Annotated in this window: 107 protein-coding genes, 3 tRNA genes and 2 pseudogenes (2 of these 112 cut by a window edge); 80 read left to right on the top strand and 32 right to left on the bottom strand. The window is 66.1% G+C overall.

The features are described 5' to 3' along the window. Positions 1-1,387 carry the 3' portion of an NAD-dependent DNA ligase LigA gene (gene ligA / locus BJL86_RS09770; RefSeq protein ID WP_082908355.1) on the top strand. The gene continues 731 nt to the left of window position 1, outside the view, so 1,387 of the gene's 2,118 nt are visible here — the last part of the coding sequence; its start codon lies off the left edge, out of view; it ends in the stop codon at positions 1,385-1,387. A gap of 52 nt (positions 1,388-1,439) precedes the next feature. Here the strand turns inward: ligA and BJL86_RS09765 are convergent, their stop codons facing one another. After that, positions 1,440-2,114 (bottom strand): ACT domain-containing protein, encoded by a 675-nt coding sequence (locus BJL86_RS09765; protein ID WP_067472195.1) that lies wholly within the window; start codon positions 2,112-2,114, stop codon positions 1,440-1,442. Positions 2,115-2,347: 233 nt separating this feature from the next. Here BJL86_RS09765 and gatC point away from each other — a divergent pair, with 233 nt between their 5' ends. The 5 genes from gatC (at position 2,348) to gatB (ending at position 8,467) form a co-directional block, all read left to right on the top strand. Beyond that, positions 2,348-2,644, top strand: coding sequence for an Asp-tRNA(Asn)/Glu-tRNA(Gln) amidotransferase subunit GatC (gatC, locus tag BJL86_RS09760; RefSeq protein ID WP_067472103.1), 297 nt, complete (start codon positions 2,348-2,350; stop codon positions 2,642-2,644). A gap of 5 nt (positions 2,645-2,649) precedes the next feature. Next, the gene (gatA, locus tag BJL86_RS09755) at positions 2,650-4,143 is read left to right on the top strand and encodes an Asp-tRNA(Asn)/Glu-tRNA(Gln) amidotransferase subunit GatA (RefSeq protein ID WP_067472107.1); all 1,494 of its coding nucleotides are present in this window, start codon (positions 2,650-2,652) and stop codon (positions 4,141-4,143) included. Positions 4,144-4,382: 239 nt separating this feature from the next. Next, positions 4,383-5,771, top strand: coding sequence for a DHA2 family efflux MFS transporter permease subunit (locus BJL86_RS09750; RefSeq protein WP_082908356.1), 1,389 nt, complete (start codon positions 4,383-4,385; stop codon positions 5,769-5,771). 106 nt (positions 5,772-5,877) lie between these two features. Continuing rightward, on the top strand, positions 5,878-6,912 hold the full coding sequence (locus BJL86_RS09745; protein WP_067472113.1) for an ATP-dependent 6-phosphofructokinase: 1,035 nt from the start codon (positions 5,878-5,880) through the stop codon (positions 6,910-6,912). A gap of 31 nt (positions 6,913-6,943) precedes the next feature. Beyond that, entirely contained in the window at positions 6,944-8,467 is a 1,524-nt protein-coding gene (gatB, locus tag BJL86_RS09740) for an Asp-tRNA(Asn)/Glu-tRNA(Gln) amidotransferase subunit GatB (RefSeq protein ID WP_067472116.1), read from the top strand. Between the two features lie 10 nt (positions 8,468-8,477). Here gatB and BJL86_RS09735 read toward each other — a convergent pair whose 3' ends face one another. Then, a complete protein-coding gene (locus tag BJL86_RS09735; protein ID WP_067472119.1) occupies positions 8,478-9,572 on the bottom strand; it encodes a PQQ-dependent sugar dehydrogenase family protein in 1,095 nt (364 codons plus the stop codon). Positions 9,573-9,817: 245 nt separating this feature from the next. Between BJL86_RS09735 and BJL86_RS16775 the strand changes: the two genes are divergently transcribed. Beyond that, entirely contained in the window at positions 9,818-11,407 is a 1,590-nt protein-coding gene (locus BJL86_RS16775) for a DoxX family protein (RefSeq protein ID WP_082908348.1), read from the top strand. A 92-nt stretch (positions 11,408-11,499) separates the two neighbouring features. On the opposite strand, the gene ilvD is transcribed toward BJL86_RS16775, so the two are convergent. Continuing rightward, a complete protein-coding gene (gene ilvD, locus BJL86_RS09725) occupies positions 11,500-13,344 on the bottom strand; it encodes a dihydroxy-acid dehydratase (RefSeq protein WP_067472122.1) in 1,845 nt (614 codons plus the stop codon). A gap of 263 nt (positions 13,345-13,607) precedes the next feature. Here ilvD and BJL86_RS09720 point away from each other — a divergent pair, with 263 nt between their 5' ends. Further along, positions 13,608-15,176 carry a DUF3533 domain-containing protein gene (locus BJL86_RS09720; protein ID WP_082908349.1) on the top strand — a complete coding sequence of 523 codons (1,569 nt, stop codon included), beginning with the start codon at positions 13,608-13,610 and terminating at the stop codon, positions 15,174-15,176. A gap of 9 nt (positions 15,177-15,185) precedes the next feature. Here the strand turns inward: BJL86_RS09720 and BJL86_RS17405 are convergent, their stop codons facing one another. Next, on the bottom strand, positions 15,186-15,650 hold the full coding sequence (locus tag BJL86_RS17405) for a PH domain-containing protein (RefSeq protein WP_197487525.1): 465 nt from the start codon (positions 15,648-15,650) through the stop codon (positions 15,186-15,188). A gap of 407 nt (positions 15,651-16,057) precedes the next feature. Between BJL86_RS17405 and BJL86_RS09710 the strand changes: the two genes are divergently transcribed. From BJL86_RS09710 to BJL86_RS09695, 4 genes are all read left to right on the top strand, one after another. Next, entirely contained in the window at positions 16,058-17,977 is a 1,920-nt protein-coding gene (locus BJL86_RS09710) for an acetolactate synthase large subunit (protein WP_075844942.1), read from the top strand. After that, positions 17,977-18,480 carry an acetolactate synthase small subunit gene (ilvN, locus tag BJL86_RS09705; RefSeq protein ID WP_067472130.1) on the top strand — a complete coding sequence of 168 codons (504 nt, stop codon included), beginning with the start codon at positions 17,977-17,979 and terminating at the stop codon, positions 18,478-18,480. The genes BJL86_RS09710 and ilvN overlap by 1 nt, the downstream gene beginning before the upstream one ends. Before the next feature lie 67 nt (positions 18,481-18,547). Then, entirely contained in the window at positions 18,548-19,561 is a 1,014-nt protein-coding gene (gene ilvC / locus BJL86_RS09700) for a ketol-acid reductoisomerase (RefSeq protein WP_067472133.1), read from the top strand. Between the two features lie 243 nt (positions 19,562-19,804). Continuing rightward, positions 19,805-21,418, top strand: coding sequence for a hypothetical protein (locus BJL86_RS09695; protein WP_067472136.1), 1,614 nt, complete (start codon positions 19,805-19,807; stop codon positions 21,416-21,418). 7 nt (positions 21,419-21,425) lie between these two features. Here the strand turns inward: BJL86_RS09695 and BJL86_RS09690 are convergent, their stop codons facing one another. After that, positions 21,426-23,000 (bottom strand): phytoene desaturase family protein, encoded by a 1,575-nt coding sequence (locus tag BJL86_RS09690; RefSeq protein WP_197487526.1) that lies wholly within the window; start codon positions 22,998-23,000, stop codon positions 21,426-21,428. A 93-nt stretch (positions 23,001-23,093) separates the two neighbouring features. Between BJL86_RS09690 and BJL86_RS09685 the strand changes: the two genes are divergently transcribed. After that, entirely contained in the window at positions 23,094-23,915 is an 822-nt protein-coding gene (locus tag BJL86_RS09685; RefSeq protein WP_067472139.1) for an SDR family oxidoreductase, read from the top strand. Positions 23,916-23,993: 78 nt separating this feature from the next. Beyond that, a complete protein-coding gene (locus BJL86_RS09680; protein ID WP_067472142.1) occupies positions 23,994-24,689 on the top strand; it encodes an isochorismatase family protein in 696 nt (231 codons plus the stop codon). On the opposite strand, the gene BJL86_RS09675 is transcribed toward BJL86_RS09680, so the two are convergent. Further along, on the bottom strand, positions 24,686-25,432 hold the full coding sequence (locus tag BJL86_RS09675) for a siderophore-interacting protein (protein WP_067472146.1): 747 nt from the start codon (positions 25,430-25,432) through the stop codon (positions 24,686-24,688). The genes BJL86_RS09680 and BJL86_RS09675 overlap by 4 nt on opposite strands. A 334-nt stretch (positions 25,433-25,766) precedes the next feature. Between BJL86_RS09675 and serA the strand changes: the two genes are divergently transcribed. The 6 genes from serA (at position 25,767) to BJL86_RS09645 (ending at position 31,391) form a co-directional block, all read left to right on the top strand. Beyond that, positions 25,767-27,359, top strand: a complete 1,593-nt coding sequence (gene serA, locus BJL86_RS09670; RefSeq protein ID WP_067472149.1) for a phosphoglycerate dehydrogenase — start codon at positions 25,767-25,769, stop codon at positions 27,357-27,359. 42 nt (positions 27,360-27,401) lie between these two features. Then, positions 27,402-28,415 carry a 3-isopropylmalate dehydrogenase gene (locus tag BJL86_RS09665; protein WP_067472152.1) on the top strand — a complete coding sequence of 338 codons (1,014 nt, stop codon included), beginning with the start codon at positions 27,402-27,404 and terminating at the stop codon, positions 28,413-28,415. 206 nt (positions 28,416-28,621) lie between these two features. Next, a complete protein-coding gene (locus BJL86_RS09660; RefSeq protein ID WP_067472204.1) occupies positions 28,622-29,860 on the top strand; it encodes an inorganic phosphate transporter in 1,239 nt (412 codons plus the stop codon). A 34-nt stretch (positions 29,861-29,894) separates the two neighbouring features. Continuing rightward, positions 29,895-30,191 (top strand): hypothetical protein, encoded by a 297-nt coding sequence (locus BJL86_RS09655; protein ID WP_082908352.1) that lies wholly within the window; start codon positions 29,895-29,897, stop codon positions 30,189-30,191. A 36-nt stretch (positions 30,192-30,227) separates the two neighbouring features. Continuing rightward, the gene (locus tag BJL86_RS09650; RefSeq protein WP_067472155.1) at positions 30,228-30,542 is read left to right on the top strand and encodes a DUF3349 domain-containing protein; all 315 of its coding nucleotides are present in this window, start codon (positions 30,228-30,230) and stop codon (positions 30,540-30,542) included. A 54-nt stretch (positions 30,543-30,596) separates the two neighbouring features. Beyond that, positions 30,597-31,391, top strand: coding sequence for a fumarylacetoacetate hydrolase family protein (locus BJL86_RS09645; protein ID WP_067472158.1), 795 nt, complete (start codon positions 30,597-30,599; stop codon positions 31,389-31,391). Between the two features lie 19 nt (positions 31,392-31,410). Here the strand turns inward: BJL86_RS09645 and BJL86_RS09640 are convergent, their stop codons facing one another. Together BJL86_RS09640 and BJL86_RS09635 are read right to left on the bottom strand one after the other, a co-directional pair. Beyond that, complete coding sequence (locus BJL86_RS09640) at positions 31,411-32,583, bottom strand: isochorismate synthase (protein WP_082908353.1); 1,173 nt, start codon at positions 32,581-32,583, stop codon at positions 31,411-31,413. 82 nt (positions 32,584-32,665) lie between these two features. After that, on the bottom strand, positions 32,666-33,475 hold the full coding sequence (locus BJL86_RS09635; RefSeq protein ID WP_067472161.1) for a siderophore-interacting protein: 810 nt from the start codon (positions 33,473-33,475) through the stop codon (positions 32,666-32,668). Between the two features lie 189 nt (positions 33,476-33,664). Between BJL86_RS09635 and gltX the strand changes: the two genes are divergently transcribed. The 3 genes from gltX (at position 33,665) to BJL86_RS09620 (ending at position 35,467) form a co-directional block, all read left to right on the top strand. Next, positions 33,665-35,167 carry a glutamate--tRNA ligase gene (gltX, locus tag BJL86_RS09630; protein WP_067472164.1) on the top strand — a complete coding sequence of 501 codons (1,503 nt, stop codon included), beginning with the start codon at positions 33,665-33,667 and terminating at the stop codon, positions 35,165-35,167. 132 nt (positions 35,168-35,299) lie between these two features. Then, a tRNA-Gln gene (locus BJL86_RS09625) sits at positions 35,300-35,371 on the top strand. 23 nt (positions 35,372-35,394) lie between these two features. Continuing rightward, positions 35,395-35,467 (top strand) — tRNA-Glu (locus BJL86_RS09620). Between the two features lie 89 nt (positions 35,468-35,556). Here BJL86_RS09620 and BJL86_RS09615 read toward each other — a convergent pair. Then, on the bottom strand, positions 35,557-36,723 hold the full coding sequence (locus tag BJL86_RS09615; protein ID WP_067473417.1) for an IS1249 family transposase: 1,167 nt from the start codon (positions 36,721-36,723) through the stop codon (positions 35,557-35,559). Positions 36,724-36,990: 267 nt separating this feature from the next. Here BJL86_RS09615 and BJL86_RS09610 point away from each other — a divergent pair. Next, a tRNA-Glu gene (locus BJL86_RS09610) sits at positions 36,991-37,063 on the top strand. Between the two features lie 70 nt (positions 37,064-37,133). On the opposite strand, the gene BJL86_RS09605 is transcribed toward BJL86_RS09610, so the two are convergent. Next, a complete protein-coding gene (locus tag BJL86_RS09605; RefSeq protein WP_197487641.1) occupies positions 37,134-37,835 on the bottom strand; it encodes an IclR family transcriptional regulator in 702 nt (233 codons plus the stop codon). A gap of 71 nt (positions 37,836-37,906) precedes the next feature. On the opposite strand from BJL86_RS09605, the gene leuC reads away from it, so the two are divergent. From leuC to BJL86_RS17855, 3 genes are all read left to right on the top strand, one after another. Then, positions 37,907-39,358, top strand: a complete 1,452-nt coding sequence (leuC, locus tag BJL86_RS09600) for a 3-isopropylmalate dehydratase large subunit (RefSeq protein ID WP_067477098.1) — start codon at positions 37,907-37,909, stop codon at positions 39,356-39,358. 13 nt (positions 39,359-39,371) lie between these two features. After that, positions 39,372-39,962, top strand: coding sequence for a 3-isopropylmalate dehydratase small subunit (gene leuD / locus BJL86_RS09595; protein WP_067477071.1), 591 nt, complete (start codon positions 39,372-39,374; stop codon positions 39,960-39,962). Between the two features lie 336 nt (positions 39,963-40,298). Further along, positions 40,299-40,757 (top strand): HU family DNA-binding protein, encoded by a 459-nt coding sequence (locus BJL86_RS17855; protein ID WP_082908669.1) that lies wholly within the window; start codon positions 40,299-40,301, stop codon positions 40,755-40,757. Positions 40,758-40,855: 98 nt separating this feature from the next. On the opposite strand, the gene BJL86_RS09585 is transcribed toward BJL86_RS17855, so the two are convergent. From BJL86_RS09585 to cofC, 3 genes are read right to left on the bottom strand one after another with little or no spacing between them, the layout of a single operon-like run. Then, complete coding sequence (locus tag BJL86_RS09585) at positions 40,856-41,827, bottom strand: NUDIX hydrolase (protein WP_067477068.1); 972 nt, start codon at positions 41,825-41,827, stop codon at positions 40,856-40,858. Then, complete coding sequence (locus BJL86_RS09580; RefSeq protein WP_067477065.1) at positions 41,827-43,965, bottom strand: RNA degradosome polyphosphate kinase; 2,139 nt, start codon at positions 43,963-43,965, stop codon at positions 41,827-41,829. The genes BJL86_RS09585 and BJL86_RS09580 overlap by 1 nt, the downstream gene beginning before the upstream one ends. Continuing rightward, entirely contained in the window at positions 43,962-44,732 is a 771-nt protein-coding gene (gene cofC / locus BJL86_RS09575; RefSeq protein ID WP_082908668.1) for a 2-phospho-L-lactate guanylyltransferase, read from the bottom strand. Before cofC ends, BJL86_RS09580 begins: the two co-directional genes overlap by 4 nt. Positions 44,733-44,845: 113 nt before the next feature. On the opposite strand from cofC, the gene BJL86_RS09570 reads away from it, so the two are divergent. Beyond that, complete coding sequence (locus BJL86_RS09570; protein ID WP_067477059.1) at positions 44,846-45,844, top strand: NAD(P)H-dependent glycerol-3-phosphate dehydrogenase; 999 nt, start codon at positions 44,846-44,848, stop codon at positions 45,842-45,844. 57 nt (positions 45,845-45,901) lie between these two features. Beyond that, entirely contained in the window at positions 45,902-47,017 is a 1,116-nt protein-coding gene (locus BJL86_RS09565) for a D-alanine--D-alanine ligase family protein (protein ID WP_067477056.1), read from the top strand. A 48-nt stretch (positions 47,018-47,065) separates the two neighbouring features. Here the strand turns inward: BJL86_RS09565 and BJL86_RS09560 are convergent, their stop codons facing one another. Further along, the gene (locus tag BJL86_RS09560; protein ID WP_082908667.1) at positions 47,066-47,551 is read right to left on the bottom strand and encodes a GyrI-like domain-containing protein; all 486 of its coding nucleotides are present in this window, start codon (positions 47,549-47,551) and stop codon (positions 47,066-47,068) included. 45 nt (positions 47,552-47,596) lie between these two features. Further along, positions 47,597-48,250 carry a DUF3515 domain-containing protein gene (locus BJL86_RS09555; RefSeq protein ID WP_156515408.1) on the bottom strand — a complete coding sequence of 218 codons (654 nt, stop codon included), beginning with the start codon at positions 48,248-48,250 and terminating at the stop codon, positions 47,597-47,599. A 75-nt stretch (positions 48,251-48,325) separates the two neighbouring features. Here BJL86_RS09555 and BJL86_RS09550 point away from each other — a divergent pair, with 75 nt between their 5' ends. From BJL86_RS09550 to BJL86_RS09540, 3 genes are read left to right on the top strand one after another with little or no spacing between them, the layout of a single operon-like run. After that, the gene (locus BJL86_RS09550) at positions 48,326-49,351 is read left to right on the top strand and encodes a thiamine-phosphate kinase (protein ID WP_067477047.1); all 1,026 of its coding nucleotides are present in this window, start codon (positions 48,326-48,328) and stop codon (positions 49,349-49,351) included. A 10-nt stretch (positions 49,352-49,361) separates the two neighbouring features. Continuing rightward, positions 49,362-49,883, top strand: coding sequence for a gamma carbonic anhydrase family protein (locus tag BJL86_RS09545; RefSeq protein ID WP_067477045.1), 522 nt, complete (start codon positions 49,362-49,364; stop codon positions 49,881-49,883). Continuing rightward, complete coding sequence (locus BJL86_RS09540) at positions 49,876-50,583, top strand: uracil-DNA glycosylase (RefSeq protein WP_067477042.1); 708 nt, start codon at positions 49,876-49,878, stop codon at positions 50,581-50,583. The genes BJL86_RS09545 and BJL86_RS09540 overlap by 8 nt, the downstream gene beginning before the upstream one ends. Here the strand turns inward: BJL86_RS09540 and BJL86_RS09535 are convergent. Continuing rightward, positions 50,580-51,374, bottom strand: coding sequence for an enoyl-CoA hydratase/isomerase family protein (locus BJL86_RS09535; protein WP_067477039.1), 795 nt, complete (start codon positions 51,372-51,374; stop codon positions 50,580-50,582). The two genes, BJL86_RS09540 and BJL86_RS09535, sit on opposite strands and share 4 nt — an antisense overlap. 123 nt (positions 51,375-51,497) lie before the next feature. Between BJL86_RS09535 and BJL86_RS09530 the strand changes: the two genes are divergently transcribed. The 8 genes from BJL86_RS09530 (at position 51,498) to mutM (BJL86_RS09495) (ending at position 59,841) form a co-directional block, all read left to right on the top strand. Beyond that, a complete protein-coding gene (locus BJL86_RS09530) occupies positions 51,498-53,213 on the top strand; it encodes a DAK2 domain-containing protein (RefSeq protein ID WP_067477036.1) in 1,716 nt (571 codons plus the stop codon). Continuing rightward, positions 53,210-55,570 (top strand): ATP-dependent DNA helicase RecG, encoded by a 2,361-nt coding sequence (locus BJL86_RS09525; RefSeq protein ID WP_075844939.1) that lies wholly within the window; start codon positions 53,210-53,212, stop codon positions 55,568-55,570. The genes BJL86_RS09530 and BJL86_RS09525 overlap by 4 nt, the downstream gene beginning before the upstream one ends. Then, positions 55,567-56,151, top strand: coding sequence for a 16S rRNA (guanine(966)-N(2))-methyltransferase RsmD (rsmD, locus tag BJL86_RS09520; RefSeq protein ID WP_067477033.1), 585 nt, complete (start codon positions 55,567-55,569; stop codon positions 56,149-56,151). The genes BJL86_RS09525 and rsmD overlap by 4 nt, the downstream gene beginning before the upstream one ends. A gap of 10 nt (positions 56,152-56,161) precedes the next feature. Next, positions 56,162-56,653, top strand: coding sequence for a pantetheine-phosphate adenylyltransferase (gene coaD, locus BJL86_RS09515; RefSeq protein ID WP_067477030.1), 492 nt, complete (start codon positions 56,162-56,164; stop codon positions 56,651-56,653). Between the two features lie 90 nt (positions 56,654-56,743). Continuing rightward, complete coding sequence (locus BJL86_RS09510) at positions 56,744-57,535, top strand: DivIVA domain-containing protein (protein ID WP_231887277.1); 792 nt, start codon at positions 56,744-56,746, stop codon at positions 57,533-57,535. Positions 57,536-57,568: 33 nt separating this feature from the next. Further along, complete coding sequence (locus BJL86_RS09505; protein WP_067477024.1) at positions 57,569-58,153, top strand: YceD family protein; 585 nt, start codon at positions 57,569-57,571, stop codon at positions 58,151-58,153. A gap of 59 nt (positions 58,154-58,212) precedes the next feature. Further along, a complete protein-coding gene (gene rnc / locus BJL86_RS09500) occupies positions 58,213-58,941 on the top strand; it encodes a ribonuclease III (RefSeq protein WP_067477021.1) in 729 nt (242 codons plus the stop codon). A gap of 12 nt (positions 58,942-58,953) precedes the next feature. After that, a complete protein-coding gene (gene mutM / locus BJL86_RS09495) occupies positions 58,954-59,841 on the top strand; it encodes a bifunctional DNA-formamidopyrimidine glycosylase/DNA-(apurinic or apyrimidinic site) lyase (protein WP_067477018.1) in 888 nt (295 codons plus the stop codon). Positions 59,842-59,987: 146 nt separating this feature from the next. Here mutM (BJL86_RS09495) and BJL86_RS09490 read toward each other — a convergent pair whose 3' ends face one another. Further along, positions 59,988-60,659, bottom strand: a complete 672-nt coding sequence (locus tag BJL86_RS09490) for a TetR/AcrR family transcriptional regulator (protein WP_067477015.1) — start codon at positions 60,657-60,659, stop codon at positions 59,988-59,990. 155 nt (positions 60,660-60,814) lie between these two features. On the opposite strand from BJL86_RS09490, the gene BJL86_RS09485 reads away from it, so the two are divergent. From BJL86_RS09485 to mutM (BJL86_RS09450), 8 genes are all read left to right on the top strand, one after another. Beyond that, the gene (locus BJL86_RS09485; protein ID WP_082908665.1) at positions 60,815-62,110 is read left to right on the top strand and encodes an MFS transporter; all 1,296 of its coding nucleotides are present in this window, start codon (positions 60,815-60,817) and stop codon (positions 62,108-62,110) included. Beyond that, complete coding sequence (locus tag BJL86_RS09480) at positions 62,107-64,347, top strand: glycoside hydrolase family 3 C-terminal domain-containing protein (RefSeq protein WP_082908664.1); 2,241 nt, start codon at positions 62,107-62,109, stop codon at positions 64,345-64,347. The genes BJL86_RS09485 and BJL86_RS09480 overlap by 4 nt, the downstream gene beginning before the upstream one ends. 214 nt (positions 64,348-64,561) lie before the next feature. Beyond that, the gene (locus BJL86_RS09475) at positions 64,562-65,110 is read left to right on the top strand and encodes an MFS transporter (protein WP_156515407.1); all 549 of its coding nucleotides are present in this window, start codon (positions 64,562-64,564) and stop codon (positions 65,108-65,110) included. Positions 65,111-65,182: 72 nt separating this feature from the next. Next, positions 65,183-65,752: an MFS transporter gene (locus BJL86_RS09470; RefSeq protein WP_156896126.1), complete on the top strand. Its 570-nt coding sequence runs from the start codon at positions 65,183-65,185 to the stop codon at positions 65,750-65,752. Between the two features lie 15 nt (positions 65,753-65,767). Then, the gene (locus BJL86_RS09465; protein ID WP_231887276.1) at positions 65,768-66,622 is read left to right on the top strand and encodes an aldo/keto reductase; all 855 of its coding nucleotides are present in this window, start codon (positions 65,768-65,770) and stop codon (positions 66,620-66,622) included. Between the two features lie 26 nt (positions 66,623-66,648). Next, positions 66,649-67,548 (top strand): aldo/keto reductase, encoded by a 900-nt coding sequence (locus BJL86_RS09460; protein WP_067477007.1) that lies wholly within the window; start codon positions 66,649-66,651, stop codon positions 67,546-67,548. 83 nt (positions 67,549-67,631) lie between these two features. Next, complete coding sequence (locus BJL86_RS09455) at positions 67,632-68,750, top strand: FAD-dependent monooxygenase (RefSeq protein ID WP_067477004.1); 1,119 nt, start codon at positions 67,632-67,634, stop codon at positions 68,748-68,750. 533 nt (positions 68,751-69,283) lie between these two features. Then, positions 69,284-70,123, top strand: coding sequence for a bifunctional DNA-formamidopyrimidine glycosylase/DNA-(apurinic or apyrimidinic site) lyase (gene mutM / locus BJL86_RS09450; RefSeq protein WP_067477083.1), 840 nt, complete (start codon positions 69,284-69,286; stop codon positions 70,121-70,123). Between the two features lie 352 nt (positions 70,124-70,475). On the opposite strand, the gene BJL86_RS09445 is transcribed toward mutM (BJL86_RS09450), so the two are convergent. Beyond that, positions 70,476-70,865, bottom strand: a complete 390-nt coding sequence (locus BJL86_RS09445; RefSeq protein ID WP_009378277.1) for a heavy metal-responsive transcriptional regulator — start codon at positions 70,863-70,865, stop codon at positions 70,476-70,478. 103 nt (positions 70,866-70,968) lie between these two features. Here BJL86_RS09445 and merA point away from each other — a divergent pair, with 103 nt between their 5' ends. Genes merA through BJL86_RS09420 form a run of 5 tightly spaced genes read left to right on the top strand, consistent with a single transcriptional unit; the run spans position 70,969 to position 74,876 of the window. After that, positions 70,969-72,390 carry a mercury(II) reductase gene (gene merA / locus BJL86_RS09440; RefSeq protein WP_067477000.1) on the top strand — a complete coding sequence of 474 codons (1,422 nt, stop codon included), beginning with the start codon at positions 70,969-70,971 and terminating at the stop codon, positions 72,388-72,390. A 50-nt stretch (positions 72,391-72,440) separates the two neighbouring features. Continuing rightward, the gene (gene merB / locus BJL86_RS09435) at positions 72,441-73,109 is read left to right on the top strand and encodes an organomercurial lyase MerB (protein ID WP_067477080.1); all 669 of its coding nucleotides are present in this window, start codon (positions 72,441-72,443) and stop codon (positions 73,107-73,109) included. Positions 73,110-73,137: 28 nt separating this feature from the next. Next, positions 73,138-73,431, top strand: coding sequence for a hypothetical protein (locus tag BJL86_RS09430; RefSeq protein WP_067476997.1), 294 nt, complete (start codon positions 73,138-73,140; stop codon positions 73,429-73,431). Continuing rightward, on the top strand, positions 73,428-73,955 hold the full coding sequence (locus tag BJL86_RS09425; protein WP_067476994.1) for a TlpA family protein disulfide reductase: 528 nt from the start codon (positions 73,428-73,430) through the stop codon (positions 73,953-73,955). Before BJL86_RS09430 ends, BJL86_RS09425 begins: the two co-directional genes overlap by 4 nt. 3 nt (positions 73,956-73,958) lie before the next feature. After that, positions 73,959-74,876, top strand: coding sequence for a cytochrome c biogenesis CcdA family protein (locus tag BJL86_RS09420; protein ID WP_067476990.1), 918 nt, complete (start codon positions 73,959-73,961; stop codon positions 74,874-74,876). Between the two features lie 913 nt (positions 74,877-75,789). Here the strand turns inward: BJL86_RS09420 and BJL86_RS09405 are convergent. From BJL86_RS09405 to BJL86_RS09390, 4 genes are read right to left on the bottom strand one after another with little or no spacing between them, the layout of a single operon-like run. Continuing rightward, entirely contained in the window at positions 75,790-76,353 is a 564-nt protein-coding gene (locus tag BJL86_RS09405; protein WP_082908663.1) for a signal peptidase II, read from the bottom strand. Beyond that, positions 76,350-78,260, bottom strand: a complete 1,911-nt coding sequence (locus BJL86_RS09400; RefSeq protein WP_198034322.1) for a heavy metal translocating P-type ATPase — start codon at positions 78,258-78,260, stop codon at positions 76,350-76,352. Before BJL86_RS09400 ends, BJL86_RS09405 begins: the two co-directional genes overlap by 4 nt. Then, on the bottom strand, positions 78,257-78,616 hold the full coding sequence (cmtR, locus tag BJL86_RS09395) for a Cd(II)/Pb(II)-sensing metalloregulatory transcriptional regulator CmtR (RefSeq protein ID WP_007633539.1): 360 nt from the start codon (positions 78,614-78,616) through the stop codon (positions 78,257-78,259). The genes BJL86_RS09400 and cmtR overlap by 4 nt, the downstream gene beginning before the upstream one ends. A gap of 37 nt (positions 78,617-78,653) precedes the next feature. Further along, complete coding sequence (locus BJL86_RS09390; protein ID WP_067472435.1) at positions 78,654-79,079, bottom strand: MerR family transcriptional regulator; 426 nt, start codon at positions 79,077-79,079, stop codon at positions 78,654-78,656. Positions 79,080-79,184: 105 nt separating this feature from the next. On the opposite strand from BJL86_RS09390, the gene BJL86_RS09385 reads away from it, so the two are divergent. Together BJL86_RS09385 and mutM (BJL86_RS09380) are read left to right on the top strand one after the other, a co-directional pair. Continuing rightward, complete coding sequence (locus BJL86_RS09385; protein ID WP_067472438.1) at positions 79,185-80,183, top strand: arsenic resistance protein; 999 nt, start codon at positions 79,185-79,187, stop codon at positions 80,181-80,183. 580 nt (positions 80,184-80,763) lie between these two features. Next, positions 80,764-81,618 carry a bifunctional DNA-formamidopyrimidine glycosylase/DNA-(apurinic or apyrimidinic site) lyase gene (gene mutM / locus BJL86_RS09380; protein WP_075844937.1) on the top strand — a complete coding sequence of 285 codons (855 nt, stop codon included), beginning with the start codon at positions 80,764-80,766 and terminating at the stop codon, positions 81,616-81,618. A 95-nt stretch (positions 81,619-81,713) separates the two neighbouring features. Here the strand turns inward: mutM (BJL86_RS09380) and chrA are convergent, their stop codons facing one another. The 9 genes and pseudogenes from chrA to BJL86_RS09340 form a co-directional block, all read right to left on the bottom strand. Continuing rightward, entirely contained in the window at positions 81,714-82,934 is a 1,221-nt protein-coding gene (chrA, locus tag BJL86_RS09375) for a chromate efflux transporter (RefSeq protein WP_067472441.1), read from the bottom strand. Then, positions 82,927-83,262, bottom strand: a complete 336-nt coding sequence (locus tag BJL86_RS09370; RefSeq protein WP_067472444.1) for a PadR family transcriptional regulator — start codon at positions 83,260-83,262, stop codon at positions 82,927-82,929. The genes chrA and BJL86_RS09370 overlap by 8 nt, the downstream gene beginning before the upstream one ends. A gap of 178 nt (positions 83,263-83,440) precedes the next feature. Further along, positions 83,441-83,845 (bottom strand): arsenate-mycothiol transferase ArsC, encoded by a 405-nt coding sequence (locus BJL86_RS17400; protein ID WP_257787307.1) that lies wholly within the window; start codon positions 83,843-83,845, stop codon positions 83,441-83,443. A 36-nt stretch (positions 83,846-83,881) separates the two neighbouring features. After that, positions 83,882-84,286 (bottom strand): annotated as a pseudogene (locus tag BJL86_RS17395) (arsenate reductase ArsC); the annotation flags it as partial. 15 nt (positions 84,287-84,301) lie between these two features. Next, positions 84,302-85,294, bottom strand: a complete 993-nt coding sequence (locus BJL86_RS09360; protein ID WP_067472450.1) for a metalloregulator ArsR/SmtB family transcription factor — start codon at positions 85,292-85,294, stop codon at positions 84,302-84,304. Further along, the gene (gene arsB, locus BJL86_RS09355; RefSeq protein WP_067472453.1) at positions 85,291-86,400 is read right to left on the bottom strand and encodes an ACR3 family arsenite efflux transporter; all 1,110 of its coding nucleotides are present in this window, start codon (positions 86,398-86,400) and stop codon (positions 85,291-85,293) included. The genes BJL86_RS09360 and arsB overlap by 4 nt, the downstream gene beginning before the upstream one ends. Beyond that, positions 86,397-86,723, bottom strand: coding sequence for a thioredoxin (gene trxA / locus BJL86_RS09350; protein ID WP_067472456.1), 327 nt, complete (start codon positions 86,721-86,723; stop codon positions 86,397-86,399). Before trxA ends, arsB begins: the two co-directional genes overlap by 4 nt. Then, positions 86,720-87,694: a thioredoxin-disulfide reductase gene (gene trxB, locus BJL86_RS09345; RefSeq protein WP_067472459.1), complete on the bottom strand. Its 975-nt coding sequence runs from the start codon at positions 87,692-87,694 to the stop codon at positions 86,720-86,722. Before trxB ends, trxA begins: the two co-directional genes overlap by 4 nt. Positions 87,695-87,745: 51 nt before the next feature. Next, complete coding sequence (locus BJL86_RS09340; protein ID WP_067472462.1) at positions 87,746-87,994, bottom strand: hypothetical protein; 249 nt, start codon at positions 87,992-87,994, stop codon at positions 87,746-87,748. Positions 87,995-88,331: 337 nt separating this feature from the next. On the opposite strand from BJL86_RS09340, the pseudogene BJL86_RS17705 reads away from it, so the two are divergent. The 6 genes and pseudogenes from BJL86_RS17705 to BJL86_RS09310 form a co-directional block, all read left to right on the top strand. Next, a pseudogene (locus BJL86_RS17705) lies at positions 88,332-88,457 on the top strand (zinc finger domain-containing protein); the annotation flags it as partial. Further along, positions 88,454-88,903, top strand: a complete 450-nt coding sequence (locus BJL86_RS09330) for an OsmC family protein (RefSeq protein WP_067472464.1) — start codon at positions 88,454-88,456, stop codon at positions 88,901-88,903. The pseudogene BJL86_RS17705 and the gene BJL86_RS09330, both read left to right, overlap by 4 nt. A 5-nt stretch (positions 88,904-88,908) precedes the next feature. After that, positions 88,909-89,187: an acylphosphatase gene (locus BJL86_RS09325; RefSeq protein WP_067472468.1), complete on the top strand. Its 279-nt coding sequence runs from the start codon at positions 88,909-88,911 to the stop codon at positions 89,185-89,187. 84 nt (positions 89,188-89,271) lie between these two features. Beyond that, a complete protein-coding gene (locus BJL86_RS09320; RefSeq protein ID WP_067472470.1) occupies positions 89,272-90,018 on the top strand; it encodes a hypothetical protein in 747 nt (248 codons plus the stop codon). Between the two features lie 65 nt (positions 90,019-90,083). Beyond that, the gene (locus BJL86_RS09315) at positions 90,084-91,250 is read left to right on the top strand and encodes a glutathionylspermidine synthase family protein (protein ID WP_067472475.1); all 1,167 of its coding nucleotides are present in this window, start codon (positions 90,084-90,086) and stop codon (positions 91,248-91,250) included. A gap of 52 nt (positions 91,251-91,302) precedes the next feature. Beyond that, a complete protein-coding gene (locus BJL86_RS09310) occupies positions 91,303-91,755 on the top strand; it encodes a DUF350 domain-containing protein (RefSeq protein WP_067472479.1) in 453 nt (150 codons plus the stop codon). On the opposite strand, the gene BJL86_RS09305 is transcribed toward BJL86_RS09310, so the two are convergent. Continuing rightward, a complete protein-coding gene (locus tag BJL86_RS09305; protein WP_075844936.1) occupies positions 91,756-93,333 on the bottom strand; it encodes an APC family permease in 1,578 nt (525 codons plus the stop codon). Between the two features lie 75 nt (positions 93,334-93,408). Between BJL86_RS09305 and smc the strand changes: the two genes are divergently transcribed. From smc to BJL86_RS09210, 19 genes are all read left to right on the top strand, one after another. Then, a complete protein-coding gene (gene smc / locus BJL86_RS09300; RefSeq protein ID WP_075844935.1) occupies positions 93,409-96,990 on the top strand; it encodes a chromosome segregation protein SMC in 3,582 nt (1,193 codons plus the stop codon). Between the two features lie 29 nt (positions 96,991-97,019). Next, entirely contained in the window at positions 97,020-98,621 is a 1,602-nt protein-coding gene (gene ftsY / locus BJL86_RS09295; protein ID WP_067475224.1) for a signal recognition particle-docking protein FtsY, read from the top strand. Positions 98,622-98,858: 237 nt separating this feature from the next. After that, positions 98,859-100,139: an ammonium transporter gene (locus BJL86_RS09290; RefSeq protein ID WP_082908551.1), complete on the top strand. Its 1,281-nt coding sequence runs from the start codon at positions 98,859-98,861 to the stop codon at positions 100,137-100,139. A gap of 39 nt (positions 100,140-100,178) precedes the next feature. Next, complete coding sequence (locus BJL86_RS09285; protein ID WP_067475221.1) at positions 100,179-100,517, top strand: P-II family nitrogen regulator; 339 nt, start codon at positions 100,179-100,181, stop codon at positions 100,515-100,517. A gap of 114 nt (positions 100,518-100,631) precedes the next feature. Continuing rightward, positions 100,632-103,043 carry a [protein-PII] uridylyltransferase gene (locus BJL86_RS09280; RefSeq protein ID WP_083657632.1) on the top strand — a complete coding sequence of 804 codons (2,412 nt, stop codon included), beginning with the start codon at positions 100,632-100,634 and terminating at the stop codon, positions 103,041-103,043. 90 nt (positions 103,044-103,133) lie between these two features. Continuing rightward, positions 103,134-104,744 (top strand): signal recognition particle protein, encoded by a 1,611-nt coding sequence (gene ffh / locus BJL86_RS09275; RefSeq protein ID WP_067476487.1) that lies wholly within the window; start codon positions 103,134-103,136, stop codon positions 104,742-104,744. Between the two features lie 211 nt (positions 104,745-104,955). Further along, complete coding sequence (rpsP, locus tag BJL86_RS09270; protein ID WP_067476486.1) at positions 104,956-105,477, top strand: 30S ribosomal protein S16; 522 nt, start codon at positions 104,956-104,958, stop codon at positions 105,475-105,477. A gap of 6 nt (positions 105,478-105,483) precedes the next feature. Then, the gene (locus BJL86_RS09265) at positions 105,484-105,717 is read left to right on the top strand and encodes a KH domain-containing protein (protein ID WP_067476484.1); all 234 of its coding nucleotides are present in this window, start codon (positions 105,484-105,486) and stop codon (positions 105,715-105,717) included. Positions 105,718-105,747: 30 nt separating this feature from the next. Then, the gene (gene rimM, locus BJL86_RS09260) at positions 105,748-106,338 is read left to right on the top strand and encodes a ribosome maturation factor RimM (protein WP_067476481.1); all 591 of its coding nucleotides are present in this window, start codon (positions 105,748-105,750) and stop codon (positions 106,336-106,338) included. A gap of 4 nt (positions 106,339-106,342) precedes the next feature. Further along, positions 106,343-107,152 (top strand): tRNA (guanosine(37)-N1)-methyltransferase TrmD, encoded by an 810-nt coding sequence (gene trmD / locus BJL86_RS09255; RefSeq protein ID WP_067476478.1) that lies wholly within the window; start codon positions 106,343-106,345, stop codon positions 107,150-107,152. A gap of 147 nt (positions 107,153-107,299) precedes the next feature. Continuing rightward, positions 107,300-107,641 (top strand): 50S ribosomal protein L19, encoded by a 342-nt coding sequence (gene rplS / locus BJL86_RS09250; protein ID WP_067476475.1) that lies wholly within the window; start codon positions 107,300-107,302, stop codon positions 107,639-107,641. A gap of 455 nt (positions 107,642-108,096) precedes the next feature. Further along, on the top strand, positions 108,097-109,290 hold the full coding sequence (locus BJL86_RS09245) for an IS30 family transposase (protein ID WP_197487682.1): 1,194 nt from the start codon (positions 108,097-108,099) through the stop codon (positions 109,288-109,290). Positions 109,291-109,501: 211 nt separating this feature from the next. Next, complete coding sequence (lepB, locus tag BJL86_RS09240) at positions 109,502-110,311, top strand: signal peptidase I (protein ID WP_414836055.1); 810 nt, start codon at positions 109,502-109,504, stop codon at positions 110,309-110,311. Between the two features lie 6 nt (positions 110,312-110,317). Then, positions 110,318-111,028, top strand: coding sequence for a ribonuclease HII (locus BJL86_RS09235; RefSeq protein WP_067471793.1), 711 nt, complete (start codon positions 110,318-110,320; stop codon positions 111,026-111,028). Beyond that, positions 111,009-111,314 carry a DUF2469 domain-containing protein gene (locus tag BJL86_RS09230; protein WP_067471791.1) on the top strand — a complete coding sequence of 102 codons (306 nt, stop codon included), beginning with the start codon at positions 111,009-111,011 and terminating at the stop codon, positions 111,312-111,314. The genes BJL86_RS09235 and BJL86_RS09230 overlap by 20 nt, the downstream gene beginning before the upstream one ends. Positions 111,315-111,570: 256 nt before the next feature. Further along, positions 111,571-112,095 (top strand): YraN family protein, encoded by a 525-nt coding sequence (locus BJL86_RS09225; protein ID WP_231887112.1) that lies wholly within the window; start codon positions 111,571-111,573, stop codon positions 112,093-112,095. Then, positions 112,096-113,592 carry a YifB family Mg chelatase-like AAA ATPase gene (locus tag BJL86_RS09220; RefSeq protein ID WP_067471788.1) on the top strand — a complete coding sequence of 499 codons (1,497 nt, stop codon included), beginning with the start codon at positions 112,096-112,098 and terminating at the stop codon, positions 113,590-113,592. Further along, positions 113,589-114,842: a DNA-processing protein DprA gene (dprA, locus tag BJL86_RS09215; RefSeq protein WP_067471785.1), complete on the top strand. Its 1,254-nt coding sequence runs from the start codon at positions 113,589-113,591 to the stop codon at positions 114,840-114,842. Before BJL86_RS09220 ends, dprA begins: the two co-directional genes overlap by 4 nt. A 110-nt stretch (positions 114,843-114,952) precedes the next feature. After that, a protein-coding gene (locus tag BJL86_RS09210; RefSeq protein WP_156515196.1) for a tyrosine recombinase XerC crosses the window boundary here: on the top strand, positions 114,953-115,343 show its 5' portion. Its footprint extends 581 nt past the window's final position; only the first 391 of its 972 coding nucleotides appear in the window; its start codon is at positions 114,953-114,955; the stop codon falls past the right edge of the window.

The following is a 115,343-nucleotide window of genomic DNA, read 5'->3' as shown; positions in this document are numbered from 1 at the left end:
CCTCGGGATGATCTGCCACGGCCTCGGCGCCGTCGAGGGAGCCACGTTCGAATCGCTCCACGACGTGTACACCGCGCTCGGCGAGTGGGGGCTGCCGACCTCCGAATACACCCGGCAGGTTACCGGTGCCGACGCCGTGATCGAGCAGATGAAGTATTGGGGCGAGCATCGCCACGACCCGGTTCACGAGATCGACGGACTCGTGGTGAAGATCGACGACCGCAGCGTGCAGCGGCGCCTGGGCTCGACCTCGCGCGCCCCGCGCTGGGCGATCGCCTTTAAGTACCCTCCGGAGGAAGTGACGACACAACTGCTCGACGTCGCCGCGAGTGTCGGCCGCACCGGGCGGGTGACTCCTTTTGCGAAGATGAAACCCGTCCTCGTGGCCGGTTCCACAGTGGCGATGGCAACGCTGCACAACCAGACGGAGGTCGCCCGAAAAGGCGTTCGCATCGGCGACGACGTGGTGATCCGTAAGGCCGGGGACGTCATTCCCGAGGTCCTAGGGCCGGTCGCCGATACGCGCGACGGGAGCGAGTGGGAATACCGATTCTCGACGCTGTGCCCGGAGTGCGGTTGCGAGCTCGCGCCCGCAAAGGACGGGGATGCCGATTGGCGCTGCCCGAACCAGCAATTTTGTCCCGCACAGCTGCGGCAGAGGTTGATCTATCTCGCCTCGCGTTCCGCTCTCGATATCGAGACGCTGGGGGAGAAGGGCGCCCGTGAGCTCCTTACTCGCGGCGTGCTGACCGACGAATCCACGCTGTTCTCGCTCACCGCCGCGGACCTGGAACGTACGGACCTGTACACCACCAAGTCCGGCACGCTGGGCGCCACGGGGAAAAAACTTCTCGAGCAGCTCGAAGGTGCGAAGGACTATCCGTTGTGGAGAGTTCTGGTCTCTCTGTCCATCCGGCACGTCGGGCCGACGGCGGCACGCGCGCTTGCGACGAAATTCGGATCCATGGACGCCATCCGCTCGGCAAATGTAGAGGATCTCGCGGATACAGACGGAGTGGGCGCGACCATCGCCCAATCGGTGCTCGACTGGTTCGACGTCGGTTGGCATCGGGAAATTGTCGACCGGTGGACCGCCGACGGGGTGTCCATGGAGGACGAGCCAGACGAGTCGACCCCGCGCACACTTGAGGGGCTCACGATCGTCGTCACCGGTTCGCTCACCGGGTTCACGCGTGATGGCGCCAAGGAGGCGATCATCACCCGCGGCGGAAAGGCGTCCGGTTCGGTATCGAAGAAGACCGACTTCGTGGTGGTCGGCGATTCGCCCGGCTCCAAGGCGGACAAAGCAGAACAGTTAGGTGTTCGCGTGCTCGATGAGGAAGGGTTCCGGTCGCTTATCGACGGCGGACCATCAGCGGTCGCGTAATCGCCGTGGCCACTGCTTCCATGAGCTCAGCGCTGGCCTCGTGGCCGCGAAGCTACTTCTCGGCGGAACGTGCGGACGCGGGGAGTACCGAGCTGACGATGCCGGCGAAGTACCCGAAACGCGCGAGCTCGGCAGGGCGGAAGTCCGGTCCTCCGATGCGCCCGATGACGAGGACGAGCCGCCCGCCGAGGCCGGCGGAGGCCAGAGCCGTGTCCATGACAGTCCACGAGTCCGGCAGGCCCTCAGTCGTCGGATCAACCTCGATGGCGTGCTCGCCGACCGGCATGGGAACGCCGAGGGAGTCCACATCGCCCGGCGCAGAATCGCCCCGCGCGAGAAGGCGGGCACCTGCGTCGTCATTCTCGACGACCAGCGCCCAACTGACACCGAGCACTCCCGGCAGTTCCTGGGCCAGGACGCCAAGCGCTTTGCGTCCGGACGTGCTCACCGAATCGATGAGCTGAAGCTCTTGGTGCGCGCCGATGCGTCCATCGAACGGGCGCAGAGATACGACCGACACGCCGTCGAGGCTCTCGGCTGCGGTAATGAGCGTATCGGGAAGGGCGCCGGTTGGGACGTCGACGACGATATCGTCGATCGCCGCGCCATCGAAATGTTCGACGACATCGAGGCTGACGATATTGGCGTCCACCGAGCCCAGCGCAACCGCCAGGCCGCCGAGGGAACCCGGACGGTCGGGGACGGTGACGCGCAACAGGTAAGACATGACCCACATTCTGCCAACTAAGGACGACACATGGCGTATCGCAGGAACTTTCGCCAGTTAAGTTTCTCACACCGCGAGCGCGTGGGACGGCTCGGAGGTCGACCGGCTAGGCTGAGGAGCACACGAAAACACCAGATCTGACGTCGCCGGTGCTACGCCTGCGCCCATGAATGTGCCTGCGCCACCGAGCCGCGACGGAAATAAGCCAAAGAAGAGGGAAGGACCACCACAACGTGTCCGCGATCTCACGCGACGATGTCGCCCACCTCGCCAAGCTCTCGCGCTTGGGTCTGACCGATAGCGAACTCGACGAGTTCGCAGGCCAGCTCGAGAAGATTCTCGAGCACGTCGCGACGGTGAGTGACGTCGCAGGCGACGACATTCCCGCCATGAGCCACCCCACCCCGATCGTGAATGTGAATCGGGAGGACGAGCGTGTCGCCGGGCTGACCCCGGACGAGGCCCTCGACCAGGCGCCCAAGAGCGCCCAGCAGCGTTTCCAGGTTCCGCAGATTCTCGGGGAGGACTAGCACGCATGGCAGACAGCACCTACACCACGGTGGCCGGCGATTCGCTCCTCGGGCTCGGCGCCGCCGAACTGGCCGAGAAGATCGCCGCGAAGGAGGTGACCTCGGAGGAGGTCACCCGCGCCCATCTCGACCGCATCGCGGAGATCGACGGCGACATCAATGCCTTCCTCCATGTCGGCGCGGAGCAGGCGCTCGACGCCGCTCGTGCCGCAGATAAGTCGATCGCAGAGGGTACGGCCGGGCCTCTTGCGGGCGTGCCCGTCGCGCTCAAGGACGTATTCACGACCACGGACGCACCGACGACGTGCGGCTCGAAGATCCTCGAAGGCTACATTTCGCCGTATGACTCGACGGTGACGAAGAAGCTCCGCGAGGCGGGCATGCCGATCCTCGGTAAGACGAACATGGACGAATTCGCCATGGGCTCGTCGACCGAGAATTCCGCCTATGGTCCGACCCGTAACCCGCACGACACCACCAAGACGCCGGGCGGCTCCGGCGGTGGATCCGCCGCGGCGCTCGCGTCGTTCCAGGCGCCTCTGGCCATCGGCACCGACACCGGCGGTTCGATCCGCCAGCCGGCGGCTCTCACCGGCACGGTCGGTGTGAAGCCGACCTACGGCGGTGTGTCCCGTTATGGGCTCGTGGCCTGCGCATCTTCCTTGGACCAGGGGGGTCCGTGCGGCCGCACGGTGCTCGACACCGCGCTGCTCCACGAGGCGATCGGCGGACACGACCCCCGTGACTCGACCTCGCTCGACGCGGCCGTGCCCGGCGTCGTCGCCGCGGCCCGCGAAGGCGCGCGGGGCGACCTCGCCGGAGTCCGCATCGGCGTCGTCGACGAATTCGACCTGAGTACGGGCGCGCAGCCCGGAGTGCGCGAACAGTTCAACGCAGCCCTCACCCGGCTCGAGGAACTCGGGGCCGAGATCGTCAACGTCTCGTGCCCGAATTTCCAGCACGCAACCTCGGCCTACTACCTGATTCTCCCGTCGGAGGTCTCGTCCAACCTCGCCCGCTTCGACGCGATGCGCTACGGGCTTCGCGTCGACGACGACGGAGAGCACTCGGCCGAGCAGGTTATGGCAGCCACTCGCGACGCCGGCTTCGGGCCCGAGGTCAAGCGCCGCATCATCATCGGCACTTATGCGCTATCGGCGGGATACTACGACGCGTACTACGGCTCGGCGCAGAAGGTTCGCACGCTGATTGCAAGGGACTTCGACGCAGCGTACGACAAGGTCGACGTCCTCGTTTCTCCCGCGACCCCGAGTACGGCATTCGGGCTCGGTGAGAAGATCGACGACCCACTGTCGATGTACCTGTTCGACCTGTTCACGCTTCCGCTCAACCTCGCCGGCCACTGCGGGATGTCACTACCCGCGGGACTTGCGCCCGATACCGGGCTGCCGGTGGGGCTGCAGATCATGGCTCCGCCGCAAGCTGATGACCGCCTCTACAAGGTTGGCGCCGCGTTCGAGGCTGCGCAGAAGGGGTAGCCTTTCGAACGTGCCTTTTGCCGAGTGCAAGAGGCGAGGAACCGACGCGCTCGGGCCCGCATTCCGCCGCAAGCCGGAATGCGGGCCCAAGTCATGAATATCGCTGGAGCCTTCCGACCTCGCAAGAGGGCCCCGACCCCAGCGCACTACTCGCTCAGTCACCCCGAAGGAGTGCATGTCACGTGGGTCAAAGTTTCGCACCACTTCCCGATAGGCAGGCGTGGCTCGCCCTGGGCGCCATGGTCATCGGGTTCTTCATGATCTTGTTGGACCAGACCATCGTCGCCGTCGCCACCGAATCGCTCGAGCAGAGCCTGGGTGCCGGCCCCAACGAGATCATTTGGGTTACCAGCGCCTACCTCCTCGCGTTCGCCGTTCCTCTACTGTTTACAGGCCGGCTCGGCGACCAGATCGGCCCGAAAAAGGCGACGATCATCGGTCTGGTCATCTTCACCGGAGCCTCGCTGTGGTGCGGTCTATCGGGAAGCATCGGCATGCTCATCGTGGCGCGCGTCGTCCAGGGATTCGGCGCGGCGATGGTCAGCCCGCAATCGCTTTCGGTGATCACGCGAGTGTTCCGCCAGGAGTCCCGCGGCGCAGCGATGGGCGTGTGGGGTGCCGTAGCGGGCATCGCCACGATGGTCGGACCGATCGCCGGTGGTCTGCTCGTGGACTCCGTCGGGTGGGAGTGGATCTTCTTCATCAACGTGCCCATCGGCGTCATCGCGGTGCTCGCCGTCTTGCGGCTGGTGCCCTCGCTGCCCACATCCACTCACAAGTATGACGTCGTGGGAATCGTTCTCTCGGCCATCGGCATGTTCCTGTTCGTCTTCGGCATCCAGCAGGGATCCGAACGCGATTGGGGCGCCGTATACGTGGTGATGATCATCGCGGGCGTCGCGCTCATGGCCACGTTCATCTGGTGGCAGAGCAAGGTGCGCACCGAACCACTGGTGCCGCTGCGGCTATTCCAGAACCGGAACTTCGCCGTCGGCAACGGCGCCATCTCGACGATGGGCTTCGTCGTGGCCGGCACGATGGTTCCGCTCATGATGTTCCTCCAGCTCGTCATGGGGCTCAGCGCCATCAAGGCGGGCCTGGTCCTCGTGCCGATGGCGGTCACCTCCGGCATCCTCGCGCCGTTCGTCGGGCGGCTCGCCGACCGCGTCGATCCGCGCGTGCTCACTGTGATCGGCTACGGCTCGATGGCCGGCGCCGCATTCTGGCTTGCGATCGTCATGTCCCCGACGACCTCGGTTCCGCAGATTATCGGGCCGATGATCTTGTTGGGAATTGGCAACGGATTCGTCTGGGCTCCGACGTCATCGACAACGATGCGAACCCTGGATCTGAAGATCGCCGGGGCGGGTTCCGGGGTCTACAACACCACACGGCAGGTCGGCGCCGTCATCGGTTCGGCGGCGATCGCGGCCGTGCTCCAGACCCGGATGACGAGTCATGTCGCAGAGGGGGCGGATCCGCACACAGCGCTTGCCAATGGATTGTCGGACGCGTTCTTCCTACCCGCGGCGGTCATCCTCGTGGGCGCGCTGATCACGCTCGCATTCCGCACCCCCGGTCGTCGCGAGCAGGGCGAACGGGCGGGCACGGCGCCCCAGGACTCGTAGCTCGGCACGGCGACGAGACCGATCGCTAGTGTGGGTGGCGCGAGCAAGCCCGCGGCGCTCGATCGGCGAGCGCGCGCAGACCCAGCCGTGAAGGAGAAGTACCCTCGTGCGAATAGGAATGCTCACGGCCGGCGGCGATTGCCCGGGACTCAACGCGGTGATCCGCGCCGTCGTCCGCACCTCGCGCGCCGAATACGACACGCCCGTGCTCGGGTTCGAGGACGGGTGGTCCGGTCTGGTCGATGACTCGGCCGTGTCGTTGTACGACGACGAGGATATCGACCGCTTGCTCCTGCGTGGCGGGACCGTGCTCGGAACGGGACGCCTCAACCCGGACACGCTGAGGGATTCGCTGCCCCAGATCAAGCGGACGCTCGAGCGGCACGCCATCGACGTGCTCATCGCGATCGGGGGCGACGGGACACTGACCGCCGCGAACTGGCTCCACGACAACGGAGTACCGGTGGTGGGGGTGCCCAAGACCATCGACAACGACGTCGCGGCGACCGACTACACCTTTGGATTCGACACCGCCGTGTCCGTCGCCGCGGACGCCATCGATCGTCTCCACACCACCGCCGAGTCCCACGAACGGGTGATGCTCGTGGAGGTGATGGGCCGGCATGCCGGTTGGATCGCGCTGCATGCGGGACTCGCTGCCGGGGCACACATGATCGTGATCCCGGAGGTTCCCTTCGATATCGATTACGTCTGCAAGGTGATGAAGCGGCGCTTCCAGATGGGAGAGAACTACGGGATCTGTGTGGTCGCCGAGGGCGCCACACCGGCCGAGGGCTCATCGATGACGATCGATGAGGGCGAGATCGACCAGTTCGGGCACCAGGTGTTCACCGGGGTGGCGAACGCAATGGCCGTGGAGATCAAGGAACGGCTGGACCGCGACGTGAGGACCACTGTGCTCGGGCACACCCAGCGGGGCGGAACTCCGACGTCACGAGACCGGGTTCTCGCGACGAGGTACGGGGTGCACGCCGCGCACCTCGCGAACTCCGGGAAGCACGGCGTGTTCGTCGCGCTTCGCGGGGAGGACATCGTGCCGCTGCCGATAGCGGACGCGATCAGCCGGCTCAAGACGGTGCCGGTGGAAATGTACGACGAGGCCGCGAGCCTCTTCGGCTGACCGGGAAATCACGAAAGGTAAGATCGCTGGCATGACTGCACCGGTGGACACAAGCAATATCGAACCGCTCGATTACGACGATGTGATCGCGAAATTCGATCCGGTCATGGGCATGGAAGTGCACGTCGAGCTGCACACCGAGACCAAGATGTTCTGCGGTTGCGCGACCGCCTTCGGCGCCGAGCCCAACTCGCAGGTCTGCCCGGTGTGCATCGGGCTGCCGGGCGCTCTGCCGGTCGTCAACCGACTCGGCGTCGAGTGGGCCATCAAGATCGGCCTCGCGCTCGGCTGCCAGATCGCGCCGTCGAGCCGATTCGCGCGGAAGAACTACTTCTACCCGGACCAGCCGAAGAACTACCAGATCTCGCAGTACGACGAGCCCATCGCATTCGACGGCGCTCTCGACGTCGAGCTCGAAGACGGAACCACGTGGCGCGTGGAGATCGAACGCGCCCACATGGAAGAAGACACCGGGAAGTCCACTCACATCGGTTCCTCCTCCGGCCGCATCCATGGCGCCACGCACTCGCTGCTCGACTTCAACCGTGCCGGCGTGCCTCTCATCGAGATCGTCACCAAGCCGATCATCGGCGCGGGGGAGCGGGCGCCGGAGATCGCGCGCGCCTACGTCACAGCACTTCGCGACCTGATCAAGAGCCTCGACGTCTCCGACGCGCGCATGGATCAGGGCTCCATCCGCTGCGACGCGAACGTTTCGCTCATGCCCAAGGGCACCACGGAGTTCGGTACGCGCACCGAGACGAAGAACGTCAACTCTCTGCGCAGTGTCGAAACCGCCGTGCGCTACGAGATGTGCAGGCAGGCCGCGGTGCTCGAGGCTGGCGGCGAAATCGCGCTGGAAACCCGGCACTACCAGGAGGACGACGGCACGACGTCCGCCGGACGGCCGAAGGAGTCGGCTGAGGATTACCGCTATTTCCCCGAGCCCGATCTTGCCCCGGTCGAGCCCAGCGAGGAGCTCATCGAATCCATCCGGGCTACGCTACCGGAGCTACCGTGGGTGCGCCGCGCACGCGTGCAGGCCGAATGGGGAGTCTCGGCCGAAGAGATGCGTGACCTCGTCAACGCCGGCGCGCTCGATCTCATCATCGGGACCGTCGACGAAGGAGCCAAGCCGGCCGACGCGCGCTCGTGGTGGGTCGCGTACCTGTCTCAACAGGCCAATGCTCGCGAGGTCGAGCTGTCCGGGCTACAGATCACTCCGACTCAGGTCGCACGTGTCATCGAGCTCGTCGGCGAAGGAAAGCTCACCAACAAGCTCGCCCGCCAGGTCGTCGACGGCGTACTCGACGGTGAGGGCGAGCCGGACCAGATCGTCGCCGACCGAGGTCTCGAGGTCGTGCGCGACGACTCCGCGCTGCAGAAGGCCGTCGACGAGGCACTGGAGGCCCAGCCGGATGTGGTCGCGAAGATCAAGGACGGCAAGGTCCAGGCGGCCGGTGCGATCGTCGGCGCGGTCATGAAGGCCACGCGCGGCCAGGCGGACCCGGCTCGGGTAAAGGAACTCGTTCTCGCCTCGTGCGGGGCCAGCTGAGCGCCGCCCGCTAGGTCCGCTCGTCCGCGCTGGACCCGGAGATCGGGAGGATGATCGCCCGGTCGTCGGTCGGCACGGGCGAACCACCCGCCTTGTTCGTAGTGGTCCCGACCAGTGCGTTTCCCGCCATCAAGCCGACTCCGCTAAGCCTGCCGTACTGGCCTTCGGCGACGGCAGAAGGCGGAGCGGGGGCGGTCCCGCTCGCCGGGTCGACGACCACCATGTCCACGCGCTCGGCATCGGGAATAGCTACGGCGGGACCGGTAGTGGTCACTGCGCAGCCGTGCACGCTCGGCTGATCCGGCCACGACCACACGCGTATCGACGCGCCCTCATCGACTCGCATCAAGTCGCCGCCGGCCGTGCCGCCCGTGGTGGCGTACACGCCCGGGAAAATCCCCGGACCGGCACACAGGTCACTGATGGGCGAATCGGTGCTCGCCACCGTGGTCGGGGGTCCCGCCTGACCGACCCCCTCAAACTCGGGGAAACCCAGAACCTCGCGGCCGACACCGACGAGCATCTCGTCGTCGTCGAAGGCGATACCGGCGCGGCCATTCTCGCTTCCTGGTAGTCCGTCGGCCACGATTTTCGCCTCGTCTCCCTCCGCGATCCGAGCGACCTTCGTCTCTCCACCGGAAACGACCACCGCATAGACGAGCCGATCCTGCGCATAACTGGGCGAGAGAGCCAGCGACACCACGGCACCCTCGTCCGGGGCGATGCGGGCCCACGGTTTCGGTGCTTCGGCGTCGCTCACCAGAAACATTTCCCCTGTGTCGCGCTCGGCAATAATCGCCTCGGCGCTGTCCGGGAGTCCGACGACGGCGCTCGTCGGTTCGAGACACGTCGCAATCACCGCGGGATCCGGATCCTCGCACTCCTCCCTTTCATCGGGAGTCTGGGGTGGAAGATCTGGGCTTTCCCCTTGGCCCGGGGAGGGCTCGCGCTGTTCCAGGTCCGGGGGCGTATTGGGTGCCGGGGGTTCGCCAAAGTTCTCGCCCGGACCGGCAACCGGCGAAAAGGGCGCGGACTGCGAATCGTCGAACTGCGCGCAACCCGCCGAGAGTATCGACACCAGTGAGAGCGCTGCCGTCGCCGTCATCCAGCGAACAGAGCAAGACATGCCCCTTGGTCGCTGACGCTCGGTGCGGGGGAACTGCGCATGCATGCGCCCAGCTTACGTGCCGCGGCAGCACGGTCCACGCCGGACCACCACCCGCCAATGACGTCGGACGTCGCAGTCCCAAGGCTCCGCGCCGCGTGTGAATATAAAGAACTGGCGACAATAAGTGGCCACACGCCCTCACGTCCCCGCGCGCCCGGCAGATTCCGCATAATCTCGGAGGCGTGAAACTTCCATTCGGCTTAGGCAAGAATTCTCCCGACTCCGAACCCGGCCGCGTGGATCCGAACGTGGATCCGAACCAGGCGGCAGGTGCGGAGAACGAAACGACGCGGATGCCGGCGGCGGGCAGCAGCTCGGCGTCGGCCTCCGCGCAGGGCAAATCCCCGGCGCAGGCATCGAACGCCGCCCCCAACCCGGGCGAGCGTGCCGCACCCCAGGCCGTAGGCGCTCCCAAGAGCAAATCTCGATGGCCGCTGGGGAAGGACTCCGAAAGGCAGGCTGCGACGGGTGCTGGCGCGGCCTCGTCCGCCCCTGCAGCGGGAGCCACAGGCAAGGATGGGGGCGCCCCTATCGCGGAGAAGCCGATCTCGCTTGATGGCGATTCGGCGTCCGCTCCGCAGGCTCCCGAAACGTCCCCCACCGCGTCCATGTCGACACAGAAGTCGGCCGCAGCGGGTGCCGGTGGGGCAGCCGCAGGCGGTGCTGCTGCCAGCGCAACCGCGGCAACGGGCGCGAGTGGGTCCCAGGCTCCGGACGATTCGGCCACCGCGGCGATTCCGGTGGAGGAGATGCCGCAGGCTCCGCGGACGGAGTCGACCTCGGTGCCGAAGCAGGCATCGCCGGATGCGCAGACCCAGGAGTTTGCCCCGAAGTCCTCGGCGCAGGCGCCGAAGGATGGCGAGGAGTCCAGTTCCGGCGGAACCGCGGGTAAGGCAGCGGCCGCCGGTGCCGCGGGGGCAGGCGGTCTCGGCCTGGGCGCGCTGATCGGATCGAAATCGAAGGATTCCGGAGAGAGAGCCGATCCCGACGCGCGGACACAGGCATTCGCTCAGTCCCAGAATGCGAACGAGACCCAGACCCAGTCTGTCGGTGCGACCGGCGAAGGACACTCAGGTATGACCACCGACAATTCCCATAACCAGACCACCGCGTTCCCGACGGCCGGATACAACTACGCGGACTTCGACGAAAACACGCAAGGTTACGACTACGACGGAGCTGACGGTCAGGTTGCACCCGTCGCCGCGACAGAGCCGGCCGCGAAGCCGGTTCGAGGCACCGCGGATTTCGGACTGTTCGTTCTCCGTGTCGTTGTTGCCGCGCTGCTCGGGCTGCACTCGCTGCGCATCGTCTTCGGACTATTCGGTGGTCCCGGGTTCGACGGCATGACGGAGGTGTTCTCGAGCGCGGGATTCGACCAGGCTCAGGCACTTTCGTACGGATTCGGCATCGCCGGTCTCGTCGCCGCGGTCATTCTCCTTCTCGGGATCGTCACGCCCATCGGGGCGACCGTCCTCCTCGCTCTCGTCGGGCTGAGCGCCGCACTCACGCTGGCCTCCACGGGAGGTGCGACGATCCTCGGCGGCAGCGACTTGTCCGGAGCGCCGGGCGGCGGCCTCGAGCTACACATTCTCTACGCTGCCGCGCTGCTCACGATCCTGTTCGCCGGCGGCGGCCGTTGGGGTCTCGATGCCGGCCGCAAGTGGGCGGCTGCGCCGAAGTGGTCGGGCTTCCTCGGGATCATCGTCGCCGTAGCGGCGGTCATCGTGGTGTGGTACCTGCTCAACGGAAGTAACCCGCTGTCTTCCTAGTCCCAACTGCATCGCACGGACACAGCAACGTGCCCACTACTTCCGAAAAAGTAGTGGGCACGTTGTCGTAGGTCGAGGGGACCGAGCGCGGTTTAGTCCGGCACGATGCGCACTGCGCCCTTATCTGCCGAGGACGCCATCCACGCGTAGGCACGCAGCGCCTGCGACACGTGGCGCTCGCGCGAGGCCGGGCGCCACGGCTTGTCCTTGGCCTCCATCTCGGCGCGGCGACGCTCGAGCTCGTCCGAGGAGATCTCGGCGTGGATCCTGCGCTCGTACACGTCGATCGTGACGATGTCGCCGTCCTGAATCAGCCCAATAGGGCCGCCTGCCGCCGCTTCGGGCGCGATGTGCCCGATGGACAACCCGGACGAGCCGCCGGAGAAACGGCCATCGGTGATGAGCGCGCACTTCTTACCCAGGCCAGCGCCCTTGAGGAACGCCGTGGGGTGAAGCATCTCCTGCATGCCCGGTCCTCCCGCGGGACCTTCGTAGCGGACGACGAGCACGTCGCCGGGCTGGATGACCTTCTTGAGAATGACCGACACGGCCTCCTCCTGCGACTCGACCACGCGCGCCGGGCCGGTGAACCGGAAGCTTTCCTCGTCGACGCCCGCGGTCTTGAACACCGATCCGTTCGGGGCGATATTGCCCCGAAGCACGACCAATCCGCCCTCCTCGGTGCACGGGTGCTCCATCGAGTGGATGCAGCCGTTCTCGGCATCGACGTCGAGCGAGACCCAACGGTTGTCCGTGGAGAACGGCTCGGTCGTCCGAACACCTCCCGGTGCCGCGTAGAACAGCTCGCGTGCCTCCTCGCTGGGGTTATCAGCGCGAAGGTCCCATTCGGAGAGATAGGACTCCATGGAATCGGAGTGCACGGAATGAGTGTTCATGTCGAGCAGGCCACCACGAGCGAGTTCGCCTAGGATCCGCGGAATGCCGCCGGCACGGTGCACGTGTTCCATGTAGTACTCGGAGTTGGGCGCGACCTTGGACAGACACGGGGTATGGCGGGAGACATCCTCGATGTCGGAAAGGTCGAAGTCGATCTCACCCTCCTGCGCTGCGGCGAGAATGTGGAGCACGGTGTTCGTCGAACCGCCCATGGCCACGTCCAGGGTCATGGCGTTGCGGAAGGCGGCCTTATTCGCAACGGACCGGGGGAGCACTGACTCGTCGCCGTCCTGGTAGTAGCGGTTGGAGATCTCCACGATTTTCTCGCCGGCCTTCTCGAACAGTTGGCGGCGCGCGACGTGGGTCGCAAGGGTCGATCCGTTTCCGGGGAGAGACAAGCCCAGGGCCTCGGTCAGGCAGTTCATCGAGTTAGCCGTGAACATGCCCGAGCACGAGCCACACGTCGGGCACGCCGATTCCTCGATCGTGGACAGTTGCTCGTCGGTGACGTTATCGTTCGCGGACGCGGAAATCGCGGTGATCAGGTCCGATCCCGAACGCGCGATGCCGTCGACGACCACGGCGGACCCGGACTCCATCGGTCCACCGGAGACGAACACGACCGGGATATTGAGCCGCATCGCCGCGTTGAGCATGCCGGGCGTGATCTTGTCGCAATTCGAGATGCACACGAGGGCGTCGGCGGTGTGTGCGTTGACCATGTACTCGACAGAATCGGCGATGATCTCTCGGCTCGGCAGGGAATAGAGCATGCCCGAATGCCCCATGGCGATGCCGTCGTCAACCGCGATCGTGTTGAACTCTCGCGGCACACCACCGGCTTCTTTGACCTTCTCGGCGACGATGTCGCCGACGTTCTTGAGGTGCACGTGTCCGGGTACGAACTGCGTATACGAGTTGGCGATAGCGATAATCGGCTTCCCGAAATCGCTGTCCTGCATACCGGTCGCGCGCCACAGCGCGCGTGCGCCGGCGGCGTTGCGGCCGGCGGTGGACGTTCGTGACCGAAGTGGTGGCATTAATAGCGCTCCTGAACCTGCTTTAAGTGAAAAACCGGGACCCGAGCGGGCGGAAATCCCAGCGCGGATTCCATTCTAGGACTGCGGTCTGCGAACCCCAATTTCGCCCGGGTCGCACGATCTGGACGCTATCTTTCACTTCGTGGGAACGCCGAATGGTGCTCGGCCCATTCTCGATGTTCGGCCATGACGTCGGGCGCTCGAGGCGTCTCAAGGCACCGTAGTACGCGTCTGCAGTGACTAATTGTGCGAAACTGGCAGCCATGACTTCTGCACCGGAAAGGCAACACCCCGGGCAAACGCCCGGCGGAGTGGTCGCGCAGTTCTTCAGGCACACGACAGGCGCGATGGTTGCCGTGATCGGACTGTTCGCCGTCATCGCCTTCATGTACTTTGAGGGAACGGCGAACCCGCAGAACCACCTCAATCACGTGCCAGTCGCCATCGTCAATTCCGACGAGGGCGCGACCATCGACACCCCGGCGGGTCCCCAGCGTCTCGAGGTCGGGGATCAGATCGTCGGCGGGATGATGGACCAGAACGACTTCTCGGAAGTTTATATGCGCGTTGTCGACAAGGAGACGGCCGAGAAGGGGATGGATGACGCCGAGTTCTACGGCATGGTCGAGTTCCCGGCCGACCTTTCCGAGCGCATCGGTGACCTCGTCACGTCCACCGCAGGTGGCGAGGGCGCGGACCGTGCGGGGGAGCGCGCCGACATCAACGTCTATTCGGCGCCCAGATCGTCGGTGACGTCCTCACAGGTCATGAACACCCTTGCCGGGGTGCTGGTCGACTCTGTGCCGAAGCAGGTGGGCGAGCAGGTTCTCGATAATGGTCGGCTGCTGGCCGAGGCCGAACAGAGCGAACTGTCTCCGACCGCGGCCGCCGCGCTCGCCGATCCCGTGTCGATCAACCAACTCACTTACCATGCGCTCGACGGCGGCGTGACCAATCCCAGCTTCCCGCTGTTCGTCGCGCTGGTGATGATCCTCGCCGGCTTCACCGGCGCGATGGTCGTGTCCCAGATGATCGACTCGCGCCTCGGCTACATCCCGCTGGATATCGGCCCCTTCGTGCACCTTGCGCCGCTCGGCACTCATCCACGCAGGCTCGTGCTCATCCGCAAGTGGGTGGTCACCATCATCATCAGCCCCATCATCAGCGTGCTCATAGCGGGGATAGCGCATTGGATAGGTGTGTCCGCGTTCCCGTTCTGGAATCTGGTGCTGTTCTCGACGCTGTGTATCTTGTCCGTCGGATTCGCCTCGCATGCCACGATCGCGATCTTCGGCAATGCCGGGCTGCTCATCAACCTGTTGGTATTCGTCGTGTTCGGCATCCCCACATCGGGCGGTGCAATTCCGAGCGAAATGCTGCCTCGCTGGTTCGAGCCGATCGGCCAGGTGGAGCCCATGCACGCGGCGGTGCGCGCCACTCGTGCGATGTTGTTCACCGACGACCCGTGGTCCTCGGGGCTCGGCCACGCCTCGGTGGTCCTCGGGATCTGGCTTGTCCTCGCCGCCATCTTCGGTTATGCCGTCGCAGCCTATTACGACAGGCGGGGTTATGTGCGCGAGCCGAACCGTTTCGCGTTGCCGCCGCTCGTGGCGCGCGCCCTAGGCGAGGGCGGCAACACAGATGAGGATGACTCCGGTGCGCGTGATGACGTCGATGCCGGGGCGCCCGCCAACGGATCTTCCTCGGATAAGTCGGGCGAAGAAGAAACCGCGGTGGTCGCGCAGAAGGAAATGTCTGCGGAAGATGCCTGGGAAGACGCCCGCGAACACCACGGCGACGAATGGGACGGATCCCACGGGGAGCGCCCGTAGGAACCGCCGCTAGTTTTCGCTGTCCGCGCTGTCCTCGCGGTCCACCGGGGCGTAGAACGGGTCGGGAATCCGGCCTCGGCTCACCTCGGCGAGGCGGGGGAGGTCGTTGAAACCGACCGCGCTCATGCGGATGAACTCGTCCGAGGTCGTGACCAACTGGGCGCTGCCACGCTTCGGGAAATTGAGGCCTTTGATGCGCTCCCAGGGGACGTGCGTGCGCGAACGCCAGGTGCTGATCTGCACTCCGTCGTCATCCACCTTGGTCCAACTACGGGCGACCCACCACGCGTAGCCGATGGGCAGGATGAGGAACACCCAACCCCAGCGCGGGGCATAGTAAATCGGGGCGATCAGGGCGATCGCGAAGATGCCCAGCGCGATGTAGGCGAGCGGCGTGACCCGAAAGAGCCTGCGGTCCTTCGGCTCGGCTTCGACCTCTGGGGGGCGGAATCGTGACGGCGGTTTCTCGCTCATGCCCACCAGTGTCCCAGGTCGACGCGGTGCGCCGTGCTTCGCCCCTCGGACCCCCATGTATGACGTCGGACTCGGCGTCTCGCAATGTGGACATGCTCGCCCACAAGTTGACGCAACGTGGCGCGCGGGAATATGGTTGACGCCATGACCACACTGATTGGACTCGTACTTAGCTCGCGCGTCGGCGCCTGAGCTTCGCCAAGAGTTCAGTTCACAGTCGACGCGCCCTCGCACAGCAACCGCTGTGACGAGGGTTTTTTGTTGCCCCGGGTTCGATTCGACCGCGACCCGGTGTCGGAGGATGCGGGGCACGCCGGAATAATCGACTCGTGAATGGCACATCAGTTGCGGCCAGCGTAGAAGCGTGACTTTCACATCAGCATCGAGCACACCAAGGATTGACAAAAGTGAGCGCACCAGCGGCACAGCCGACTCCGGGTTCAACGCCCGGCGCCGGCGCAAAGCGTGAGACGAGTAGGCGCAGCGCGCCAGAACGGATGACGGGCGCCCAGGCGATCGTACGTTCCCTCGAAGAGATCGGCGCGGACGTCGTCTTCGGTATTCCCGGAGGCGCCATCCTCCCGGCATACGACCCGCTCTACGATTCCGAGAAAGTCCGCCACGTGCTCGTACGCCACGAGCAGGGCGCAGGGCACGCCGCCACCGGGTACGCACAGGCGACGGGTCGCGTCGGCGTGTGCATGGCGACCTCGGGGCCGGGTGCCACGAACCTCGTGACCCCGCTCGCGGACGCGGCGATGGACTCGGTTCCGGTCGTCGCGATCACCGGTCAGGTCGGTCAGAGCCTCATCGGTACCGATGCCTTCCAGGAGGCGGATATCTCGGGCATCACGATGCCGGTGACCAAGCACAACTTCCTGGTTTCCAAGGGCGAGGACGTCCCGCGAATCCTCGCCGAGGCGTTCCACATCGCCTCTTCTGGACGCCCCGGACCGGTTCTCGTCGATATCCCCAAGGACGTGCTCCAGAACGAGATGGTCTTCTCGTGGCCCCCGGAGATGCGCCTGCCCGGTTACCGTCCCGTCACCAAGCCGCACGGGAAGCAGATCCGTGAGGCAGCGCGCATGATCTCGGCCGCGTCGAAACCCGTGCTCTACGTTGGTGGCGGCGCCATCAAGGCGGACGCGTCGGCGGAGCTCATCGAGCTCGCCGAGCTCACCGGTATCCCCGTTGTCACGACGCTGATGGCCCGCGGGGCGTTCCCGGACTCGCACACGCTGCACTATGGCATGCCCGGCATGCACGGTTCGGTGTCCGCCGTGGGGGCGCTGCAGGAATCCGACCTGCTCATCGCGCTGGGCGCGCGGTTCGATGACCGTGTTACCGGCAAGCTCGATTCCTTCGCGCAGCACGCCAAGGTCATCCATGCGGATATCGATCCCGCCGAGATCGGCAAGAACCGCGAGGCGGACGTCCCGATCGTCGGCGATTGCCGTGAGGTCATCTCCGAACTGTCCGAGGCGATTCGCGAGTTCCGCAGTGGCCAACCTGCGCCGGACCTGAGCGAGTGGATCGCGGAGCTCGACCGGCTCCGCAACACCTACCCGCTCGGCTACGGGCGCCAGAGTGACGGCTCGCTTTCTCCGGAGTACGTCATCGAACGGCTCGGCGCGCTCGCCGGCCCAGACGCGATCTACTGCGCCGGTGTCGGACAGCACCAGATGTGGGCCGCGCAGTTCGTCAAGTACGAGAAGCCGCGCACCTGGCTGAACTCGGGCGGTCTCGGCACCATGGGCTATTCGGTTCCGGCGGCCATGGGCGCAAAGATGGGTATGCCCGACTCCGAGGTGTGGTCGATCGACGGCGATGGCTGCTTCCAGATGACCAACCAGGAGCTCGCCACCTGCGCGATCGAGAACATCCCGATCAAGGTCGCGTTGATCAACAACGGCAATCTCGGAATGGTGCGCCAGTGGCAGACGCTGTTCTACGAGAAGCGCTATTCGCAGACTGACCTCTCGACGCACTCGCTGCGGATCCCGGACTTCGTCAAGCTATCCGAGGCGCTCGGCTGTGAGTCGATCCGCGTGGAGAAGGCCGAAGAGGTCGACGACGCGATCAAGAAGGCACGCGAGATCAACGACCGGCCCGTCGTGATCGAGTTCGTGGTCGGCGCGGATGCGCAGGTGTGGCCGATGGTGGCTGCCGGTACGTCGAACTCGGAGATCATGGCGGCGCACGATATCCGCCCGCTCTTCGACGATGAGGACTCGGCCGCGGACGAGCCTGCAGATATCCACGAACAGATGAACGAGGTGGACGCCGCGGTTACTGCCGAGTCCCGCGAGAATGCAGGAGATAAGTGATGACCAAGAACCACACCCTCAGCGTCCTCGTGGAAGATAAGCCCGGCGTGCTCGCCCGCGTGTCGAGCCTGTTCTCGCGGCGAGGCTTCAACATCACCTCGCTGGCCGTCGGCCCCACCGAAACCGATGGCCTCTCGCGGATGACGATCGTCGTGGCCGTCGACGAGATCCGTCTGGAACAGATCACCAAGCAGCTCAACAAGCTGATCAACGTGATCAAGATCGTCGAGCAGGAGCCCACGTCCTCCGTCGCGCGCGAGCTGGTACTAGTGAAGGTGCGGGCGGACGCCGCCACGCGCAGCCAGATCATCGAGGTCGCCGAGCTCTTCCGTGCGCGCGTCGTCGACGTGTCGCCGGAGTCGGTCGTACTCGAGGCGACGGGCACCCCCGAAAAGCTTGCCGCGATCTTGCGCATGCTCGACGAGTACGGAATCCGAGAGATCGTGCAGTCGGGCATGGTGGCGCTGGGGCGCGGTCCCAAGGCCATCGCGACCACCCGCTGATTCGGAGAAGGGTATCTTTACCCGATAAGCGTTCTTCCAACCGAAAACATCTAGGAGACATCCATCCATGGCTATTGAAACGTTCTACGACGATGACGCCGATCTCGCCCTGATCCAGGGCCGTAAGGTTGCGGTCATCGGTTACGGCTCGCAGGGCCACGCCCACTCGCTGTCGCTTCGCGACTCGGGCGTGGACGTCGTTATCGGCCTTCGCGAGGGTTCGAAGTCCCGCGAGAAGGCCGAAGAGGCCGGCCTCAAGGTGATGAACAACGCGGAAGCCGCCGAGTGGGCCGACGTGATCATGCTGCTCGCCCCGGACACCTCCCAGGCGAAGATCTTCACCGAGGACATCGAGCCGAACCTCAAGGACGGCGACGCGATTTTCTTCGGTCACGGCCTGAACATCCACTTCGACCTCATCAAGCCGGCGGAGAACATCACCATCGGCATGGTGGCTCCCAAGGGTCCCGGACACCTCGTGCGCCGTCAGTTCGTCGACGGCAAGGGCGTGCCCTGTCTCATCGCAGTAGAGCAGGACCCGAAGGGTGAGGGCCAGGCCCTCGCCCTCTCCTACGCAAAGGGAATCGGTGGCACGCGCGCAGGCGTCATCAAGACGACCTTCCGCGAGGAGACCGAGACCGACCTGTTCGGTGAGCAGGCAGTGCTCTGCGGCGGCACCGAGGAGCTCGTCAAGACCGGCTTCGAGGTCATGGTGGAAGCCGGCTACGCCCCGGAAATGGCCTACTTCGAGGTTCTCCACGAGCTCAAGCTCATCGTCGACCTCATGTACGAGGGCGGCATCGCCCGTATGAACTACTCGGTGTCCGACACCGCCGAGTTCGGCGGCTACCTCTCCGGCCCGCGCGTGATCGACGCAGGCACCAAGGAACGCATGAAGGAGGTCCTCGCGGACATCCAGAACGGCACCTTCGTCAAGCGCCTCGTCGCAAACGTCGAGAACGGCAATACCGAGCTCGAGGGCCTGCGTGCCAAGTTCGCCGAGCACCCGATCGAGAAGACCGGCAAGGAGCTCCGCGACATGATGAGCTGGGTCGACCGGCCCATCACCGAGACCGCCTAAGAGTCCACACACTCCGCTGCGGTAAGCGCCCGCACCCCGGAGACCAAGTCCCCGCCGACATCGCCAACGATGTTTGCGGGGACTTTTGTGTGTGGAAGGGCCTTGAAAGTCTCAGCGCGCGGCGTCAATTGAGTGCCCGTGCACGGCGAGCCGTTCCTGTGAGGTCCCCACGGGGGCCTTTACACTCAACACGCAACCTCCCTTCCCGGGGATGGAAACCGCGACCGAATAGGAGCCCCACTGGTGAAGCGCCCCGTGCTCAATACGTTCACGGCGCTGCTCGCAGCCGTCCTCGTCGTGGCCGGCTGCTCGGCAGACTCGGGTGACAGCTCTGCGGTGTCGCTGCAGGACGATTTCTCCGATCTTCAGGTCGTGCGCGAGAGCGACGGTTCCGGAGTCGACGTCTCCTCGGAGGTACTTGAATCGAGCCCCATCGCCGTCGTGTCCACGGATGACGACGCCGCAGAGGCGCTCGCGGGTAGTTCCGCCGTCGCGCTGCGAAGCCCGATGTTCGTGGTATCCGAACCCGGCGAAAGCGATATCGGCGGCGAACTCGAGCGACTCGGCGTTGGCAAGGTGTTGCGAGTTGGTGACGCCGACATACCAGATGGTGAGTGGGACGTGATCGACGCGCCGCCGGATCGGGCGGAACTGGAAAAGCAGATCGGAGTCGAGTTCAGTGACACCAGAGAGGTGAAGCCGGATCGGCTCGATGACGTGCTGGCAGCGACTGATCCGGCGTCTCCGGTGCTGTACTCGCTGGTCGATCACGAACCTGCCGACGGGCCGGCCGAGGCGAGCGAGGATACGTTGTCCCCGCTCGCGAGGGCCGAGCCGGGCGATGACTCACCGACGTTGCTCTCCAGTGGGGACACCTCTCTTTCCGGCACTCTGACGGGCAAGTCGAGCGGCGCCGAGTTCGTTCATTTGCCGGGGCCGGACCCGCGCGTCAACGGGGACTCGGTCTCCGCCGTCAAACGCGAAGGTTCTGTCGTCGCGCTGGGTGAGGGCTGGGGCGACGACGAGGAATTCGCAGATAAAGTGGACAAGGCGCGCACCGAGACCGAGCTACCCGGGGGTGGGCAGCTCGTGTTCCCGGGACACAGATTCGTGGCGGCGTACGGTTCTCCGGGCGTGCCCGCGCTGGGCATCCTGGGCGAACAGGACGATGCGGCGAGCGTGCAGCGCGTGAAGGATCTTGCGGCCGAGTATCAGCCGTTCTCGCAGCAAGGAATCATCCCGACATTCGAAGTGATCACGACGATCGCGTCCGGGTCGCCGGGGCCTGACGGTAAGTACACGATCGCGCGGCCCGTCGAAGAGGTTCGGGCGACGGTTGATGCGATTACCGACGCCGGAGGTTATGCGCTCATCGATTTGCAGCCGGGGCGCGCCGACTTCCTCGAACAGGCAAAGCTATACGAGGATCTTCTCTCGGAGCCCGGGGTCGGGTTGGCACTCGATCCGGAATGGCGCCTCGAGGACGGCATGCTTCCCGCTCAAGAGGTCGGCCACGTCGGCGTGGACGAGGTCAACCGGGTGAGCGAGTGGCTCGCCGATCTCACCGAGGACAAAGGACTGCCGCAGAAGATGTTCGTGGTGCACCAGTTCCAGCTGCAGATGATCCGCGATCGCGAGCGCATGGATACCACCCGGGACGAGTTGGCGTATGTAATCCACGCAGACGGGCACGGACCGCCGGAAGACAAGATCTTGACTTGGGACGCGATGAAGAAGGACCTCCCCGATAATGTTCATCTCGCCTGGAAGAACTTCTACGACGAGGACACGCCGATGTTCACGCCCGAGCAGACCATGGACATGGAGCCGCAGCCCTGGCTGGTGACGTTCCAGTAGCCTGCGACTAGCCCCGCGAGGAGTGGTCGCTGTGAAGATATTCGGCAACCCGGCGCGCCGCGTGAGCGCCTGCCATCCCGTGCACACCAGGCCCGGGGGGCGTCGACGCGGAGGCCATCCACACTCCCCGTGCGCCTCCGGAGTACGGATCGGCGGAGCGGGCGAATCGAAACGCCATGCCCGGTACATCGGCTGCGATCGACGCGATATCCCCACCGGGGTAGGAGGCGTTGTATCTTTCCAGATCCGCCGGACCGCGCTCGATAGTCGCGTCGACGACATCCCGGAAACCCGGCGCGGAGGCCTCGATGACGCGCGTGACCCGCTCGGTCACCGACACCTCGCTCCCGTTCGGGACGTGGGCGTAGCTCCACAACACTCGGCGCCCATCTGGCGAAATACGGGCGGGGTCGGCAGTCCATGGCTGGCTGGCGAGTATGGCGGGGGAGTCCGGCACCTCGCCTGAGCGGGCCGCCTTTTCCGCAGTGTCGACATGACGATAGTCGCCGGTGAGGTGCACCGTTCCCGCGTGGCCGAGCCGTTCGTCGGTCCACGGCACGTCGCCGTGTAGAACGAAGTCGACGCGAGCGGCAGCCCCACCGGGCGAAGGCCTCAGCAGGCGGGCTCGAAGTCCCGCCGAAGCGCCGAGGATACGCCTCGCCTCAAGCGCACCGACCGCGAGCACGATGGCGCGACCATCGAGGTGATCCAGTGAGTCGATCCGCCGACCGCATTCCACCTGGCCGCCGTAAGACTCGAGCTCGGCACGCATCGCGGCGACGATCGCGCCCGAGCCGCCGTTCACGATCGGCCAGCCGTGGCCGTGCAGGGTCGCCCCCAACAGCACACCGGACGCCATCGACACCGGGCGTGCAGGCGGCGCGATCGCATGTACCGCGAGCCCCGCGAGCACTGCCGATACCGCCGAACCCGGGCGCAGCGCGATCTCCCCGTACGAACGGGCAAGCGCGGAAGCGAAGCCACGAGCCCCGCGCACCACCGAGCGCACGGCCTGCCCAGTGGTGTCGGCAAGAGCAAAATCTGCTCCTGACGTCGGACGCCGTCCATCCCCGAGGAGAAGCGCGGCCAAGTCGTCGGAATACCGTGATGCCGTCCCGATGATTCGCCGCCAGGCCGACGCCTCCGCCTCCGATCCGAACGATTCGGCATCGACCGTGGAAAGATCGCGGCGCAGCGCGACGGAGGTCCCCCGCGAGGGGAGGGGGTGGCCGAGCGCGAACGGTGCGTGGAGAAACGTGAGCCCGTGCCTTTCCAAGTCGAGCGAACGGAAAAACGGCGAGGCCAGCGCCAGCGGGTGCACCGCAGCACAGGGGTCGCTGAGGAGATCGGCGTGGGGCCCCTGGCTCGCCAATGGCACCGTCCGACTGCCGCCGCCGGGAGTGTCCGAGGCCTCGAGGACGCGGACCGAGAACCCCTGCCTGGCCAGGGAAATTGCCGCGGACAGCCCATTGGGCCCCGAGCCGACTATGTCGACATCGACTCTGCCGGGACGGCTGCGCGCGCCCGCGTCAGCACTTTCGCTCTCGCAGGCTGGGTCATCACGGTCAGTGTCATGCGGCACGGCGGCATCCCTTCCTTTCGTGGCACCATTGTGCCTGCCGATCGGAGAAGTCGCGGGATGCGCAGCAATCCCGCAGTAGAGGGAAGAGGGCGCATGGGAGCTGAGAGCAGGGAGGCAGCCGGAACCACCGGCGCAGCCGAGGATCAACCCAACAAGGTGGTTGTGGTGACCGGCGCGTCCGGTGGGATCGGATCGGCGGTCGTCGAGGCCCTCGACGCGGCGGGTTACCTCGTGGTCGCGACCGACCGAGAAGAGCCACGCGCCTCTTCAGGTCAGGTCTTGACGCGAAGGATGCGGGTCGATGACGAGAATGATGTCGATTCTGTTTTCACGTTCGTGGATCAGGTGTGTAGTGAACGCGGGGCGACTCTGCACGGCGCTGTCAACGTCGCGGGCGTGCTTCGTTCGAGCCGTGTCCTCGAGACCCCGGCGGACGATTGGAATGCGCTGTTCTCGGTCAATGCCTTCGGCGTGTTTCTCGTGAGCAAGGCTGCGTTGGCGCTCATGCGGCGTCAACTCCCCGGCGATCCGCGAAATGGCCGCGGGATCGTCACGGTCGCCTCCAATTCCGCGGTTGTGCCGCGTGCGAGCATGGCGGCCTATGCCGCATCGAAGGCAGCGGCCGCGCACTTCACCAAGTCCCTGGGACTGGAGGCCGCGGAGTTCGGCGTCAGATGCAACGTCGTTGCGCCGGGTACGACGCGCACTCCGATGGTGACCGATGGTTGGGCCGATCCGTCGGGGGAGGAAGACGTCATCGCAGGCGTCCCCGCCGACTTCAAAACCGGTATACCGCTGGGGCGCATTGCCGATCCGTCTGACCTCGCCGGCGTCGTATCTTTCCTGTTGAGTGAGTCTGCACAACATATGACGATGCAAGACCTGGTCGTGGACGGCGGCGCGGCGCAGAGGTAAGGTTGCCCAACGTAATTAAGGTTAGCCTTCGCATAGACCTTCGAAAAGCGGTCTATGGCCTGCGGAAAGGGAACACCCATGGCGATTCCGGCCATCGCGCCGTACGAGATACCAGAGCCCACGCAAGAACGACGCGTGAACTGGGGCATTGAGCCCGAAACCTGTGCGGTCCTCGTCCACGACATGCAGAACTACTTCATCCGCGCCTATGACGAGTGCGCAGAACCGATGTCCACTGCGATCGATTCGATGGCCTCGGTCGTCGAGACGGCCCGAGCGAACAATGTCCCTGTCATCTATTCGGTTCAGCCGGGCGATCAGCATCCCTATCGCCGCGGCCTACTTCGCGAGTTCTGGGGCAACGGGATGTCCGACGGTGTCGACACCGAGGTCGTCGACCGCCTCCGCCCTCGCGAAGAGGACATCGTCATCACGAAGTGGCGCTATTCTGCTTTCGCTCGCACCGATCTCCTGCACCTCATGAGTGAGGCGGGCCTAGATCAGCTCGTGATCACCGGTGTGTACGCGCACATGGGATGTCAGGCCACCGCAGTAGATGCCTTCATGAACGACATCAAGCCGTTCGTCGTCTCGGACGCGCTAGCCGACTTCTCGCGGGAAGAACACGCGACGACGATCGATTTCGTCAACAAGCGCTGCGGCGTCTCGGTGACCGCCGACGAGGTCGAGTCCGCGTTTATTCGCCAGGGGATCACCCCTGGCCTATCTCCCCACGGGCCGGCCGAGTCGACCTCCTACACCGGTAGAGGCTAACGCTTCTTATCGCTTTTCGGTGCGCCCCAATAGCCCGAGATCGATACCCGCTTCGATGGCAGTCCCAGCTCGCGAAAGTACTGACCGAGGAGTTTCTTGGTTACGTACTTCTCTCCGCGCGCGAAAACCTCGACGTCACCCCGGGGCAGTGTGAGCCTTTCGACCTCGTCTCGAAGGGTCGTCTTGCCTCTGGTGGAGTCGATGAGCGTGACCGAACCGACCTTCTCCGGCAGGTCCAGCTCCTCGTGGGAGAGGGTCGTATCGAAGATCACGCGAAGACGTTTTGGGTGCTTCGCACGTTCGATGACGCGCCTTGCGGCCGGAATCCCCGGATTGTCGGCGAGGATGATGATCGCGTCGGCCTTCGGATCCGGGGAGTACTTGCCTCGTGGGCCGAACGCATAAACCCACGAACCGGGTGCCGCAGTCTCGGCCCACGCCGAGCCGACACCACCGTTGGAGTGACGCGTGAAATCGATCGTGAGGGTCTTGTCCTTCTTGTTGACGGCGGCAATCGTGTAGCTGCGCGACTGCGGACGATCTTTGGGGGCGAGCGACTTGCGCAGCTTCTTCATGTCAGCGTCCTTAGGTGGCTTGACACCTTCGGGGAAAAAGAACAACTTCACGTAGGCGTCGCCGTCGGACGCCTTGAGAAGGGGCCCGATCCCTTTTCCGGTAAAGACGATTCGCCGGAATGCGTCGCTGTGGGTACTCGCCTCGACGACCTTGAGTAGGTAGGACACTTGTGCTCCTCGTGCGAGTGTTGAATCGGGGACTTTCGCAGGCGCCTAGCTGGTGTTCTGCGCGTCGACCAAGTCTATCTGCCAGTGAGGTCCGTGGCCTACAGGCGGCGACTTCCTCCGACCCCATACGGTTCGTTCCGTGGGACGCGAGGTCCATATCTTGAACATGTGAGTTGAGCCACCTCGGTGCCGGCGGTGTATGTCCCCGACGCGCGGGCGACTAGGCTGGAATGAGAAATTCGCCGGACAGGCGCGGAAGTCCCGTCCGACGCAATGATGAGAAGCAACGAAGACGAAAAGAATCACCAACCGCAACCGCAAGGAGAGTCCCCTCGTGAGTGCTAGTGGCCGTCCGGTCGTACTTATCGCCGACAAGCTCGCCCAGTCCACCGTCGATGCGCTCGGCGACAGCGTCGAGGTCCGTTGGGTGGATGGCCCAGACCGTCCGAAGCTGCTCGAGGCCGTAGCCGATGCAGACGCACTTCTCGTTCGTTCGGCAACGAAGGTCGACGCCGAGGTTCTCGCGGCCGCACCGAAGCTGAAGATCGTTGGGCGCGCCGGTGTAGGCCTGGACAATGTCGAGATCCCCGCGGCGACCGAGCGTGGCGTCATGGTCGTCAACGCGCCGACGTCGAATATCCACTCGGCTGCAGAGCATGCTCTCGCTCTTATCCTCTCCGCGTGCCGACAGGTGCCGGCCGCGGACAAGACGTTGCGCGAGCACACGTGGAAGCGCTCGTCCTTCAACGGTGTCGAGCTCCGCGACAAGACGGTCGGCGTCGTCGGACTCGGCCGCATCGGCCAGCTCGTGGCGAGCCGCCTCGCGGCCTTCGAGACTCACGTCGTCGCATACGATCCCTACCTTCCCGCTGCGCGCGCCGCCCAGCTCGGAATCGAGCTCGTCGAGCTCGACGAGCTCATGTCCCGCGCCGACATCATTACCGTCCACCTGCCGAAGACCGCCGAGACCGCCGGGCTCATCGATGCCGGTCGCTTCGCGAAGGCGAAGGACGGAATCATCATCGTCAACGCGGCCCGCGGTGGACTCATCGTCGAGGCGGACCTCGTCGAAGCCCTCAAGTCAGGCAAGGTTCGCGCGGCTGGGCTCGACGTGTTCGACAGCGAACCGTGCACGGACTCGCCGCTGTTCGAACTCGACAACACCGTCGTCACTCCGCACCTTGGCGCATCCACGGCGGAGGCGCAGGACCGCGCCGGAACCGACGTGGCGCGTTCGGTGCTGCTGGCGCTGCAAGGGGAGTTCGTTCCGGACGCCGTGAACGTTTCCGGTGGCCCGGTCGGCGACGAGGTCGCCCCTTGGCTCGACCTTGTCCGCAAGCTCGGCAGCGTCGCGGGCGAGCTTGCTCCGGATGTGACGAGCACCGTGCAGGTCGAGGTCGCCGGCGAGCTATCGGCCGAGACGGTAGATGTGCTCGGGCTTGCAGCCCTTCGCGGGCTCTTCGCCGCCACCACGGACACCCCGGCCACGTTCGTCAACGTCGGGCAGCTCGCCGAGCAGCGTGGGGTCACTGTCGACGTGTCCACTCGTTCGGAGTCGGCGACCCACCGTTCGACCGTCACCGTCACGGCTGTGACCGCAGACGGCAGCAAGGCGACGGTCTCCGGCGCACTCACGGGCCTGCAGAACGTGCAGAAGATCGTTCGCATCAACGAGCGCAGCCTGGACCTTCGCGCCGAGGGCTTCAACCTCATCGTGTCGTACGGCGATCGCCCGGGCGTGCTCGGCAAGGTCGGCACGATTCTCGGAGGCGAGGGAATCGACATCCAAGCCGCGGCGCTGAGCCAGGACGCCGAGGGTGATGGGGCGACAGTGATCCTCCGGGTCGACCGACTCGTCTCCGGTTCAGTGATCGATCAAATCACCGAGCAGCTGGATGCACAGGTGTCGCAGGTCAACCTGGACTAGCAGCCAGGTCACCAGAGTTCCTTCGATAGAAGTGGGTGTGAAATGAAACTAGCGGTCATTCCCGGCGACGGAATCGGCACCGAGGTCACGGCGGAAGCCGTCAAGGTGCTCGACGCCGTACTCCCGGGTATCGAGAAGACCGAGTTCGATTTCGGTGCGGAGCGCTACCTTCGCACCAACGATCTGCTCACCGACGCCGATGTCGCCGCACTGCGAGAGCACGACGCCATTCTGCTCGGAGCCATCGGAGATCCGCGCAAGGTTGCGCCCGGCGTGCTCGAGCGCGGGTTGCTTCTGCCCCTGCGCTTCGCGTTGGACCACCACGTGAACTTGCGCCCTTCTCGGCTCTACCCGGGCGAGCGGAGCCCGCTGGCCGAGCCCGGGGAGATCGACTTCGTCGTCGTCCGCGAGGGAACCGAGGGGCTCTACACCGGTAACGGTGGTGCGATCCGTGTGGGCACCCCGCATGAGGTCGCCACCGAAACGAGCATGAACACCAGGTTCGGCGTCGAGCGAGTGGTTCGCGACGCGTTCGAGCGTGCCGCGGCGAGACGGAACAAGCTCACTCTGGTCCATAAGACCAACGTTCTGGTCAACGGTGGGGGACTGTGGCAGCGCACGGTCACCGAGGTCTCCAGGGACTACCCCGGAGTCGAGGTCGACTATTGCCACATCGATGCCGCGATGATCTACCTCGTGGACAACCCCTCGCGCTTCGACGTGATCGTCACCGACAACCTCTTCGGCGACATCATCACCGACCTGGCCGGAGCGGTAACCGGGGGGATCGGCACGGCTGCATCCGGCAATATCGACGCCTCGGGAACCAACCCGTCGATGTTCGAACCCGTCCACGGATCCGCTCCGGATATCGCGGGACAGCAGTTGGCCGATCCGACCGCTGCGATCTTGTCCGCCGTGCTTCTCCTTCGCCACCTCGGGCATGAGGCCGAAGCCGTTCGCGTCGAGGACGCCGTGGAAAGCTTCCTGTCCAATCGCGGAGAAGACGAAATGTCCACGCCTGAGATCGGAGACGCCATCGTGGCCGCACTCTGATTCGCATTCGGATTCTCGCACTGCCAAGGCCGGAACGGGCACTCGTTCCGGCCTTTGGCATTTTTGTTTTCGCATAGAGGATTAGAGTTTGTCCTCAGTCTTGGTGTACAGAAGGTGAACTCTGGGAAAAATTGAGATAATTGCAGGTCAGCACCGTGAGTTGGCGCCGATGATTTTTGTCCATTGCCTAGCGCAAGAGCACAATGATGCTCGTGACCATTTCTGTCCTCATCATTCTCGTGCTCGTCGTCATGACCGCGCTGGCATTCGACTTCACCAACGGCTTTCACGACACCGGCAACGCGATGGCGACCTCCATCGCGACCGGCGCTCTGAGCCCTAGGGTCGCCGTCGGTCTGTCTGCGATTCTCAATCTCGTCGGTGCGTTCCTATCCGTCGAGGTTGCTCTCACGGTGACGACAGACGTTCTTCATATCCAGAGCAAGGAAGCATCCGGCGCACTCGTCGCCGGACTCGACTCCCAAACGGCTCTTCTCATCGTCTTCGCCGGTCTTGTCGGCGGTATCATCTGGAACTTGCTCACGTGGCTGTTCGGCCTGCCCTCCAGCTCTTCACACGCGCTGTTCGGCGGCCTGATCGGGGCGGGGCTCGGAGCCACCGCGATCGCGGGCATCTCCGGCGCGGTCAACTGGAACGGCGTCATCTCCAAGGTTGTCGTCCCCGCGTTGTTCTCTCCGGTCATTGCCGGCGTAATCGCAGCGATCGGCACGGCCCTGGTGTACGCGATCACAAAGTCGGTCGGCGATAACTTCCGCCGCAGTGGCTTCCGCTGGGGCCAAATCGGCACCGCCTCGCTCGTTTCTCTCGCGCACGGCACCGGCGATGCGCAGAAGACGATGGGCGTTATTGCCCTCGCGCTCGTCGCTGCCGGCCAGCTCAATGCCTCTGACGCCGCAGAGAACGGTCTCCCGGTCTGGATCATCGTCTCCTGTGCCGTGGCGATCGCAGCCGGTACGTACATGGGTGGATGGAGAATTATCCGCACTTTGGGCAAGGGGCTCGTCGAGATCGAATCCCCTCAGGGGATGGCGGCCGAGGCTGCCTCGGCAGCGATCATCATGACGTCCTCGCACGCGGGCATGGCGCTGTCCACCACGCACGTTGCTACCGGCTCGATCCTCGGCTCCGGTGTCGGCAAGCCCGGCGCGAAGGTGCGGTGGGGTGTGGCCGGGCGAATGCTCGCAGCGTGGGTCATTACTCTGCCGCTTGCCGGACTCGTCGGATTCACCGCGTTCCTCGTCGCCGAATCCATCTCCAAGGCCACGGGCGATGCGCTCATCGGCGGAAGCGTGATCTTCATCATTCTCGTCGCGCTGTCGTTGTACATCTACCAGCACTCGCGTTCGCAGACCGTGTCCGCGGATTCGGTGAACAACGACTGGGATCACGAGAACGAGCCCGTCACCATCGGCGCAAACAAGTAGTTCGGGTTAGTAGACAAGGCACAAGGGAAATATCATGGGTCTCGACTTCGCAGGAATGGGTTCCAGCCTGTTCAACGTCCTCCTTCTCGGCCTCGCGTTCGGTGCCGGCCTTCCGCTGATCTTCTCGCTCGGAATCAAGGCTTTGAGCCTCAACGCGGTAGTCGCAGACGGGGGACATCACGTACCGAGCACCGAGGGGAAGGTGCTCGCGTCGGTGTGTTTCACCATTGTCGGATTGTTCGCCCTCGCAGGCCTACTACTGATCACTGAGAAGTCGATCATCCACTATCTCGGCTTCGATCCGATCCCGTTCGACGACGTCAAGAAATAGCGCTGCCCAGTCCTCGACCCCGGAAGGTCACCGAAAATGGAATCTCGTTCCGAAAGTGTCTTCGCCAGCGTCCTCGAATGGATGCACCGCGGTTATCCGGAAGGTATCCCTCCGAAGGACTATTTCCCGCTGCTCGCGCTCTTGAAGAAGGAACTGTCCCCGGAGCAGTCCGAGCGCATCATCGGCTCGCTTCTCGAATCGCGGCCCGACGAGGTCTCTCGCCAGCAGATCCACGCCGCGATCGAGAAGACGACCAAGTCCGAACCCACTGACGAGGACATCAGACACGTCGCGGCCAGGCTTGCCGCCGGCGGTTGGCCGCTCACGGGCTTCTCCTCGAGTGATGTCTAGAGTTCTCACCGATCCGCTCGGCGCGATAGAACACCTGATGGCTAACCTGGTGTCATGAAACTCGCCAGAATCGCCCACCCACAAGGCTTCGCATTCGTCGAGATCCGCGAAAACGGCGGAGGAGAATCCGACGCCATCTGTGCCGAGATCGACCAGCATCCGTTCGGTGAGCCCACGTTCACCGGCCGCGAATGGCCGATGCCGGAGGTCAGGCTCCTCGCGCCGATTCTCCCGCCGAAGATCGTGTGTATCGGAAAGAACTATGCCGAGCATGCTGCGGAGATGGGGTCCGAGGCGCCCGAGTCTCCGTTGATTTTCCTCAAGCCGAGCACGGCGGTCGTCGGTCCCGGGAACGAGATCGTCTACCCGCCCTCATCGGAACGCGTGGACCACGAGGGCGAGCTCGCCGTCGTCATCGGGCAACCGTGTAAGGCAGTCCCGGCTTCGCGTGCCGCAGAGGTGATCCTCGGATACACCATCGCGAACGATGTCACCGCTCGCGACCAGCAGGCCAGCGATGGGCAGTGGACGCGCGCCAAGGGCTACGATTCCTTCTGTCCGCTCGGGCCGTGGATCGTCACCGACATGGATCCCTCGGGAATCGATGTGCGGTCGACCCTGCACCACGCCGACGGATCCAGCGAGGTCCGCCAGGAAGGGTCCACCTCGCAGTTCATCCACACGATCGGCGAGATCATCGAATACATCTCGAAGGTGATGACGCTTCTCCCCGGCGATGTCATCCTCACCGGAACCCCTGCGGGGGTCGGGCCCATGACGCCGGGCGACGAGATCGAAATCGAGATCGAGGGCATCGGCTCGCTTCGCAATCCGGTGGTCGCCGGATAGCAAGGGCGATCGGCGATTGCTAGAGGCCGAGAGCCTTGCGAATCGTCGTGAGTTTGACCTTCGTCTCGTCGAGCTCGGAGTCGGGGTCGGAATCGGAGACGATTCCGCCCCCGCCCCACGCGGTGAGGCTTCGGTTCGCCTCATCGGTCTCCCCGCATCGAATCGAGACCATGAAGATCCCATCGCCGTCTGCCGCGCACCAGCCGACCGCGCCGCCGTAGAAGCGGCGGTCCTCCTCGTTCGCGAGGATGTAGTCGAGAGCGGGTTGGCGTGGCGCCCCGCCGAGCGCCGGCGTCGGATGCAGCGCCGCGGCCAGATCGAGGGCGGTGACCTCGGGGTCGTCGACGATTGCGCTGATCGGTGTGCCGAGATGCCACAGTTCCCGCGTCGACAACAGCTCCGGCACGCCGGGCGCCACTACAGATGAAGAGAACTGGCCGAGGACCTCTGCGATGTGCTCGACGACGTACCTGTGCTCGCGGAGATCCTTGGCCGAGGCCTGCAGCTGAGTTGCCGCCTTCTCGTCCTCGTCCGGGTTCGTGCGACGAGCGGTCGACCCGGCGAGCGGGAAGCTCGTCACCCGGTTGCCTTTCTTTCGGACGAGTAGCTCTGGGCTCGAGCCCACGAGGTAGTGCTTCGAGTAGCCGGGCCCTGCAGCCGACAGGTCGGTGAGAAAACCGTAGCCGTTGGGGTTCGCGGACATCAGCCGGGCCGCGACAGCGCGGGAATCGAACGGCCGGTCAGCGCGGAAGAGTTCGCGCCGGGCGAGCACAACCTTATCCAGCTCGCCGGACCCGAGGACCGACACCGCGTGCGCCACGCGGTCGCGGTGCAAGCGCGGGGACGGCATTTGGGAGGCCAGGGTGAACGACGGAAAATCTCCGGAACGATAGAAGCTCGGTGGTTCCAGGGGATTAGGCGACGAGGTCACGGATTCAGGCACGGACAGCGCCCACCTTCTCGAAGCATCGAACGGAATCGCACCGACGACCATGTCCGCCGAGCCGTCCCGGAGAGCTTCACGCGCCGGCTCCGGGGAGTCGAACTGCTTCGCGACTCCCTGGGTGCGCACCGAGAATTCCGGATGCGACAAGGCGAAGTCCGGTGCCCCGGTTGGTCGGGCGATGTCGGCTGAGGTGGGCCGCTCCTGGGCGGAATCGGTGCGTCTTTCGGCGGGGAACTCATCGGGCATATCGGTACCAATTTCCTTTGGTGTCTCCTGCGGCATCAGCGACGGATCCGCCGGTCGACTATCCGCAGTCTACGTGGGCGGGCTACTTGTCCTGAGCTGATTCGGCGTTCGCGGCGGCCACAAGTGGATCGGTTCTCTTGCCGGCCTGGAACGCGTCCTCATCGAATCCCCGTCGCCAGTAACCGGAGACGGAAAGATCTCTTCCTCCGACGCCATGGGAACGGAAGTGTGGGCGTAAATCCTGCATCATCGTCGTGCGTTCGCCGTGTGCGAAGACTCGCACACGTGAGTCGGGCCAGTCCCAAGCGAGGACTTTGTCGACCAGGTCGCTGGTTTCGGCGCCATTGCGGTAGCTCCATACGACCTCGACCTCGCCCCGGCTCTCGACGGGCTGTGTGTGCTCGGGCGATTCGACCTCGGCGAAGAGCGTTGCGCGCCCTCCTTCGGAGATTGACTCGATTCCCGCCAACGCGGCGGGAAGCCCGGCATCGTCGGCAACGAAGAGATTGTGTGCGTCCGGGTCCGGAACGTAGACGCCGCCGGGTCCGGCCACCTGAATGCGCTCGCCTCCTGGAGCGGACTCGGCCCAGGATGCCGCTACCGACTCGCCTTCGTGCGTGACGAAGTCAACCGACACGATGTTTTGGGCCCTGTCGATCTTGCGGATGGTGTACGTGCGAACGCGGGGCTGTTCCGAGTCGGGGAGAGAGGCACGGAGTTCGCGAATGTTGGTGTCTTCTGGAAACAGGGTGCCGTCCACGGGAAACACGAGTTTGATGTAGCTGTCGGTGCTCGGCGCGTCGGCGAAGACGGGCGACTCTGCCTGGAAATTCAGCCTCACCATGTTGGGTGAGACGAATTCACGAGAGAGAAGCGTCAAGGTGTTGAGCATCGAAATTCACAATCTCCAATAGCGTAGGTTTACCTAACTTTCACCATAGCCCAAGGGGGCGGACGAGAATCAAGCCCGCCTGGGTGCTGCGTCGATCGGAGGGTGTGAGATTGGCGACAGAGCGCCTGCTTCCGGCGGGCGGATGAGGCACTCCGGCGTCATCTACGGCTCGGGCATTAACCTGAATGTATGACGACAGAAAATAGCCACGTCCGCGTCCGGTTCTGCCCGTCTCCGACGGGGACGCCGCACGTGGGACTCATTCGTACAGCGCTTTTCAATTGGGCGTATGCACGCCACACGGGCGGAACCTTCGTGTTCCGAATCGAGGACACGGACGCGAGCCGCGACTCCGAAGAGTCGTACGGCGCGATTCTCGACGCCTTGCGGTGGCTGGGCCTGGACTGGGACGAGGGGCCGGAGGTGGGCGGACCCCACGGGCCGTACCGGCAGTCCGAGCGTCGCGATCTCCACCTCGACGTCGTGCGCAAATTGGTCGAGGCGGGCGAGGCCTACGAAGCGTTCTCTACGCCTGAAGAGGTGGAAGAGCGGCACAAGGCCGCCGGACGTGATCCCAAGCTCGGCTACGACGGCTATGACCGCGATCTCACCGAGGAACAGAAGCAGGCGTACCGCGACGAGGGGCGCTCACCCGTGATCCGCCTGCGGATGCCGGACCACGACCTGGCGTGGGACGACCTCGTGCGCGGCCAGACGGAGTTCAAGGCCGGATCGGTTCCCGATTTTGCACTGACTCGTTCGAACGGGATTCCCCTCTACACGCTCGTCAATCCCGTCGATGATGCTCTCATGGGGATCACGCACGTGCTGCGTGGCGAGGACCTGTTGTCGTCCACGCCGCGGCAGATCGCGCTTTACGAGGCGCTGACGCGTATCGGCGTGGCCGAGCGTGTGCCCGAGTTCGGGCATCTACCGTTCGTGATGGGCGAGGGGAAGAAAAAGCTCTCGAAGCGAGATCCCGAATCGGATCTCTTCCTGCACCGGGATCGCGGGATGATCCCCGAGGGGCTGCTCAACTACCTGGCTCTTCTCGGGTGGGGGCTGTCCGATGACCAGGACGTCTTCTCACTGGACGAGATGGTTGCCGCCTTCGACGTTCGTGATGTCAATTCGAACCCGGCAAAATTCGACCAGAAAAAGGCCGACTCGATCAATGCCGACCACATCCGGCTCCTCGCACCATCCGATTTCGCTTCTCGGCTCGAGACCCATCTCCGCAACCATCCGGACACCGGCGGGGCAGTGCTTCCGGAGTCTCTCGACCCGAATGAATGGGCTCTCGTCGCGGAGATGCTGCAGACGCGCATCGTCGTGCTCTCCGATGCGTGGAATCTCATTCGTTTCCTCTACGTGCCGAAGGACCGTTTCGAGGTAGACGAGGCAGCTGCACGTAAGAACCTCAAGGCTGATACCCAAGAGGTCGTAGATGCGTCCATCGCGGCGCTGGAGGCCGTGGGCGAGTGGAACACCGCCTCCATCGAAGCAGCGCTGAAGGGTGCGCTGATCGATCGGCTCGAGCTGAAGCCGCGAAAGGCATTCGGCCCAGTCCGTGTCGCCGTCACAGGCTCGCATGTCTCGCCGCCGTTGTTCGAATCGCTTGAGCTGCTCGGGCGCGAGCTCACGCTCGAACGCCTCCGCAGTGCTCCAGTGGCCGCTCCGGAAGGGGAGTGAGGCTGAAGGCCTACACGCCCTGTGGCGCGCCGACCTCCCGGTTTGCAAATCACAGGGGGCGTGTTGGTATTGTGTTCAACGCACCTTGAACCGCCGCTCCCGAGAGGGAAGCCGGAGGAACGAGGATTGCGATGGCCTATGGTGTAATTGGCAACACAGCGGTTTCTGGTACCGTCGTTCTAGGTTCGAGTCCTGGTAGGCCAGCGCAGCACGTTCAGCGTGCTTAGGCCCCCGTCGTCTAGCGGCCTAGGACGCCGCCCTCTCACGGCGGTAGCGTGGGTTCGAATCCCATCGGGGGTACAAAATAGATCAAGGCTCGCGTCCATGAGGACGCGAGCCTTTCGCTTTGGGGCTAAGGGACAAAATGTGTGTCTGGCTCGGGCGTGTCGTTAGTGGATCCATCCTTTTTGGATGCCTTGGGAGTTGGACCATTCGATAGCGTTGTCGTAGAGGGCTGGTCGTCCGGTTTCGTGGTCGGCGAGGTTCTCGTTGTGGGTGAGGGCTTGTGCTTTGGCGAGTGCGTTCTTGCCCCACTGTTGGCCTCTGGCGATCTGTAGCGGGTCGTCAGGGGCTTCGGTTTTGAGATAGAGCCACCATTCGCACATCAGGCGTTGGTGTTCGGCGGCTTGTCCGCGGTGGGCGAAGGCGTGGACTTTGATCCCGGCATTGATGCCGCCCTCGAGAGTGTTCGTGGTTGCTGTGATGAGTTCGGGGGCTATCGCGCCCGGTGGCGGGTCGAGATAGCGAAATAACAGTTTGTGTCTGTGCAGGTAGAGCAGGCTGTTATACGCTTTCCGGGTTCGGTCGTGGGTGAAGGTCCACGCGCCGGTCTTACCTGGAGGTGGCGGGGTCTTTTCGTTGAGCCAGTGTTTGTAGATCCGTCCGAAGTCGTTGAGGTGGACGATCCATTCGGTGGCCTGTTCCACGGTCGTGATGCGGGTCAGTTGCAGGGCAAGTTGGTAGATCGCTCGACCGGCGTCGGTTCGTGGCCTGCTGGTGGTGTGGCGGCGGACGTTGCGTTGGGCATGGACCAGGCAGCGTTGCACGATCGTGCGAGGCCATTGCTTGGCGATCGCGGTGGCAGCGCCTTGGCCGCCGTCGATGACGACCATCAGTGGTGGGGCCATATGTTCGAGCAAGGTGCGGTAGGCCTGGATATTTTCACGGCGGGCCCAGTGCCAGGCCACAACGTGTGTGCGGGTCGCGGCCACCAGCAGGCACCCGGCTGCGGTATAGGTTCCGTCGATAAATAGCTGGTCATAGACGCGGAAACGGTCGGCGGGGACCGGGACTTGGACGTACCAGAACGTGTGGAAATAGCGATTGAGGGTGCGCCTGGAAATTCCGTGGTCGGCCGCAACCTGGTCGAGAGAGCCGGTTCCGGTGAGGTAATCGATGAACCAGCGGAAACGAGCATCGAGCCGCCGATCGGGGCGGTGTTTGGTCGAAGAGGATCCACACGATCGGCATCGCCATCTGGTCGTGCCGGCGCCTGTTGTGCCGTTGCGTTTCATCGTGTGACCACATATCGGGCATGCGGGGTGATTTTGGGCCATTACGCCAGCACACGCCCCGGCACTCATAACCGGCTGCAGATGTCACGTAAGGTCGCGAAATAATGATCAGCGGATTATAAATATCGAATCCGCGCAGCTCATCCCTCACAAATCACCGATCTCAGACACACTTTTTGTCCCTTAGCCCTCGCTTTGTCCGCATTCGATTGCTCCCGGGTAAGTGCAGGTCATCGATTTGGAATATGGACATTCCAGCCGTTAAGGTTGTTGAGGTTTCCGAGCGCGAGCGATCGTCTCGGAGCGTGCGCCCCCGTCGTCTAGCGGCCTAGGACGCCGCCCTCTCACGGCGGTAGCGTGGGTTCGAATCCCATCGGGGGTACAGAGAAAAACGATCCCGGCGAGTTTCCACTCGCCGGGATCGTTTGTTTTGGCGTTCAGGGCGGGTCCTGTCAAAGGCGCTTGTGGATTGCCTCCGCAGCCGCGAGGAGATCGGCAGCCCATCGCGAACCGGGCCTCCGGCCGATCCGGTCCACTGGTCCGGATACCGAGATCGCGGCGACCATCTGGCCCGAAGCGTCCCGGATCGGCGCGGACACGCTCGCGACTCCCGCTTCTCGCTCGGCGACCGACTGTGCCCAGCCACGACGCCGGACCTCGGCCAACTGACGTTCGGTGAATACCGACTCCGCGAGGATCGCGCGCTGGGTCATGGGATCGGCCCACGCGAGTAGTACCTTCGCGCCCGAGCCACGAGTCATCGGCAGGACCGTGCCCACCGGGACCGTGTCTCGTAGGCCGGACAGCGGTTCGACGGAGGCGATACACACGCGCTGGGCGCCCTCTCGGCGATAGACCTGGACGCTCTCTTCTGTCACTTCCCGCAATCGGGGGAGGACGTGGGCCGCAGCCTCGGCCACTGTGTCGGTTGCGTTCGCGGCAAGAGACCCGAGGACGGGGCCGAGGCGCCAGACGCCGGCTTCGTCACGCACGAGCATCTGATGGACTTCGAGGCCCACCGCGAGGCGATGCGCGGTGGCCCGGGGTAGGGATGTTCTCTCGCATAATTCGGAAAGCACGCAGGGCTGCTCCGCCACTGCGTGCAGCACCGTCATGGCTTTGTCGAGGACGCCGATTCCGCTAGACTGTCTCACACTTCGACAATATCGTCCTATATTCTGGGAATCCAGTTTTTAGGGAATTTTCTCCAAGAGGAGTGATCGACATGAGCGGATCGGCGGCACAAAATCGGCCCCGTACCCTCGCGGAAAAGGTCTGGGACGACCACGTGGTCGTCCGCGGCGAAGGAGAAGGCGAGAACCGCAAGCCGGACCTGATCTATATCGATCTTCAGCTGGTCCACGAGGTGACCAGCCCGCAGGCGTTCGACGGTCTGCGCCTTGCAGGGCGCCCGGTCCGCCGGCCCGACCTCACGATCGCGACCGAGGACCACAACGTTCCCACTGTCGATATCGACAAGCCTATCGCGGATCTCGTGTCGCGGACGCAGGTCGATACCCTCCGCCGAAATTGCGAGGAGTTCGGTATCCGCCTGCACCCGATGGGGGATAAGGAGCAGGGCATCGTCCACGTCGTCGGCCCCCAGTTGGGGTTGACCCAGCCGGGCATGACGGTTGTCTGCGGCGACTCCCACACCTCTACTCACGGCGCGTTCGGTTCAATAGCGATGGGCATCGGCACCTCCGAGGTGGAGCACGTTCTCGCGACGCAGACGCTTTCTCTCCGGCCCTTCAAGACCATGGCGGTGACCGTCACGGGCGAACTACAGCCCGGAGTGACGTCGAAGGATCTGATCCTCGCCGTCATCGCCGAGATCGGCACTGGCGGCGGACAAGGTCACATCATCGAATACCGCGGTGAGGCAGTGGAGAAACTGTCCATGGAGGCTCGGATGACGATGTGCAACATGTCGATCGAGGCGGGTGCTCGTGCCGGCATGGTCGCGCCCGATGAGACGACGTTCGAGTACGTAAAGGGGCGTCCGCATGCCCCGCAGGGCGAGGACTGGGACGCCGCGGTCGACTACTGGAAGAGCCTGCGTACCGATGAGGACGCGGTCTACGACACCGAGGTCGTCATCGACGGTTCCGCACTCACCCCGTTCGTCACTTGGGGTACCAACCCGGGGCAGGGTATTCCGCTTGGCGATGCGGTCCCGTTCCCGGAAGACTTCGGGGATGACGGCGACGCTGCGGCCTGCCGTAGCGCGCTCGAATACATGGATCTCGAACCGGGTACGCCGATGCGCGAGGTGGGCATCGACGTCGTATTCGTCGGATCGTGCACCAACGGTCGAATCGAGGATCTGCGCGCCGTCGCGGAGGTAATGGATGGGCGCAGTGTCGCGCCGGGCGTCCGCATGATGGTCGTGCCCGGCTCGGGCCGTGTCCGGGAACAGGCCATCGCCGAGGGACTCGACCGCATCTTCATCGAGGCCGGGGCCGATTGGCGCCAACCGGGTTGTTCGATGTGTCTGGGAATGAATCCGGATCAGCTCGCACCGGGCGAGCGCTGCGCTTCGACCTCGAACCGAAACTTCGAGGGACGACAGGGCAAGGGCGGCAGGACCCATCTCGTCTCGCCCGCGGTAGCCGCGGCGTCTGCGGTCACGGGGCACCTCGCGGCTCCGTCCGATCTCGAGCACATCCACGCGTAGGGAGCGACGAAATATGGAAGCGATCATCACCCACAAGGGCGTCGGTGCGCCGCTGCGTCGCACCAACGTCGATACCGACCAGATCATCCCGGCCGTGTACCTCAAGCGGGTCACCCGCACCGGTTTCGAGGACGGACTGTTCTCCAATTGGCGCTCGAAGGAACCGGACTTCGTTCTCAATCAGCAGATCTATTCGTCCGCCTCGGTGCTCGTCGCCGGCCCCGACTTCGGCACGGGATCATCTCGCGAACACGCGGTGTGGGCATTGATGGACTTCGGTTTCCGCGTCGTCATTTCCTCCCGCTTCGCCGACATCTTCCGCGGTAACGCGGGTAAAGCCGGCCTCGTGGCGGCGCAAGTCGAACAAAATGATGTCGAACTTCTGTGGAAGGTGCTCGAGGAGAAGCCGGGAATCGAGATGACCGTGGATCTCGAAACTCGGACGGTGAGCGTCGACGATGTCACCGTTCCGTTCGAGATCGACGACTACACGCGGTGGCGCCTGATGGAGGGGCTGGACGATATCGGGCTGACCCTTCGGACCGAAGAAGCGATCACGGAGTTCGAGTCGAAACGCCCCTCTTTCAAGCCTCAGACGCTTTGATCCTGATAGCGCCGAACATGAATTCATTCCGACTTCTGCGTTAGCGGGCGCGTGCGCCAATGTTTAGATAAACTAACGTAAGTAAATGCCTGGTATTGGGCAGATTCAACTGTGACAAACGAAGATTCGGCGCCGTGCAACCATGTTGCGGGATCGGTGTGGACTGTTAGGGTTTGGGCACGCACGCAATGTTTGTTGGGCGGGCGTTGGAGCGTTAAACGAATCCTTTCCGGTTCTTCCACTCTCTCGGTGGTGCGCATTGCGGCTTTTCGACTATTCGTATCCCGCGGAGTTCGCATTCTTGTGGGAAGGCGACACACATCCGGAGGCAGTTTCATGAATAAGGCGGAGTTCATCAACGCCCTGGCTGATCGGCTCGGCGGGGACCAGCAGCTCGCGACGGAGGCGCTGGAAAATACCCTGGACATCATCGTGCGGACCGTCGAGTCGGGCGAGTCGATAACGTTCATGGGTTTCGGCATCTTCGAGAAGAGGGCGCGGGCGGCTCGAGTGGCCCGAAATCCCCACACTGGCGAAAGCATCCCGGTCGCTCCGACGATGACGCCGGTTTTCCGTCCCGGCCAATACTTCAAGGCTGTCGTCCAAGGCACCAATAGCCTGCCCGAGGATCGCCTCGCCGCTAAGCGGACGAGCTCGCATCAGGCATTTGGAGACGGGACCACGGGCGAGCCGCGCGCCGGAATCGTGGCGCCGTCGAAACCGATCGCTGCGCTGGATGACGGTGGATCGTCGGGCGCCGAGCGCGCGGCGAAGCGAGGGGGAGCCGGAAAGTAGTGCAGACCGCGGGCCGCGGTCGTTCGTGCACGAGGGACGGTGGCGAAAGTATTCTTCGCCACCGTCCCTTTGTTCGTCTCGCTCCGTTGGGAACCGAATCAGCTAAGTGGCAGTGGTCTGGGCAAATAGTTCGCGTCGACGAGCTTCCCATCGGCGAAACTGAGCGTCCACTGTCCGGACTTCTTCGTCGAGAAGTCTCGCGCGGCCAGTCCGGTGCCCTTGGTGATTCGCTCGAGAATGAGCGGGATCGCGGTACCCTGCGATGACAGTACCGTTATCGTCCCCGAGGCGTCCGGCACACCGTCTTCGACATAGGACAGCAGAGTCTTGACGGCGGACTTAGGTGACTTCGAGGCGCCGCTATCTCCAATCGTATGGTCGATAAGCGGCGTGATCCCTAATCCCTCGGCCAGAGGTATCACGGTCTGGATACATCGGTCGGGTTCTGCGGATACAACATTGTTTACGCCGAAGGCCCGCAATTGCGGGGCGAGATATTCCGCCTGCAAAAGGCCCTTCTTGTCGAGCGGGCGCCGCGCATCGTCACCCTTCCAGTCGCTCCGGTCGCCGGCGCGGGCGTGCCGGATGAGAACTACCTGGCGCACCCTGTCGGCGTGCGGCACGACGGAAGTACGGAAGGTCTCGAGAACGCTCTGATCGAGTTCGTAGGAGACTCGTTCGAAAGCTTCGGACACCGAAAGCCAGTCCATCCTGTCGCACTCGTCCGACGGGACGAACTCCCCGCCGATCTCGCGGGCGGCCCAATACCACACCCGCTTGAAGGCCCCGTTCTTCAGCCGATAATTCGACTCTCCGAGCGATTGGCCGAGAATGCACTCGTGTCCGGTCTCCTCGAGAAGCTCTCGCCTCGCCGTCACAGGCAATGCTTCTCCACGATCGAGCTTGCCCTTGGGTAGCGACCAGTCGTCGTACCGCGGTCGGTGGACGACGGCGACCTCGAGCTCGAAGTTCTCTGACATCCGGTACATCACCGCTCCGGCGGCGAGCACGGTCTTACGGGTATCGAAAGACACGGGTTTCTCGTTCTCGTTGGAATGCTTCTTCGACATCAGTCGCGCAGGCCTCCGTGCTCGGCGAGAAGCTCCATCTGATGGTCGCGCTCGTCGTCCCGATTATCGGGACGACGCTTCCATGTTCCGTCGGCCATCAGGGACCAGCAACGGGTGCGGGGATCCATTGCCGAGTCGAAGACATGCTCGAGATCGGCCTTGAGCTTGGGATCGTCCACCGGCGTGAGCACCTCGACGCGGCGATCGAGGTTTCGGTGCATCATGTCCGCCGAACCGAAGAGCACCTCGTCGGAGGCCTTGAAGGTGAAGATGCGCGAGTGCTCGAGGAACTGGCCGAGGATCGAGCGGACCTCGATGTTCTCGCTGAGCCCAGGAACGCCGGCACGGAGCCCGCAGATTCCGCGGACCACGACCTCGACGGGAACACCGGCCTGCGACGCCCGGTACAGGGCGTCGATGACCTGCTCGTCGACGATCGCGTTTGCCTTGATGCGGATTCGCGCATCGTGGCCGTCCGCGGCGAGCTGCACTTCGTGCTCGATCTTGCGGATGATTCCCTTCCTTATTCCCTCCGGCGCGACGAGGATCTTGCGGTATTTCGTGGGGTGGGAGTATCCGGTCAGGTAATTGAACAGCTCGTTGAGATCGGCCGCGATGTCCTCGTCGGCGGTGAAAAGTCCCACGTCCTCGTAGAGGCGTGCCGTCTTGGGGTTGTAGTTGCCGGTGCCGATGTGGCAATAGCGGCGGAGCCTGTCGCCCTCGTCGCGAACCACGAGCGAAGTCTTGCAGTGCGTTTTGAGGCCGAGGAGGCCGTAGACGACGTGTACGCCCGCCTGCTCGAGCTCGCGTGCCCAACGAATATTGTTCTGCTCATCGAACCGCGCCATCAGCTCGACCATTGCCACGACCTGCTTGCCCGCGGCCGCGGCTTCGACCAGAGCGTTGATGATCGGAGAGTCCCCCGAGGTCCGATACAGCGTCTGTTTGATCGCCAGTACGTTGGGGTCGGCGGCGGCCTGCTCGAGGAAGCGCTGCACGGTCGTCGAGAACGAGTCGTAAGGGTGGTGGACGAGGACGTCGCCGTCCTGTAGCGATGCGAAGATGTTGCGTTGCGCTTCGCGCTCACCGAACGCAGGGGGAGTTGACGGCACCCAGGCCTTTTCCTTGAGATCGGGAAGGTTGACGCCGTAGATCTGCCACAGCGCGGTCCGGTCGATCAGTCCGCGATGCCAGTACACGTCCTCGTCGGAAACCTCGAGCTCGGACTTGAGCAGATGGAGCATATGGTCGGTCATGTCCTCGGCGACCTCGAGGCGAACCACCGAACCGAAGCGGCGCCGCGCGAGTTCGCGTTCCAGGGCCTTGAGTAGGTCCTCGTCGCGGTCCTCCTCGACGGCGAGATCGGCGTTCCTCGTGACGCGGAACACGTGGTAGTCGACAATCTCCATGCCGTGGAACAGCTGATCCAGATGAGCGGCGATAACCTCTTCGGCCGAGACGAAGACGATCTGTTTGGTATCGCGCCGCTCCACGCGGACGAAGCGCGGAACGTTGTTCGGGATCTTGACCCGCGCGAAGTGCTCCTGCCCGGATTCGGTTTCCCGCACGGTGACGGCGAGGTTGAGACTCAGCCCGGAGATGTATGGGAACGGGTGCGAAGGATCGACGGCGAGCGGGGTGAGGACCGGGAAAATCCGGTCGTGGAACTGCTGTGAAAGCAGTGACCGTTCGTCGGCGCTGAGCTCCGCCCAGGGGAGGAGTAGCACTCCTTCCTCAGCCAGCGCTGGAAGGACCTCGTCGACGAGGATGTGGTCCTGCTCGGCGCTGAGTTCGTGAGCGCGCTCGCCGATCAACGTGAGCTGCTCCGCCGGCGTCTTTCCGTCGGCACTGCGAACGGGGAGTCCCGAATCGTCTCGACGTTTGAGGCCTGCGACCCGGACCATGTAGAACTCGTCGAGGTTGGACGAGAAGATCGCCAGGAACTTCGCGCGCTCCAGGAGAGGCTGACGCTCGTCGGCAGCCATGGCGAGAACCCGCCCGTTGAAGTCGAGCCAGCTGAGCTCGCGGTTGATATAGCGGTTGGCAGGCAGCCGGGGCTTCGAGCTCCCCGTCTGACTCGCCGTAACCGGGGTAGAAGGCGATTGCGGAGTGCCTGAGGTGGATTCGGTTTCGCTCACCCCTTCATTTTGCCTAATGACCTAGGGGCGTGGGTGTTCGGTACGTCGGCGAGCCACGAATCCACGACTTGTCGTGTGTGTTCTCCCAGGTCCGAGATGCTTCCGAGATGGGCGATTGAATCGACATCGCGGCGCAGCCCATTCCAGCGGGCCCCGGAGGCGAGATCGTGGGCGCCGGAGGAGGCGAATTCGCGAGCGGAATTCGGTCCGAAGAACGTGCGGATGTCGTCTGCGACCTCGCAGTTGGCGTTGAAAGTCGCCAAAGTCGTACCCGCCTCGTCCGCGTCGGGCACAAAGCCGCGGTCGACACTGCTCGCGGCGTCGAGGGCCGAGTCGAGTTCGCCGATGGTGATACCCGGAAGGTCCGAGGCGAGCACGGCCACTCGGGCGTACGGGGCCGGAGATTTCCGGGCCCACGAAAGGCCGACGGCGGCGGCGTAGCGGAACGTCTGGTCACCGCCGGAGACCACGAGAGGTTCGGCCGACGGCTCGTCGAATTCGGCAAGGACACGCGCCCCGGCGCCCGCAGCGAGGCTCGCGAGCTCCCGATCCGCAGTCACCACGGCAACGACGTCGACGACTGGGCAACGGAGACTCGCCGCAAGCACATCGAGGAGCATCGCGCGGACGAGAAGCCGCCGGGCGGGATCGGACAACTCCGCCGTCATCCTCGATTTGGCCCTGCTCAAGGACTTGGCGGGCACGACCACGGCCCACTGTCCGCCGACGCGGGGAGCGGTGGGTGGTTCTGCAGCCGATCTCAGCATTTAACCCATCGTGCCACAGGTGCTCGGGTATCTTGATTGTGCAATGCGCCGAAGGCGGGACGGGCCACCCTCACTCGCCGGCTCGGCGGACATCATGGTGTTGGGAGCGTGCTTTGGTTCGGGTAGCGGTCATGGGATCAGGCTCGTGGGGGACGGCCGTGGGCAAGGTGTTGGCCGATGGCGGAAACGACGTCGTGATGTGGGCGCGCAGGGAGCAGGTCGCCGAAGAGATCCGATCGCGCCATACCAACGACCGTTACCTACCCGAGGTGCCACTTCCCGAGCAGATGTCGGGGACCTCCGATCCTGCCGAGGCCCTCGAGGGTGCCAGCCATGTCGTGCTCGGCGTGCCTGCGCAGTCACTCGGCGAGAACATGCGCACGTGGGCAAGCCTCTTGCCGAAGGGGGCCGGGTACATTTCGCTCGCCAAAGGCGTCGAAACCGCGTCGCTGCGCCGCGCCAGCCAGATCATCGCCGAGGACGGCGCGGTTGATCCGTCGCGGATCGGTGTGCTGTCGGGCCCCAACCTCGCGAAGGAAATCGCAGAAGGCCAGTTCGCAGCGACCGTGATCGCGTCCGAGAACGCGCAGCTCGCCGAGGAACTACAGGGCATTTTCGCCACCTCGTATTTGCGCCCCTATACCAATAATGACGTCGTGGGATGCGAAATCGCAGGGGCGTCGAAAAACGTCATCGCGCTGGTATGCGGTATGGCCGCGGGGCTCGGGATGGGGTACAACACCAGCGCTACATTGATCACGCGCGGGCTGGCGGAGATTACCCGACTCGGGATCGCGCTCGGCGCGGAACAGGCGACGTTCTCGGGGCTCGCGGGGATCGGGGACCTCGTGGCGACCTGCTCGTCCTCGCTGTCGCGCAACCGCCGATTCGGCGAGCAGCTCGGAATGGGACGGACTATGGACGAAGCCCAGGAGGCGACCAACGGACAGGTCGCCGAGGGCGTGAAGTCGTGCACCTCGATTCGCGCGCTTTCGCAGGAGGCCGGCGTGGAGATGCCGCTCACGGAGGCCGCCCATCTCGTGTGCCACGAAGGCATCCCCGTCTCGCAACTCGTGCAGGCATTGATGGGACGTACGAAGAAGAGCGAATGACTCGTTCCGGTGCGGGCGCGGTGGTGCGCGGACCGTGCGCGGGTAGACGGTAGCCTTGTGGCCGTGAGTCGTATAACCGTTGCAGTCCTGTATGGCGGGCGAAGCCCCGAACACAGCATCTCCTGTGTCTCGGCGGGTGCCGTCATGAGCCACCTCGATCCCGAGCGCTATGAGGTCGTCCCGGTGGGCATCACCACCGCGGGTGCCTGGGTCGAGGGAACGCGCGACTTCGCATCGCTGCGGATCGAAGATCGCCGGCTTCCCAAAGTGGATGACGCCGCGCAGCGCGTCGCGATCGGTACCTGTGAGACCGACCGCGGAGTGATTCGCTACGTCGAGGGCCCTCACGCCGGCGAGGTGTACGCGCACGCCGACGTCATATTCCCCGTTCTACACGGGCCCAATGGCGAGGACGGCACCATTCAGGGGCTGTTGGAGTTGTCCGGCGTGCCCTACGTGGGCCCCGGGGTGTTCGCGTCGTCTGCGTCGATGGACAAGGAATTCACCAAGAAGGTGCTCGGTCAGGCCGGCTTGGCGATCGGGGTGCAGGTAGTGCTGCGTCGGGGCGAGGACACCGTATCCGCCGAGGACCGCGAGCGACTCGGACTGCCTGTGTTCGTCAAGCCCGCTCGCGGCGGATCGTCGATCGGGATCACGAAGGTCGCCGATTGGGCGGGCCTGGAGATGGCGATCGCCGAGGCACGCAAACACGACACTAAGGTGATCGTCGAGGCCGGGATCGTTGGTCGCGAGATCGAATGCGGCGTACTTGAGCTGCCGTCCGGCGAGGTGCGCGCGAGCCTTCCCGCCGAAATCCATTTCCCGGACGAACCGGGGACTGCTTCCGAGGAAGGCGCAGGCGATGCCGCCTTCTACGATTTCGACACCAAGTACATCGACGCCGTGAGCTCCTACGACCTGCCGGCGAATATCTCGGATGCGGAGACCGACGAGGTGCGCCGGATGGCGGTGGAGGCATTCGAAGCCCTTGACGCGAAGGGGCTCTCTCGTGTCGATTTCTTCGTGACGGCCGATGGGGCGGTTATCAACGAGGTGAACACGATCCCCGGGTTCACTCCGATCTCGATGTACCCGAAGATGTGGGAGGCGAGCGGAATCGGATACACCGAGTTGCTCGACACCCTCGTGCAGACGGCCCTCGGAGGCCGATAACAGGCAGCGATCGCATGCTCGCTGCCTGAGAAGTGCCGGGCCTCGCGACTACTCGATGTAGGTGTAGATGTCGGTGCGCAGATCGGCCGGGTCCTTATCGGGGCTCGGCTCGGTCACGTACACCTCGAAAAACGGCAACTTCGGCGTCAAACCCAGTTGTTCGACTCGAGCGAGCAACTCTTCATAGGCCTGGGGGAGCTTGTCGAACGCACCGATGTGGGACAGGCTCGCGACCTTACCCGCGGGAATCTCGCCGGGTTCCAGGGTGACCTTCTGGGCGGGGATCGGCGCGATCAGTGCCGTGGACGTCGGGAACCCGATCTCGATATCGACCGTGTCCGAAGGCTGGCGGGTGAACAGCGCGTACGCGGGGCCGGCGGGCTGAACCGCGGTGGCCAGCGACGTAAAGCCCGTGTCGAAAAGCTCCTCTAGCTTGGACATCTGCCAGCCAGTCGCCTTGACGCACACGGTTTTGACTGCGGGGATGTCGAATACCTCGACGCTGTCGCGGGCCGGTCCATTGAGAAAGTCCACTATTGAATCTCCTGGGGTGGGGTGGCCGGAGTTCGGCGCGTCGCCTTAGTTGCCGGGGCCGGCGGGCGTTCCATCATCGGTGGCAATGTCCGCGGGCGCCGGTTCGGTCGCTTCCATCGTCTCCTTGAGCGTATCGGAGACCGCCTGAATGGGGCCGGTGCCGGAGTCCTCCGGAAGCGTGATCGCCACGTAAACGGGCCTGTCGACCGCAACCCAGGTCGAGTCGGTGACTTCGGCGACCGGATCGGGCTCGTTGAACCACTGGACCTCGTTGACCTCGGTCAGCGCCGCGCCGACCTCGAACCCCTGCGGGGCGGGCAGCCCGCATCGAACGATTACCGGGGCGCCGGAGTCGAGACGGTATCCCGCGGCGGCATCCGGCGCGGGATCCGCGAATTCCACGCGCTTGGCGTCTCCCAGTTCGTCTCCCAGGGCGGCGAGGAATTCGGCGCATTCTGGCGAGTCCCCATCAGGGTTCGGCACCGTTACCGCATTGAGCGGGTCATCCTGACTTTCGCCGGTCGAGTTATAGACTTGGGAGGCGCCGTATAGGACACCGCCCACCAGAATCAGCGGAATCGCCACGGCGGCCGCTATGGCCCAAGGTTTCCGGCCCATCGGGTCGCTGGTGGCGGTAGTCGCGTGGTCGACGGAATCCGAAGCCGGTGCCGCATCGTCCGCAGAAGAGTCTTTCGCCATACCGTTCACCATACGATGTGCGCCGACGGCCGCCGCGGAGAGCCACGAACGATGGAGACCACATAAGGAGCGACCGTGACCGATCCCTACGATCGATCGTCGGGCCCGGAGACCATTGCCGAGTCGACCGAGGCTGAGATCATTCAGATCTTTACCGCAGCAGCGACGCGTGCGGCGGCCGGGCACCCTCCAACGACACTCGTCGTCGGAAACGGCGACGATGCTGCTGTATTCGCCGCCTCGACAGATGTAGTTGCGAGTACCGACATGATCGTCGAAGGCACTCACTTCCGGAGGCAGTGGTCGACTCCCGCGGACATCGGCGCTCGCGCCGTGGCGCAGGCCGCCTCGGACATCGCGGCGATGGGCGCGCAGGTCCGCTACATCGTCATCGCTCTGTCTCTCACGACGGACATGTTGCTCACGGATGTCGAGGACCTTGCCACAGGCGCGGCGACGGAAGCGAGGCGCGCGGGTGCGCGGATCGTCGGCGGGGACGTGACCACTGGTCCTTGCATCGTCCTTGCGCCGATGGCCCTCGGAGATTTCGAGGACGGGGGATCGGCCGTCCTGCTTTCGGGTGCCCGGCCCGGCGACACCCTCGCGCTCAGCGGTCTACCGGGGCGTTCCGCGGCCGGGCTCGAGTTGATCTCTTCCGGACACACAGATGGCATAGCGCAGGACCTCTTTCGTGTCCCCAGGCCCGAGTACCCACTCGGTCCGGCTGCGCGGCGCTGCGGGGCGACTGCGCTCACCGACGTCACCGATGGTTTACTTCGCGACCTGTCGGGGTTGTGCCGGACCAGCGGAGTCGTCGCAGACCTCGATCGCTCTACTTTTGTTGACGACGAAGTTCTGCGGGATGCGGCCGTGGTTCTCGGTAAAGATCCCCGGTCCGCGGTATCCGAGTGGCAGCTCACGGGGGGAGAGGACCATGGACTTCTCGCGTCCTTCCCCGCCGGCAGCGATATCCCTGCCGGGTATGCGGCGTGCGGCGTCATTCGCGAGCCGACACGGGAACACGGTCCGGGGACCGTGCTGGTTGACGGCGAGGCACGGAAAATCTCGGGGTGGGACTCGGCGCGCGGGCAGCAAACGTAAACTTGAGCCCATGGCGATATACGCACTTGGAGACCTGGAACCAGACATCGCGGACGATGCCTTCGTCCATCCCGACGCGGTGGTCATCGGCAACGTGTCGCTTGGTCAGGGGGTGTCGGTCTGGCCCAACGCGGTGCTGCGCGGGGACTACGGACGGATCGAGGTCGGCGCGATGAGCAACATCCAGGACGGTTCGATCATCCACTGCACCGCGACGGAGCCGACGATTTTCGGCGAGCACTGCATCGTCGGGCATGGCGTGCACGTCGAGGGAGCGAAGATCGGAGATGGCGCGCTGATCTCGTCCGGGTCGATCGTGCTCAATAACTCGGTGATCGAAGCGGGAGCTGTCGTGGCCGCCGGCTGCCTGATCCCGCCGCGATTCCACCTGCCCGCACGCAAAATGGCAATGGGCATGCCCGCGAAGATCCGCCCGGACTTCGACGTCGACCCGGAGATGATGGCGGGCAATACCCAGAAGTACTTCGAGAACGGACAGCGCTATCTCGCGGAATTGCGTCGCCTTGACTAGCGCCGGGAAGCAGCCTCTGGGCCAGATCTTGGACCCCGGCTGGGCGCGCGCGCTCGCCCCGGTGGAGGACGATATCCATGCGATGGGCGATTTTCTCCGCGAGGAGAACGCCGCGGGGCGCGGCTACCTACCCGCGGGAAGCAATGTGCTGCGCGTGTTCACCCAGCCGTTCGACGAGGTGCGGGTGCTCATAGTCGGGCAGGATCCGTATCCGACCCCGGGGCATCCGATCGGTCTGAGCTTTGCGGTCGACGCGGATGTCCGACCGCTCCCTCGTTCGCTGACGAACATCTACCGCGAGTTGCATGACGACCTCGGGATCGAGCCCGCTGAGCACGGTGACCTCACCGCGTGGTCCGCGCAGGGAGTGATGCTTTTGAACCGATGCCTGACCGTGCGGCCCGGCGCCGCGGCGTCCCACCGCAAGAAGGGATGGGAAAAGATCACCGATAGGGCGATCGCGGCTCTAGTGGAACGCGATGCCCCGCTGGTCGCGATCCTCTGGGGGCGAGACGCTCAGTCCCTGGCCCCGCAACTCGGCTCGGTGCCGCGCATCGAATCGGCGCATCCATCGCCACTTTCGGCGTCGCGAGGGTTCTTCGGTTCACGGCCGTTCAGCCGTGCGAATGCGGCACTCGGGCAGCAAGGCGCGTCCCAGGTGGACTGGCGCCTGCCGGCGTCCGCGCCCTCGCGCGCCTAGCTCGGGAACTTCGGGGCGCGCTTTTCCATGAATGCGGCCACGCCCTCGCGTCCATTCGGCGTCACGGAGTTGTGGGCGATATTGAAGCGCTCCGTTCGCAACACGGAGTCGAGGCTGCCCTCCTCGGCGATCGCGAGGCTCTGCTTGATAGAGGCGTAGGAATTATGCGGTCCGTTCGCGAGCGTGCGGGCGAACTCGGCGGCGGCGGAGTCGATGTCCTCGTCGCCCACCCAGTGCGAAATGATGCCCATATCCCGGGCTTCTTCGCCGCTGAGCTGGGCGCTGGTGAGCAGGAGCGTTGCGGCGCGGGTTCGTCCGACCACGCGAGGCAAAAAGTAGCTCATACCGCCGTCCGGGGAAAGGCCGATTGCCGAGTAGGCGAATGCCAGGCGCGAAGAGCTTCCCCCGACGACGACATCTGCCGCCAAGCACAGCGACAACCCGGCGCCGGCCGTCGCGCCCTTCATCGCGGCGACAACGGGAATCTGCAGCGCATAGACCCGAGCGACGAGAGCGTGGGCGATCGCGGCCACATCGAGGATGTGCTGCTCGGTATCGTCGGCTTCGGCGAAGCCGCGCACATTTCCGCCGACGGAGAAGTGCTTGCCCAGGCCGACGAGCACGGCTACGCGCGCCTCCAGGCGTCCCACGGACACGAGGTTGAGCGCCTCGATCGACTGTTCCATCGCCTCGTTACTGAGCGCGCACGCATTCTCCGAGGTAGAGACCGGAAGGTAGAGTATGCCCTCCTCGAACCGTACGAGCGGAAGCGCGGAAAGATCGGTGGGCACGAATTCCTCCAATGATTCAGGGTGACGAGATGCCTGTAAGGGCACCGGCTAGATGCCCTAGCGTACTAGTGTTGTGTGGAGCACAAGGGCCGAAGCGAGACGAGAAACGAGCCGGAAGGGACCATGAGCCAGGTTGGTAGCGCTCCCGCCGCATCAGCGGCCGGGATTCTCGACGTGCTGGACGGCATGGCGGTGCTCGATTGGGCGCGGCTCGTCGCCGACTCGCTCGCCGTGCATCGCGGCGCGATCAACACGCTCAACGTCTTTCCCGTTCCCGATTCGGACACGGGCACCAACATGGCGCACACCATGGCCGCCGCTGTCGACTTCGCGGACGATCTCGTCGATTCGATTGGCACCGCCTCCGCAGCCGCGCACGCCGACAGGGTGGCTGTGGCCCTCGGCAAGGGAGCGGTGCGGGAGGCGCGCGGCAATTCGGGGGTCATCCTGTCGCAGGTGCTGCGCGCGCTCGGCGATCACGCCGAGGCCTCCGGCGTCTCGGCAGAGGTTGTGTCGACCGCGTTGTCTTCCGCCGTGGACGTCGCCTCCCGGTCGCTGTCCGACCCGGTCGAGGGTACGATCATCACGGTCCTTCGCGATTCTGCGGCCGCCGCCCGCCAAGCGGACAAGTCGCTGGCGGCAGTGTGCAAGGCGGCAGCAGATGCCGCGTGCGAGTCGCTGGAACGGACGCCGGACCAACTCGATGTGCTCCGCGAGGCCGGGGTCGTCGACGCCGGGGGACGCGGACTACTCATCGTCCTCGACTCGCTGGTCAAGGTCGTCACCGGCGTTACCCCGCAGCGGCCGGATTTCGCACGCACGCCCGTGGACCTGTCGGGGTATGACGGCGGAGATGCCGCGCACCCTGGAAGCGAGGAAGCCTCTACGGACGTAGATCACGGACCGGGCGTCCCCGAATGCGAGGTCTCCAGATTCGAAGTCATGTATGCGCTGCGCGGCTTGGAATCGGCGGCGGGCGATGCGCTACGTGCCACCCTGCGCGGGCTGGGCGACAGTGTCATCGTCGCCTCGGATAGCTCGGGCGGCGCCGACTCGTACTGGACCATCCACGTCCACACAAACGATATCGGCGGCGCCATCCAGGCAGGCGTCGACCTCGGGAAGGTTGCCGAGATCCGTGTCGAGGAATTGCTCGGCCCGGCGGGAACGTCGGCACCGGAGACGTTCGAACAAGGGCGCACGGTAGTCGCGCTCGCCAGCCCCGGGCCGGTCGCCAAGCTGTTCGAGGGCGCCGGCGCGGTGACGATCGACTCGGATGCCGACGAAGCGGTCATGGTGCGCAAATTGCTCGAGGTGGAGACCGCCGAAATCATCGTCCTGCCCAACGGCTCGCTCGGGCATTCCCAGATCACTGCGGTCGATGCCGAGCTCCGCGCCCGCGGGCGCCACTGCATTATCCTCCCGACCCAATCCATCGTCCAGGGGCTCGCGGCCCTCGCGGTGCACGACCCCGATTCATCACTGTCCATCGACGGTTTCGACATGGCCGATGCGGCAACATCCGTACGTTTCGCCCGACTCGACCGTGCGGCACAGCGCGCATTGACCCTCGTCGGCCCCTGCGAGGTCGGCGACGTCGTCGGGGTGATCGGGTTCGACGTCGCCGTGGTGGAATCGAGCCCCGCCGCTGCGCTTTCCGCGGTGATCGACCGCCTCCTCACTCTTGGCGGGGAGATGCTCACGATCATCGCGGTCGCCGAGCTCGATCGCGAGGTCGAGACCGAGGTGGATAGGCTTTCCGCGGACTACCCCGACCTGGAAATCGTCACCTACCCCATGGGAGACGGCGACGTGATGGCCTACGTGGGACTGGAATGAGCGAGACGGACGACCTCGCCGGCCCCGACGACACCCCGCTCGCGGACATCCTGCCCGGCACCCTGGCGAAAAAACTCGCCCGCGACCTCGAACTGCACACGCTTGCCGAGCTGCTCGACTCCGTCCCGCGCACCTACCGCGATCGCGGGCAGAGCGACCCGGCCACCGGCATCTCGGACGGCGATCCCATCGGCTTCTCCGGCACGGTCTTCGGCGTCTCGGACAACTATTCCCGCGGCCAGATGCCCCGGGTGCGCACGGTGTTCGTCACCGTCGCCACCGACGCCGGTGAGCGAACCGCGGTGTTCTTCAACATGACGTGGGTCAAGCACAAGGTCAAAACGCACGACTTCATCGAGGTCATCGGCGTCGCCAAAATCCGCAAAGGCAAGATCACCTGCGTCAATCCCACCTTCCGCGTGGCCTCGGACGCATCGGGGATGGTGTCGGACGACGCAGAGCCCCTCGCCAGCGAGGAAAAGAAAGAGTCCTCTGCCAAGGAAATCCTCGACGTCGCCGATGAGATCGTCATAGGCCGGGGCGAGCAGTCCCTCCTGGAGCGGCCGATCCTGCCGGTCTATCCCGCCTCGAAGAAGACCACCACGTGGGACGTCATGTCGGCCGTCGCCATCGCGCTTCCGCTCCTGCCGGAAATCCCCGAGACGCTCTCGCAGCTCGACCGCAAACGATTCCGCCTCGCCCCGCGCGATGAATCGAGGCGCGCGCTCCATTTCCCGCAGACGCACGAGCAGCTAGCGGCGGCCCTGCGCCGAGTGAAGTTCGACGTCGCCCTCTCCGTGCACCTGCGCTTGGGGCTTCGCCGGCTGCGGCTGGAATCAGGGGCCGCGCCCGCGAGCCCCGCGAGGGCGGACGGCGTCCGCGAAGCGTTGCTCGAGATGCTTCCGTACTCGCTCACCTCCGGTCAGGACGAGGTGCTCGAGGAAATTTCGGGGGACCTCGAAAAGAGCTATCCCACTGCCAGGCTCCTGCAGGGCGAAGTCGGTTCCGGTAAGACCGTCGTGTCCCTGCTCGCCATGTGCCAGGCCGTCGACGCCGGCCGCCAATGCGCGCTTCTCGCACCCACCGAGGTCCTCGCCGCCCAGCACGAGCGCGCGCTGCGCCGCCTGCTTCGACAGCTGGCCAGGCCCGCCGGCTCCGTGAGCGGCACGTTGTTCGGCGATTCGGTGAAGCCCGACGAAACCACCGGAGCTGATCCGATTTCGCTGGCGCTGGTCACCGGATCCATGTCCACGGGCGCGCGCCGCGAGGCGCTGCTCGGCTTGGTCAACGGCGAGATCGACATCGTTATCGGCACCCACGCGCTGCTCGAGAATTCCGTGCAATTCTTCGACCTCGGCCTGGCGGTCGTGGACGAACAACATCGCTTCGGCGTCGATCAGCGGCAGAAGCTGCGCGCCAAGCGCGCCGACGACGCCACCCCGCACATCCTCACCATGACGGCCACTCCGATCCCGCGCACCATCGCGATGATGAGCTTCGGCGACATGTCTACCTCGACGCTCACCGAGCTTCCCGCCGGGAGGCAGCCGGTGGACACGCACGTCGTGCAGCTGGGCGCCCTCGATCCCGCCCATCAACAACGCTGGGTCGAGCGCATCTTCGACCGCATCCACGAGGAGGTCGAGGACGGCGGCCGCGCGTTCATCGTCGCGCCCCGCATCGACAGCTCAGAGCCCGATGATTCCGAGGGCAATTTCCAACGCAATTACGGTCCCGCAGACGGGCCGGCACGTCCGGGTATCGGCGTCGAGGACCTCTTCGACGAACTGGTGGCCGACGAGTTGGCGGACCTGCGCGTCGGCATGGTCCACGGCAGACTGCCCTCCGATGTCAAAGACATGACGATGAATGCCTTCGCGGGCGGCCAGCTCGACGTGCTCGTATCGACCACAGTCATCGAGGTGGGAGTCGATGTTCCCGACGCCACCGTGATGGTCATCATGGATGCAGAACGCTTCGGTATTTCCCAGCTCCACCAGCTCCGCGGGCGCATCGGCCGTGGGGATAAGCCAGGGGTGTGTCTGTTGGTCTCCACGGTCGAACCCGGGTCGACGGCCGAGGAACGCCTCAAGGCGGTTGCAGAGACTCGCGACGGCTTCGAGCTGTCCCAACGTGACCTAGAGCTTCGCGGCGAGGGCGACGTGTTCGGCGCCCGGCAATCGGGAGGCCGCGGAATGAACCGCATCCTTTCCGTGGTGCGCGATGCGGAGATCATCACCGAGGCGAGCGAGCTATCCACGCGCATCTTGTCCGAGGACCCGGAACTTGAGCACTACACGACGCTCGGCGGGGAGATAGACGAATTCGCCGAAGCCGACTACCTTGATCGCACGTGACCAGACTGATCGCCGGCAGGCTCCGCTCCATACGCCTGGATGTGCCTGACGCCGGCACGCGGCCCACCACCGACCGTGTGCGCGAGGCGATGTTCAGCGCCATCGAATCGCGCCTCGACCTGGACGGGACGTTCGTGCTCGACCTGTTCGCCGGATCCGGAGCGCTCGGCCTCGAGGCCTTGTCGCGTGGAGCGGAGACGGCCGACTTCGTCGAATCCGCCGGCCCCGCCGCTCGAATCCTCCAGGGCAACATCGAAAGCGTCCGCACAGCTCTGGACTCGCCGCGCGGCAACTTCGCGCTGCATCGCACCGCACTTCCGGGCGCCATCACCGGCACGTGCCCACGCGCGGGCGGTTTTGACCTCGTGCTCATCGACCCGCCCTACGAGCAGGTCGACGGGCTGGTGCCGGAAATCCTCGACCGGCTCCTCGCGCATGACTGGCTGTCGGACATCGCGCACGTCGTCGTCGAGAGTTCGGTCCGCTCCGCCGTCATCGAATGGCCCCAAGGCATGACGTCGGAGTTCAGCAGAGCCTATGGCGAAACGCGCGTCGACATCGGAGCCAGAGAAGATCGCTAGCCTGGGGATCATGACTATCGCAGTATGCCCCGGCTCTTTCGACCCCGTGACCCTCGGCCACGTCGACGTATTCGAGCGTGCGGCGAGGCTGTTCGACGAGGTCATCGCATGCGTCGTGTACAACCCCAACAAGCAGGGGACGTTCGACGTTGCCCAGCGCCGCGAGCTCATATCCGAGTCGGTGGCGCACCTGGACAACGTGCGCGTAGACGATTTCACCGGCCTCCTCGTCGACTACTGCCGCGAGCAAGGCGCGAAAGCTGTGGTCAAGGGTCTGCGCGGCGCCACGGACTACTCCTATGAGGAACCGATGGCGCACATGAACTGGGAGATCACCGGCGCCGGCTCCGAGCACAGCGTCGACACGTTGTTCCTGTCGGGGCAGCCGGGCTTGTCATTCGTGTCGTCCTCGCTTGTCCGGGAAGTGGCGAAGCTCGGGGGTGAGGTAGGGCACCTCGTTCCACCCGCTGTGGCAAGCGCCATGGCGGCGAAGTTCGGCTGACCCGGCGCGGCACCGTCCGGGGTCATCGATAAACCGACAAGATGGGACAGTGACCCATCCGCACAGGCAGTGCAAGGGAAGGACAGCAGGGTGTATAGAGTTTTCCAGGCGCTTGACGACTTGATCGCGATGATCGAGGAAGCACGCAACATCCCGATGACGAATAACTGCGTGGTCCCGCGCCAGGATTCGCTGCTCCTTCTCGATGAGATTCGCGACGCTTTCCCGGGCGAACTCGACGATGCCCAGGACGTTCTCGACCAGCGAGACAGCATCCTCGCCGAGGCCGAAGCGAAGGCGCGTGAGCTCGTCGGCAACGCACAGGCCGAGGCGAACCAGACGCTCACCGACGCGCGCGCGGAGTCCGAGGGCATGGTCGCAGACGCCAACGCCCAGGCGAACAAGCTCGTCGTCGATGCACGCGAGCGCAGCGACGCGATGATGCTCACCGCCGAGACCGAAGCGGCCGCGACCGTCGACTCCGCTCAGCGCCAGGCCGAGGACACGACCTCCCGTGCACGCGCAGAAGCCGAGCGGACCGTCGACGACGCTGAGGCGCTGTACGACCGCATGCTCACCGAGGCTCGCAACGAGCAGCAGCGCATGGTCTCCGAATCCGAGGTGTCGCGAGTCGCCGACGAAGAAGCGCGCCGCGTGCGGGAGGACGCATACGCGGAGGCCTCGCGTCGCCGCGACGAATGCGACGACTACGTCGAGCAGAAGATGGCCGACTTCGAGGATGTGCTCGCCACGACGATCAGGACGGTGCAGCGTGGTCGGGCCGAAATGGCCGGCGGCTACGCCTACGGCCGCGACAGCTACGACGATGGCGCCGCTGCCGGCGACGAGCGCGGCTACCGGGACGAACGCGTCCGTCGCTAGGGGCCGCCGTGTCGGCGGGTATCATCTGGAGGCGTGTCTGATAACGCCCGAAACTCAGCCCATACCCACGGCCACGGCCTGACGTTCGACACCCAGCGGCTGGGCACCTCGCTCGGCACGATCGCGGACTGGCGCGACACCGTCGTCCTGTCCGAGGACATCGGGGTCGAGATGGTCAAGGTCCCCGCCGGGCGCGAGGTCGAGCTCGACCTGACAGTCTCACGAGTCGAGGACGGCGTCTACGTCTCCGGAACGGCATCCGCAGAGGCCGTCGCGGAGTGCGTGCGCTGCCTCACCGAGCTCGGCCGCGACGCAACCGTCACGCTTGGGGATCTGTACGCGGAACCGGGTAGCCCTTCCGCCGAGGCGGCAGAGGAGGAAGAGGTCCGGCTGCTCGACGACGGCCGAGTGGACCTCACCCAGGCACTCATCGACGGCTTCGGCTTGTCGTTCGAGCTGGCGCCTACCTGCGAATCGGTCACCGGCAAGCCGTGCCCGGACAACGACGTTCCGGCCCCCGATGGCACCGCGGAGGACTGGGAAGGGAAGATCGACCCGCGCTGGGCGGGTCTCGCGGAGAAGTTCGGCCGCGACCCGGAAACCGGGGAAGAAAAGTAGTACCGCCCGCGCGGTTCCAGAGCCGGCGCCACGAGCGAAGAGAAGGTAGTCGAGAAATCATGGCCAAAAACGGGTCCGCCGAACTCACGCCGCCCGATGCCGGGGCGTACACCGCGCTGTTCGAGGCGTTGGGCATCGAGATCGACCCGGGACTGATGCAGCACGCCGTCACCCACCGCTCTTTCGCCTACGAGAACGGTGGCCTCCCGCACAACGAGCGCCTCGAATTCCTCGGCGACACCGTGCTCGGCCTGTCGGTCACCGAATTCCTCTACGTAAACTACCCGGACCGCGCGGAGGGGGAGCTTGCGAAGATCCGCGCGAGCCTGGTCAACATGTACACCCTCGCCGAGGTCGCAAGGGAGCTCGGCGACGGGGGGCTGGGCGCCTATGTGCGGCTCGGCAAGGGCGAGGAGCTCACCGGCGGGCGCGACAAGCATTCGATTCTCGCCGACACCATGGAGGCGGTGTTCGGCGCGATCTACCTCGAGCACGGGCTCGAACCGTCCCGCAAGGTCGTGCTCGAGCTTCTCGGTCATCGCCTCCACGAGGCCCCGGAAATGGGTGCGGCGCTCGACTGGAAGACGAGCCTGCAGGAGTTGTGCGCAGCGTCCGGGCACGGCGCCCCTCGCTACCGAATCACCGATTCGGGCCCGGATCACGCCAAGGAGTTCACCGCCCAGGCGCTGGTGTCCGAGGTCGAGCGGGGCAGCGGCACCGGCCGCACCAAGAAGGAAGCCGAGCAGAAGGCCGCCGAGAAGGCCTATAAGAACCTTTCGGCCGGGTAGCGGCGTCGCGCCATGCCCGAGCTTCCCGAGGTTGAGGTCGTCCGTCGCGGCCTTGCCGACCACGTCGTGGGCCATACGATCGACTTCGCCGCGTTCACCGGGCGTCGCGTCGCCCGCGAACACCCTGGCGGCGCGGAGGGCCTCGCCGATGAGCTCGCCGGCGCCCGCATCCATTCGGCCGAGCGCCGCGGCAAGTACCTGTGGCTCACACTCGGCGATGCCGAATCCGCGCCCGGCGATCGCGCCCTGGTTGTCCACCTGCGCATGTCGGGCCAACTCCTCATCGCCGCTCCCGAACTTCCCGCGGCCCGGCACACCCACGCCCGCCTCACGTTGTCCGATGGCCAGGAGCTCCGTTTCGTCGACCAACGCACCTTTGGATATATGACGACGGAGATGCTTATCCGCGACCCTCACTCTGCGCCCGCCGGCCCTGCACGAGTGGTGCCCGCGTCCATCGCGCACATAGCGCCCGACCCCTTCGAGCCGACGTTCGATATCCGGGCGATCGCCAAGCGGATGCGCTCGCGCGACGTCGAGATCAAGCGGCAACTCCTCGAGCAGACGCTAGTGGCCGGGATCGGCAACATTTACGCCGACGAGGCGCTGTGGACCGCGCGCGTTCACGGGCGCCGCCTCGGTTCGCGGCTGACGCTCACGCGACTTGTCGAGCTGCTGGAGGCCGCACGCGAGGTGATGGGCCGAGCCCTCGAAGCCGGCGGCACGAGCTTCGACGCGCTTTACGTCAACGTCAACGGTCGTTCGGGTTCAGCGGGCCTCTTTCGAGCTGTCTATGGGCTTGCTGGCCGCCCCTGCAGGCGTTGCGGGACGCCGATCGTGCGGGAGAAGTTCATGAACCGATCGAGCCACTTTTGCCCCGTCTGCCAGCGAAAACGCTAGTCTGAGCGGTCGCTCGCACGCCGACCTCGATCGCGGCGCTGCTTCGACCTGCACTAGGTCAACGTATATCGCTCGCCGTCACGTCGAATGCAGGGTTGCGGACTCACTGGAAGTCGAACGGGGTCGACGTGCGCCCGAAGTGTCTCTCAGGCGCTGGGGCGCGCTGCCCCGAGCATGATGTGGGCCTGCTGGGTGGTCAGTGACGGTATCGGGAGCTCTGACGGGGCGTCGCGTCCGGGGCGCAGGCCGTCGAGGAAGACCCAGAGGTAGCGACGGTAGAGCTCGGCGAGGTCTTCGCGGCCCACCGATTCGGCGCGGCCATGGGCGACCTTGGCCAGAGCGGTGAGGGAGACCTGCAGCAGGATCAAGTCGACGCCGGTCAGGTCGTCGCGGACGACGCCGGCCAACCGTGCGCGCTCGGCGATCTTCTCGACCAGGGGAGCGAGGCGGTCGCGGCTCCAGTCGTACTTCTCCGGTCGAGCGTGCTGTCCCGAGAGGATCTGCGCCATGCCGAGGTCCTGCGCCTGGATCTGCAGCGCCCGCTCCAGGTACAGCACCAGTCCTTCCCAGGGGTCGGGGCAGGCGAGCACCTCGTTCAGGATCGCCTCGAGCTCGTCGACCTGCTGGGCGTGGATGGCGTCGATGAGCTCGTCCTTGTCGGCGAAGCGCCGGTAGGCGGTGCCCACGCCGACGCCTGCGTGGTGGGCGACGTCGTTGAGCGTCGCCTCGAGGCCGCGCTGGGCGAACAGCTCGCGCCCCGCCTTCATGAGCAGGTCCCTGTTGCGGGCGGCATCCTTGCGCAGCTTCGTCTCGGCCATGGCTTCATGATACCAGAAACGGTTGCGACGTATCCGCTTTCGGTGCTACCTTCCAAGAGGCGGATGTGTCGCATCCGCTTATCTCGGGGTCCATCCACTTCGGCGCAGGGTGCGCAGATCGGGCATGGGTGGCCAACTGAAAGGGCAAAGACGCCATGTCTGAAGCAACAAAGCCGCCGGTCGAGCGAGAACCCGTCGAGGGTAGCGCGACGTCGATCATCCAGGCCGTCCCGGTCTCGCGTTCAGGCGTGGTCCGCTACGGGATCGGGTTCGGCGTCTTCGGCTTCCTGTGGATCAGCGGAATGATGATCGTGGCCGCTGTGGTGCTCCCTCAGCGGCTCACGGACATGGGAGTGGAGAACCCGGCCGGGGTTCTGGGTGCGGTCAACGCCTTCGGGACCGCATCGGCGCTGGTGGCCAACATCGTGTTCGGCAACCTGTCGGACCGTACGCGGAGCCGTCTGGGGCGCAGGACTCCCTGGATCCTCGCGGGCGCGGCCATCGTGGGCCTGGTGCTCGCCTCAGTGGGCTGGATGAGCGGACCGGCTGCGATCATCGCGGCGTTCTGCGTCTTCCAGGCTGCGCTGAACATGCTCCTGGCGTCGGCCGTTGCGGTCCTCTCGGACCGCGTGCCGCAGGAGCGACGCGGTACGGTCTCCACGTTCTACGGCACCGGCGTGGCCGTGGGTGTCTCGGCGGGAACCCTGCTGGGCGCTGCGTTCATCACCAACCTGGCGTCGGGGTTCCTCGTCGGAGGCGGGGTCGTGCTGATCAGCGGCATCGCGGCGGTGGCTCTGTGGCCCCGCGAGCCCTCCTCTGCGGACCTGCCTCCGGCGAGCCGGGGCCTGAAGGACGTCCTGGTATCGATGGCACCGCCGCGCAGGGCCCCGGACTTCTACTGGGCCTTCGGGTCGCGCTTCTTCATGCTCATCAGCTACCAGATGATCATGGCCTACCAGCTTTACATCATCCAGGACTACGTCGGCCAGACCGTGGCTGAATCCGCGGTCACGATCTCGACGATGGCGCTGATCACCCTCGTCGTGTCGCTGATCGGCTCGGCCGTCGCAGGACCGATCTCCGATCTCATTGGCCGCCGCAAGCTCCCGGTGATCCTCTCCAGTCTGCTGTTCTGCGTCGGGATCGCGATGCCCTGGCTGATGCCCAGCACGACGGGCCTGTTCCTCCTGGCCGGCATCGCCGGGTTCGGGTACGGGGTGTACATGTCCGTCGACCAGGCGCTGCTCGTGGACGTGCTGCCGGACAAGGAGAAGGCCGGCAAGGATCTGGCGATCCTCAACATGTCCACCACGGCGGGCCAGACCGTGGGCCCGATCATCACCTCCGCGATCGTGACCGCCACCGGGGCGTACCTGCTCGCGTTCCCCGTCTCGATCATCGCCGCCCTGGTCGGGCTCGTGATGGTCGCCAGGATTCGGGGCGTGCGATGAGCGGCCCCTTGTCGTCTGCGCAGAACGGACAGAAGGAGCGAGAATTGGACGTGCACCACCTGACGCTTGAGGAGAAGGCGTCCCTGACCAGCGGCGGCAGCTTCTGGGCCACCAAGGCGATCGACCGCGCAGCGCTCCCGACGATCACCATGGTCGACGGACCCCACGGCGTGCGCATGCCCCGGGGCGAAGGGGACCACTTGGGCCTGTCGGGCAGCCTGCCCGCGACCTGCTTCCCGCCCGCGGTCGCCCTCGGCTCCTCCTGGGACGCAGAGCTCGCCGAGCGCGTTGGACGAGCCCTCGGCCGGGAGGCGTCCCTGCTCGGCGTAGACGTCCTGCTCGGGCCGGGGATCAACATCAAGCGCTCCCCGCTGTGCGGCCGGAACTTCGAGTACCTCTCGGAGGACCCGATCGTCTCCGGCGTTCTCGGCACCGCGCTCGTGAAGGGCCTGCAGTCCCAAGGCGTGGGGGCGTCGCTGAAGCACTTCGCGGCGAACAACCAGGAGACCGACCGGCTGCGCGTCTCCAGCGACGTCGACCCCCGTCCGCTGCGGGAGATCTACCTGCGGGCCTTCGAACGGGTCGTGAAGGACGCCCAGCCGTGGACCGTGATGGCCGCCTACAACGCGATCAACGGGACATTCTGCTCCCACAACCGGTGGCTGCTCACCGACGTGCTGCGCGACGAGTGGGGCTTCGAAGGTCTCGTCGTCTCCGACTGGGGCGCGGTCAGCGACCGCGTCGCGGGCGTCGCCGCGGGAATGGACCTGGAGATGCCGGCCTGTGGCGGGCGCACCGACGCCCAGGTCGTCGACGCCGTGCGAGACGGGGTGCTCGACGAGGCCGCTCTGGACGCTGTCGCTGGCCGGGTGCTCGACCTCGTGAAGAAGGCGTCCGAGAGGCCGACACGGCCCGAACCCGTCGATGCGGACGCGCACCATGCGCTCGCGAGGGAGGCCGCGGCGCGCAGCATCGTGCTCCTCAAGAACGAGGGCGGCCTGCTCCCGCTGGACCGGCGATCCCGCATCGCCGTGATCGGCGAGTTCGCCCGCACGCCGCGCTTCCAGGGCGGAGGCTCCTCCCAGGTGAACCCGACCCGCGTCGACGCGGCGCTCGACGCGATCCGACGAGAAGCTGCCGGCGAGGTGATCTTCGCCCCGGGGTTCGCATGCGACGGGTCAGGCGACGAGCCGGGGCTTCGCGCGGAGGCCGCGTCGGCTGCCGCCGACGCCGACGTCGCGGTCGTCTTCCTCGGCGTCCCGCTCGAGGACGAGTCCGAGGGCTTCGACCGAACCCACCTCGACCTGCCCGGCGCGCAGCTCGACCTCCTGGAGGCCGTGCGCGCCGCGAACCCCCGCACGGTGGTCGTGCTCTCCAACGGGGGAGTCGTGCTCCTGCCGTTCGCCGATGACATACCTGCGATCGTCGAAGGCTGGCTCCTCGGCCAAGCGGGCGGCCCGGCCACGGCCGACGTCCTCTTCGGCGGGGTCAACCCCTCCGGGCGGCTCGCCGAGACGATCCCGCTGCGGCTGGAAGACGCGCCCTCATATGGGAGCTTCCCGGGCGAGCTGCACCATGTCCGCTACGGCGAGGGGCTGCTCGTCGGATACCGGGGCTACGACGCCGAGCACCGCGCGGTTGCGTTCCCCTTCGGCCACGGCCTGTCGTACACGCGGTTCGTCTACGGCGACGCCGCCGCCGTGCAGTCCGACGGCGACGTGCTCGTGAGCGTCCCCGTGACGAACGCCGGCGCGGTCGCGGGCCGCGAGGTCGTCCAGGTCTACACGGCCCTTGACGCGTCGGTGGTTCAGCGCCCGCCCCGGGAGCTGAAGGGGTTCGCGCTACTGGACCTCGAGCCCGGGCAGACTGCGGTGGCCGAGATCCTGCTGCGTCGCGGCGAGCTCGCCTACTGGGACGTCCGGGTCGACGACTGGGTCCTGGAGGGCGGCGAGTACCGGATCGAGGTCGGGGCGTCCAGCCGCGACATCCGCGCCGTCACGTCGGTCGCGCTCCGGGGCGACGAGGTCGCACGCTCCCTGTCGATGGAGTCCGGTGTCGACGAAGTGCTTGCGCACCCCGTCGCGGGGCCGCTGCTGCTCGAGGCGCTCGAACGCAACGGCCAGGCCACGGACGAGCATGCGCTGCGCGTGCTGGGCATGTTCCCGATCGGCCGGGTGGACGGATTCCCGCTGCCCTACAACGAGGCTCTGCGCATCGTCGGCGAGGCGAGCTCATGAGCTCGGATCGCGGGGACGAGCGGCAGAAGCCGTCAGAACGACAGTACCGGACGCGGAGTATCCGTTTACGTGGTACCGTTAAAGCGGACATGACGTATCCGCATCAGTGCGGGCGTCGGCCCGGGGCGGATGATCGCCCTGCCTTCCTACGACGCACCGAAAGGCTCACGTGACCTCACAGACAGATCGTGCCGCGACCGAGAGGTTCCCCTGGGTGGCGATCCTCGTGCTCGCCTCCGCCGGCTTCCTCGCCCTCGCGGTCGAGCTCAGCCCCGCCGGGCTGCTCAACCAGATGGCCCCCGGCCTGAACACGAACATCGCGATGGCCGGGTCGCTGACGGCCCTGTACTCGCTGGGCAACGCGGTCCTCGCGCTGCCGCTGACCGCGCTGGCGGTGCGGTTCTCGCGCCGCTTCGCCCTGACCGGAACCCTGCTGGTGTTCGTCGCCGGCAACGCCGTGGTGTTCTTCGCCTCGGACCTGATGCCGGCCCTGGTCGGCCGGTTCGTCTCCGGCGGCGCGCACGGGCTGCTCATGTCGCTGGCCCCGGCGGTGGCGATCGGCGTCGCGGGCCTGAAGCACGAGCGCCGGGCCCTGAGCATCGTGATCGGCGCGAACACCGTCGGCATCGCCCTCGGCGCGCCCCTGGCCTCCCTGGTCGGCACCACGCTCGGCTGGCGGGCTACCTTCGCCGGCGCAGCGCTGATGGCCCTGCTGTGCGCTGCCCTGCTGGCGATCAAGATCCCGCCGATGCGGGCCGAGTAGACCGAGCGGATGCCGCTGCTGCAGGCGCTGCGCCAGCCCGGCGTGCTCAGGATCGGCGCGGGATGGATGCTGATGATGGTCGGCTACATGGCCGTCATCTCCTACATCGACCCCTACCTGGCAGCGCTCGGCGCACCGGCCTTGGTGACCAGCCTGTCGCTACTCGTCTTCGGCACCGGCGGCGTGCTCGGCGTGTGGCTCGGCGGGCGGGTCGCCGCCCGCTCCCGGATCGCCGCACTGGTCTCGATGCCGCTGCTGATGGCCGCGTGCCTGGTGCTGATGTCGATCGGGATCACCGCGATCCCGGTGGTGCTGGCGCTGCTGTTCGTCTGGGGGATCGGGTTCTCGGGTCTGATCCTGGCATGGCAGCAGACGCTGCTGCTGGTCGGCCACCGCTCCCCGGAGATGTCGATGGGCATCGGCGTCGTCCTCACCCAGGCCGGGATGGCCGCCGGTGCCGCCCTCGGCGGGATCGTCCTCGGGCAGTTCGGGGTGCTGGCCACGCCCCTGGTGGGCGCGCTCATCGCCGTGGCCACCCTCGCCCTGCTCATCGGCATCAAGCCGATCCTCACCGCCGCCGAGGCCGATCGAGCGGCGGAGACCGCCTCTGGCTCCACCACTCCCGAGACCGCAACCGTCTGAACAGGAGAAGCACCCATGACCACGAACATCCCGACCATCGAGCTCAACAACGGCGTCCAGATGCCGCAGCTCGGCCTCGGCGTCTTCCAGATGAGCGACCAGGAGGTCCTCGAGACCGTTCCGAAGGCCATCGAGGCCGGCTACCGGCTTTTCGACTCCGCCTCGCGCTACTACAACGAGAAGGCCCTCGGCCAGGCCCTCGCCCGGGCCGACGTGCCGCGCGAGGAACTGTTCGTCACCACGAAGCTCTGGTTCAAGGACCACGGCTACGAGCGGACCAAGGAGGCCTTCCAGGTCTCGCTGGACCACCTCGGCCTCGACTACCTGGACCTGTGGCTGATCCACCAGCCGTTCGGCGACTACTACGGCTCCTGGCGCGCGATGGAGGAGCTGCTCGACGAGGGCCTGATCCGCGCGATCGGCGTCTCGAACTTCTTCGACGACCGCTACGCCGACCTCGTGCAGCACAACCGCGTCGTCCCGGCCGTGAACCAGCGCGAGACCTATCCGTTCAACCAGCAGATCGCCACCGAGGAACTGCTCGCGAAGCACGGCACGGTTCTGCAGGCCTGGGGCCCGCTGGGCCAGGGCGACCCCGAGATCCTGGGCCACCCGGGGCTGGCAGAGATCGCCGCGGCGCATGGCCTGAGCGTGCCCCAGGTGATCCTGCGCTGGCACGTCCAGCGCGGCATCGCCCTGGTCGCCAAGTCCACCCGCGCCGAGCGGCTGGCCCAGAACGCGGCCGTCTTCGACTTCGCGCTCACGGAGGAGGAGATGTCCCGCATCGCCGCGATCGACCGGCAGCAGTCCAGCATGGACTTCGACCACCGCGACCCGCGCATGCTCGACCTGCTCCTCACCCTCGACTGAACTCCCTCCCGAAAGGAGCGACCACCATGACAGGCACGACCCCACGATTCACGCTGAACAACGGCGTCGAGATGCCCGCCCTTGGCTTCGGCGTCTTCCAGTCCTCACCCGAGGAGACCGCCAGCGCCGTCGAGACGGCCCTGCGCAGCGGCTACCGCCACATCGACACCGCCGCGGCGTACTTCAACGAGCGCGAGGTCGGCGAGGGCCTGCGCAGATCCGGCCTGGACCGCGACCAGGTGTTCCTCGAGACCAAGATCTGGCTCAACGACTACGGCTACGACGCCACGCGCCACGCGTTCGAGAAGTCCGCGGGGAAGCTCGGCGTCGAGTCCATCGACCTGCTCATCCTGCACCAGCCGATGCCGTCCCGCTTCGATCTCACCGTCCAGGCCTACAAGGCACTGGAGTCGCTGCTGGCCGAGGGGAGGGTGCGCGCAATCGGCATCAGCAACTTCATGCCCCACCACCTGGATCGGCTCCTGGCCGAGACCGAGATCGTCCCGGCCGTCAACCAGGTCGAGGTCCACCCGTACTTCCGCCAGAGCGCCGTCCAGGAAGCCAACGCGAAGCACGGCGTCCTGACGCAGGCCTGGTCGCCGATCGGCGGCATCACGTTCTACCCCGGATGGGGAGACGACGACCGCCGCAGCACCCTGGACGACCCGACGATCCGGGAGATCGCCGACAGGCACAGCAGGACCCCGGCGCAGGTCATGCTGCGCTGGCACCTCGAGCAGGGCCGCCAGGCGATCCCGAAGTCGACCAACCCGGAGCGGATCGCGGAGAACCTCGACGTCTTCGGCTTCGAGCTGTCCGCGGACGAGCTGGCCGCGATCGACGCCCTCGACACCGGCGTGCGCGGCGGCCCCGACCCGGAGCTGTTCACCATCGCCGAGCACGGCGCGGAGATCCCCGAGGCCTGAGCACGATGAACGCCGGCGCAGGGGCCGCATGGACCACAGGATCCATGCGGCCCCTCTGCCTCTTGAGAGATGAGAGGACCACATTGACCAGCACACTGGAGCGACCCGTTGCCGTGATCGTCGTCGGCGGATCCCTGGCAGGACTCATGGCGGGCATCGCCTTGGCCCGCCAGGGCCACGACGTCACCCTGCTCGAACGAGCGCAGCGGCACCGCCCTTCCGGCGCGGCGCTGTCGGTCAGCGAGTCCGCGCTGCGCAGGATCCTCGGACCCGACCACGCCCGCGCCGCCGCCCGCATGGCCGGGCCTCGTGACGGCGACGCGCGCGCCGACGTCCCCTCCACCTGGGCAGGCCTGTACGAGGGGCTCTGCCGCGCCGCGGAGAGCGAGCCGAGAATCAACCTGCTGCACGGTGCCCGAGCCACCGGGATCGGCCAGGACGGTGACCGAGCATGGGCCAGCACCGATGACGGACGCCGCTTCGAAGCCGGCGTCCTCGTCGGCGCGGACGGCCACCGCAGCCTCGTGCGAAGTGCCGTCGCGCCCGACAAGCCGGACGCTCTGTTCGCCGGCTACGGGCTGTGGCTCGGCGTCGCCTCCGAGCGCGACCTGGACTACGGCGGCCGGTGGCCCGGCCGGTTCGACATCCTCGACAGCGGCGACCACGTCCTGCTCGGCTACCCGCTGGCCAGTCCCGACGGCTCCACCGAGCCGGGGGAGCGCCGCCTGGGCTGGGCGTGGTACGACGGCACCCGCAACGCGCTGTTCCGCAGGCTCGGCGCGGTCCGTGGAACCGCCGCCCATCACTCCTTGAGAGCGGCTGATCTGGACGCAGGCGTGGTTCGCGAGCTCGAGCGCGAGGCCGGACGCAGGTGGCCGCGGCCCTGGCGCGACGCGATCCTCGACTCGATGCGCCGGTCGGAGTTCGCCGGAACACCGATCGCCGAGTACGTCCCGGAGAAGCTCGCGAACGGGCGCATCGTGCTCGTCGGAGACGCCGCCCACGTGCCGACGCCGATGACCGGACGCGGCTTCGCGACCTCGCTCGACGACGCCGAGGCCCTCGCGCGCCATCTCCGGGACGTAGTCGCAGCGGGCGGGCCTGCAGCGCTGGAGGCCTATGAGGCCGAGCGCCTAGCGCCGGCACGAAGCCTGGTCCTCGGCGGGCAAGGCTTCAGCCGCTCGTTCACCCGCGCGGCGTAGGGGCGACCCGATGAGCGCATGCCAGGCGCGACGCGGGACTCCCGCACGAGGTCGCAGGACCCTCGCGTGAATCGCATGGTCAACCGAGCTCCTCGTGCGAGCTTGACACTCACGAACCGGGGCTCAGTCGTGGGACACGGTCCAATATTCGGCAGCGGTACTCGGTGCGCACGGTCGCGAGCGCCCGATTCTTCCTTCGACCGGGCCGTTGGCATGTTGAAGTCCTGAGGCCGTACTCTGGTCTGTGGGCAGCACACTTCCTTGGCACGTCATTTCGCGGGGAAATGATCTCTGACCAGCGGAAACACCGTCTTATCGGACTCACCTTTTTTCAATGTACCTAACGTGGGAAGTAGGGCCCCTTCTACATTCATGTAAAGCGGGTCGAAGCAAGTCGCACGCGCAAAGATCCCGCATGGCAGTGCCGGACAGTGGCCCGACGTCAACGAGTCGTTTCCCGGTCTGACCAGGCCCGACATGCTCAGTAGCGCACCGCCGTAACTCCGGGTCCCGGATCATGCGAGGTGCTAGCCGTGCCTGAACTTCCTGAGGTCGAGGTCGTGCGCCGTGGACTCGACGATCATGTCCGTGACCGTACGATCGCCTCGGCCACTATTCTGCATCCGCGTGCGGCCCGCCGTCATGTGGGCGGTCCGGGGGATCTGGCAGTGCGGTTGGTCGGTGCGATGATCACCGGGACTGCGCGACGCGGTAAGTACTTGTGGCTGGTCCTGGACGGCGAGGACGCGCTGCTCGCGCATCTGGGGATGAGCGGGCAGATGCTCATCGCCTCGCCGGAGGCGGCAGTCGCTACTCACGAGCGGGCTCGGTTCACCTTCACCGACGGCGGCCATGATCTGCGGTTCGAAGACCAGCGCACGTTCGGGCATCTGATGTACGACGAGGGCGGTGCGGTGCTGCCTTCGCCGATTGCCCACATCGCGCGGGATCCGTTCGATCCGCTGTTCGACCAGGCGGCAGCGGTCGCGCGGATCAAGACCAGGCGCACCGGGATCAAGCGCGTGCTGCTGGATCAGAGGGTGGTGTCCGGTATCGGGAACATCTACGCCGACGAGGCGCTCTGGGCTGCCAAGGTGCACGGGGAGACGGCGGCATCGTCGTTGAGCAAGCCAAGGATCTCTGCGCTGATCGATGCCGCGCGGGAGGTCATGGATGCAGCGCTCGTTCAGGGCGGAACGTCGTTCGATTCCCTCTATGTCGACGTGGCCGGCAGCAGCGGGTATTTTGCCCGCAGGCTGAATGCCTACGGTCGTGCCGGCCGGCCCTGCAGGCGCTGCGGGACGCCGATCGTGCGGGAGAAGTTGATGAACGGGTCGAGCTATTCTTGCCCGCTCTGCCAGCGGAAACGCTAGTCGAGAGGTCGTCTCTCGAGTTGCAGGCGGACCGCGGTCGCAGTGGGGTTCGGCTCGATCCGCTGTACATAGATATATAGCGAGTCTCATCGCCGTGGATGGTGGACCGCGGTCAGCTCTGCTAGCTCGGCGAGTCCCGAGTGAACAGATCCGGCCCTTCTGAACCGGTCTGTCCTCGTGTCCTGACGTGGTGCTCGCCAATCGACCAAACCGAGATGTCGATGCCAGAACGGCTCCTCTGGCCATCGTCCCTGCCGCCATCCCTGAAGGGGGCAGCATCGTTGCGCCACTGCGCATCGTCGTGCGCCCTGGAACAGCGGTCTGTCGGATTCGCCGGTCGCGGCTCTCTTGTCTATACGTACCGGCAGACCTGGTCCGCGCTGCAGGTCTCGGGCTCGGGGTGCGCCGCGTCGTCCCGGAGGTTGGCGATGGTGTCGCGCAAGGCGGTGAGCTGGGCGATCTGCTGCTCGATGTCGCGCAGGCGCGCGTCGAGCAGGTCTCGGACGTGGGCGCACGGGGCGTGGCCGGCGTCGCGGATGTCCACAATCTGGCGGATCTGGGCGAGCGTGAGGCCGGCAGCCTGGCCGCGGTGGACGAAGTCGACGCGCGCGATTGCGTCCGGCGGGTAGTCGCGGTACCCCGACGACGTCCTGTCGGGCGGGGGGAGCAGCCCCTGCTCTTCGTAGAACCTCAGCGTCTTCGCCGTGGTGCCGGCCGCCTCGGCGAATTCCCCGATCCTCATGGCCTCCTCCATCCGTGTCGCGGCCGCGCTTGACCTTCCCCTGTACTGGAAGGTCCAGTATGGCTGAGACGGAGCAGAAATCCAAGGACTGACAGGAGCAGCGATGCCTACCAAGTACGACCTCGCCATCATCGGATCCGGAGGCGGCGCGTTCGCCGCCGCCATCCGCGCGACCACGCTCGGCAAGTCGGTGGCGATGATCGAGCGCGGGACCTTCGGCGGCACGTGCGTGAACACCGGCTGCGTGCCGTCGAAGGCGCTCATCGCCGCCGCTGATGCCCGGCATGTTGCCGTAGACGCCTCGCAGCGGTTCCCCGGCATCGCCACGGCCGCGGGACCGGTGGACATGCCGACGCTGATTGGCGGGAAGCAGGACCTCGTCGAGGGCTTGCGGGGTGAAAAGTACGTGGACGTCGCCGAGTCGTACGGCTGGCACGTACGGCAGGGCGAAGCCGCGTTCGCCGGCACCCCTGAAGCTCCGGTCCTCGAGGTCAGGTCTGCCGAGGGCGCTGTCGAGACGATCGAGGCCGCCCAGTACCTGGTCGCCACAGGCTCACATCCCTGGGCCCCGCCGATCGACGGGCTGGAGGAGGCCGGGTACCTGACCTCCACGACGGCGATGGAGCTGACCGAGGTCCCCGAGTCGCTGCTGGTGCTCGGCGGCGGATACGTGGCGCTGGAGCAGGCCCAGCTGTTCGCCCGCCTCGGATCGAATGTCACCCTCCTGGTGCGCTCCCGGCTGGCCTCGAAGGAGGAGCCGGAGGTGTCCAAGGCGCTGGCCGAGGTCTTCGCCGACGAGGGCATCCGGGTGGTCCGCCGAGCGGTCCCGACCAGCGTCGCTCGCAGCGCCGACGGGAAGGTCATCGTGGCCGCCGACGTGTCCGGCGGTTCGCAGGAGTTCCGCGCCGACCAGCTCCTGGTCGCGCTCGGCCGCCGGCCCGTGACCGATGCCTTGAACCCTGAGGCGGTGGAGGTCAAGACCGGCGAATCCGGGCAGATCGTGGTCTCCGACCAGCTGCAGTCCTCGAACCCCCGGATCTGGGCCGCCGGCGACGTGACCGGGCACCCCGAATTCGTCTACGTCGCCGCCCACCACGGCACTCTGGTCGCCGAGAACGCCTTCGCCGACGCCGAGAGGTCGGTGGACTATGCCCGGTTGCCGCGTGTGACGTTCACCGGGCCTGCCATCGGCGCGGTCGGCATGACCGAGAAGCAGGTCCTCGACGCAGGCATCCGCTGCGACTGCCGGGTGCTGCCGCTGGAGTACGTGCCCCGCGCGCTGGTGAACCGGGACACCCGCGGGTTCATCAAGATGGTCGCCGACGCGGACACCGGAGAGATCCTCGGCCTCACCGCCGTTGCCAAGGACGCCGGAGAGCTCGCCGCTGCCGGAGTCCACGTGCTTGGCAAGAGCGTCGCGGAGGTCGCCGACGCCTGGGCCCCGTACCTGACCATGGCCGAGGGCATCCGGATCGCCGCCAAGGCCTTCACCGCCGACGTCTCGAAGCTGTCCTGCTGCGCCTGACCCGACCCGGAAGCAGCACCTGCCCGAACTCAGAAATGGAGGAAACCGAAATGTCCGACCTCAGCACGCAACTGCCCGATCGGCTCAACAGGCCCGAGGAGACCGGCCTCGACCCCGGCCTGCTGGTCCCGCTGCTGCGGCTGCTCGTCGACGGCGACCCCGTCACGATCGAGCAGCTCGCCACCGCCGCCGGCCGCACCCCTGAGCAGGTCTGCAACGGACTGGCCGCCGTGCCCGACACTGAGTACGACGACCAGGGCCGCATCGTCGGCCAGGGCCTCACCCTGCGCCCGACCCCGCACCGATTCGCCGTGGCCGATCAGGAGCTCTACACCTGGTGCGCCTTGGACACCCTGATCTTCCCTGGCCTCCTCGACCGGGCGGCCCGCGTGGAGTCTGTCTCCCCGGCCAGCGGCGAGAGGATCGTCGTCGCCGTCAACGTCGACCCTGCCACCGGCGTCACCCGCGTCGAACCCTCGAGCGCCGTCGTGTCCCTGGTGAACCCGGAGCAGATCACCTCGATCCGCTCCTCGTTCTGCGACCAGGTGCACTACTTTACATCTGCAGACGACGCCGCCGGATGGCTCGCTGAGCACCCAGGGGCTCAAGCGGTGCCGGTGATCGAAGCCCATCGGATCGGCATCGAACTCGCTTCCCACCTGCTCGACCGGCTCCGGGCCGACGCCCAGACTGCCGACTGCTGCCACCGCTGCTGCTAGCCGGGCCCCGAATGAAACGAGAACACCGATGACGACCAGACGCGACGACCGACCCGGCGGCGGCCTGGTGCTCGGGGCAGGGGTCGTGCTCCTCATGGCACTGTGCTGCGGTCTGCCGCTGCTCATCGCCGGCGGCGTGCTCGCCGGCCTCGGCGGGATCCTCGCCAACCCCTGGGTGGTAGGCACCGGCATGGCGCTCGTGGTGCTCGTCGTACTCGCCGCCGCCCACCGCCGGACCCGCAGCGACCGCACCGGCCACGACTGCTGCCCGACCATTGATTCCGATCATGCCACCGACACGAAGGAAGACCAGAACCTATGACCACCCCCCTCACCCGCCGCGCGGCGCTCTCGTTCGCAGGCCTCATGGTCGCAGGACCGCTGGTCCTGACCGCCTGCGGCAAATCTGACGACGCCGCGCCCACAGCCGATGTCGGCTCGCCCGCGGCCGTGACCAGCATCGACGGCAGGCAGGTCAGCCTGCCCGCCGCGGGGAAGCCCACCGCGGTGTTCTTCTTCTCTGTCGGCTGCGGCGAATGCGTCGGCGGGGTCCGATCCCTCGGCGAGGCCGCCGCCAGCGCGGAAGCGAACGGCACCGGTGCCGGATTCCTCGCCGTCGACATGGATCCGCGCGAAACCAAGGAGACTATCGAAGGCTTCATGAAATACGTCGAGGCTGAACGCGTCCCCGCCGCCATCGACCAGGGCGCAACCCTGTCCCAGCGATTCGACGTCGCCGCGCTATCCACGCTCATCATCGTCGATTCCGACGGCCGGGTGACTTTCCGCGCCACCGACCCCGACGCTGAGACGATCATCGGCGAGCTCGAAAAGGCCGGGGCCTGAGCCATGGGTGGACTCCTTGCCCTCGCCTTCGCTGCCGGAATGATCGCCCCGGTCAACCCCTGCGGTTTTGCACTGCTTCCGGCATGGATCACCCACGCGCTGGGCGACGCCGCATCCTCCCCGGCCCCGGTGCGCCTCCTGCGATCGCTGCGGGCAGGCCTCGCCGTGACGATCGGGTTCGCAGGCACGCTGGCGCTGGCGGGTATCGCTGTGAGTGCCGGAGCGCGGAGCCTGATCCAGGCCGCTCCAGCACTGGGGCTCGCCGTCGGCGTCGTGCTCGTCCTGTTCGGCGCGGCGATGCTGGCCGGTCGCTCGTTCTCGCTCCGGCTGCCCGGCATCCCCAGCCGGGTCACGGCGCGTCCGCCGAGCACCGCACGCATGGTCGTCTTCGGGGTCGGCTACGCCGCGGCGTCGCTGTCGTGCACCTTCGGAGTGTTCCTCGCCGTCGTCGCGCAGGCGCAGGCCACAGCCAGCTTCGCCGGCCTGCTCCTCGTCTTCGCCGTCTACGCCGCGGGATCCGCGAGCGTCCTGCTGCTCGTCGCCGTCACCGCTGCCGCTGCCGGTACGGCGCTCTCGCGACGCATTGCCTCACTGGCACGCTATGGCCCCAGGGTCACCGCCGCCGTGCTCATCCTCACCGGGGCCTACCTGGCCTGGTACTGGTACCCGGCCGTCACCGGTGACGCTTCAGCGTTCGGCCGCACCAATGCCGTCGCCGCGGTCGCAACTTCGGTGTCTGACTGGGTCCAGGGGCACGTCGGCGTCGTGACCGGAGTGTCCGTCGCGGCCGTGTTCGTCGCGCTGCTGCTCGGAACCCTCGCCGGACGCCGTCCTATGTCCATCTGGAAGGCCAAGGGAGACTGCTGCGACGCCGAGCAAGCGCACTCTGCCGACGACCGGCCGAGCGCGACGACGGAGTGAGCACGACTCTGCTGGAATCTGAGGACGATTGACTCGACGTCGTAACTACCGCCGAGCGCCAAAACTACAGCGCCAAGATCATCTGGCGGCGAATATGGCGGGGAAGACTTCCGGCCCGTACCGAGAAGGTGAGTGGACGCGACGGACGCCCGCTCATCAGGACAATGATCCGAGTCTCGGTCCTGGACTAGGCGCTCGGCTCGGTCGTGCACGACGAGCACGTCCAGAAGATCGGCAAAGCAGCGCTGCGGCTGACGCGCGAACAGGCGAGGACATCACCCGGATCTTCGCTGACCACCTGCTCGAATGTGATGCCAAACGAAGATGAGAGGTCGAAGTTGGGTCTTCGGAGCAGGGATGTAATGTCCATCCGTCGATGGCAGAGGTTTCCTGGACCGTAGATCGCTTGTGGCCGGCTCTTTCCTCGACTGCGCCCGTTCCTCTCAGGCTGAAGTCCTGAGGCTCCGTTCTCGTAACATAGGCACTGTACGTCACCACGCCCGCCGGCGTGAATCCGCCGGTGAACAGTTCAGACCCCTTCGTCACCCCTCCCGTAATTCATTGCATCTATTGTGGGACTCAGGCTACGGGGTGCACCTTGTGGCTGGCTATGGGATCGCTAGATACCCGTGCGAGCGTTGCGGAACGCGGATGGTGCGGAAGAAGAGCATGAACTTATCGAGCCACTTCTGCCCGGTTTGCCAGGTGGAACGATAGAGGCCCTGCTTCACGCGATGAGTGTTGCTTCGACACGCCTTGATCAATGCACGGTAGGCCCCAAGCATCGATCGAATACGCCCCGCCGGATGCAAGAACTCGGTGGAGTAGAACTGGAATGGATTCCGAATACCGAGGTCGCACTTTCGTGACGAAACATCTCCTGTAGGTGGCGATGTTCAGCTGTTCCAGTTCATCACGGCTGGGCATTTCGTGCGCGGTGATTCTCGCCTGGCCTCGGCGAGGCGAGGTTCAGGCAGACCAGGCCGACACCGGCGACCACGAAGACGTCCGCGACGTTCCCGACGAAGAGGCTCCCGTAGGCGAGGAAGTCCGTGACGTGCCCTTGAGCGATCGCGGGCGGGTTACCGATCCGGTCGACGAGGTTGCCGACTGCACCGCCGAGGGTCATGCCCAGGGCAAGGCCCCACCGCAAGCCCCGTAGGCGCACGGCGAACACGACCACCGCCACTGAAGCGAGGACGCCGACGGCCGTGAAGACCCACGTCGATCCCGCGCCGAGCGAGAACGCGGCCCCGGGGTTGTAGACCAGGGACAGGCCGAACACGTCGCCGAGCAGCGGGACCCGTTCGCCCGGCGTCAGCCGCGCGCCCGCGAGGGCCTTCGTCCCCTGGTCCAGAGCGAGGCCGAGCGCGCCGACGGCGAGAGCTGCGCCGACCGCCCGCCGGGTGGGAGGAGGCGGGGCCTTCTCGTCCGCGACGCCGGCGTCAGCCGTCTCGACGGCATCCAGCACGTTCACGAGGCGGTCTTCCTCGTCCTGGCGGCGCGGAGCCCGTTGAGGATCACTATCACCTCGGCGATCTCGTGCACGAGCACCACCGCTGCGAGGCCGAGCACGCCGAACAGGGCCAGCGGCAGCAGCGCGGTGATGATCAGCAGGGACAGGATGATGTTCTGGTTGATGATGTGCCTGCCGCGGCGGGCGTGGTCGAACGCGCGCGGGAGCAGACGGAGGTCGTGGCCGGTGAAGGCGACGTCGGCGGACTCGATCGCGGCGTCGGAGCCGGTCGCGCCCATCGCGATGCCGATGTCCGCGGCGGCCAGGGCGGGGGCGTCGTTGATGCCGTCGCCGATCATCGCGACCGAGCCGTGCCTGCCCAGCTCGCTGATCGCGGTGGCCTTGTCCTCGGGACGCAGCTCGGCGCACACGTCCTCGATCCCGGCCTGCACGGCCAGCGCCCGGGCGGTGCGGGCGTTGTCGCCGGTGAGCATGGTCGCCCCGACGCCCTGCGCGGCGAGGGTGCGGACCACCTCGGGGACCTCGGGGCGCAGCTCGTCGCGGACCCCGATCGCGGCGACCGGGACGTCGTCGCGGTGCAGGATCACGACGGTCATGCCCTGCTCCTCCAGGCCCGCGACCCGGTCCTTGAGCGTTCCCGCGTCGAGCCATCGAGGGCTGCCGACGGTGACCCGGGCCCCGTCGAGGATGCCCTCGATCCCGTGCCCGGCCTGCTCGGTCACGTCCAAGGCGGCGGGGGCCCCGGGCGAGGCGGCGGTGATCGCGGCGGCCAGCGGGTGGGTGCTGTGCTGCTCCAGCGCCGCCGCCCACGCCAATGCCAGCGCCTCGTCCACCCCGTCGGCGGTGAGGACGGCGGTGACGGCGGGCTCGTTGCGGGTGAGGGTGCCGGTCTTGTCGACGGCGACGTGGCGGATCACGCCGAACCGCTCGAAGACCGCGCCGGACTTGATGATCACGCCGAACCTGCTCGCCGAGCCGATCGCGGCGACCACGGTCAGCGGAACGGAGATCGCCAGCGCGCACGGCGACGCGGCGACGAGCACCACGAGGGCGCGGGTGATCCACAGCTCCGGGTCGCCCAGCAGCGAGCCGATGATCGCGACGAGGGCGGCGAGGATCAGCACGCCGGGCACGAGCGGCCGGGCGATGCGGTCGGCCAGGCGGGCGCGGTCGCCCTTCTCGGCCTGCGCCTGCTCCACCAGCTCCACGATCGTGGTCAGCGAGTTGTCGGTGCCCGCCGCGGTCGTCTCGACCTCCAGGGCACCGGCGGTGTTGATCGCCCCGGCCGACACCGCGTCGCCGGGCTCGACCTCCACCGGGATCGACTCCCCGGTGATCGCCGAGGTGTCCAGGCTCGACCGACCCGTGCGGACGATCCCGTCGGTCGCGATCCGCTCACCCGGCCGCACGAGCATCAGCTGCCCAACGGCCAGATCCTTCGCAGCGACCTCCACGGACGCGCCGTTCTGCGGGATGGTCGCGGTCTCCGGGACCAGCTTGAGCAGCGCCCGCAGCCCGCCGCGGGCGCGGTCCATCGCCTTGTCCTCCAGCGCCTCGGCGATCGAGTACAAGAACGCCAACGCTGCGGCCTCCTCGACGTAGCCGAGGATGACCGCGCCGACCGCGCTGATCGTCATCAGCAGCCCGATGCCCAGCTTGCCCTTGAAGAGCTTGCGGATCGCGCCGGGCGTGAACGTCGACGCGCCCAGCAGCAGGCCGATCCAGAACGCCACCAGCGCCGGGCTCTCCGCCCCTGCCCATTCCAGGACCAGACCGGTTCCGAAGGCGACGCCGGAGAACACCGGGAACATGATCCCGCGGTCGCGCCACCACGGACGCTCCCGCTCCTCCTCGGCCTCCTCACCGACCCGGGTCTCCGGCTCGTCGCAGCCGCACGCCGCGCTCACGCGCCCGCTCCCGTCCCGCAGCAGCCCGGCACCGTGCACTCGGCGTCCACGCACGGCGCGTGCTCGTCCACGGCCAGCGTCACGTCCACCAGCGCCGTGAGCGCCGCCGCGAGGTGCGGGTCGGCGATCTCGTAGCGCGTCTGCCGCCCCTCGGGCTCGGCGACCACGATCCCGCAGTCACGAAGACAGGTCAGATGGTTCGACACGTTCGAGCGCGTCAGCTCCAGCTCGCGCGAGAGCACGGCCGGGTAGCTCGGCCCGTCCAGCAGGGTCATCAGGATCCGGGAGCGCGTCGGGTCCGCCATGGCCCGGCCGAGCCGGTTCATGACGTCAAGACGCGAAGCAATAGTCAGCATGCACTGAACTATACAGCAATGGCTGACCTATTGGCTATTACTGATCGGGCACCGGCGCGGTCCGTGCGAAGGCCCGGAACGCGCACTCGGACCGGCACTGCTCGTCGCTGTCCGGGCAGTCGTCGACGTGGGCCTGCGCCGCGCTCAGTTGTTCCTGGAGTGCGGTCGGGATGCTGATCTGCCGTTCGACGGCGGCGATCTGCTCGGCCAGCAGCGGCTGCAGCGCGACCTTGACGCCGGTGCAGGTGCCCGTGTCGGCGAGCTCCAAGAGGCGGCGGATCTCGGGCAGTTCGAGTCCGAGCCGCTTGGCTGAAGCGATGAAGTCGAGCCGCTCGAGGTGGCCCTCGTCGAAGTCCCGGTATCCGTTCGGGCTCCGGCGCGCCGCGAGGAAGCCGAGGCGCTCGTAGTAGCGCAGCGTGCTCGCCGGCACTCCGCTGCGCTCGGCGACCTCGGAGATCTTCATGCTTCGAGCCTATGCTTCGCTAGCTTGACCTTCAACCCGGGTTCAAGGTCTAACGTTTTTCTGTAGGCGGGATTGCCCGCCCTTGCACGTGATGAGGGAGAACAGATGCAGATGAGCGTGGAATGGATGGAGCGGCACGAGGTCGCGCTCTATGTCGCGGGGCCGGCGATCGGGGCCGTCGTCGGGCTGGCCTGGCCCGTGGTCGCCTACCCGGCCGAGCTGGCGATCCACCCAGTGCTCGCGCTGCTGCTCTACGCCACGTTCCTCGGCATCCCGTTCGGCAGAATCGGGCACGCCTTCCGCGACTGGCGCTTCCTTGCCGCGATCCTCGTCGTGAACTTCGTGCTGGTGCCCGCCGTCGTCTGGCTGCTGTCGGGGATCGTGGCCCACGACCAGGTACTCCTCGTCGGCGTGCTGTTCGTGCTGCTGACCCCGTGCATCGACTACGTGATCGTCTTCGCCGGGCTTGCCGGCGGCGACGAGGAGAAGCTCTTGGCAGCCGCCCCGCTGCTGATGCTCACCCAGATGCTCCTGCTGCCGCTGTACCTATGGCTGTTCGTCGGAGCGGAGTTCGTGGGGTCCGTGGAGTTCGCGCCGTTCGTCGAGGCCTTCGTGCTCATCATCGCCCTGCCCCTCGTGGGCGCGGCGCTGACCCAGCTGTCCGCGGCCAGATCGCGCGCCGCGCGCAGGGTCGAACAGGCGGTCATGGGCGCGATGGTGCCGCTCATGGTCGCCACGCTCGCGGTCGTCGTCGCCTCGCAGATCGCTCGCGTGAGCGCGCGGCTCGGCTCTCTGCTCCTCGCGGTGCCGGTCTACGTCCTCTTCGCCGCCGTGATGGTGCCGGTCGGGATGCTGGCGGGCAGAGTCGCGGGCCTCGACGTGCCCGGCAGACGGGCGATCGTGTTCATCGGCGCGACCCGGAACTCACTCGTCGTGCTGCCGCTGGTGCTCGCGCTGCCCGCGGCGTTCGACCTCGCTCCCCTCGTGGTCGTCACGCAGACCCTGGTCGAGCTGGTCGTCATGGTGGTTTTCGTGCGACTGATCCCGTGGATCATCCGCGTGGCTCACGATCCCGCGATAGGACCGGCGAAGTCCGTGTCGTAGAAGCCTCGTGCAACGGGGGGTGCCGGGATCCCTCAATCAGAGAAGTGCCGAAGGCGGGCCTCGGCTCTCGTCAGGGCGGCCGGCGGGCGTCGCTCAGGTCCCCACTACCACCTGATCGAACAGAAGGCCAAGAGAAGGAGAAGTGGAGGCCGGGACTGCTTCGATGGCGAAGGCGTCCTGTGCGCACGGGTCGCGGATGCCCGATCCTTCCTTCGACCGGGCAGTTGGCAGGTTGACGTCGTGAGGCCGTACTCTGGTGTGGAGGCAGCACACATCATACGCACGTCACTTAGCGGTGAAGTAGCCTCTGACCAGCGAAAACGCCATCGTCCTACTCTCCCAGTTTTTCAATGTATCTATCGTGGGAAGTAGGGCCCCTTCTACATTCATGCAAAGCGGGTCGAAGCAAGTCGCACGCGCAAAGATCCCGCTTGGCAGTGCCGGACAGTGGCCCGACGTCAACGAGTCGTTTCCCGGTCTGACCTGGCACGAAAGGCTCTGACCAAGCACTTCGATAGCCCGACCTGTTCAGCAACGAACCGCCGTAGCCCTGGGTCCCGGACACTGCGAGGTGCTACCCGTGCCTGAACTTCCTGAGGTCGAGGTCGTGCGCCGTGGACTCGACGATCATGTCCGTGGCCGGACGATCGCCTCGGCCACTATTCTGCATCCGCGTGCGGCCCGCCGTCATGTGGGCGGTACGGAGGATTTGGCCGCACGGATGGTCGGGGCGACGATCACGGGGACTGCCCGCCGCGGTAAGTACCTGTGGCTGATCCTGGACGGCGAGGACGCGCTGCTGGCTCACCTGGGGATGAGCGGGCAGATGCTCATCACGTCGCCTGATGCTGCCGTCGCTGCGCACGAGCGGGCGCGGATCACCTTCACCGACGGCGGCCACGATCTGCGGTTCGATGACCAGCGCACGTTCGGGCATCTGATGTACGACGAAGGCGGAGCGGTGCTACCCTCGCCGATCGCCCACATCGCGCGGGATCCGTTCGATCCGCTGTTCGACCAGGCGGCAGCAGTTGCGTTGATCAAGGCCAAAAAAACCGGCATCAAGCGCGTGCTGCTGGACCAGACGGTAGTGTCCGGCATCGGGAACATCTACGCCGACGAAGCACTCTGGGCTGCCAAGGTGCACGGGGAGACGGCGGCATCGTCCTTGAGCAAGCCAAGGATCTCAGCGCTGATCGATGCTGCGCGCGACGTCATGGCCGCCGCGCTAAACCAAGGCGGAACCTCGTTCGATTCCCTCTATGTCGACGTGGCCGGCAGCAGCGGTTATTTTGCCCGCAGCCTGAATGCCTACGGTCGTACCGGCCAGCCTTGCACGCGCTGCGGGACGCCGATCGTGCGGGAACAATTCATGAACCGCTCGAGCCACTCGTGTCCGATCTGCCAGCGAAAATCGACAACGACCCTAGCGTGATGAGGAGTTTGCCTGAGGAGGCCAGGTCACGGACGTTGAGCAGACAGATGTGGAGAAAGTGCTCAGGGCTCCCGCGGACGACACAAGCTGTCCGTTCAGGGCACGAGCGAGAGCAGCACTCCTCCAGCAGCGCCGACGATCACGACGACCCACGGCGGCAGCTTCCACGCGATCAGGAGCACGAAGCAGACCAGCGCGAGAGCGAACGGGCCGGGGCCGGTGATCGCGGTGGAGAACACCGGGGAGTACAGGGCTGCGGCGAGGATGCCGACGACCGCGGCGTTGGCTCCGCGCATCACGGCCTGGGCCCAGGGGCGCTGGCGCAGCGAGTTCCAGAACGGCAGCACGCCGACCAGGAGCAGGAATCCGGGCAGGAAGACGGCGACAAGGGCGATCGCCGCTCCGAGGACTCCGCCGGGCCCAGTGGTCGATGCCGTGCCCAGGAGCGCGGCGAAGGTGAACAGCGGCCCGGGCACCGCCTGCGCAGCACCGTAGCCGGCCAGGAACTGCTGGTCGCCCACCCACCCGGTCTCGACGACTCCGGACTGGAGCAGCGGCAGGACGACATGCCCGCCGCCGAAGACCAGGGAGCCCGCGCGGTAAAAGGCGTCGAAGAGCGCTAGACCTCCTGAGCCCGTCGCGATCACTGCCACTGGCAGGCCGAGCAGCAGGATCCCGAACAGGACCAGGCTCGCTGCGCCGACGCCGCGCCGGACGGGGAAGTGCAGCGCCCCGCCGGTCGCCATGCTCGCAGCACGGCAGAAGAAGTACCCGGCGACCGCGCCGAGCGCGATCGCGATGACCTGCCCTGACGATCCGGCCAGCAGCAGGGCCGCGGCCGCGGCGACGGCTGCGATCGACGCGCGCTGCCTGTCGGGAGCCAGGCTCTTCGCCATCCCCAGGACCGCCTGGGCGACGATGGCGACCGCGACTATCTTCAGCCCGATGAGCAGTCCCTCGGCGACGGGGCCGGTGAACAGCGACGCCCCGTAGGCGAACGCGACCATAAGCGCCGCCGATGGCAACGTAAAGGCGAGGAACGCCGCCAGCGCGCCGAGGGCCCCGGCGCGGTGCATGCCGATCGCGAACCCGACCTGGCTCGACGCGGGGCCCGGCAGGAACTGGCAGAGCGCGACGAGGTCGGCGTACTCCCTGTCGTCCAGCCACTTCCGGCGCTCGACGGCCTCGGTGCGGAAGTAGCCCAGGTGCGCGATCGGTCCGCCGAAGGAGGAGACGCCGAGCCTGAGGAAGACGCGGAACACCTCCCAGGCGGAGCCTCGCACGGCTCTCGTCGGTGCGGACACGGCATCAGCCATGTTCGGGTTCCTCTCGGGTGAAGATCTGGACGCGCTCCCGCGCTTGGGCGAGCCCTTCGCGTCCCCTGTCGGTGGCGGAGTAGTACTTGCGCACCGTGCGTCCGTCGCGCTCGGAGCGCACGGTCAGATATCCGTCGGCGACCATCCGGCGCAGCATCGGGTATAGCGTCCCGGGCGAAAGCCGGTAGCCATGGCCTGCGAGCTCCTCGATCATCCACGCCCCGTAGATCTCCTCCTGCGCTGCGTGGTGCAGGACGTGCATGCGCACGAGCCCGGACAATAGGTCGTGGTGCTCGAACTCCGTCGAAGCGTCGTCGTTGGACTCCATGTCAGTATCGTACATCGATATCGACTACAGATAGTGAGTCCAGGACTCGGAGTCGCCTGTCTCGATGATTCAACGAACAGCTGAAGTGTCACGAGACGGCGGGGGCTTCTGCTCCGGTGCGAGAAAGTTCGATCGCCAGCAGCGCGAGCGAACGCCTTTCGTTCTTGCAGAGGTTCGCTCAGTCTTCAGATGCGAGCTCCGTGGCGAGCTCGCGGACCTTCCCGAAGATCTCATCGCGGATCAGGCGCATCCGCTCCTCGCCCTCGATGCCCCGCGTCGACGGCTCGTCGATCACCCAGGTCTCGAGGACCCCGGCCATTCCCGGCACGGGCTCGACCACGGCTTCCTCGCCGACGACGACGACGCGGTCCACGGAAAGCAGGAGGCCCGGGTCGATCGGCTTTGGGTGCTCGCCATCCAGGCTCGCCCCGACCTCGGCGACGGACGCGGCGGACAACGCGTTGAGCGCCGAACCCGGGGCCGTGCCCGCCGAGTGGGCTTGGACGGCGTCGCCGGCGAGCTTGCGCATGAGAGCGGCGGCCATCTGGGACTTACCGCCGTTCTTCTTGCAGACGAACAGCACCGAAGGCTGGCGCTCGTCCCGCTGCTGCGGGGTGGCCGGGGGGAGCAGTTCCTCGATGAGCGCCTCGATGCGCGAGCGGATCTCGTCGCGGATGGGCCGGACCGCCTCGATGCCCTGCCCTGCCGGGTCCTCGAGCTTCCAGTCCTCGTAGCGCTTGCCCGGGAAGAACGGGCAGGAGTCGCCGCAGCCCATGGTGATCACGACGTCGGAGTCCTGCACGGCCTCGGTCGTGAGGACCTTGGGCTGCTCGGCGGTGATGTCGATGCCCTCTTCCCGCATGGCCTCGACCGCGACCGGGTTGATCTGGTCGGCTGGCATCGATCCTGCGGAGCGGACCTCGATGCGGTCGCCGGCGCGGTCGCGGAGGTAGCCGGCGGCCATCTGGGAGCGTCCGGCGTTGTGGACGCAGACGAACAGGACGGAGGGTTTCTGGTCGGTCATGAGATTCCTTCGGTTTCAGTCGGTGAGGAGCGTGTCGAGCAGTGTGCGGACACGGGATTCGATGTCGTCGCGGATCGCTGCAGCGCCCGCGGGCGAGGCGAGGGCCGGGTCTCCCACGGCCCAGTCCTCGTAGCGGACTCCGGGGATGACAGGGCACACATCGCCGCAGCCCATGGTCACGACCACGTCGGCGGCGCGAACGGCGTCGTCGGTGAGCGGCTTCGGGAAGAGCTGAGATGCCTTGTCCCCCTCGATCTCTGCGAGCAGGGACCGGACGTGCGGGTGCACATGCTCTGCGGGCGTCGATCCGGCCGAGCGGGCGATCACCCGTCCGCCGGAGAGCTGGCCGACCAGGGCGGCCGCGAGCTGGGAGCGGCCGGCGTTCGCGACGCAGACGAACAGCACCTGGGGTGCGGCGCTCTCGCGGTCACGGGTGAGGTCGGCCAGGCGCTGCCTCGCGAACCGTTCGGTCAGCGGCACGATGTATCGGGTGATCTTCGCGCTGCGGGCCAGCGCGGCGTAGGACTCCCGCACGATGCTCGTCACGGTCTCGGGCGGCAGGGCAGGGGTCGACGCTGCGAGGTCCGCGGCGAGATGAGCGATCTGCGCGTCCGTGTCCGCAGCGTCCGCGTCAGGCAGTGCCTCGGGCGCTGCCTCGGCGATGGCCGCCGGCGCGAAGCCGTCCAGCAGCGCGGTCACCGCAGAACGGCGTGCCGGGTTGATGCGGTACCAGACCCAGGTGCCGCGGCGCTCGGCGTCCAGCAGGCCCACGGTCTTGAGGACCTTCAAGTGATGGGACACCGTCGGCTGGGAGACCTCGGCGAGCTCGGCGAGGTCGCACACGCAGGACTCTCCGCGCGAGTCTGCCGCGATCGCCGAGAGCATCCGCAGCCGGAAGGGGTCGCTCAGCGCCTTCAACGCGGTCGCAACGGTGGCCGCGAACTCGGCGCTGATCGCGTGCGTCGCGGTCGGGGCGCACGGCTCAGCCAGCACGGTGTCTTCGTTCATGGTGTCCTCGTTTCGATGGCGGTGTCAGCGACGTACGGGTCTGTGCGGAACCAGGCGCGGGCGGCCCAGAGCGAGACGTAGACGAGCCCGACGAGCACGGGCACCTCGATCAGCGGCCCGACCACGCCCGCGAGGGCCTGCCCGCTGGTCGCGCCGAACGTGCCGATCGCAACCGCGATCGCGAGCTCGAAGTTGTTCCCCGCCGCCGTGAACGCCAGTGTGGTCGAACGGGCGTAGCCGAGTCCAAGGCCCTTGCCAAGCAAGAGGCCCGCGAACCACATGAGCGCGAAGTAGACGAGTAGCGGGAGTGCGATCCGTGCGACGTCCAACGGCTTGCCCAGCACCGCGTCGCCCTGCAGGGCGAACAGCAGCACGATCGTGAACAGCAGCCCGTACAGGGCCCACGGACCGATGCGAGGAAGGAACTTCTCCTCGTACCAGTCCCGGCCGCGGCGCTTCTCGCCGATCCACCGCGAGGCGAAGCCCGCGACGAGCGGCACACCGAGGAAGACGAGCACGTTCAGGGCGATCTGCCCCATCGACACCTCAAGGCCCTGTGTGTCGAGGCCGAGCCAGCCTGGGAGGATCGTGAGGTAGAACCAGCCCAGCACGGAGAACATTACGACCTGGAACACCGAGTTGATCGCGACCAGCACGGCGGTCGCCTCGCGGTCGCCGCAGGCGAGGTCGTTCCAGATCACGACCATGGCGATGCAGCGCGCGAGGCCCACGATGATGAGGCCGGTGCGGTACGCGGGCAGGTCGGGCAGGAAGATCCACGCGAGGGCGAACATCACGGCGGGGCCGACCAGCCAGTTCAGCACCAGCGAGGAGGCCAGCAGCTTCTTGTCGCCGGTGACGGCGGCGACCTTGTCGTAGCGGACCTTCGCGAGTACCGGGTACATCATCACCAGCAGCCCGAGCCCGATCGGCACCGAGATCCCGCCGACCTCCAGGTGGCTCAAGAGGTCCGACAGTGCAGGGACGAAGCGGCCGAGCAGGAGCCCGGCGACCATGGCCAGACCGATCCACAGCGGGAGCCACTTGTCGAGCGTGGAGAGCCGTTTCGGCGCGGTGCGGGCAGCAACAGCGGATGCGGCGGTCATGCGAGCAGCTCCTCGATCTTCGCAGCGATGGCGGGCTTCGGATGCGCGCCGATCAGCACATCCACCCGTTCTCCGCCCTTGTAGAAGGCGAGGGTCGGGATGGAGGTAACCCCGGCGGCGGTCACGGTCTCAGGGTTCTGGTCGGCGTCCACCTTGACGATCCGGGCGCGACCGTCGTATTCCTCAGCGAGCTGGTCCAGGATCGGAGCGATCGCCTTGCACGGGCCGCACCAGGTGGCCCAGATGTCGACGACGACGGGCAGTTCCGACTCAGTCACCTCGGCTTGGAAAGTCGAGTCGGTGACTTGGGCAATGGGGTTCATGCGGAGACCTCCAGGATGGGCTCCGCGCGGGTAGCAGGAGCGAGATTCGACAGGTAGTGCTGGGCGTCCTGCGCGGCGGCGCAGCCGGTGCCGGCGGCGGTGATCGCCTGCCGGTACATGTGATCCACCAGATCGCCGGCCGCGAAGACGCCCGGCAGGCTGGTCCGCGTGGTCGGGAGGGCCACCTGTACATAGCCGTCGGAATCGGTGCCGACCTGACCGGCCACAAGTTCGGAGCGCGGATCGTGCCCGATCGCGACGAACACCCCGGTGACGTCGAGAGCGCGCTCGGCCCCACTGGCGGTGTCGCGCAGCCGTAGCCCGGTCACCCGCTCGTCGCCGAGGATCTCGGCGACCTCGCTGTTCCATGCCACCTCGACCTTCGGGTGCTCCAGGACGCGCTGGGCCATGATCTTCGATGCACGGAACTCGTCACGCCGGTGGACCACGGTCACCTTCGAAGCGAACCGGGTGAGGAACAGGGCCTCCTCCATCGCGGAATCTCCGCCGCCGACCACAGCGATCTGCTGATCTCGGAAGAAGAAGCCGTCGCAGGTGGCGCACCAGGAGACGCCGTGCCCGGACAAACGGTCCTCCTCCGGGAGGCCGAGCTTCCGGTAGGCGGAGCCCATCGTCAGGATGACCGCGCGGGCTCGATACGTGACGCCATTCCCGGTCTCGACCACCTTCAAGACGTCGTCGAGGCTGAGGCGGATCGCATCGTCGTAGACGATCTCGGCACCGAAGCGCTCGGCCTGCGCACGCATCGCCTCCATCAGCTCCGGTCCCTGGATGCCGTCCACGAAGCCGGGGAAGTTCTCCACCTCGGTCGTCGTCATCAGCGCGCCGCCGGCCGTGACCGAACCGGCGATCACCACTGGGGCGAGGCCTGCTCGCGCCGCGTAGACCGCGGCAGTGTATCCGGCAGGGCCCGATCCGACGATGACCAACTCAGTATCTTGATTCGACACGCTTCTATATTGAAGTACGTCGAATCAAGGGTCAAGCCAGGGTGCGGAGGTTCACCAGATGTTCATCTCGGATGTTGGGTCGAGGGGCGTATGCCACAGCATTTGTCTCCCGCGGTGGCTGCGACGAGGATGGACAGCTGAGGCATATGCCCGGCCATCAAGACCCTTGTCCGAGTCTCCGACCTGGATCGAGCGTTCGGCCTGACCGCGCACGCCGAGCACGTCCGGGAGATCCGCGAGGCCGCGCCGCCGCTGACGCGCGAGCAGACGAAGTTCATCGCCCAGGTCTTCACGGACCACCTGCTCGAACAGGACGCCAGGAAAAGAATAGAAGCGGAGGCCGGGACTGCATCAGAGGCGATGTAGTGCCCATCCTCGATGGCGGCGGCGTCCTGTGCGCACGGTCGTGAATGCCCGATTCTTGCTTCGACTGGACCGTTGGCATGTTGAAGTCCTGAGGCCGTACTCTGGATATTGGGCAGCGCGCGTTGCGACACCCTCGTCTCGACGAGAAGTGCCCTTTGAACTGCGAAAACGCTTCGCTCTGAGCCTCTCAGTTTTTCAATGTACCTAACGTGGGAAGTAGGGCTACTTCGCGCGCTCGCTCAACGCCTACGGCCGGCTCGGGGAACCGTGCCCGCGCTGCGGGGAGCCGATGGCGAAGGAAAGCATTGGCGGCAGGGGATCGTACTTTTGTCCTGCGTGCCAGCCAGCACCGCGGAAGCTGCGGTCCGTTAGTGGCAAACGTACGATTGGCACATGACAGTTAGCGATAATTCCCAGCCTGCCGCCACCGAATTGTGGGTTGAACGCACGGCAAGCGCCAAGTTCACCGGCAAGTCCTCGCGCGGGGCGGAGGTGCTCGTCGGCCGTGACACGGTGGAGGGTGTATTCACGCCGGGCGAGCTGCTCAAAATTGCTCTCGCGGCCTGTACCGCGATGAGCGCAGATGGGCCGCTCGAGCGGCGCCTCGGCGAGGATTTCTCCGGTACCGTCCGGGTATCCGGCGCGGCAGACCGCGACCAGGAGCTCTATCCCAAGCTCGAGGAGGTCTTCGAGCTTGATCTAGCCGAATTCTCCGAAACTGACCGCGAGAAGATCCGCACCATCGCCGCGCGCGCCATCGATCGTGCTTGCACCGTGGGCAGGACTCTCAAGGCCGGAACCGAGATCGACCTGAGCTTCTCCGATTCGGGCGCGGAGGCGTAGCGCAGATGTCCGAGATTCAAAGGCTGACGGCGTGGGTGCATGGGCACGTCCAAGGGGTCGGTTTTCGCTGGTGGACGCGGAGCCGCGCACTAGAACTCGGCCTCGTCGGCCATGCAACGAACAAGCCCGATGGGCGCGTCTGCGTGGTCGCCGAGGGGCCGCGGCGCGACCTTGATCGGCTCGTCGAGTGGCTCCGCAGCGGCGATACGCCGGGGCAGGTGAGCACGGTGGTTGAATCCTTCGATCCGCCGCGCGGCGATCTCGACGGGTTCGTCGAACGGTAGGTGACTGATTCAGGCATCGGTGGCTCACCACCGCCTACACTGGGCCACGAGTAAGAGACGAAGCGAGGACGAGGAAGCCGGTACGTGACCGACCCGCACAACCCCGATAACGGGGGCCACAGGCCAGATAATTCCGATAGTTCTGACGGCGACGGCGGCGCGGCCTCCGGCCCCAACGAGGGCCAGGGGCGCAGCCCGCTTGAGAATCTGCGCGCCAACAGGTCTGACTCTGCGCAGTCGAGTCCGGCGGGCAACATGCGTCGCCAGACCCCGGAGAGCGCGGTGAGGCGCGAGCCGACGCTGGCCGAGTCCCGCGAACGCGATCGGGTGCGCCGCGAGGCCGAGCGAGCGGCGCGACTGCAGGCTCAGGAGGACCAGAGGAACGAAGAGAAGCGCAGGCGCAGGAAGACCTATCTGATCTCCGGCGGTGTGGGCCTCGGCCTGGTGGCGATCCTCGCGGCGACGTACATGTCTTCTGCCGGCGGGGGAGGCGCGGACTACGAAACCGCCCAGTGCACGAACGAGCAGGGAGTCGTCGTGGACGACCAGGTCTGCGAGAACGCCACCGAGGAACGCAGTGGCCCCGGTGGAATGTTCTTCTTCCTCGTCGGCGGGAGCATGTACCGCTACTCCTATGGTTCGAACGCACCTGTCGGGGCTATGGCCAATGGTTCCACGACGCCGCAGTCGGGCAAGAGCTACGCGACGGGCAACGGCCGCGAGGTGACCAACAGCGGAAAGACCGGCGGACCGGTGAGCCGCGGCGGGCTCGGTTCGTCCTCGGGGTCCAAGGGATCCTCCGGCGGTAAGGGTTTTTCCAGCGGCAGCTGATCCACCGAAGGCGGCCCGGTGGACCCGGTACGTCCGACGTCATACGCGAAAAGGGGAGCGAACACATGCGCAGGGTGCAGGGCCGAGCGCGGGCGAACTGGCGGAGCATTACCGAGCAGCAGGGCCTGATTTTCAATACGCCCGGGCGCGACAAGCATGGCGCCAGGCGTGAGTACTGGGACGAGTCGGTGCACTACGAGTTCGACATGGACGAGGTGCTCGCGCTCGAGACGCAGGTCGAGTTGATGCACTCGATGTGCCTTGAGGCGGTCGAGCATGTGATCCTCACCGAACGATTCGCCGACTTCGGGATTCCCGAGTATGCATGGGAGGCCATCGCCGCCTCCTGGCGGCGCGGGGACCCTCACGTCTATGGGCGTTTCGATTTCCGCTACGACGGCTCCGGTCCGGCCAAGTTGCTCGAATACAACGCCGATACGCCCACCTCGTTACTCGAGGCGGCGATCCTGCAGTGGTATTGGAAGCAGGACGAATACCCGGACGCCGACCAGTGGAACTCACTGCACGAGGCGCTGGTCGCGCGGTGGGCCGAGATCAAGGGGCAGTTGCCGGCAGACGACCTCTACTTTTGTTGGTCCGGCGCTGATCCCACCGGCGAAGACCACATGACCACGGCATACATGCAGGAGACCGCGGCCGAGGCTGGATTCTCCACGGTCGGTTTGGAGATCGAGCAAGTGGGGTGGGACAGCGAGCTGCGCCGGTTCACCGATCTGGAACTCGCCCCGATGGAAAATGTGTTCAAGCTATACCCATGGGAGTGGGCGCTCGAGGACGAGTTCGGGCGTCACATGGTGTCCGAACTGCCGAAGACACTCTGGGTCGAGCCGCTGTGGAAAGCGATTCTGTCGAACAAGGCGATCCTCGCGATCCTGTGGGAGATGTATCCCGGGCATCCGAATCTGCTTCCTACGTTTATCGACGACCCCGGGATGCTCACCGAGTACGTGCGCAAGCCAAAGCTGGGACGCGAGGGTGCGAACTTGTCGATCGTCGGCGCCGGCATGGATACCGAGACCACCGGGGTGTACGGGCGAGAAGGATACGTCTACCAGCTGCTCGACCCTCTACCGGAGTTCGACGGATACCGGCCGGTACTCGGTACATGGGTTGTGGGCGATGAATCGGTGGGGCTCGGCATTCGCGAGACCGCCGGGTTGATCACCGACGACGGCGCTTCCTTCATTCCGCACATCATTCCGAATCCGTAGTTTCCCCGTTAACTGCTCTACCTCGAAACTCGACTAGCGAAAGGCCACCACCGTGACCTCGTACCTCGCCCTGTCCGCGCCCGACCTGTCCGGAGTGCCCGAGGGCATCGCCGCCATCGTCCTCTACGCACTGCTCGGCCTCGTGCTCATGGTGCTCGCGTTCTACGTGATCGATTGGACCACGCCCGGCAAGCTGCGAGACTTCGTGCGCGGTGGCTACCCGAACGCGGCGTTGATCACCTCGTCGGGGCTTCTCGCGATGGCGCTGGTCGTGGTTGTAGCGATCTGGCAGTCGTTCGGCGACCTGGGCACGGGGCTCGCGACCGCCGCGATCTACGGCGTCGTCGGAATCGTGGTTCAGGCGCTCGCCGTGCGTTTTCTCGAACTGGTCGTCAACATCAATATCGGCGAGTCTCTCAAGCGTGAGGCATTCACGTCCGAGGCGTGGGTCGTCGCCGGGGCGCACCTGGCCATCGGGCTCGTGGTGGCGGCCTCGATCAGCTGATCAGTCTCGCACCTCGTCGGCGACAAGGTCAGTCGAGGACGGAAGCTGCCGTTTGAAGGTGGCGGCCCGAAATGCAGGCATCGTATGGCGCGCCCACCACAGCAGCGGAAGACCGAGTCCCATGCCGCCGACGCCGAGGATGAACACGGCGCCGACCTCGATGCCCAGCCACGGAATTCGCCAGACTCCCTCGCCGAAATCCGGGTCGAAGGACGCGAGTGCCGTCCACACGGAAGCTCCGAGCAGAAGCACTCCGCCGATTGAGGGAAGCACGACCCGTCGAACGTCGACCCTTCCGGCCGTGGCGTGCTCGGGGCGGAGGCGAGCACCCGAATACAGCCGTGCCGAGGCCAGCGCGGTGAGACCGTAATAGAATCCGATCGCCACGCCGCACGCTGCGACGGCGTCGAGCACCATCCCGCCGCCGCCAAATAGATCCATCGCGACGTACAGGCCGGCCGAGAGCAGACCCATGGTCCACGTGGACACATGCGGGGTAGCAAAGCGGGGATGAGCCTTGCCGAAAGTTTTCGGCAGAGCGCCGTGGAATGCCATCGCGAATGTCGTACGCGCCGTGGGCAGAATCGTCGTTTGCGTCGAGGCGGTGGCCGAGGTGAGCACCATGATGACAAGCGCGGCGACCGCGATCTGGCCGGCGACCGAATCTCCGAAGACCGCCCCACCCAGCGCGGCGACGACGTCATCGGCGTTATCGGGGTTGGCGAGCCCGAGCCCCTCGTCCGATACGCCGGCAAAGGCCTGTGCGGCGACCGTGAACAGAACATATACCGACACGAGGATGACGGTGGAGCACAGGGCCGCGAGACCCGGCGTGCGCCGGGAATCCTTGGTTTCCTCGTTGACGGAGAGCACCGAGTCCCAGCCCCAATAGATAAACACCATGAGCATGACACCGGTGACGAGGGCGGAAGGATCGGATACCGCAAAAGGGTTGAACCAGTCCCAGCTCACCGGGCGCGATTGCGGTAGCCCGGTGCCGCTATAGACCCGGACCAGCGCGGCCACGGCGAAACCGAGGAGGACGACGGTTTCGATCACCACGAGAACCACCTGCAATTTCGCCGTCAACAAGATGCCACGAACCGCGAGCCAGGTGAGGCACAGGATGAAGCCGACGCCGAGGAGGAGCACCGCGGGATGGTGCGGGTCGGAGCCGATGTCCGAACCGAGGAGAATGAACGTGTACTGCGATGCGACCTGCGCGAGCGAGGCCATGACAAGAACGTCGGCGACGATGATGGCCCATCCCGCCATCCAGCCCCACGGCATTCCGAATGCCCGTGATACCCACACGAATGAGGTGCCCGCATCGGGTTCGGCCCGGTTGAGGGCGTCGTAACCGAACGCCGCGAACAGCACCGGCACGAAGGCGAGCAGCACGACCACCGGTGCCTGCCACGCGACGGCGGCGGCGACGAATCCGAGGGTCGCGGCGATCGAATAGGCAGGCCCTGTCGAGGCGACGCCGATGGACACGGAGTCGACGAAACCGAGTGCACCTTTGTGCAGGCCCTTTTCGCCGCGGTCCTGGGGAGTGGAGTGCGGATCTGAGGTCACGAGCGAAAACATTATCCGGCGAAAGGACAGACAAAAAGACCAAGGCCCGAAGCTCGTCGCTTAGGATGGACGATTGTGTATCTCAAAAGTCTGACGCTCAAAGGGTTCAAGTCCTTTGCGTCGCCGACGACTTTGAGGTTTGAACCAGGAATCTGTGCGGTCGTCGGGCCGAATGGTTCCGGCAAGTCCAATGTCGTCGACGCCTTGACCTGGGTCATGGGCGAACAGGGCGCGAAGACCCTGCGTGGCGGCAAAATGCAGGATGTTATCTTCGCCGGCACGACCGGCAAGTCCGCCCTCGGGCGCGCCGAGGTGACGCTGACCATCGACAATGCCGATGGCGCCCTGCCCATCGACTACGCCGAAGTGTCGGTGACACGACGGATGTTCCGTGACGGCGCCGGCGAGTACGAGATCAACGGCAACCGCGCTCGTCTCATGGATGTCCAGGAGCTGTTGTCGGACTCGGGTATCGGCCGCGAGATGCACGTTATCGTCGGCCAGGGCAAGCTCTCGGAGATCCTCGAATCCAGGCCCGAGGAGCGACGTGCGTTCATCGAAGAGGCCGCCGGGATCCTCAAGCACCGCCGCAGGAAAGAAAAGGCGCAGCGCAAGCTTGCGGGTATGCAGGGCAACCTCGACCGTCTCCAGGATCTCACCAAGGAACTGCGGCGGCAGCTGGGACCGCTCGCGCGCCAGGCCGAGGTTGCCCGGCGCGCGCAAACCGTGCAGGCGGATCTGCGCGACGCGACATTCCGGCTCGCCGCGGACGACTTGCAGCGGCGCCGCACCGAGCTGTCGGACGTCGATACCGCGCGCGCCGACCTCACCCGTCAGCTCGCCGAGGCGACCGATGCGCGCGACGAACTCGCGCGCTCGGTGGACGCGCTGAATGTACGGGTCGAGGAGCTTTCGCCGCGCGCGGACCAGGCCCAGCAGCGTTGGTTCGCCTTGAGCGCTTTGGGCGAACGGTCGCGCGCGACCCAGCGCATCGCTGCGGACCGAGTGCGCAGCCTCACCTCTGCGGCTCCCTCGCACACCGGGCCTGATCCGGAGGAGATCGAGCGGCAGGCCGAAGAGGCCGCGGCGAAGGAAACCGAACAGGCCGATGCCGTAGACAAGGCGAAGGCTGCGCTCGAGGCGGCGACGGCTGCGCTCGCCGAGAAAGAAAAGGTGGCGCAGGACCTCGAGGCGGAGCATCTTCGTCAGGTACGTGCGATCGCCGACCGCCGAGAAGGGCTGGCACGCCTCGCCGGCAAGGCCGAGGCGGTGGCGTCGCGCATCGAGACGCTCAATGAGCAGATCGACAAGCACACCTCAGATCTCGGCGCCGCGCAAGAGGCCGTCACCACGGCGGACGACGAGGTCGCCGTCGCCGAGTCGCGCATCATCGACCACGGCGAAGGCGAAGAAGACCTCAATGCCACGCTCGACGAAGCAGAGCGCGCCTATGACTCCGCCGCGCTGCGCGTGACCGAACTTCGCGAGATGCAAAACGATGCCGGCAAGACGATGGCCGGCCTCGACGCGCGAATCGACACTCTGCGCTCCTCGCTGGGTGCGGGCGATGGCTCGGAATGGCTCGCCAAGCATCTCGGAGAGAAGTGGACGGGCACTCTCGCCGAACACATCACCATCGATTCCGGGGCCGAGAAGGCAATGGGCGTCGTTCTCGGGCAATTCGCCGACGCCGGCGTCACAGCTGAGGGAATCGACCTGTCCGAGGCGCTGTCGGCTCTCGGTAATGACAACGGCGGACGGGCCACCTTGATCGCGCAGACGCCGGGGGAGCGGACGTGGCATCTTGAGGCCGATCTCGTCTCCGGCGCGCGGTGGGCGATCGACGCGATCTCGGCTCCCGCCGAGCTACAAGGAGTCCTCGCGGGCGTGCTCGCCGACGTCGTCCTCGTATCGGACGTGAAGGCCGCGCACGAGCAGGTCGCAGTGGACCGGCGTCTGCGGGCGGTGACCAAAGACGGCGAGATCGTCGGTCCCGGCTGGATGGTCGGCGGCGGCAACGCGGGCCGATCAGGGGTGGAGATCGCCGCCGCGATCGACGACGCCGAAAAGGAGCGCGCCAAGGCGAAGAAGAAGGCCGACAAGGCGGGCGCGACGCTGTCAGGCGCCGAGGCCACTCTCGCCGACGCAACGGCGGCGCTCGAATCGGCGCGCGCGGCTATGACGGAATCCGATCAGCGCATCGAGGGCCTCTACAAGGAGATGGCGCGCCTGGGAGTCGCGCGACGCCGAGCCGAACACGAGGCACGGCGGATCGAGCAGACGCGCGGCAGCGCTCGCGACAAACTCGAGGCCGCCTACGCCGAGCAGGTCGAGCTGCGCCAGCGCATCGCAGCCGCCGACGGCGATGAGCCCGAGGAACCGTCCACCGACAGCGACGACGACCGCCGGTCCAAGGCGCAGGAAGCGGTCGGCGCGGCGCGCGGGGTCGAGACCGAGGCGCGGCTCGCCCTGCGCACCGCCGAAGAACGCATGCAGTCCGGGCGCGGCCGGTCGGCGTCGCTCCGCCGCGCCGCGAACGCCGAGCGCGAATCCCGTGCCCGCGCCGCGCGAGCCGCGGCCGCTCGCAAGCGCGGAGCCGAAGTCGCCGAGATGGTCACCGAGCTCGGCGACACACTCGCCGAAAGGCTCGACTCCGTGACTGCGGACGCCGCGACCTTCCGGGACCGCATCGTTGCCGCCCGCGACGAGACCGCGACCCGGCTCGCCGCGAAGCGTAAAGACCTCGGTGATGCGGAGTCCGCCGTCAACAAGCTCGCAGACAGCGCGCATCGCGACGAGGTCGCCAGGGCGCAACTCGAGGTCAAGGTGCAAGAACTCGAGCAGGGCGTGCTCGAACGGCTCGGCATCGAACCCGAGGCGCTGCTGGCGGAGTACGGCCCCGAGGTCGAGATTCCGCCGAGCCCGCTGGAGATCAGCGAGTTCGAAGACGCCCGAGAGCGCGGCGAGGACGTGACGAGGCCGCAGGGCATGCCGTATGTCCGCTCCGAGCAGGAAGCGCGCCGCAAGCGTGCGGAGAAGGATCTGGCCACCCTCGGTAAGGTCAACCCACTCGCGCTCGAGGAGTACGCCGCGCTCGAGGAACGCCACTCCTTCCTCGCCGCGCAGCTCGACGACGTGAAGAAGGCGCGCAACGACCTCGAGGGCGTGATCGATGACGTCGATTCTCGCATCGAGCAGATCTTCACCGAGGCTTATTTCGACGTCGAGCGAGAGTTCGAGCAGGTCTTCCAGGTGTTGTTCCCCGGCGGCGAGGGCCGACTCGTCCTCACCGATCCCGACGACATGCTCGCCACCGGCATCGACGTCGAGGCCCGCCCGCCGGGCAAGAAGGTCAAGCGCCTGTCGCTGCTGTCGGGCGGAGAGAAATCGCTCACGGCGGTCGCAATGCTCGTGGCGATCTTCAAGGCCCGCCCGTCGCCGTTCTATGTCATGGACGAGGTTGAGGCCGCCCTCGACGACACCAACCTGCGCCGCCTGATCAGCCTGTTCGAGCAGCTGCGCGAGACGAGTCAGCTCGTCGTCATCACCCACCAGAAGCCGACGATGGACGTCGCAGACGTGCTCTACGGCGTCTCGATGCAGGGCGATGGAATCTCGAAGGTGATCTCCCAGCGGATGACCAGCCTGCGCTCGTAGCCTCGCGCGGATCTGACACACTGGGCACCGTGAATACCACTGCCTGGATTATCGTCGCCGTCGTTGTCATCGTCCTGCTGGCGATCCTCGCGATCGCCATCGGCCTCTGGCGCCGCTCGCAGAACAAGATCTCCTTCTCCAAGGAAACAGAGACCGAAGAGCCCAAGGAGATCACCCAGCAGGAGCGCTCGGGCAACTACCAGGCCGGCACCGGCTTCTCTTTTGCCCCGGCGGAGAAAGAAAAGGTTCGCCGCGACGAGCCCTCGGCTAAAGCCGCGGCACCCGCGCCGGAAAAGTCTGCGCCGGAAAAGACCGAAACACCCACGTCTGACGACGAAGCCACCGATTCGCAAGCCCCCGAAAAGCCCGCCGGGGCTGGACGTGCGGCAGCGACTGGCGCGGCCGCCGGAGCCGGCGCAGCCGCGGCGGCAGGGGCGGCAACCGCCGCAGGCGAGTCGAAAGACACCGACGAGAATGCCGAGACCCCGGACTCCGACGCCGAGGCAACCGAAAAGGCCGCCGTCGACAAGGACACGGGCACGGGCACGGCTGCTACCGCCGAGCCGTCGGCGGAAGGGTCAGAGAAGGACGAACCGGCCGCTGATGAGGCAGCCGCCGAACAGGCCACCGAAGTGGCAGGCGATGCCCCGGAAACGACGCACCCAGACACCGTCGCCGTCCCGGCTCCCGCCGAACCCACCGAGGAGATCGCCCCGACCGATGGGCGCATGCACCGCCTTCGCGGGCGCCTTTCGCGATCGAACAACACCGTCGGCAAGAGCCTCCTCGGCCTGCTCGGTGCCGGCGACCTCGACGACGAGGCGTGGGAGGAGATCGAGGACACTCTGATCATGGCCGACCTCGGAAGCGAGACGACCATGCGTATCGTCGATCGGCTCCGTTCGGAGATCGCCTCCAAGCAGGTGCGCACGGAGGACGATGTTCGCGCACTCCTGCGTCAGGCGCTCATCGATAACCTCCATCCCGAGTTCGACCGCTCCGTTCGCGCCCTCCCGGGAGACGGCAAGCCCGCCGTCATCCTCGTGGTTGGTGTCAATGGAACGGGGAAGACGACGACGACAGGCAAACTCGCACGGGTACTCGTCGCCGACGGCCGTACGATCCTGCTCGGCGCCGCCGATACCTTCCGTGCCGCAGCCGCGGACCAGCTGCAAACCTGGGGCGAGCGCGTCGGCGCGGAAACCGTGCGAGGCAAGGAAGCGGCCGATCCGGCGGCCGTGGCATTCGATGCCGTTTCGCGAGGTATCGAATCCGAGGTCGACGCCGTGCTCGTCGACACGGCAGGGCGCCTACACACCAAGGTCGGGCTCATGGATCAGCTCGGCAAGGTCAAACGCGTCGTGGAAAAGCGCACCAACGTCGATGAGGTGCTCCTCGTTATTGATGCGACGACCGGGCAGAACGGGCTGCAGCAGGCGCGCGTGTTCCGCGACGTCGTCGACATCACCGGAGTCGTGCTCACCAAGCTCGACGGCACCGCCAAGGGCGGCATCGTGTTCCAGGTCCAGCACGAGCTCGATGTGCCGGTCAAGCTCGTCGGGCTCGGGGAGGGCGCCGATGACCTCGCGCCGTTCGTTCCCGAGGCGTTTGTCGACGCGCTACTGGCTTAGCAGGTACCCGGCCCGCTCGGCGTAACCGAGCCGTAACACCGGCGGCGCAGCCGTTCACCCCGCGGTTACACCGGACGCGAAGAACGGAAACATCGGCACGGAATTCTCTAAGTCAACGGACAGCAAAGCAGCGATGGAAGCTTTGCGCCGGTTGACCTACGAGGAGGGAACGTTCCCGTGAATTCCGTGATCTTGGCGCAAGATGCGCCCACATTCAGCGCAGGTGATTCTGCGTGGATGCTCATGGCCGCGTCGCTTGTTTTGCTCATGACCCCGGGCCTGGCGTTCTTCTACGGCGGCATGTCCCGCCAGAAGTCCGTGCTCAACATGATGATGATGTCGTTCGGCGCGATGGGCGTCATCGCCATCGTCTACATCCTGTGGGGCTGGTCGATGTCCTACGGGACCCAGGCCATCGCGGGGATCTTCGCCAACCCCTTCGAGCAGTTCGGCCTTGCCGGCGTCATCGGTGACGCCGACGGCTGGGTCGCCGGGGCCACCGGCACCTACCCGCAGGTCATAGACGTCGGATTCCAGGTGACCTTCGCGATCATCACCTGCGCGCTGATCTCCGGCGCGATCGCCGAGCGCACCAAGTTCGGCACATGGCTCGCATTCACCGCGCTGTGGGTGACGCTGTGCTACTTCCCGCTCGCGCACATGGTCTGGGGCGGCGGTCTACTCGGGGACGGAGAGACCGGATTCGCTTCGTGGATCTTCGGCTCTACAGATGGTGAGGCAAACGTCGCGCCCGTCGACTTCGCCGGCGGCACCGTCGTACACATCAATGCCGGCATGGCCGGTCTCGTTCTCGCGGTTCTCATCGGCAAGCGCCTCGGATTCGGTAAGACCGCCTTCCGCCCGCACAACCTCCCGTTCGTCATGCTCGGCGCGGCGCTGCTGTGGTTCGGCTGGTTCGGGTTCAATGCGGGCTCGGCGTTCGCTGCCGACGGCGCAGCCGGACTCGCCTGGGTCAACACCACCGCAGCCACCGCCGCCGCGATGCTCGGCTGGCTCGCGACCGAGCGCCTCCGGGACGGACACGCGACTTCCTTGGGCGCAGCGTCCGGCATCGTCGCCGGCCTCGTCGCCATCACCCCGGCGGCCGGCTCGGTCCATCCGTTGGGCGCCATCGCGATCGGCGCCATCGCCGGAGCCCTCGCCGCGCTCGCGATCAGCCTGAAGAACCGCTTCGGATACGACGACGCACTCGACGTCGTGGGCGTCCACCTCGTCGCCGGACTCTGGGGCACGATCGCCATCGGCTTCTTCGCCACTGGCACCTTCGGCACCGCCCCGGGCCTGTTCTATGGCGGCGACGGCTGGAAGCTGCTCGTCGTGCAGATCGTTATCGCTCTGGTCGCGCTCGTGTTCACCGCGATCATGACCACCGTCTGCTTCTATGTCCTCAAACCGCTCGGTTGGAGGATTGACGAAGCCGACGAGTCGGCGGGAATCGACGGCGCGGAGCACGCCGAAACCGCGTACGAGAGCCAGACCCAGGCGCTGCGCGGATAGCCCCGGGCACGAGACTTCGCTGAAAGGAAACCCAAGAAAATGAAGCTGGTCACAGCCATCATCAAGCCGTTCACTCTGGACGACGTCAAAGAAGCACTCGAACAGCAGGGTGTCTATGGAATCACGGTGTCGGAGGTCCAGGGATTCGGCCGCCAGAAGGGACACACCGAGGTCTACCGCGGCGCCGAATACACCGTCGACTTCGTACCCAAGCTCAAGGCCGAGATCGCGGTGAGCGACGACGACGTCGACGGCGTCGTCCAGGCCATCGTCGACGCCGCCCGCACGGGAAAGATCGGCGACGGCAAGGTATGGGTCACCCCGATCGACACCATCGTCCGCGTCCGCACCGGCGAAACCGACGGCGACGCCGTATAGCCCCGCCGGGCGCAGGCACGCATACCCCAACGAACGGGGTGCGGCGGAGCTCGAATCGCCGCCGCACCCCTCGGCCCACGCGCCGAGCACACACGAGGAATCGGGGAACGCTACATGGTCACCATTTCGGCACAGGAACTCAAAGGCGAACTCGCCGGCGGGCGGGCCGGCCTCATCGACTCCGCCCTTGCAGGCACTCTGGATTCGCAGGGCCTCCGCAGCGCTATGACCGAGTTGTACGACCTCGTCCTCGGCCGGCTCGCCACGCGCGCGGGAATCGTCCCGGGATCCGGGTACGCGCTGTGCGCCTTCGGCGGCCTCGGGCGGCGGGAGATGCTGCCGTATTCCGACCTCGACTTGGTCTTGTTGTATGACGGCGGACGTGCCGCGAACCTCCAGGAGACCGCGGATGCCCTCTGGTATCCGCTGTGGGATTCGGGACTGTCGATCGACCACTCCGTGCGCACTCCCGAGCAGTGCCTAACTCTCGCGGCCGAGGATCCCAAAGTCGCTCTGAGCATGCTCGAACTCCGGCACATCGCCGGAGATCCCGCGCTGTACGAAAAGGCCGCGTCCGGCGCGCGCACCGCGTGGCGCAAGGTCGTCCACTCCAAGCTCGACGACCTCGTTGACCAGATCGCCGCTCGAAGGCAGCGCTCGGGCGCCATCGCCCACCGCACCGAGCCGGACCTCAAGTATGGCGAGGGCGGACTACGTGACGCCCAGATACTCGACGCGCTCGCCGAGGCTAACGTCGCGAACGAGGCCATCGCCGTCATCCCCGACGCTCCGGGACGCAGCGCACGCGAGGCCCGGAAGCTGCTGCTCGATGTGCGTACGTGTCTCCACCTTGTCGGTGGCAAGTCCCGCGACATCCTCCACGCACAGTTCGCCGAGGACGTCGCGCGACTGCTGCACTACGACGACCGGTTCGCGCTCGCGCGCGACCTGTCGAACGCCTCGAGGACCATCGCCTTCGCCACCGACCTCGGCGTCCGCACGGCACGCGGCGCGATCCCGCGGCGCGGGCTAGCGGCGCTGCGCCGGGCGCCTGCGCGACGCCCGCTCGCCGAGGGCGTCGTCGAACAGGGCGGGGAAGTGGTCCTCGCCCGCGGCGCCCGGCCCGAGCGCGACGACTCGCTGTTGCTACGGGTGGCCACGGCGTCCGCGCGGCACGGCATTCCCATCTCTGCGGGAACGCTGCGCCGCCTCGCCGACGGCGCGCCCTCGCTGCGCGACGAATCCTCGCCGGTGTACCTCGACAACCTCGTGTCGCTGCTGGGGACGGGGGAGTTGGCGATCGGTGTTATCGAAACCCTCGACAGGTCCGGGCTGTGGGACCGGATCCTGCCGGAATGGGCGGCGGTGCGAGACCTGCCGTCGCGCTCGGCGATGCACGTCTTCACCGTCGACCGCCACCAGGTCGAGGTGGTCGCCGAAGCCACGCGGCTGGCGACCGAGGTCTCCCGCCCGGACCTACTGCTCATCTGCGCGCTGATCCACGACATCGGCAAGGGGCGCCAGCGAGACCACAGCGTGCTCGGCGCCGAGCTCGCCGCGGTGATCTGCGCGCGCCTGGGAATGCCCGCCCGGGACGCCGAACGAGTAGTCAAGGTGGTGCGGCACCACCTCCTGCTCGCCAAGACCGCGGCGAGCCGCGACGCGAGCGACCCTGCCACCGCCGAGGAGATCCTCACGCACCTCGGGACACGGGATCGTGTCACCTTCGAACTGCTTGTCGCGCTCACCGAGGCGGATTCTCGCGCCACCGGGCCGGGCGTGTGGACGCCGTGGAAGGCACACGTGCACAGCACGCTAGCCGCCACGTGTGTCCCGTACGTCGACAATGTCGCCCCGGCTCCGCCCGAACTGACACCGGCGGACGGTCCGTCTGTGACGGCGAACATCCGCATCACCGAGGGCGCCTATGCCACCCGCTACGTGCTCGAGGCGGAGGTAGACGGCGGAACCGGGGGACTGGCGGACGTCCTACTCGTCCTCGCTGCGCGCGGAATCGAGGTCGTCCGCGCCCAGACGCTGCGCGTGGAACAGGGGGAGGCGGGCGAGATACACAGAGTTCTGGCCGACATCTCGACCCTATTCGGCACGCCGTCGGACCCGGCCCTGGTCGCCCAGGACCTGCGCGCTTTGTCGAGCTCGACGGTTCGCTCCCGCCTGCACAGCAAGGTCGACCGCCGTCAACAAGAGGCGTGGACGGCAGCCGGGGCGCGTCCGCGGGTGTGGTTCGAGCACGACATCGGGGAGGCAGGCGGTTCGGAATCGCGATCGGGTCTGCTGCGCGTGCGCAGCGCGGACCGTCCGGGTCTGCTCGCGGAGCTGATTGGGGCGTGCCGCGCCGCCGGGGTGGAGGTCGAGTGGTCGAGGGCCGAAACGTTCGGCGAGTTCATCGCGGACACGCTGTATGTGAGTGGAATCTCTGATGCCCCGGGCGGGACCGAACGGCTCGTCGATGCCGTCCGCGCGATGTTGCCGAGCCCGCCGCCCGAGGCCGAGGAGAACCGATGACCGCGAAAGGAGAGGCGGGGCAGACATCAGCTAGTGCGCGCGGTTAAGGTGGAATACCAGTAACCGGCAATCGTTAGGGGTTGGCTAGTAGTGTTCGAATCGCTTTCCGATCGGCTCACAAGTGCGCTCAAGGATCTGCGCGGCAAGGGCCGGCTCACGGATGCGGATATCGACGCCACCGCACGCGAGATCCGTCTCGCGCTACTCGAAGCGGACGTGGCGCTGCCCGTCGTGCGTGAATTCATTTCCCGCATCAAGGAGCGCGCCAAGGGCGCCGAGGTCTCCGGCGCGCTCAACCCGGCGCAGCAGGTCGTCAAGATCGTCAACGAGGAGCTCACCGGGATTCTCGGTGGCGAGTCGCGCCCGCTCAACTACGCGAAGCAGCCGCCGACGGTGATCATGCTCGCCGGCCTCCAGGGCGCCGGTAAGACCACGCTCGCGGGCAAGCTGGCGAACTGGTTCAAGAGCCAGAAGCACACCCCTATGCTTGTGGCGTGTGACCTGCAGCGTCCCGGCGCCGTGGACCAGCTCAAGATCGTCGGCGACCGCGCGAATGTCCCCGTGTTCGCCCCGCACCCGGGCACGTCCGTCGGTGGTGACGGCGAGCCGATCGGTGTCGCCGAGCCGGTCGATGTCGCCAACCGGGCCATCGCGCACGCTCGGGCGAAGATGCACGACGTGGTCATCGTCGACACCGCCGGCCGGTTGGGTATCGACGAAGAACTCATGGCGCAGGCCCGCGGGATCCGCGATGCCGTTGAACCGGACGAGACGTTCTTCGTTCTCGACGCGATGGTCGGCCAGGACGCGGTGACGACGGCGGAGGCGTTCCGCGACGGCGTCGGATTCACCGGCGTCGTGCTCACCAAGCTCGACGGCGACGCCCGCGGTGGCGCCGCGCTGTCGGTGCGCGAGCTCACCGGCACGCCGATCATGTTCGCCTCGAACGGTGAGAAGCTCGAGGACTTCGACGTCTTCCACCCGGACCGCATGGCGAGCCGCATCCTCGGCATGGGCGACGTGCTGTCCCTCATCGAGCAGGCGGAGACGGTCTTCGATCAGAAGCAGGCCGAGGAGGCCGCGTCGAAGATCGGCAGCGGCGAGCTCACGCTCGAGGACTTCCTCGATCAGATGCTCATGATCCGTCGGATGGGTCCGCTCGGCAACATCATCGGCATGCTCCCCGGTGGCAAGGAAATGAAGGACGCGGTCGGGGATATCGACGAAAAGTATCTCGACCGCATCCAGGCGATCATCCGCGGTATGACGCCGGAGGAGCGCGCCAACCCGAAGATCATCAACGGTTCACGCCGCTTGCGCATCGCCAACGGCTCGGGTGTCAAGGTCTCCGACGTCAACCAGTTGGTCGATCGGTTCTTCGAGGCGAAGAAGATGATGGGCCGGATGGCCGGGCAGATGGGGATGCCCGGCTCGCGCTCGGCGACCAAGCGTCGCAAGGGCAAGGGGAAGAAGGGCAAGAAGGGCGGACGCGGACCGACGCAGCCAAAGAACAGGATGAACATGCCCGGCATGCCTCCGGGGATGCAGATGCCGCCCGGGATGGATATGCCCGGCGGTCCGGGGGCTGCGGCTGCCGGCGGAAAGGGCGCCCCGGACCTGAGTGGCAACCCGCCCGGGCTCGACCAGCTGCCGCCCGGACTCGAGGGCATCGACCTGTCGAAGCTGTCCTTCCCGAAGTAGGTTCTCGCGTCGCCGGTGCGCCGATTTACGAAATCGGGTCGGTGCCGGGTAAGTTGGAGCGCTGGACGCCGTCACCGGTGAGCCTTCGCGTGCCCAGCGCGCGGGGGTTCGAGCCGAACGGCGGTCACCCGAAAGGCGAGACCGGGCCCCGTAACCGACGGGTGTCGCTGAATCGCCACGTGACCTACGAAGATAAGGAATCATCAGAACCATGGCAGTCAAGATCAAGCTCACCCGTCTCGGTAAGATCCGTAACCCGCAGTACCGCATCATCGTCGCCGATGCGCGTACCCGCCGCGACGGCCGCGCCCTGGAGACCCTCGGCCTGTACCGCCCCAAGGAGAACCCGAGCTACATCGAGCTCGACTCCGAGCGCGCACAGTACTGGCTCGGCGTCGGCGCACAGCCGACCGAGGCTGTCGAGGCCATCCTCAAGGTGACCGGCGACTGGCAGAAGTTCAAGGGCATCGAGGGCGCCGAGGGCTCCCTGAAGACCGCCGAGGAGAAGCCGTCGAAGCTCGACCTGTTCAACAAGGCCCTCGAAGAGGCCTCGAACGAGCCGACCGCCGAGGCCATCACCTCCAAGCGCAAGGCCGATAAGGCCAAGAAGGCCGAAGAAGAGGCCGCTGCCAAGGCCAAGGCCGAGGAAGAGGCCGCAGAGGCCAAGGCCGCCGAGGAAGCCGGCGAGTCCGAAGAGGCCGCCCCGGCCGAGGAAGACAAGGCTGCGGAGTAAACCATCATGGCTGAGGACATCGCGGAGGCTGTGGAACACCTCGTGCGTGGCATCGTCGCCGAGCCGGACGCGGTAACCGTCCGGGTCGACAACGGCCGGCGCGGGACCACCTTTCGCGTGTCCGTGTCGCCCGCGGACCAGGGTCGTGTCATCGGTCGCCGCGGACGCACAGCCAGCGCGCTGCGCACCGTGGTCACCGCCATCGGCGGGAAGAGCTACCGCGTCGAAATCGCGGACTAGTTTCCAGACGAACTACCCGAAGGCCCACACATGGAACTCGTCGTCGGCAGGATCGTCAAATCCCACGGAATCCGGGGCGAAGTCGTCGTAGATATTCGCACCGACTCCCCGGAGGAGCGGTTCGCCAAGGGCTCCGCTCTGGCCACGCGCACCCGCAGGTCCAAGGGCTCCAGCGTGCCCGAAACGCTGAACGTCGAGGCCGCCCGGAATCATTCCGGGCGGCTTCTCGTGCGCTTTGCAGGGGTCGGCTCGCGGGACGACGCCGACGCGCTTCGCGGTGTCGAGCTGCTCGTCGACTCCGACTCGTTCGAGCCGCTCGACGATGACGATGAGTTCTACGACCACCAGCTCGAAGGTCTCGACGTGCGCGTCGAGAACACCGGCGCCGCCTCTATCGGGCAGGTGAGCGAAGTGCTCCACACTCCTGCCGGTGAGGTGTTGTCGATCACGACGCTTGCCGATGGCCCGCACGCAGGGCGCGAGGTCCTCGTCCCGTTTATCGAGCAGTTCGTACCGACCGTCGACCTCGCCGCCGGCACCGTGGTCATTACCCCGCCCGACGGGCTTCTCGACATCACCGGCGGCACGGACGGCGCTGCCGCCGACGATCGCCAGGAATAGCCACGTGCGCATCGATGCCCTGACGATCTTCCCCGAATACCTCGAACCTCTCGGCACCGCGATCCTCGGCCGCGCCCAAACCAAGGGCCTCCTCGAGGTCGGCGTCCACGACCTGCGCAACTGGACCCGCGACGTCCACCGCTCGGTCGACGACACCCCGTTTGGCGGCGGCCCAGGCATGGTCATGCTGCCCGGCGTGTGGTGGGCCGGACTGTCCGAAGTGCTGGGACTTCCGACGTCACCACAGGATTCTTCCGAAACTACCCCTTCCGATGACGTCGGACGCCGCCCGCTGCTCGTCGTCCCGACCCCGGCGGGCCGGCCGTTCACGCAGCAGCTGGCCGAGGAGTTCGCGACGCGTTCGCATCTCGTCTTCGCGTGCGGGCGCTACGAGGGGATCGATCAGCGCGTTTTCGATGCCGCCGCGGAACACGTAGACGTGGTCGAGGTTTCGCTCGGAGACTATGTGCTCATCGGGGGAGAGGTCGCCGTGCTCGCGATCTCGGAGGCGGTCGTGCGCCTCATCCCCGGAGTGCTCGGAAACCAGCGCAGCCACGAGGAGGACTCGTTCTCTGACGGCCTGCTCGAAGGCCCGTCCTACACCCGCCCCGAGGTGTGGGAGGGAATCGCAGTGCCGGAGGTGCTGAAATCGGGCAATCACGCTCGTATCGACCGGTGGCGCCGCGACCAGTCGCTGTTGCGCACTGCCGAGCGGCGGCCCGAGCTTCTCGCGGACGTGGAACTCGACAAGGCCGACTTTGCGGTGCTCCGTTCGGCCGGATTTGGCCAGCTCGCAGACGACCTGGCACACTAGACAGGTTGCATCTGCGGGTGCACGGAATTCGCGCTGCGAAATTCTCCCCCGCGATGAGCGCTATTGATTCCGGGCACGAACCAGACGAGCATGTCGTAAGGGCGTACGCCGCTAGGTTCCTCTGTCCACGAGTGCAAGGACACATCAATGAACACTTTGGATTTTATCGACAAGGCCTCGATGCGAGACGACATTCCGTCGTTCCGCGCTGGTGACACGGTCGAGGTGCACGTCAAGGTTATCGAGGGCACCAAGGAGCGTGTGCAGGTCTTCAAGGGCGTCGTGATCCGTCGCCAGGGCGGCGGCGTCCGCGAGACCTTCACCGCTCGCAAGATCTCCTTCGGCGTGGGCGTGGAGCGTACCTTCCCGGTGCACTCCCCGAACGTCGATAAGATCGAGGTCGTTACCCGCGGCGATGTTCGCCGCGCGAAGCTGTACTACCTGCGCGCACTTCGTGGCAAGGCTGCACGAATCAAGGAAAAGCGCTAGGCGCCTCGGGTCTCCGACTCTCGAAGTACTTGCGAGAACGCCCCGCCACTATCGCGGGTTCACATGATCGTCGCAACACTCTCAGATGAGAGGTTGCGGCGATCATGTCGTTTCAGGAGGACTGTGTTCAGTTCGGTGACCAGTTAGCGCGGCTGGTTGATGCCGGGGTTCCGGTGAAGGAAGCCGCTGTGGTGGTGGGTGTGCCACGGCAGCGGTGTTATGCGATTTTGCGGGCGATCGGTCGGCCGGTGGGGCGCCTGCGTGGAGTGGGCAAGCCGGCCGACTCGAGGCAGATCGTGGAGGTGTTCGATCGCACCGGGTCGATCAACAAGGCAGCGATCGAGTGCGGTGTGGCGTTCTGCGTGGCTCGTCGAATTTTGGTCGCTGCTGGTCTGGTTGACGCTGCCCCGCGGGCGTTCGGTAAGCCGGAGGCCAAGAAACGGTTCCTCGAGTTGATGGATCAGGGTTGGACCGCAGCGCGCGCGGCCCGCGAGGTGGGAGTCAACGAGCGCACCGGCCGGGACTGGCGTCAGGGAATCCGGCGTACCCGCAACACGCGGATCTATCCGGACGGTCGGGTCGTGGATTATCGATCCGGCACGGTCTACAAACAAACCGTGACTAGTGCGACCTGCGTAGACGCCGCAGCATCTCCGGTGATCAGTACCCGTTACCTATCTCTCGATGACCGGATTGCGATCGCCGATGGGCTGGTGGTCAAGGATTCGATGCGCACGATCGCTGCCCGGATCGGCAAGAATGTCTCCAGCATCTCCCGCGAGGTACGCGAGCACAGCATCGCTGGCCGGTATCTGCCGCATCAGGCGCATCGCGATGCGGCGGCGGCGCGGGTGCGGCCGAAGCGGTCCAAACTGGTGGTGAACAAAGTCCTGCGGGCAGCGGTCGAGGAAGGCTTGTCGAGAAAACTTTCGCCGGAGCAGATCTCGCACCGTCTGCGGCGGGATCATCCCGACGACGAAAGCATGCGGGTGAGCCACGAAACGATCTATCAAGCGCTGTATTTCCAAGCCCGCGGCGGTCTGAAGAAGGAAGTGCAGCACGCACTCCGGACTGGGCGGACCAAGCGTAAGCCGCAGCGGAAAGAAGGTGAGCGGTATCAGCGGTTCGTCGACCCGATGGTAATGATCAGCGACCGTCCCGCCGAAGTGGACGACCGCGCTGTTCCCGGGCATTGGGAAGGGGATCTGATCACCGGTGAGCAGAACAAATCCGCGATCGGGACTCTCGTCGAGCGTGCCACCCGCTACACGATGTTGCTGCACCTGCCCGACGGGCACGACGCCGAACAGGTCCGCGACGCGCTCATCACCGCGATCGGTGATCTGCCCGCGCACCTACGCGGATCGCTGACCTGGGATCAAGGTGCCGAACTCGCCCGACACAAGCAGATCACGGTCGCCACCGACATGCAGGTCTACTTCTGCGACCCTGCCAGCCCCTGGCAGCGCGGAAGCAACGAGAACACCAACGGCCTGCTGCGGCAGTACTTCCCCAAGGGCACCGACCTGAGCGTTCACAGTCCTACCGATCTCGAGCACGTCGCCCAGGAACTCAACGGCCGTCCACGCAAAACGCTCGACTGGGATACCCCAGCCGAGCGTCTGCGTGATCTAATCACCACCAACTAACAGCAGTGTTGCGTCGACCACTAGAAACCGCCCTATCGGCGGGGCGTTCTCGCATTTGCTCGTGACCTCTTCGCTCGTGCCGACGGATCCCCGTAGGGGCTAAACCGGCGGTATCAGGAGCGGTCGACGTAATATCGGACCCCGCGGTTATCCATCGGGGACACGTTGATGCTGCGTGATGAGACGAGGGTAATGGCGTAAGGTTTCCCGAGTGACCCACGCTAGTTCTCAAAATGGTGCCGCCGGAGGCAACAACCCTCGATCGGCGTCGTCTCACCGCGCCGATTCCGGTGGAAGCCGTTTCCGCAATCCGGACGGCTCTCGCCCCTGGTACATCGAAATCCCGATGTTGATCATCATTGCGTTGATCATCAGCTTCCTCGTCCAGACGTTCGTTGGGCGTGTCTACCGGATCCCGAGTGAGTCGATGGAGCCCACGCTCATCGGCTGCGAGGGCTGCAATGGGGATCGCATCGTGGTGGACAAGATCACCTACCGCTTTAACGACCCGCGCCCGGGCGACGTAGTCGTGTTCAAGGGCTCGGAATCGTGGAATGAGGGATACGAATCGCAGCGCTCGGACAACCCCGCGCTGCGCGCCCTTCAGAATGCCGGCAGCGTGGTGGGTCTCATGCCGCCGGACGAGAACAATCTCGTCAAGCGAATCATCGCTGTCGGCGGACAGACCGTCGGCGGCTGCAGCCCCACCGGGGATCTCCTGGTCGACGGGCAGCCGCTCAAGGAAGACGGCTACATCAATAATCCCGCCGAGAGTAAAAAGAACCCGATGAACTGCAACTTCGGTCCCGTCGAGGTGCCAGAGGGCAACGTGTGGGTGATGGGAGATAATCGTTCCAATTCCGCTGATTCCCGCTACCACATGGGCGATCAGTACCAGGGCACCGTTCCCGAGTCGGACATCGTCGGCAAGGTGCGCTGGGTCATCCTGCCGTTCTCTCGCATCGGCGGTGTGGACTCGCCGGATCTGATGAGCATCTCCGGCATCGACGCACCCGAGTAGTCGCAGGTGCGCGAAGCAGACCCGCTCCACCCGCCGCGCGCGCGAATCACCCGGAAGGACGATGTCCCGGGCGTCGAATCGGCGCTCTACCGGCGTGGCCTCGGCTCCGTTGCGGGCGTCGACGAAGCTGGCCGCGGGGCGTGCGCGGGCCCGTTAGTCGTTGCTGCGGTGATCCTCGGGCCGAAGATCCCCGCGGCCCTTTCGGGGCTCGACGACTCCAAAAAGCTCAGCGCCACCCGGCGCGAGGCTCTGTTCGACGTCATACGTGAAAAGGCTTTGTCCTGGTCCGTGATCCAGATCGATCCCGAGATTATCGATGTCGAGGGCGTCCACCACCACAACATCGCGGGGATGCGCCGGGCGGTCGCCGGCCTCGACGCCCGCCCGGGTTACGTGCTCACCGACGGTTTCGCGGTCGAAGGGTTCGGTGTGCCCTCGTTGGCGGTGGTCGGGGGAGATGCGGCGGTGCCATCTATCTCCGCCGCGAGTGTCCTCGCAAAGGTCACGCGAGATCGGTTTATGGTGGACCTCGACACTCGTTATCCCGGTTACGGGTTGGCCGGTCACAAGGGGTACGGCACGGCCGCACACCAGGACGCGTTGGCCCGGTTAGGGCCGAGTCCACAGCATCGAATGTCGTACGCGAATGTTCAGCGTGCTGCCGCCCTGGCGGCGGCGCGAGGTAGAGGAGAAGCCGATGAGCGCCGAGGATCTTGAGAATTACGAGACCGAGATGGAGCTGTCGCTGTACAAGGAGTACCGCGATGTCGTCGGCCAGTTCACATATGTGGTCGAGACCGAGCGGCGCTTCTATCTCGCTAATGCGGTTGAGCTGATCCCGCGCTCTGCTGACGGAGAGGTCTACTTCGACGTGCGCATGTCCGATGCGTGGGTGTGGGACATGTACCGTCCCGCGCGCTTCGTCAAGTACGTGCGGGTGCTGTCGTTCAAGGACGTGAACATCGAGGAGATCGAAAAGCCTGATCTGTCGCTTCCCGAGTAGACTTTCGCCTCCGTCGAGCGGGTCCTCGAATCCGCAGCACACAGGCCGAGCCGCCACCGCCCACCCAACGGGCGATGGCGGCTTTTTCGTGCAGGTCGAAAGCTCGAGGACTCGTTGTGCACAGGGGGAATCCCACCTTCCACAGAAGTGCGTTTCATGCAGGTATGACGTCGGACGTCCCCGCAACCCAGGCCATGCTCGATTCCGACAGCGCCGCCGGATTTCCCGGCGGGGCGCGAACGAATCGAGGAGACCCATGGCCGATAATTCCTGCGCCGAAGACAGCTTCTACTTCGGTCGAGGCATCGCGACAAAGCAGCCGTCACGACCAACCGTGCTGCGCGATCACCCCGACGTGCTCGGGCCGGATCCACTCACGTTGTACATGCCGTGGATCTCGCGGTGGAAGAAGGAATCCTGGCCGCAAACCCGCTCGGAGGTCGGCCGCTTCGGGGAGGACCTCGTCGCCGAGCTGGCCGAAGATCTCGGCTTCGAGGTCCTTGGCCGGAACTGGCGGTGCCCGAACGGCGAGCTCGACCTCATCGTTCGCGGCGCGGACGGGGTGATCCGGTTCGTCGAAGTCCGTACGCGTACCGGGCCTCGGTACGGCTCGCCGGCCGAATCGGTGGTTCCCTCAAAACTCGCCCGCCTGCGCCGGCTCGGCGGTGCGTGGCTCGCCGCGCACCGCGACGTTCACGGCGAAGCGGCGTTCGACGTGGTTGCGGTCGAGAAGGATGGCGAGGACGAGGCGAAGCTCACCTGGCTCTGGAATGTGCTCTAGATGGGTATCGGTTACTCTCGCGGCGTCGCGGTCGTCGGCGTTGGCGGGCACCTGGTCGACGTAGAGGTCGATTCCGGCAACGGGCTGCCGGCCACACACATCGTCGGCGCAGGTGACGCAGCGCTTCACGAAGCCCGTGAGCGCGTCCGGGCGGCAATCGTCAACAGCGGCTACCCGTATCCACCTGGCAAGGTCGTTGTCTCCTTGTCACCCGCGTCGCTGCGCAAGACCGGCAGCGGTTTCGACCTCGCGATCGTCGCGGCGGTGCTGTCCTCACGCGGCATCATCCCCTCGTCGGCGCTCACTGGTGTCGCGCTCGTCGGTGAACTCGCGCTCGACGGCCGCGTCCGTCCCGTGCGCGGCGTTCTTCCCGCAGTGCTCGCCGCCCGCGATGCGGGCTTGTCGGCGGTGCTCGTTTCGTCCGGCAATCTCGCCGAGGCGCGGCTCGTGGGCGGGATCGCGTCGATCGGACTACGCACACTCGAGGACCTCCGCGACTACTGCCTGGGGCTCGAGCTACCCGAGTACCCGGTGCCGGAACCCGACGGCACGAATAGCAACTGCGCGGTCGCGGACCTCGCCGATGTGCGAGGGCAGCCCGAAGCACGGCGGGCTGTGGAGATCGCGGCCGCCGGCGGACACAACCTTCTCCTTCTAGGCCCTCCGGGCACGGGCAAGACGATGCTCGCACGGCGTCTTCCCGGCCTGCTTCCTGATCTGTCCGAACGCGACGCCCTGTCGACCACCGCGGTGCATTCGGTATCCGGGGCGTTGGGCGAGGGGCGGTCTCCGCTGGTGTCGCGTCCGCCATTTGTCGCGCCGCACCACACCGCGTCCATGAACGCGTTGGTCGGTGGCGGGCATGGGCTTGCTCGCCCGGGGGCGGTGTCTCTCGCGCACAACGGGGTGCTGTTTCTCGACGAGGCGCCGGAATTCGCCGCACGGACCCTCGACGCATTGCGCACGCCCCTGGAGGAAGGGGCGGTACGCATCGCGAGGCGCGACGGTGTGACGGAGTTCCCGGCCCGGTTCCAGCTCGTGATGGCAGCGAACGAATGTCCGTGCGGGGCGGCAGAGGCCGCCAGGTGTTCATGTCCATCAGCACTCAGGCGCCGTTACATGGCCAAGCTCTCGGGTCCACTGCGCGACCGGCTCGATATCTGCGTGCGGACCTCTCCGGTAGGCGTTCGGCTTCTATCCGATACCGAACAGGAATCGACGGCAACCGTCCGCGAGCGGGTGCACCGCGCAATCGACTGCGCGACCGCGCGCCGTATCGCCGGGCACGAGGGCGACACCGCGGCGAAGGTCGAGGACAGCCTCTCTCGCACGGCAATGACCCCGCTGAAGCGGGGACTCGTCAGGGGCGCGATCTCCGCGCGCGGCGCGCGCCGCTGCCTCCGGTTGGCGTGGACTCTCGCCGACATCGATGGATCTACCAGCCCCACACAACACCACGTCCTAGAAGCGATGACCCTGCGAGGAGACGAAATATGACACCGGTAACCGAGTCCTGGGAGGCGTGGCTCTATCTCAACGCCGTGTGCGAGAGACCGACCGCGGCGATGTGGGACTTCGTCGACATCTATGGGCCCGTCGACGCCGCCGAACGCATTAGGCGCCGGGCAACAGAGGAGTTCCGAGACGTCGCCGCGCAGACCGAAGCCCGCGCCGAGAAAATCGACCCGGTCGCACTGCGAACATTGGGTGAGCGGCACGGAGCCAGGTTCCTTTGCCCCGGGAATCCGGGGTGGCCCGCCGAGGCGTTCGCAGCCCTCGATCATCCACGTCAGCACGGGGTCGATCACAGCGGGACCGAAGTGGGCTCAGCGCTTCCGCTCGCGCCATTCGGCCTGTGGATTCGCGGCGGACCGGACATTCCCGACTTCGCCACCGCGCGCACGGCATCCATCGTCGGCACCCGGGACCTGACTTCCTACGGTCGGGTCGTCGCATCAGAATTAGCAGAGGCCTGTGCGGGCGAGGACATCGCCGTCATCTCCGGAGGTGCGCTCGGCATCGACATCGCTGCGCACCTGGGATCGCTGTCCGCCGACGGCATCACCACCGCCGTACTGGCCTGCGGAGTCGACAAACTCTACCCCTCGGCCAACCAACAAACCCTGCGCCGCGTCGCTGGCTCGGGCGGAGTGATCTCCGAGTATCCGCCGGGCACCGGCGTCACCAGGTACCGCTTTCTCGACCGAAACCGGATCATCGCCGCACTCGGTTCGGCCACAGTCGTCGTCGAGGCCGCCATGCGCAGCGGCGCGCTGAGCACCGCCCGATGGGCACACGCGATGGCCCGTCCCGTGTTCGCCGTCCCGGGATCGATCCATTCGCGCGCCTCGGCCGGCTGCAACAACCTGCTCGGCATGTACGCCATGCCACTAGCTCTTACCAGCGAGATCGGGGAAATCGTCCCGACGTACGGTTTCGCGCGCTCCGCAGAACCACATCCATATGACGTCGGAGCCACGCAGCCCACTCGGCGACCCGGAAATCCCGTCGACTGGATGTCCGAGAAGCAGAGCCGGGTATTCGAGGCATTGCGGGGCGATTTCTCGCAGGATTCCGCAATGGTCGCCTGGGAAAGCGGTGTTCCCGAAACCCAGGTCAGGCGACACCTCGGCACCCTCGAGCGGTTCGGCTTTGCCGTCAACACCGGTGGGAAGTGGAAACTTCCCGAGAGAAAGGACCGATTCCAACAGGCCCTGCCCCTATACGGAGAAGGTTCGCCCTTCTGATCACACGATTCACAAGCGGATCCCGTCGAGAGCGTCAATATTGTCGCTAACCGTCGGCGACTCTTGGATCCGTCTTGCGCCCCGTTGGCACAAGGGCCACAGTAGATAACATGCACAACAGCGTGGGCGATTCCGATGGTGGCGTGGACACGTCGGCATTCGTCGCGCGCGGACCGAAGGTCGACGACCTGCTCGATGAATTTGCCGCCGACCTGACCTCGCGCGGACGATCCGAGGCCACGGTTCGGTCCTACGTCTCGGATGTCCGGCATCTGTTCACCTACCTGGATCCGGACGACGCCGCGCCTGCTCCGGCCGTGCTCATCGATCTCGCGGCACTTCGAGCCTGGCTGGGCGAGCAGGTGGCAGGTCGCGCGGCTCGGTCGACCATTGCGCGCAGGGTGGCCTCTGCACGTGCCTTCACCGCGTGGGCGCATCGTCGCGGCGTGCTCGACGGCGATCCGGGCCAACGTCTGGAGGCCCCGCGCCCCCACCGTCGGT

Origin of the sequence: Dietzia timorensis, from assembly GCF_001659785.1 — a bacterium.
GTDB lineage: Bacteria > Actinomycetota > Actinomycetes > Mycobacteriales > Mycobacteriaceae > Dietzia > Dietzia timorensis.
Note: the sequence above shows the minus strand (reverse complement) of the source record. Positions and strands in the feature narration are given on the sequence as shown.

What these genes read in the sequence shown, in the direction of transcription:
- BJL86_RS09325 (WP_067472468.1), top strand. Translation starts at nt 88,909, where the DNA reads ATGTCCGAGATTCAAAGGCTGACGGCGTGGGTGCATGGGCACGTCCAA.
- BJL86_RS09720 (WP_082908349.1), top strand. Translation starts at nt 13,608, where the DNA reads ATGACTTCTGCACCGGAAAGGCAACACCCCGGGCAAACGCCCGGCGGA.
- merA (WP_067477000.1), top strand. Translation starts at nt 70,969, where the DNA reads ATGCCTACCAAGTACGACCTCGCCATCATCGGATCCGGAGGCGGCGCG.
- BJL86_RS17405 (WP_197487525.1), bottom strand. Translation starts at nt 15,650, where the DNA reads ATGAGCGAGAAACCGCCGTCACGATTCCGCCCCCCAGAGGTCGAAGCC.
- BJL86_RS09485 (WP_082908665.1), top strand. Translation starts at nt 60,815, where the DNA reads ATGTCTGAAGCAACAAAGCCGCCGGTCGAGCGAGAACCCGTCGAGGGT.
- BJL86_RS09290 (WP_082908551.1), top strand. Translation starts at nt 98,859, where the DNA reads ATGCTCATGGCCGCGTCGCTTGTTTTGCTCATGACCCCGGGCCTGGCG.
- BJL86_RS09220 (WP_067471788.1), top strand. Translation starts at nt 112,096, where the DNA reads ATGGGTATCGGTTACTCTCGCGGCGTCGCGGTCGTCGGCGTTGGCGGG.
- BJL86_RS09285 (WP_067475221.1), top strand. Translation starts at nt 100,179, where the DNA reads ATGAAGCTGGTCACAGCCATCATCAAGCCGTTCACTCTGGACGACGTC.
- BJL86_RS09585 (WP_067477068.1), bottom strand. Translation starts at nt 41,827, where the DNA reads ATGTCGAAGAAGCATTCCAACGAGAACGAGAAACCCGTGTCTTTCGAT.
- cofC (WP_082908668.1), bottom strand. Translation starts at nt 44,732, where the DNA reads ATGCTGAGATCGGCTGCAGAACCACCCACCGCTCCCCGCGTCGGCGGA.
- BJL86_RS09530 (WP_067477036.1), top strand. Translation starts at nt 51,498, where the DNA reads ATGAGCCAGGTTGGTAGCGCTCCCGCCGCATCAGCGGCCGGGATTCTC.
- BJL86_RS09680 (WP_067472142.1), top strand. Translation starts at nt 23,994, where the DNA reads ATGGCGATTCCGGCCATCGCGCCGTACGAGATACCAGAGCCCACGCAA.
- BJL86_RS09465 (WP_231887276.1), top strand. Translation starts at nt 65,768, where the DNA reads ATGACCACGAACATCCCGACCATCGAGCTCAACAACGGCGTCCAGATG.
- BJL86_RS09640 (WP_082908353.1), bottom strand. Translation starts at nt 32,583, where the DNA reads ATGCCCGATGAGTTCCCCGCCGAAAGACGCACCGATTCCGCCCAGGAG.
- BJL86_RS09655 (WP_082908352.1), top strand. Translation starts at nt 29,895, where the DNA reads ATGGGTCTCGACTTCGCAGGAATGGGTTCCAGCCTGTTCAACGTCCTC.
- chrA (WP_067472441.1), bottom strand. Translation starts at nt 82,934, where the DNA reads ATGGCTGATGCCGTGTCCGCACCGACGAGAGCCGTGCGAGGCTCCGCC.
- cmtR (WP_007633539.1), bottom strand. Translation starts at nt 78,616, where the DNA reads ATGCTGACTATTGCTTCGCGTCTTGACGTCATGAACCGGCTCGGCCGG.
- BJL86_RS09470 (WP_156896126.1), top strand. Translation starts at nt 65,183, where the DNA reads ATGATGGTCGGCTACATGGCCGTCATCTCCTACATCGACCCCTACCTG.
- BJL86_RS09650 (WP_067472155.1), top strand. Translation starts at nt 30,228, where the DNA reads ATGGAATCTCGTTCCGAAAGTGTCTTCGCCAGCGTCCTCGAATGGATG.
- leuC (WP_067477098.1), top strand. Translation starts at nt 37,907, where the DNA reads ATGAGCGGATCGGCGGCACAAAATCGGCCCCGTACCCTCGCGGAAAAG.
- BJL86_RS09460 (WP_067477007.1), top strand. Translation starts at nt 66,649, where the DNA reads ATGACAGGCACGACCCCACGATTCACGCTGAACAACGGCGTCGAGATG.
- BJL86_RS09245 (WP_197487682.1), top strand. Translation starts at nt 108,097, where the DNA reads ATGGATCAGGGTTGGACCGCAGCGCGCGCGGCCCGCGAGGTGGGAGTC.
- BJL86_RS09525 (WP_075844939.1), top strand. Translation starts at nt 53,210, where the DNA reads ATGAGCGAGACGGACGACCTCGCCGGCCCCGACGACACCCCGCTCGCG.
- BJL86_RS09225 (WP_231887112.1), top strand. Translation starts at nt 111,571, where the DNA reads ATGGCCGATAATTCCTGCGCCGAAGACAGCTTCTACTTCGGTCGAGGC.
- mutM (WP_067477018.1), top strand. Translation starts at nt 58,954, where the DNA reads ATGCCCGAGCTTCCCGAGGTTGAGGTCGTCCGTCGCGGCCTTGCCGAC.
- BJL86_RS09360 (WP_067472450.1), bottom strand. Translation starts at nt 85,294, where the DNA reads ATGAACGAAGACACCGTGCTGGCTGAGCCGTGCGCCCCGACCGCGACG.
- BJL86_RS09425 (WP_067476994.1), top strand. Translation starts at nt 73,428, where the DNA reads ATGACCACCCCCCTCACCCGCCGCGCGGCGCTCTCGTTCGCAGGCCTC.
- BJL86_RS09635 (WP_067472161.1), bottom strand. Translation starts at nt 33,475, where the DNA reads ATGCTCAACACCTTGACGCTTCTCTCTCGTGAATTCGTCTCACCCAAC.
- BJL86_RS09665 (WP_067472152.1), top strand. Translation starts at nt 27,402, where the DNA reads ATGAAACTAGCGGTCATTCCCGGCGACGGAATCGGCACCGAGGTCACG.
- leuD (WP_067477071.1), top strand. Translation starts at nt 39,372, where the DNA reads ATGGAAGCGATCATCACCCACAAGGGCGTCGGTGCGCCGCTGCGTCGC.
- BJL86_RS09445 (WP_009378277.1), bottom strand. Translation starts at nt 70,865, where the DNA reads ATGAGGATCGGGGAATTCGCCGAGGCGGCCGGCACCACGGCGAAGACG.
- dprA (WP_067471785.1), top strand. Translation starts at nt 113,589, where the DNA reads ATGACACCGGTAACCGAGTCCTGGGAGGCGTGGCTCTATCTCAACGCC.
- BJL86_RS09480 (WP_082908664.1), top strand. Translation starts at nt 62,107, where the DNA reads ATGAGCGGCCCCTTGTCGTCTGCGCAGAACGGACAGAAGGAGCGAGAA.
- BJL86_RS09645 (WP_067472158.1), top strand. Translation starts at nt 30,597, where the DNA reads ATGAAACTCGCCAGAATCGCCCACCCACAAGGCTTCGCATTCGTCGAG.
- gatA (WP_067472107.1), top strand. Translation starts at nt 2,650, where the DNA reads ATGGCAGACAGCACCTACACCACGGTGGCCGGCGATTCGCTCCTCGGG.
- ilvN (WP_067472130.1), top strand. Translation starts at nt 17,977, where the DNA reads ATGACCAAGAACCACACCCTCAGCGTCCTCGTGGAAGATAAGCCCGGC.
- BJL86_RS09735 (WP_067472119.1), bottom strand. Translation starts at nt 9,572, where the DNA reads ATGACGGCGACGGCAGCGCTCTCACTGGTGTCGATACTCTCGGCGGGT.
- BJL86_RS09765 (WP_067472195.1), bottom strand. Translation starts at nt 2,114, where the DNA reads ATGTCTTACCTGTTGCGCGTCACCGTCCCCGACCGTCCGGGTTCCCTC.
- BJL86_RS17855 (WP_082908669.1), top strand. Translation starts at nt 40,299, where the DNA reads ATGAATAAGGCGGAGTTCATCAACGCCCTGGCTGATCGGCTCGGCGGG.
- ilvC (WP_067472133.1), top strand. Translation starts at nt 18,548, where the DNA reads ATGGCTATTGAAACGTTCTACGACGATGACGCCGATCTCGCCCTGATC.
- BJL86_RS09315 (WP_067472475.1), top strand. Translation starts at nt 90,084, where the DNA reads ATGCGCAGGGTGCAGGGCCGAGCGCGGGCGAACTGGCGGAGCATTACC.
- BJL86_RS09230 (WP_067471791.1), top strand. Translation starts at nt 111,009, where the DNA reads ATGAGCGCCGAGGATCTTGAGAATTACGAGACCGAGATGGAGCTGTCG.
- merB (WP_067477080.1), top strand. Translation starts at nt 72,441, where the DNA reads ATGTCCGACCTCAGCACGCAACTGCCCGATCGGCTCAACAGGCCCGAG.
- BJL86_RS09430 (WP_067476997.1), top strand. Translation starts at nt 73,138, where the DNA reads ATGACGACCAGACGCGACGACCGACCCGGCGGCGGCCTGGTGCTCGGG.
- BJL86_RS09385 (WP_067472438.1), top strand. Translation starts at nt 79,185, where the DNA reads ATGCAGATGAGCGTGGAATGGATGGAGCGGCACGAGGTCGCGCTCTAT.
- BJL86_RS09390 (WP_067472435.1), bottom strand. Translation starts at nt 79,079, where the DNA reads ATGAAGATCTCCGAGGTCGCCGAGCGCAGCGGAGTGCCGGCGAGCACG.
- BJL86_RS09555 (WP_156515408.1), bottom strand. Translation starts at nt 48,250, where the DNA reads ATGGCGAAAGACTCTTCTGCGGACGATGCGGCACCGGCTTCGGATTCC.
- BJL86_RS09615 (WP_067473417.1), bottom strand. Translation starts at nt 36,723, where the DNA reads ATGGCCCAAAATCACCCCGCATGCCCGATATGTGGTCACACGATGAAA.
- BJL86_RS09370 (WP_067472444.1), bottom strand. Translation starts at nt 83,262, where the DNA reads ATGGAGTCCAACGACGACGCTTCGACGGAGTTCGAGCACCACGACCTA.
- BJL86_RS09750 (WP_082908356.1), top strand. Translation starts at nt 4,383, where the DNA reads ATGGTCATCGGGTTCTTCATGATCTTGTTGGACCAGACCATCGTCGCC.
- BJL86_RS09545 (WP_067477045.1), top strand. Translation starts at nt 49,362, where the DNA reads ATGGCGATATACGCACTTGGAGACCTGGAACCAGACATCGCGGACGAT.
- BJL86_RS09280 (WP_083657632.1), top strand. Translation starts at nt 100,632, where the DNA reads ATGGTCACCATTTCGGCACAGGAACTCAAAGGCGAACTCGCCGGCGGG.
- BJL86_RS09660 (WP_067472204.1), top strand. Translation starts at nt 28,622, where the DNA reads ATGCTCGTGACCATTTCTGTCCTCATCATTCTCGTGCTCGTCGTCATG.
- rimM (WP_067476481.1), top strand. Translation starts at nt 105,748, where the DNA reads ATGGAACTCGTCGTCGGCAGGATCGTCAAATCCCACGGAATCCGGGGC.
- BJL86_RS09420 (WP_067476990.1), top strand. Translation starts at nt 73,959, where the DNA reads ATGGGTGGACTCCTTGCCCTCGCCTTCGCTGCCGGAATGATCGCCCCG.
- BJL86_RS09490 (WP_067477015.1), bottom strand. Translation starts at nt 60,659, where the DNA reads ATGGCCGAGACGAAGCTGCGCAAGGATGCCGCCCGCAACAGGGACCTG.
- BJL86_RS09685 (WP_067472139.1), top strand. Translation starts at nt 23,094, where the DNA reads ATGGGAGCTGAGAGCAGGGAGGCAGCCGGAACCACCGGCGCAGCCGAG.
- arsB (WP_067472453.1), bottom strand. Translation starts at nt 86,400, where the DNA reads ATGACCGCCGCATCCGCTGTTGCTGCCCGCACCGCGCCGAAACGGCTC.
- gltX (WP_067472164.1), top strand. Translation starts at nt 33,665, where the DNA reads ATGACGACAGAAAATAGCCACGTCCGCGTCCGGTTCTGCCCGTCTCCG.
- coaD (WP_067477030.1), top strand. Translation starts at nt 56,162, where the DNA reads ATGACTATCGCAGTATGCCCCGGCTCTTTCGACCCCGTGACCCTCGGC.
- ilvD (WP_067472122.1), bottom strand. Translation starts at nt 13,344, where the DNA reads ATGCCACCACTTCGGTCACGAACGTCCACCGCCGGCCGCAACGCCGCC.
- rpsP (WP_067476486.1), top strand. Translation starts at nt 104,956, where the DNA reads ATGGCAGTCAAGATCAAGCTCACCCGTCTCGGTAAGATCCGTAACCCG.
- gatB (WP_067472116.1), top strand. Translation starts at nt 6,944, where the DNA reads ATGACTGCACCGGTGGACACAAGCAATATCGAACCGCTCGATTACGAC.
- BJL86_RS09330 (WP_067472464.1), top strand. Translation starts at nt 88,454, where the DNA reads ATGACAGTTAGCGATAATTCCCAGCCTGCCGCCACCGAATTGTGGGTT.
- rplS (WP_067476475.1), top strand. Translation starts at nt 107,300, where the DNA reads ATGAACACTTTGGATTTTATCGACAAGGCCTCGATGCGAGACGACATT.
- trxA (WP_067472456.1), bottom strand. Translation starts at nt 86,723, where the DNA reads ATGAACCCCATTGCCCAAGTCACCGACTCGACTTTCCAAGCCGAGGTG.
- BJL86_RS09265 (WP_067476484.1), top strand. Translation starts at nt 105,484, where the DNA reads ATGGCTGAGGACATCGCGGAGGCTGTGGAACACCTCGTGCGTGGCATC.
- rnc (WP_067477021.1), top strand. Translation starts at nt 58,213, where the DNA reads ATGGCCAAAAACGGGTCCGCCGAACTCACGCCGCCCGATGCCGGGGCG.